A 103627-nucleotide genomic window follows, 5' to 3' on the forward strand; every position below is an offset into this window, starting at 1 on the left:
CATGCAACGGGTTTTTGGGAGCATGGTGTCCAAAGGTAGTCTAGCACATAGGGGACGACGCTGCTGCTGCTCGGTCTGTTTGCACGAGCAGGCGATCAACGCGGCGAAGCGCGGATGGCCGTAGGGCACATCGGCGACCATGTAGCCGGCCCCACGGCACGTTGGGCACACATCGGGCGGCAGCGGTGGCGGCTCCATCTGCAGGGAGGTCGTCCCGCCGATCGACCGCATCCCGACGCGCTGCCAGGGCTTCGTAGCGGTTGACGTGCTCATACGGCACCTCCGGTTCCGGCGCGGCGAGCCTGCACGTGCGCCAGGGCCACCGCCGGGGCAAGCCCCTCCTCCAGATCCAACGCGAGGTACTGAATCTCCAGGTCGCTCGCATCCGGCGGAGCCAGCGTCAGCGCCTGAGCCTTCGCATCCGCTGCCGCCTGCGCCGTGAGCAGCCCCGTCTGGGGGGCCTCAGCCTGGGGGGGATCAACGCGCCAGGTCGTCACGATCGCGCCAATGCCCTGGCCCAACGTGCGCCGCCGCGCGAAGTCGGCCTGCACCGTCGCATCGTCGAGCGCACGAAACTCGCGGGCGGCTTTGACACTGAAGCCCTGGCGGATCAGATACCGCTCCGTAGCGGTCAGCCCACCCCCCTCATCCCCCGCCTGGGTGCCGGTCGCTGCGGGTGGTGGTGTGGGATCTTCATGGATCTGATTCTCTCTGATCTCATTATAAGGGGCCTTCTTTTGCCGCATCAGGACGCCCTCCGTGCGCCCACCATGCGATCCTGGCGTCGCATCATGCGACTCTGGCGTCGCATCATACGACCCCAGGATCGCATCATGCGACTCTGACGTCGCATCATACGACCCCAGGATCGCATCATGCGACTCTGGCGTCGCATCGGCCCCCTGACCAGTCACCGACTGCGACTCTACGGTCGCATCGTACGACTCTACGGTCGCATCGTACGACCCCAAGATCGCCTCATGCGACTCTGGCGTCGCATCATCCGACCCCAGGATCGCCTCATGCGACTCTGGCGTCGCATCGACCCCTTGGCCGGGCAGCGACCGCGATCCTACCGTCGCCTCATGCGACTCTGGTGTCGCATCGGCCCCCTGACCGACCAGCGGGAGCGCTCCGATCATCACACCTTCCGACCCTGCGGTTGGAGGGTGATCGCCTCGCTGCGGCACCAGCGCGGCATCAGATGGGGCACGTGAGACCAACACCGCCTGCTGAGTTGATCGCGAACGTGTCCCATGCGACTCTGGCGTCGCATCAGGTGCGGCGTTGGAGGTCAATACCGCATCGTGATGCGCACCTGGGCGTGCGCCATGCGACGCTGGGGTCGCATCAGCCGCCGCGAGGCTGGTCTGTTCCGCATCGTAATGCGCTCCTGGGCGTGCGCCATGCGACGCTGAGGTCGCATCGCCGGGGAGCGGTGGCATCAGGTTGAGCAGCGCCTGCACCTCGGCCAGGGTCGCTTTGCCCGAGTTGAGCAGCGTGCGTAGCTCGCTCAGAACCGCCGTGTCGGTCGCGCTACGGGCATGGGTGCGCAAATGGTAGCGGCGTGTCGTGTCACCCCGGCGCGCCCAGATCAGCCACCCTGCCTGCTCCAACTCCGTCAGCCAGCGCTCGATACTCCGGCGGGTCGCCGGCTGCCAGGTCGCCTCCTTCGTTGCGCTGCTCGGCCCCAGCGTCCCCATCAACGTCTGCAACCGCTCCATCACCGGCGGCTCGTGCAGAAACCAGAGCCGGTGCAGCACACACCAAAGCCGAAACGCCGGGTGGCTCACCTGGCGATCAATGATCAAGACATGCGAAGCCGGGACGAAGAGCTCGTCACCGCCGAGCCGGGGGAACCCCGGTGATCCATCGTTCGCGCCGTTCTGTGGGCGCGGATCAGCAGAGACTGTCATGGAATACCTCTATGTGCAACCGTGCCATCGGTGATCGCACGGCATAACGTTGCGTGAACCAGGTCGTTGGCAAGCAATGATCCCCTTGCACCGTGCCGGAGGCAGGTGGTATAATGGGGGCGAAATGGTTTTTTTTGCGCTCTGGAAAGCGCAGGTCGGCCTCACATCAAAGGCTCTTCGACAATGCTTGGCGGCGAGTGTCGAAGGGTCTTTTGGTTTGTGAAGCCTGCCTCGTTTGGTATTACGGTGGCATCGCAACCTCCTTGGGCTTGCAGCAACAACAACGACCGGCAGCATCCAGTGGCGCAGCCTGAACGAGCGTACGGCGACAGAGCGCCCAACGCAATCAGCTGAAACCGCAGGAAACTACCGGTCGATGGGTTGGAACGAGGAGGCTCCTACCAGGAGAGCGAGGAGCAGGCCGAGGCTCATCAGGGGAAGCGGGCAGAGCGAATCGACCCACCGCGAGCCACGACGGCGCGTGGCATCGGACTGGCGGGCACGCGGAGGAACAGGACTCGAGTGCAAGTCAAGGCGCTCTTCGTCGCGGGCAGAACCACGACGCAGGAGGAAACCGTAGACCACATCCTCCATCGCCCAGAAGAGTCGTCGCGCCTGTTGGCGTACGAGCGACGCATCTTTCACCGCATCAAGATGCGGAATCGCGGAGGTAGGCAAGTCTACGAGGTAGTAGCACTTTCGTGCGAAAAAACTTCCTTGCGCTCTCGCCAAGATCTGCGATGCTGCGATACCGGGAGTTTGACCTGATTTGGCTGCACAGGCAAGGGTTCAGGTTACGATCTCGTTTGAGCATCCGCACCGAGTCCTGCTGCGATCGGCCTCTTTGCGGTTGCCCATCTTCGCTATCCTTGCCTCAGAGCACAATATCCTGCCAGCGCTGGGCAGGCACAATGCGGTTGAGATGGGCAACATTGGTGGTGGCGACCACCAGCGTATCGCCTGCGACAGAGGTAAGCAACGCCTGCGCCGCCAGAATAACATCAGCATCGATAGCACGCACAGCGGCTGTCGGCAGACCTTGGCGGCGAAGCTCGGCCCAGAGTTCAGCTGCACGCCGCATCGCCGCCGTCGTCAAGGGCACATAGTCTAGCGTGCGGCCCGCCGTATCGAGGCGCCGCAGACCTTGCTGCTTGCCAGCACGCAGCAACTCCCGGCGCAATTCGTAATCGGCGATCTCCGGCACTACGACGCGTGCGCCACTAGCCAGCATCCTGCGGAGCCAGGCAGTGCAAGCCACCACGTCCGGAGTCTGGTTCGGGTTGGTGATGATCCCCAGTGGCCCGGTATCCAACACGATCACGCTGGTCACTACGTGCGCTCCGTCGCTTGAGTATGCCGGTCTGGGTAGAACTTGCGGGTTGACTCGCGATCTGTGTCAAGCTGCTGGAGCATCGCGTCCCAAGACTCACTGCCGTCATCTGCTTCTGTTGCTTCAGACCACGCATCAAGCATGGCAATCGCGGCCTGATTGCGGGCAATCTGTGCGGCACGGGCAGCTTCTTCCGCCTCGAGCAGCGCAGCCCGTAGGCGGGCTTGATCGGTTGGCGGCAGTTCGCGGGCCAGTTTCAGCACGTGATCAAATGTTGTCATCCCGATGTTCCTCCTCACGTTCTCTGGAGTGTGACTATTGTAGCATACGAACAGACGTATGCAAACCCTCTCAACCGCTTGCTGGCAGATCTCATTCACCGTGAAGGCAATCCAGGTTCCTGCGGGAACCCGCCGGGGCACATGGATGACCTCGCCCGTCTCCGGATCTTGGCGCTCCAGGTAGGGCCGGCGCTGGTAGATCAACAGCCCTGGGGTTGGTGGAACCTGTCGCTTGGCTCCCTCCTCCAGCACGATCCCCTCATTGAGCATGCGCGTGATCGTGTGATAGCTTAGCCCTTCACCACGCTTGCCCAGGATCCAGAGCAGCACCGCATAGCTCTCGGGATCAGGCATGAACCAGCCCTGGCCGTCAGGAAGAACCCCATACGGAATGTTTCCACCGCGCCACTTGCCTTGCTGGGCACGAAAGCGATGGCGCAATAAAAACGTAGAGCATAGAACGCAGAACATAATCATTGCGATGGCCGCGATAGAATAGATCCTCCAGGTAGCGTGTGCCACCATGCTCCCTTGACCTTCCTTCCTTGGGGGGTTCAGAAGGTGATCACAATGAGAATCACCCTTGCTGAGCCACCGATGGTTGCGAATCGCTCACGCAAAATACAGGGTTTACGGGCTGACAGATGGCTTTTGCATGTGTTACGCTTCGCGTAGCTCAATACAAACGGAGGTGTGCCATGCGTCGCTCCGCTGTCTGCTCTGCCATGCTGCTGCTCGTCTTGGTGCTAATCACGACGACGCTGATGAGCGTGCCCCAGGCTGCGGCCGCGCCGGACGAAGCCCCGGCGGCGGCGACGCTCCAGGCTGTCAGTTATGTTCAAGTTGCGGCTGGTGGAACTCATACCTGCGGCTTGAGCAGCGACGGTACGGTCTACTGCTGGGGCTCAAACTTGTACGGCCAGCTTGGTGACGGCACGACGACCAAGCAGCTGATACCGGTCGCAGTGGGTAGCTTGAGCGGCGTCATTGCGATTGCAGCGGGCTACTATCACACCTGTGCGCTGCTGGATGATGGAAGCGTGCGCTGTTGGGGCTGGAACCAACATGGACAACTTGGCGATGGGACGACAACTGATCGACTGACACCAGTGGTCGTGGGTGGACTGCTCAATACAGTTACGCTTACGGCAGGCAACGCTTACACTTGTGCTCTGCTGACTGATGGCAGCGCTCGCTGCTGGGGCGCGAACTGGCAAGGTCAACTCGGTGATGGTAGCACGACGACCCGATTAACGCCGGTCGTGGTGAGCGGGCTGAGCGATGCACGTGCCATTGCGGCGGGCTACACCCACACCTGTGCACTGCTGAACAATGGCACGGCCCGTTGTTGGGGTGCAAACGAGAACGGTCAACTTGGCGATGGTACGGCCATCAGGCGGTTGACGCCAGTCACGGTGAGTGGGTTAAGCAGTGCTATTGCGCTCGCCGTAGGTGGTGCTCATACCTGTGCGCTGCTGAACAACAATACAGTCCGCTGTTGGGGCAATAACGTGAACGGCCAACACCCGTCGTTGTGTATGGACTGAGCGGTGCGGTCGCGATCACCGCTGGTGCCGCGCACACCTGCGCCTTAATGAGCAATGGTACGGCCCGTTGCTGGGGGGCAAACGGGGAAGGGCAGCTTGGTGATAGTACTACTACTTATAGACGAACACCGGTGGTAGTCAACGGGCTATCTGGTGCAGCCGCCCTTACGGCAGGTCGCTTGCATACCTGTGCATTGCTAGATAACGGCAGTGCCAATTGCTGGGGTCAGAATTACTACGGCCAACTTGGCGATGGCACAATGACCAACCGCCTCACTCCGGTGACCGTAAGTGGGCTGAGTGGTGTAGTTACCCTCGTAGCAGGCGATGATCATACGTGTGCATTGCTTGCCGACAGGGGTGCCCGCTGTTGGGGGAGTAACTATCACGGTCAGCTTGGTGATGGCACAACAACCGATTGGCTCACACCGACGACAGTGAGTAGCTTGAGTGGCGTGGCTGCCCTTACCGCTCGTTCACATACTTGCGCCGTCCTGGACGATGGGAGCGCCCGTTGTTGGGGCAATAACAACTTTGGTCAGATTGGCGACGGCACGGCTGGCTTTAGCTCCGTTCCGGTTGCTGTGGCGGAGCCTGTTGGGGATGGTGGTTCAACCTGCGCCCGCTTCGTCAGCGATGGCAACTACCCCGACGGCACGGTGGTCAATCCGGGGCAGGTCTTTGAGAAGCGTTGGCGGCTCCTGAATTGTGGCCCGGCGAGTTGGAACGGCTACCAGGCCGAGCGCATCAGCGGCGACTATGGCCCAGCGACCTTCCCGGTCTCCGGCGCGGCCGGTGCGACGATTGATGTCTCAGCGACGTTCACCGCACCGCTAACCCTGGGAACCTACCGTGCAACCTATAAGCTGCGGGGGCCACAGGGCCTCTTTGGCGATGCCTTCTGGGTTGAGGTGAGGGTGCGCCCTGGTCCCCTCCCGAATGCCACGGTGAGTGGGCGGGTCACCGCCGCTGATCGCGGTCTTGGCGGCGTGTTGATTACGGCATTCGGTTCACGGTTTGCCTTCACGCTGAGTGCGGCTGATGGCAGCTATCGTTTTGCCGACATGCCAGCAGGCAACTATCAACTCACTGCGATGCGCCTGGGCTATGCTTTCGGCGCACCGAAGCTGGTGACCCTGCCGCCAGATGCGCAGGAACTTGATTTCGTGGGCCAAGCGATCACACCACCACCCTCACGGAAGATTGCCATTATGGTGCATGGTTGGCAAGGCTTCGAGACTGATCGCTCCAAGTACGATTGTCAGATCGAAAAGTTTGTCGGGCCATACCAGCGTGATCCGAGCGGCGAAAAAGCCGACGTGCCGGGCTGGGATCTGGTTGGACAGCAGCTCACCAAACTTGGCTATGAGGTCTACCTAGCAAACTGGACGACCAGTTTCTGGTACACGACCACCGCCGAAGACGCGGCGCGTGATTGCCTCGCGCCCCAAATTGCCTCAGTGGTCGGTGATGATAGTGACGGCAAAGTGTTGCTCGTCGCCCACTCGATGGGTGGATTGGTCAGTCGTGCCTACATCGAAAATGCCGATCGCTCCCAGCACCAGCCAGATGTCGAGGCGCTGATCACGCTGGGCACACCCCACGTAGGCGTCAATCTAAATACGCTGATCAAAATCGTTGGAATCTTGAACCCGAATACCCAACTTGCGACGGTTGCCATTTGTGTGGCAAATCCCGGCTTATGCCAGCTTGGCAGTGATGCGATGTTGCTCTTTAACATCGCGCATACACCACGACATGATGTACCATACCTGTTTATGGGAGGATCGGGTGGCCCGGATTGGCTGGGATTTGTGAACTTTACAGAGGGACGGAACGACGGCATTGCTGGCTTTCGCAGCGCGACCGGCTACCAATATCAATATGCTTCCAGTATACCCTTCACCGGACGCCCGCTACACGATGATTATCTGCTTGTTCAAGGTACCAATATTGTGCGCCGCTATAGCGATTCGTCTCATGGGGGCATTCCTTTCGTCAGTAAGCCGTGGTACGCTGATGATGTCAAGGTTAACGAGTGTGTCGCTTCCTATCTCGGCCATCGCTCATCCTTAGCCTGCAGCACCATGCGCGAACCCGTACTAAACGCAATGCCAGCCCAGGCGCCGCAACAAGCCATTGCGTTCACGCCCACGCAGTTTGGTACGCTGCGCAGCGGTGAGATCATCACGGCTACGCTTGACCTTGAGGGGACTGAAGCCATGGTGCTGCTGTCTGCTAGCGATGGACAGCTCAGCTTGACATTGACCGCGCCGGATGGCACGCTGCTCACGCCAACCAACGCCGTACAGATTGTGCCGGGTGCCCAATACAGCGAGCCGACCACGACTGGTGATCCACCGATCGTCAGTTACCGGCTGCCCAACCCACCTGCCGGGCGTTGGGTGGCAACCATTGCCGCCACCGACGTGATCAGCGAAACCGCCTACGCACTCGTTGCTGCCCTGCAATCAGCTTTGACGTTGGAAGTGGAACGACCATCATCGGTCGGGGTAGGGCAGTCGTTCATCATCCAGGCGACCCTGCGTGACGGCACGACGCCGGTGGATGGAGCGACCGTGAGCGTGACTCTGCCCACCACACAAGCGACGCACGTGGTAACGCTCACCCGCACGGCACCGGGGCTTTACAGTGGTCAGTTGACCGCCCCGGCAGAAGCTGGCCCGCACCTGTTCACGGTGACTGCGACCGGCAGCACCACGACGCCCTTCGCCCGCCAATTCGACGATCTGATTACCGTGCAGGCCAGTGGCGTGCAACGCCGCGGCGCAGCGATAGTGACCCCGGTTGACCGTGATGGCAATGGGCGCTACGAAGCGCTTGAGCTAACCGTGCCATACACGGCAGCGATCGCTGGCGACTACGCCGGCCTAGCAACGCTTCAGGATGCCAGTGGGCGAGTGATCGCCCTCGCCCGTACGCAGGTGACCTGGGCAGTTGGAGATCATACCCTCAGGTTTAGCTTTGTGGGTGGTGAGATTCTTGCTAGTGGCGTGAATGGGCCGTATCGCGTGGTAGCACAGATCGTCAAGACAGAGGGGGCGCAGTTGATGGTAGATGAGCAGCCCTTGGTGGACGGGTTGAATTACCAGGCCAACGACTTTGAGGGCGCGTCTCCGATCCAGCGGGTTTATTTACCGTTCGTTCGGCGCTCCTGACCCAATCACGATCACCCCATTGTCTCGGCCATCACTCATTTCTCATAGTCGTTATCTCCACGAGTGGGAAACCATAAGCTATGCTATTCTCGTCTGGTTGTAACTTCATCCAAACGACCGAACCAATCAGTGCATAGTGCTAAAGTTCAGCAAAAAAAAGGGCCAGCGCCGTCGGGCACTGGCCCTTCGTCATGCAGTGAAACGCGTTGGCTCCCCGCTACGCCGTCGCCTCCAGCGCGAGCAGGCTCACCGCGGCGTTGAGCGCCGGCGATGTGCTGAGCAGCGTTATGCTACGTCGTTTTGGCTTAGGCCTGTTCGCCGTCGTGGTTGCGCTGAGTTTCTTTGCCCTCCCGTTGTTTGAACCGGGTGAGGTGGCTGGTCAAGCCACGCTTGCGCTCCAAACCCCAAGTTTTGTCCGTTCCGCCGCCGCTGCCGAAGGGCAGGTTGGGCTCGATCAGGTGCTCGCGAATGATATTCAACGTGAGGCTGGGCTGGCGCTCTATGTCAAAGCGCCTACGACGATCAATCTGACGAATAGTTCATTGCGCGGTTTATTCCGCACGATTGAGGATGCGACGGACACCTATATTCGTGGCTCGATCTCGCCGCTTAACGACTACGCCGAATATGCCGATGCCAAAGCCTTTATTCACAGCGATGGCTGGATCGTCGTCTATGATCCGAAAGAAAAACCGGCGAGCGCGAGCGTCGATTGGCGCAACTACAGCGGCGGCACCTCGGTTGGCACCAAGCTCGAATTGGTGCTCCAGCGCATCGCCGGGGTGACTGGCGCGAACGCCCAGAGCGCCAACTACTACCATTTCCAGTTCCCAAATGCGACCAAGTTGATGCTGATCGGTGATTATGGCCAAGGCAGTGATGAGTTTACGGTGACGCTCTCTGACCAGTTCATCTACGATCAGATCAGTTGGAATCTGTCGCACGTTTCGGGTTGCTGTTCAAACACTTTCCGTTTGAATGGTACGGTCATTTCGACAATCGACAATCGGTTTAATCCTGAAGATTGGGGCACCTTGACGACCGGCCAACTCGCCTTGGGTACCCCTCAAACCTTCTCGATTGGCACCACTACTGGCAGCGCCGTCCTCGTTCTGATCTACCGCGAGAGCCAATGAAACAGCGCATCTTCTCCTTCTTCAGCATCTGGCTGGGGCTGGGGCTGCTGCTGTTTGCCGTACCGGCGCGGCTTCCCGCCCAAGGCGGCGGGATCGTCGTCGATGGCGCCGACACGGTGCGCAGTAGCGATCTGCCCAGTGCCGCCGCTTTGGCCACCCCCTTGAGCGCGGCGCGCTTTGTCGTGAACGTCAACTACGCCGACGACCTGCGTCAAACGCCTTTGGGCTATACCAACGCTTTGAACGCGCCGCTGGCGGAGACGCGCTTTGGGATCAATGTGAACTACGCCAATGCGCTGCGCCAAGTCGGTTTGAGCTACAATCAGGCCCTCGATGAACCGTTGCAAGCGGCGGCCTTCGTCACCAATGTCAACGCTGCCAACACGATCCAGCACCACGCCTTAGCTTTTCCGGTGGCGGCGATCAAGGACACGGTGCCGCCACAGATTAGTAACCCGCAAGCGGTCGCTGGTGAGCAACAGATCGATTTTCGCTGGCAAAACGATAGCTATGCGCGTGGTGAAGTGCGCTACGGCTTCAGTGCCAACAACCTGACGTTGAGCCTGAGCGATCCCGAATACCGTTTCGAGCACCAATTCAGCCTCGACCTGAGGACGCTGCCCAGCCTCGCGCAGAGCAACGGCTTCAGTGGCGAACTCTTCTACCAACTCGTCGCCACCGACCAAAGTGGCAACGTGCAAACCAGTGCGGTCAGTAGCCTCAGCGTTACCGCGAACAACACCGTCTACCTGCCCATCGTGGTGCGCACGCGCTAACGCAAGGCAGGGGCTGATGTGCGAAACGCACCAGCCCCTGCCCGCTGCCCCCTTGGCTCAGCGCCCCGTGCCGCGCACATATCCATTCGTCCAGGGCTTGAACGCCGACCGCTTGAGCCTCAGTCGCACGAGATTGATCTTTTGCCGAAACCGTGTAGAATCAAGCTATGCGGAGGCAAGCGCGGATGATTGATCGATGACCGATGACGGAGAGAGGAGGGTGGCATGATCGAGACTCTTGAATATGAGCAGGCCCTTGCGCTGATCCGGCGGCTTGACCGCCCAGCCCGTGCGCGCTTGGTGTCCCAGGTTGTTCAGGAATTGATTGTCGAGCCAGGTGATGCAGGCCGTCGTTCCAGTGAGGCCTGGGATCGCCTGGCGCAGCTGCGTGAAGAATTTGGGCGTCTCGGGCCAGTCTCGCCCAGCCCAGCCGAGCAACTTGAGCGTGATCGCCAGCACCGGGCGGATCTCCTTGAAGGCAGGATCAGTGAGTGATGGACACCCTCGATGCCAACATCTTTGTGCGTGACGCTTCACCCAACGATCCTGAGCATGCGACGTGTCACGCCTTGATGGCGCACCTCTATCAGCGCATGACGACGATCATTGTGCCTTTCCTTGTCCTGCCAGAGATTGCGGGAGCGCTCAGCCGCAGCTTCCGTGATCCGATGCGGGCGCGATTGGAGGTTGACCTCTTGCGGGATTTGCGTCATATCCAGTTTGTGCCACTTGATGCGGCCATCACATACGAAGCGGCTGAACTCGCTGCGGATCGTGCGCTGCGTGGTGCGGATGCGGTCTATGTGGCGGTGGCCCGTCGTTATGGGTGTGCGCTGGTCACGCTTGACCGTGAACAGCGCGAACGTGCCGCGCTCGTGGTGCGAGCCCTGACGCCCACGGAGGCGCTGGCCGAACTGGATCCTGATGCGGCCTAACCGCACGACGGTGCGCAATCACGCAACGCACGGGCGCGTGAGATGGTGCCCGCATCCGTGCGCTCACGCTCACGCCGATATGCAGCCATCACCGTATCAAGTTCGTCACGGAAAGGATCGTCGTGAAACATGCCTGCCGTCTGGAGCCACGGTCGTGCTTCCTCAAACTCAAGCGGGATGATTTTCGCATCACCAAGCTGCGCAGCAAATGAACGCCGGAGCGCATGCAAGGCCTCCGCCTCCGTGCCACCCTGGGCGGTGATCGCAGGCCAGCCGATCAGCGAGGCCGTGATCGTACCTTCAGGGTGGTGTTCAATCAAGACATACATCGTCATCGGGGTAGACCTTTCGTTCATCGTCATCTGCAGATAGGATACCACACGCACACATGTACCGACACAATAATCATCGTTCAGACAACTACGTGTTGTCTATGCTCCAATACCTTGCAAAGAAGGCGATTGTTTTGACGCAAAGGCGCAAAGGCGCAACGTTTTTCGCGTAGGAGAGCGAGCCCTTCGCGCCTTCGCGTGAGCTTCTTTGCAAAGTATTGGTTCATGCGCCCCGTTTTGCGTTCTACGTTTTACGTTCTGAACAGCCGCCCAAACTGCTCGGGCACCACCGCCTCCGTCGACCCGGCGACGAAAGCGACGTGACAGCGGTGGCAGTACCAAGCCTGCTGCCAGCGGGCGACCTGACGCTGCCAGCGCTCGTTGGCGGCACGGCGACGCTGCTCGTCTCGTTGGATGCAGCGCCCGGTGAGGCCAACGGCGAGCAGCGCACCGACGCTGGCAACGCCCGCGAAGAGGTGCTCGGCGTAGGCGGGGCTAAAACGGAAAATATTGAAGAGACATCTTGATTTCGTGCTTACGAAAAGATGCTTTTTTGCCAGATTGCTCAACGGTAATGCAGTGGTTCTCTCAATAGGTTATACTAAGTGTGAGCAGTCGCTTCTGTTGCTCAGATCGCCTTCCATCGTGATCGGCGTTCCAATACATGATCGCGAAATCACACGATGGTTTGCCCCGTATTCAGATATGTTGACCGTTACGTACGTCGCTGCTCTGCTCTGTGCTGGCCATCATTTCTTGCGCTAGAGAATGATGGATCCCTGTTTTTTGAGAACTGATATGCGTATTCCGCAGCCAATTCACCCATTTCCCGCCCGTATGGCACCTTCAATCGTCCTGGAACACATTCAACAGTTACCCGCTGGTTCGGTTGTCCTTGATCCGATGATGGGTTCGGGTACCGTTGTGCGAGCAGCGTCTGATGCTGGTCATTACGCCATTGGAAGAGATGTTGATCCCCTGGCGGTGCTGATGGCACGGGTATGGACAACCCCAGTTCATCCACAACATCTGCTGACGTTTGCCGAGGGTCTTGTTGAGTCAGCGCGTATGTTGCGCGAAGAACACCTCTCACTGGCTTGGATTGACGAGGATGTTGAGACAAATCAATTTATTCAATTTTGGTTTGCGCCATCTCAATGCACCCAATTACGACGCCTGGGCTGTCTATTGGCCGATATGCGTTGTTCTGAGGGAGATGCGCTACGTATTGCGCTGAGCCGAACTATTATTACAAAAAATCGTGGTGCATCATTGGCACGCGACGTATCACATAGCCGTCCACATCGCGCATTTGAGCACAATACCTATGATGTGTATGATGGGTTTTTACGGGCTACGAGACACCTGGTAAAACGGTTTGAGCAAGAACCACCCCATGGCCAAGCCCAGATTGGCCTTGGTGATGCACGTCAACTCACCCTTGCTGACGGCTCAGTTGACGCAGTCATCACCTCACCGCCATATCTCAATGCGATTGATTATTTACGCGGCCATCGCCTTGCGCTCGTATGGCTCGGCCATCGTGTTGGCAGCATTCGCTCCATTCGCTCAGGCAGCATCGGTGCTGAGCGTGCCCCAGACCCGCACGTAGACACAAAGCTTGCGGCTCGTGTCATACGGCACATGGGAATGACCAATCAGTTGCCACCTCGTCAACACCGGATCTTCGAGCGCTATGTGCTTGACCTTGCAGCGATGATGGGTGAGATCCATCGCGTGTTGAAAGCCGGAGGCCGAGCGGTCTTTGTACTAGGCAACTCATGTGTGCAAGGTGTCTTTGTCCGCAATTCGGAAGCAGTTTTGATGTTGGCAAGAGAATCTGGTCTTGCGTTGATAGATCACTATGATCGAGATCTCCCCGATGCTCGTCGCTATCTTCCGCCACCGACGGCTCATGCTGCATCGAGCATTGAGCGTCGTATGCGGAAGGAGGTTGTGCTCACTTTTGATCGTGCATGATCTGGAACGTCTTGGTGGAGGGCATTGTGCCTGCATCTCGTCCCCCAACTGAAGCGATTGATCGCACGTACCAGCGCGTTCTTGCTGGCGAGCCTGATGCGCCCTCCGATTTGATCGAACTACTCCTTGAGCCACTCGTTGCCGCATTAAAGCACCGTTTCCCCAGCCTACCTGATCCCAACCTCGTCATTGATACGGTCACCGACTCGCTCTTCCGCTTGGTTCAGGATCCCACGCGTTTTCATCCCGAGCGTGGTACGCTCTGGAGCTATCTTGTTATGGATGCCCTCGGTGACCTGCGAAATGCTTGGAAGAAAGAGCGTCGCCGTCTCAACCGTGAGCAAACGTTCGATCCTGTCGCACACGACCATCCAGATGGGAATAGTGATGTAGAAGGATTGATCATACGCAAGCTGGTGCCCGATGGATTGCCTGAAGGCGCTGATGAAGCGGATCTCATTGCTCACCTGCGTGCCGCGATCACAAATCCACAAGACTGGCAGGTTGTCCTCTTGATGATGGGGGGAGAGCGCAAGACGGAAGCCTTTGCGCGCGTCCTTGGCATCACTGATCGACCGCCTGCTGAGCAGCGGCGTCGTGTCAAGCAGGCCAAAGACCGGCTTCGGGTGATGCTGAAGCGGCGGGGAGCAACCTTCAATGAGCAGTAACGTGTCGAATGCACTGGCGCGAGCAGCTCGCCGCGCTGAACAACAGCCCTTCTTTCTTGCCAGTGTACTCGCAGCATACCGGCAGGCCAATCGTCTCGATGATGCGGCGCTAGCGACCCTGCTTGATTGTCAGTTGGCTGATATGCTGCGCCTGGCCCTCTGTCGTCGGCCAGCTACTGAGCAGACCCAGTTCATGGCCGATGTTGATCAACTGGCGCAACGCTTCAACCTCCGAGGCGACCAGTTGGCAATGATCATCAGGCAGGTTGATGCCCTCGCAGCCATCCAGCAACAGGTGCAGGTTGCGTATGATGGCATGGGCATGCTGCGCGCAGCACGCGACCATGAAGAACCTGCGGCAATCGATGAGGAGGGCCAACATGGTTGAACCTTGGCTCGAACGTGCAGCAGAACAATTCTGGGAGGCTGTTGGCGAACCACTGGCGCTCCCACGCGATCTTGCTTCCGTGATCAGCCGTCCCTTTCCACTCGGCGTGATCACCCTTCCAGCGCTGGATATGCTCAAGGTCGAAGGCTGGTTTGCCGAACGCAACGTACCCTACCGCTTTCTCTGCCAAAATCGCGCCCTGTGCGGCTGCATCGTGGCTGCACGGGGTCATGGCTTGATCTTCATTGATCCCAATGATCCCCCTGCCGAGCAACGCTTTACCGTGGCGCATGAAGTGGCGCACTTTCTGCTCGATTATCTTGAGCCACGGCAGGAGGCCCTTGCACGGCTGGGCGAGTCGATCTTGCCAGTGCTGAATGGCGAGCGTGCGCCAACGACAGACGAACGTATTCATGCGCTCTTAGGGCGGGTCAAGCTCGGTTTCTATCAGGATATGATGCCACGAACTGCCTCCGGGAGTATTGATCAGACGGCCATCCTGCGTGCGGAGGATCGTGCCGACCGGCTTGCGCTCGAATTGCTTGCCCCCGCCACTCATGTGCTGGCTTCCGCAACAACCATTGCCAGCACGCCCTTTGAGCGAACACGAGCACTAACTGAACTATTGGAACAGCAGTATGGTTTCCCACGCGCTGTAGCGCGTGCCTATGGTACCTCCCTTGTAAAACAGAGTTCCAAACCATCGTTGGCTGAGTGGTTTGGGATCTGAGTCGCACTTCGCTCATCGCTGCGGAACAAATGAGTGATCGGGATACAACGTAAATAAGGCTGAAGAGTCGTCTTCTAGACGAGTCGCACATTTGTAAGGATCGCGGAAGAAGAAGAAGAAGAAGCAACTTTGTACGACGAGCATGACTGCTCTGGAGGACGAAATGGTACATACATCAGGGTCTGCGCCATATCAAATGAATGAAAATGCTTTGGTTGTTGACGATGAAAGTTTTGCTGCTGCCTATGGTGAAGAGCTCAGTGCCACCCTTAATATTGATGCGTGGCAAACAGGAGGTGATCTCGAAGGCTTATATGAACGCATAGAGGCCGAAGTGACGAGTGGGATTGCGTTTGAGCAGGCTCAGCGCCCAACCATTCGGCGTGAACTCTTTCCCCGCTTGCGCACACGCCCGAACGCACCTGCTGCCGCTGGGTGTTACCGTGCGACCCTTGATGATCTGCGCCGCGTCCATCGCTCGCTCCTTTTCAATGGTGCGGTCGAGGCCTGTGATGGCACACGGGTCGAACATGACACCCTGCCAGTCACCATTACCCAGATCGGGGTGTGCCTGGTCTCGTACCAGGGTGATCAGGGTTCCTGGGCCCAGCGCCTCTACCGGCGCGATCTGCGTGCCAGTACTGGCAATGCGTTAGACGATCTGATGGCGCTGTTAGACAACCGTGGGCAACGTGGGAATACCGATAACGATGAGCGCGGAAAACTCAGTGAATTGGCGCGTCGTGGCATTATGACCTATGCCGAACGCGCCATTTTGACCAAGAAGTCAACGGCCATCTGGAAGATGGGGCATGGCGATCCGACGCCCTATGATCTGCTCACTGGTTCGGGCAGTATGCAGTTGCTTGAGAAGAGTATGGAGATTTTGCGTGAATTGATCCTCCAGCACCGCAAAATCCTCTTTGTGCCCAGTGCCCCACGTGCGCGTGAGTGGATGACCCTTGGTCAGGCGCTTGACCCGCTCGAATACCTGATCATTGACTCACATACCCAAAAGATGCTGCACGTTGTTGAGAGCAAGGACGGCGGACGGGGTGGTCATTACAGTAAAGAATATGCCCGTAAGGTTCGTGATTTCTGCTACGAGGTTGGGCCGCACATTTTGTTTGGAATCTATCGTACTTCAAGTGCGGCTCCGCCCCAGTTGTTCTTTGCCCATGCCGATTTTGTCCACGAGGCCGCACTGATCGCCATGGCTGATAGTGTCTTGCAAGAGCACCGGGGCTTCCCGATGCTGATCGATCTCGCCGATACGATCTGTCGGACGACCTTCGGTAACGATATCTTCAACAATGTCGTTCAAATGGCGTATGCCCATGCTGGCGAGCCGTTCCGCTTCCTGAATGAGCGGATGACGCGGGCGTAGGCTTCTCGTAGAAAGGAAGTGTGGATGAACCAGCTCAGCTTTGATGCGCTGAACGAGAACGGTGTTGCGACTGACAGCCATGGAGACGACATCTTCTCTGCTCCGCCTTCCGATGTCTTTCACTCAATTGATGCCGATGCTGAAGCGGCGGGCGGTGAGTGGAAAGAACCAGCGGCGTATGAAGGTTCGGTCGGACGCACGATGTTCGATACGCCTTCGAGCAAAGACAACAGCCTCATCGTGTTGCTGCCTCGCGAGAGCATGGAGTTGGTACCAGCGCAGTCGCTGGTGCGGATTATGAGTATTCAGGACGGGCGCTCTTACCTGGGTGTGGTCATTGAAGGACCTTTCGCAGAACCCGACGGGATCCGCGGTGATGCACCGATCGTGGTAACGACGACAGTCAAGGGTGGCATCTTTATGCCGAAGTTTCACGGTCGCGTCCACGTAGAGTTGCTCGGCGAAGAGGTCAATGGGGTGCTGATGCCGCCGCGCTTCCGTCCCTTGCCAAACAGCCCGGTCTTTGCCCTTGATAGCGCAGAGACCGAGGCAGTTCTTAAAGTGCAGGGCGACATTCCGCTCGGGTTGGCGGTTGGCCACGAAGCGCTTCAGGTGAACATTCCTGCTGATCGCAAGTCGGTACTGCCGCGCCATCTCGGGATCCTTGGGACCACTGGTGGTGGTAAGTCTACGACTGTCTCGGGCCTGATCAACAGCTTCCAAAAGGCTGGCATTGCCACGGTACTGATCGACACCGAAGGTGAGTACACGATGATCAACGAAGAGACGACTGACAAGAACATGAAAGCTGCGCTCGAACGGCGAGATTTCAAGCCAGAGGGTGTACAGCGCACCCATCTGTATCATCTGTTTGGGCGTGAAACAACCAATCCACAGCATCGCCCCCGAACCACCTTCTGCCTACGGTTTGAGCGGCTCTCCCCCTATCTTGTTATGGAACTCTTGGAACTAAGTAGTGCCCAAGAGGAACGCTACTTGCGGGCCTATGATGTGACCAAACGGGTCCTTCAAGATCTCAAGATTTCTCCTCAACAGGGTGAAGACACGGAACAGTTCGTTGAGCTTGATGAGATGGAGGAGGGCTATCCGCGCATGACCCTCGCCCACATCTACGATGTTATCGCCGCTTGCGCTCAATTGGTTGACAAAGCCGAAGACGGCATTGATTTCTATGCCAATGGTTTTCGTGAACGAAAAGATCAGGTTCTTCCTGCGATCAAGAAAGCAATTGGTGCTAGTAGTGGAGCAAGTAGCAAGAAGGCTGAAGGCTCGCTGCCCGGTAATGCGATCAGTTGGCGTGCGCTTCAGGGCAAGCTTGGCCGGATTCGCCGCTTGAAGATCTTCGATAACCCTGAGGCGAACCCCCTTGACTACACGCAACTCACGACACCGGGCCAGGTCTCAATCATTGACCTCAGCGATACCGACTCGCCCCGGATCAATAACCTCGTGATCGCCGAGATCCTGCGCGGCATCCAGCAGCAGCAGGATGAGAACTATACCCAGGCCGAGAAGTCGCGCCAAGAACCAGGCCGCACGATGGTTGTCATTGAGGAAGCCCACGAGTTTCTTTCGGCAGAGCGGATCAAACAAATGCCCGTCCTCTTTCAGCAGGTCGCCCGGATCGCCCGCCGTGGGCGTAAACGCTGGCTTGGGCTCGCTTTTGTTACACAATTGCCGCAGCACTTGCCCGATGAGGTATTGGGCCTGATCAACAACTTTATCCTGCACAAGATCTCCGATGCCGGTGTGATCAGCCGCCTCAAGCGTTCGATCGGCGGCATTGATGAGGGGCTCTGGTCACGGCTGCCAAGCCTGGCTCCTGGTCAGGCCATCGTCTCGATGACGAGTATGGCACGACCACTCCTGGTTGCGATTGACCCAACACCGTGCAAGCTGAGAATGGTAGATTAACCATGAATGACGATTCACAAGCTCATAGGTTATCGTTAGCTACCGTCACCATCACCACTGATGGGGCAACTCGCAGCGACCCTGGGCCAGGAGGCTGGGCCGCGCTGCTGGAATATGGCACCCATGAACGGCTGATTGATGGCGAGGAGCCCACGGAGACGACCACCAAGGTGATGGAACTGGTTGCGGTTGCTGCTGCGTTGGAAGCGCTGAAACGTCCTTGTCATGTGGTGCTGCGGTGCGACTCAACCTATGTTCGCGATGGTCTCATATGCTTGCTTGATGGTGGCGCACTCCCCAGGACGAACCGTGCGGTCTGGGAGCGGCTGAGCGCCGCCATCGGACGGCATACGCTGGAGCTTGGCTCGGTGAAGGGTCGTACCGGTGATCAGCGTTATGAGCGCGTCGATGCGGCTGCGCATGCGGCGGCTAACCGGGCGTATGCGCACGTCGCAGCACAGTATGGCAGCAACATCGGTGACGATACCTTCACTCATGCCCTGGCTCTCCTGCGCACGGCGCTCGCTTGTCCACAAGCCGAATTTCGGCCGGGGCAGTGGGAGGCTATCGAGCAACTTGTCGTTCATCGCGCCCGCCTGCTCGTTGTTGAGCGAACCGGCTGGGGCAAGAGCCTTGTCTACTTCATGGCTACCCGGCTGCTCCGCGAGCGCGGGGCCGGGCCGACTCTGCTTATCTCGCCGCTGCTGGCGCTTATGCGCAACCAGATCCTTGCCGCAGACCGGCTTGGTGTGCGAGCCGAGACGGTTAACTCCACCAACAAAGATGATTGGGATCAGGTGCTTGCACGGCTCCACGCCAACCAGATCGACGTGCTGCTGATCTCGCCCGAGCGACTCGCGGACGAGACCTTCCGTGAACGCTACCTGCTGCCGATTGCCGCCAGCATTGGTCTCTTTGTCGTCGACGAGGCCCACTGCATTTCGGATTGGGGACATGACTTTCGCCCTGATTACCGGCGCATCGTGCGCATCCTCCAGGCGCTCCCAAGCACGATCCCTGTCGTCGCCACAACCGCAACCGCCAACGAGCGTGTCGTGCGCGATGTGGTCGAACAGCTCGGTACTGAAGTACAGGTCATCCGTGGGCCGTTAATCAGAACGAGCCTCTCGCTCCAGAACATTCATCTGCCCAGTCAGGCGACCCGGTTGGCCTGGCTCGCCGAGCACTTACCGCAGATGCCAGGGAACGGCATTATCTATGCGCTCACGAGGAAGGACACCGAGCATATTGCCGCGTGGCTGCAGATGCAGGGTATTGCGGCTGAGGCGTATCACGCAGACGTGGAGAACGATCGCCGCGTGACACTCGAAGCGCAGTTGCTCGACAATCAACTGAAGGCGTTGGTGGCAACATCGTCCTTGGGGATGGGTTTCGACAAGCCCGACATGGGCTTCGTTATCCACTTTCATCGCCCCGGCTCGGTCGTCCACTACTACCAGCAGGTTGGCCGCGCCGGGCGTGCGATCGAGCACGCCTATGGGATCATGTTGAGCGGTGACGACGATGATGAGATCCTAGACTACTTCATCGCTACGGCGTTCGAACCCGAGGAGCACATCGCTGCTGTGCTGGCACAGCTCGAAGCGACCGATCACGGATTGAAAATCAAAGAGCTTGAGCAAGGCCTGAATCTGCGACGGTCACATATTAAGCATATACTCAAGCTCCTTTCGGTCGAGACCCCTTCGCCGGTGAGTGAGCAGCACGACGGCTGGCATCTCAACCCGATCAACTATGTCCCCAACCAGGAGCGGATTCAGCGAATTATTCGCCAGCGACGCGAAGAGCAACAGCGGATGTATGCGTACCTTCATACCCACGAGTGTCTGATGCGCTTCTTGGGGCGCGAGTTGGACGATCCCGCTGTGTCCAAGTGCGGCCGCTGTGCGAGTTGTGTTGGGCAACCACTTCTGCCCACTTCCCACTCGGTGTCCCTGGCTACTCAGGCCGAAGACTTTTTGCGGCACCTCAACCAGCGCATCGAGCCACGCAAGCAGTGGCCCGGCGAGGCATTGGTTGTGCCACATGGCTGGAAGGGTAACATTCCAGTCCATTTTCAGGCGGAGGAGGGTCGCACCCTCTGTCTTTGGGGTGATACGGGCTGGGGGGAGCTCGTCCGCAAGGGTAAGCAGCGTGATGGGAGGTTCGCCGACGAATTGGTTCAGGGCGCCGCTGAGCTAATCACGCAGCGCTGGCACCCAGATCCAATGCCAACCTGGGTCACGTGCGTCCCGTCGCAGCGCCACCCTACCCTGGTCGCTGACTTCGCCCAACGGCTGGCTCAGGTGCTCCGCTTGCCGTTCGTCCCCGTGGTGCGGCGCATTCGCCCGACCGAGTCACAGAAATTGATGCGCAACAGCTACCAGCAGGCGCACAACCTCGCAGGCGCATTCACCATTGATGCCTGGTCACATCTTGCCAAGCCGGTGCTCCTGGTCGACGATATCGTTGATTCAGGCTGGACGTTCACCATTCTTGCAGCGCTGCTGCGCGAAGCTGGCAGCGGATCGGTTTATCCCTTCGCGCTTGCCCAGGTGCTTGCCGATGACGATGAACGTAGGCCATCGCCAGGATAGGCGCAAGCGCTTTTCTCCTGCACGGAAGGGAGGTACAATGAAGCGCAGAACGGTTTGTGATGCGAGGAGAGTTTACCACAATGACTAGTCATGTGCTCACACCCGATACGCAGGCCATCCTGCTCCTCTGTGGCAGTCTTGGCCAGTCGCGTGCGCGTGAGGCACCCCTCACCCAGGGTGAGTACAACCAGGTTGCGCAGTGGCTGCAGCGCGAGCAGCTACGTCCGGCCGATTTGCTCCAACCTGAGGGACTTAACCGTGTGCAGGCGGCTGGCGCAACATTGCCCCTGGGACGTCGTGTCGAAGGCCTGGTCTCGCGGGGGGGCGCACTCGCGCTGGCCGTCGAGTCCTGGACGAATAAGGGGCTCTGGATCATCAGCCGGAGCGACCCGGACTATCCCCGTGCCTTGCGCAGCCGCCTGGGGAGGCAGGCACCACCGATCCTCTACGGTGTCGGCGAGCGCCTCCTACTCGAGCAAGGCGGTCTCGCGATTGTCGGCTCACGCGACGCCGACGAGGGTGGGCTTGACTTCGCCCGCTCGGCTGCGCTGGCCTGTAGCAGGCAAGGGGTTCCGGTCATCTCAGGTGGAGCCCGTGGCGTGGACAGCACTGCGATGGATGCCGCCATCGAGTCCGAGGGCGTTGTTATCGGCGTCCTGGCCGATAGCTTGGCACGTGCTGCGGTCACACGGAAATATCGCACCGCGATCCGAGAGGGCCTGCTGGTCTTCGTTTCCCCCTTTGATCCTGACGCTGGGTTCAACACAGGCAATGCGATGAATCGGAACAAGGCGATCTACGCCCTCAGCGATCTCGCCCTCGTGGTGAGTGCTACGTTAGAGAAGGGCGGTACATGGAACGGTGCGACTGAAAACCTTAAGCACGGATGGGTGCCGCTCTTCGTGCGCAACGAAACGCCGCAGCTCGCGGGCAATCGCCGCCTCATCGAGCTTGGGGGGTACAGCGTCGATCGCGGCGTGCTTGACCGTCGGGTAAGCGTCGACGATTGGCTCGACGGACGGGAGCTTGCAAGCAATATGGGTCTCCCCCTCCAGCCTACCATGGCGATATCAGAAGCCGTACCGATACAGACCGAGGAGGATGCCGCACTGAACACCCAGAGCTTAGCAGAACTGCCTGCGGTTGCCGAGGGCTTCCCTGCAACAAACATTGAGGCAGAATCTTCGCTCACATCGTCTGAAATCGCTGAGGCAACCTCTCAGTTGGTCGAGAAACTGAAGCAACAGCCAGTTGTCACGAATGGAGACGAGTACGATCTCTTTGGGATCGTGTGGCCCTACCTCAAGCAAGCCCTCGCAACACCCCGGACTGACCGTGAGGTGGCTGAACTGTTCCAGCTCGAGCTGAAGCAGGCCCAGACATGGCTCCGCCGTGCTATCGAACAGGGAAGCCTGAAAAAGTTACAAAAGCCTGTCCGATATGTCGCGACAAATTCCACCTTGCAGCCACTACCACTATTTGACCAAAATGACTATCAAGGGAATGCTGCAAGCTGAAAAGGAACGCCCATGCAACAGTGGGATGTCGATGTGCAGCGCCGAACGCTTGTGTATGCAAACAAGATCCTTGATGTGGTGGATAGATTGCCCAATGCACGATCGGCCTCCATTCTTGCGAATCAGTTGGGGCGCTCAGCGACGTCAGTGATGGCGAATCACGCCGAAAGCACGCGGGCACGAAGTGTTGCCGAGAAGATCGCGAAGCAGGGCCTCTGTCTGCAAGAGTTGCAAGAGTCTCACGCCTGGCTTGCGCTGCTCAAGCTGCGCACGTATTGTGATGTTGAAAGCTGTGACGAACTCCTGAAAGAAACCGATGAACTGATCGGTCTCTTTGTCGCCAGCATCAAGCGCTTCGCAAACCAGTGATCGCCCTAGATTTCCGCTTTCCGCTTTCATCTGATGAGCTGATCGGTCTCTTTGTCACCAGCATCAAGCGCTTCGTAAACCAATGATCGCTCTGGCTTTCCGCTTTCCGCTTTCCGCTTTCATTTTTCATCTTTCATCTTTCATCTTTTATCTTTTATCTAAGGTCAGTGCTTCGACCTTCTCGGGCGCGCGCCTGGAGCAGGCCCTTGGGATGTCAGCGACGATACGCAATGTCACCACGGTACGCCGGCTGGCCGCGAAATATGGCGTGGACGCGTAACGTCCGATGCGCTGGGAGGAGTTGATGGACACGACGCTGGTTGCAACGACCGAAGTGACCTTTGCCCGGCAGATCCTCCGGGCCGATTGCCCGGTGCTCGTCTGTTTTGGCGTGCGCACGTGTCCTGCCCGTCGCGCTTTGCTGCCGATCCTGACGCGCATCGCGGTCGCGTTCCAGGGACAGCTCCGGGTCGCAACGGTGCTGCTTGACGATGCCCCGTTGCTCGCTGAGCAGTATGGCATCGTGGCCTCCCCAACGCTGGGGGTGTTCCAGCACGGTGAGCGCCAGGGTCAGGTCGTTGGGTTCATCCCGGAGGGGTTGGTTCAGGTGCTTGCCGACGAGGTGTGCCACGGTGCGGTGAGCGGCGACACGCGCTGGAGCCCGTGCGAAGAACGGTTTGAAACGGCGGTGATCATCCCGTTGCTCGCGCAGTGGGGGTTCACGGTTCAGCGTCAGGTGCCGTGTGTGCTGCCGAGCCACCCCACCGCACACCGTGGCCGGATCGATCTGCTGGTCTACGAGCATCCATCGAGCCCGCCCGTGACCCTGATCGAGAGCAAACGGCAGATCAGGCATGCCCAGGAGCTCCGGCAGGCCGTCACGCAGGCCGCAACCTATGCGCACAGCCTGGCCCTCGCCTCGTTTGTCATCGCCGCGCCGCGCGGCCTGTGGATCTATCGATATGGCGACGCCGGCGCGGTCTGCGAGCGCCACGTCACCAGTCTCGCGTTGCATCAGACACCGGAACTGCCGCGTCACCTGCTCCTTCAGCTGCGGGCTGGGGGCGCGGCAGCATAACGGGCACGCATGGCTCGGCGCACGACCGTGCAACGAAGGTGGTTCTTTTGACGCAACGGCGCAACGGCGCAAAGGTTTTCGCGGAGGTGCGCGAACCCTTCGCGCCTTCGCGCCTTCGCGTGAGCTTCGTTGCACGGTAGGGTGGCTCGGCGACGAGGCCAGTTCGCTGGAACGATGGAGGGAGTTGTGGGGCCTGGGAGCACGGTGGACTGCTGGAACGCTTGGCAGCACACCGTCCGGCTAGTCGACGTGCTCCGCCGTGATTTCACCGCCAGGTATCCGCGCTGCGTTGGGGGCGAGCGAGCCTGTCCACCCGAGGATTGTGCAGAAATGTATCGCTTTGCAGAGATTCTCCGTGACCTCGCCGATGACACGCTGGACGACGATCTCCGCGCCTGGTTGCCGCAGGGGTATGACCCGGCCCGCTTCGACCCCGCCGCGGTGCGTTTCAGCGACCCGGCCCGGCGGCTGGCCTACAGTTGGTATGGCAATGCTGAGGCAGGGGATGACCCGTTTGGGGGGTAGGGTTGTTCAACGGCATCTGCGGTCATCGCCGTGAACGGTTCGGCTGCTGGCTCGCACAGATCGCCTTCGCGGCCTGATCCAGACAGGGCAGGCCAGCTTCGTATGCTGTAGCTGAGGCGTTGACGCCAATGGTGCGGGCGTATGGACGAGATCCGAAGGTCTGGCGGGGTATATGAACGGCAGAAGTCCATTGCCCTGAGCGAGCGTTTCAAGGCGGCCTGATGAATCGGAAACGGCTGTAACGATGCATACCCCTCGCCGACGAAAAGGCTATGGTATAGTGAAATAAGATACACTTTATTCCCTTGCCATAAAGATCAATGGACAATCGTCAATCAGCACGCGCCTATGCGTCGAGTCATGTGTCGGCAGGGTTGCTCCCTGCATCAATTGCCGAGTTAACCCATCTCAATACGTCCGATATATTGACCGCTTTCGGGGTACAACGCGAGTGGCCGTTGCGTGGCCTATTCGAGATTCTCTGTCGCCCGGCGGCACATCGCTTTGCCCGTGAAGTCGTGGCACTCGACCAGTTGGTGGGTTCCGCCGGTCTGGCGGTTGGTGGGGCCTGGATGGTTGGTCGGTGGGCCGAACGGTTCACGGTGCTAGGCGATCCTCCGCCTGATGGGCCGTTGTTGCTGGTGGCGAACCATCCCGGTATGCTCGATGCGATGGCGCTCTTTGCCGGGATTCAGCGTGAAGACCTGCGAGTGCCGGCGATTACCCGGCCCTTTCTGCGCTGCTTGCCGCATATCAGGTCGGTCTTGATCCCGGTAGGTGGGCAGCCGGGTGAGCGGGTGACGGCGTTGCGCACGGCGGCGCGGCATATGCGGGAAGGTGGGGCGATCCTGACGTTTCCAGCCGGTCGGATTGAGCATGATCCGCTGATCGATGCACGTGCCGTCACGGATCTGGCGCACTGGTCAGAGAGCATTGGCCTCTTTGCGCGCCTGGGTGGTCAGGTTCCGGTTGTGCCGGTGATTGTGGCTGGTGTGATTGCCCCTGAAGCGCTGCGGCATCCGATCGTTCGTTTGCGCCGTCGTCCCGAAGATCAACGCTGGCTGGCCGCAATCTTGCAGTTGTTGCGCCCACAGCTGGGGCGGGTGCATGTGCGCGTCAGCTTCGGGCGTCCATTGTCGTCAACGCTTCCTGACCTTGCCGCTGCCGTACGGGCCGAGGCGCGCCGTCTAATCGAAGGGTTGCGTCAAGCATGAAGCATGTTCTTGCCCGTGTTCGGCGTGGCTCGCCCCTGGCAATTGTGTTCGCTTCCGTTTTCATCGATATGCTGGGCTACGGCATGATTGTGCCGCTGCTGCCATTTCTGGTGCGTGAATATTCCGCAAGTGCGCTGCTGGTTGGGCTGCTCAGTTCGCTCTATGCGCTGATGCAGCTTTTTATGGCCCCGCTGCTTGGGGCCGTTTCCGATCGCATCGGGCGTCGTCCGGTGCTGATTGGCTGTATCGCTGGCTCGGGGGTGGCGTACCTGCTGCTCGGGCTATCGAATACGCTGGGGTTGCTCTTTCTAGCGGTTGGTCTGGGCGGCATGGCCGGTGCCAGTATTCCGACGGCTCAGGCCTACATTGCCGATACGACCAAAGCGGAGGATCGGGCGCGCGGGTTGGGGTTGATCGGGGCTGCGTTCGGGCTGGGGCTCATGCTGGGTCCGGCCATGGGTGGGCTCCTGAGCAGCTACGGCCTGGCTGTGCCAGCCCTAGCTGCGGCTGCTTTTGCCGCCTTCAATACAATCTATGCCCTGCTTGTTTTGCCCGAGTCGCTCCCACCCGAGCGACGGAGCCATCAGCCGTTGCACTTGCGCAACCTGACCGCACAACTGGCCGATGCGCTGACCCTGCGCCGGATCAGGTTGTTGCTGGTGGCGATCTTTTTGCTGAACCTGGCCTTTGCCGGGTTGCAGAGCAACTTTCCGTTGTTCACTAATGTACGCTTCGGTTGGGACGTGCGGCAGAACGGGATCTTCTTTGCTTTTATCGGTGTGTGTGCCGTGATGACGCAGGGCTTTCTGATCGGTAAACTTCAGCCGCTTTGGGGCGAGGCGCCGTTGGTGCTGGCAGGGTTGGGGTTGATGACGATCGGTTTGCTGTTGATCGCCCTGGCTCCGCAGGCCTGGTTGCTCTATCCGCTGGTGGGAACAATGGCGGTCGGGTTGGGTCTGGCCATTCCCTCGTTGTCCGCACTGGTCTCACAGCGCGCCGGTGAACATCGCCAGGGGGCGGTTATGGGCGGTACCCAGTCGCTCTTGAGCCTGACCCTGATCATCGGGCCGCTGCTGGCAGGGTTGGCGTTTGATCTGGCCGGGCCGGGCGCCCCGTACCTGCTCGGCGGTGGCTTGGCCGGCCTGGCGTTCCTTGCCGCAGCGGCCACGTTGCGCCCGTTGCTGTCTTCAGGGGAACAGACCGCTTCGAAAGGCTAGACAAGGAAATAGAAGATAGGAAAGAGAAAGTAGATCAATCAAAACTTCGCGCCTTTGCGCCTTTGCGTCAAAATTACGACTGTTTTTTGTCAGAAAGCACAGATGAAATGAGGAAGCCCAATGCCTGAGAGTTTGCGAGCTCGTGTAAATGTTGTTGCCAGCACCACGCTTCCGACCCGTTATGGCGTGTTTCAGATGCATGTGTATGTTGACGATAACGGGTTGGAGCATGTCGCGCTGGTCGTCGGCGATCTCGCCGGTTCCGCCCCGGTGCTGGTGCGACTGCACTCCGAGTGCCTGACCGGCGACGTGTTCGGGTCGCAACGCTGTGATTGCGGCGAGCAGTTGCAGCAGAGCATGATCGAACTCCAGGCGGCACAGCGGGGCATATTGCTCTATCTGCGTCAGGAGGGGCGTGGCATCGGGTTGGTGAATAAGATTCGCGCATATGCGCTGCAAGATACCCAAGGTCTGGATACGGTCGATGCCAATCGGGCCCTGGGTTTGCCTGACGATATGCGCGAGTATAGTCGGGCCGCCGCCATTCTAGCCGACCTCGGTGTGGATCGGGTGGCGCTGATGACAAATAATCCGCTGAAGATCCAGGATCTGCAACAGCACGGGATCGTTGTTGTCGAGCGTTGTGCGGCGCACGTGCCACCGAATGTCCACAACCAGCCGTATCTTCAGACCAAACGCGAACGCATGGGTCATTTGATCTAAATGCGTGCAAGCTGTGCTTGCACGCATTTAGAAGGGAGGGAGGGGGTTTTTCAGGGAGGGCTTGCCCTCCCTAGCACCCTCCCAGGGCGATTGCATCATACGAAATCGGATACAACGGGGCACCCGCAAGGGGTATCCGTACCGGGGTGGGGCACCCGCCAGGGGTGCCCCTACAGGGCCGGGGGGCGGGCCCGGTGTAGGGGCACCCCTGGCGGGGGCCCTGGCGGGGGCCCTGGCGGGGGCCCTGGCGGGGGCCCTGGCGGGTGCCTTGGCGGGGTGCATACACGGAAGATGCAATCGCCCTGGGACCCGCCCTACCGCTGATCGCGTGCGTTTTTCAGGGAGGGCAAGCCCTCCCTGTGACCCGCCCTACCGCTGTCGCGCTGCGTGCAACGCATCCAACACCCGTGCCGCTGTGTCGTCCCAGGTCGGTAGCTCGGCGGCACGGGTTCGGGCTGCTGCCGCCATCTGCGTGCGTTGAGCCGGGTTGTTCAAGAGTTGGCGCAGCGCCGTGACCAAGTGGGTCTGGTTCCCCGGTGCGGTCAGGATGCCTGCCTCGGGGCCGACCAGGTCGGGAACGGGGCCGACGGCATAGGCGATGATCGGGAGCCCATGGGCCAGCGCTTCGGCAAAGACCAGCCCATACCCTTCGTAGCGCGACGGCAGGACAAACAGGTCGGCCCGGCGATAGGCCGCAACCAGATCGGCGTCGCTGATCGGGCCGTGGACGACGATTGAGTCTGTCGGCGCTCGCGCAATGGCAGCCTGTACCCTGCGGGTATAGGCCAGGTCAACGTCGGTCTCGCCGATCAACTCTAGCCGCGCCCCCTCCGGTGCGGCCTGGCTCCACGCTCGTACCAGATCGAGAATACCTTTGCGCGCAATCCACTGAGCAACGCAGAGCGCCGTCAGGGGGTGTTTGCTGGAACCCTCGGCTGGCGCGGCGGCTAGCGACGTGAGCCGATCGTAGCCGCCGGGTGCGACCGTGATCCGCGCTGAGGCAACTCCCCGATCTTCAAGGATGTGCCGCCCGTGCTCGCTGACGGTGATCAGCCGGTCGGCCCGCAACAGCGGTGCCTCCAGTTCAAGATCGCCGACAGACACACCTTCGGCCCCGGCGACGCTGGGGAGTTCGTGAACCAGCGCTACCAGGGGGCGGACGGCGCGCCAGCGATCGGCCCAGTGGGCGCAGAGGCCCCGTGCCAGAGCATCAATCAGCAGCAGATCGTAGGCGGTTGGGTCGAAGCCGCCAAGTTTCGGGGCCGCAATGAGCTGCGCAGCGAGATCGGCGCCACTCGGAACAAGCTCAGTGATGGTAACCCCGGCCTTTTGCAAGCGAGCGAAGACTTCACGGTGGTAGAGGTAGCCACCGGTCATACGTTGGGTGTCACCGACGGTCAGACATGCGACATGCATCAGAGCTGATCCTCATAGGCGGCATAGGCATCGGGGTTTTCCCAGATCCGTACCGTAAGCGTGACGATTGGACTGCCCTGCAAGGCCTGGGCCAGCCGGTGCCAGCAATAGCCAGCCAGGTTTTCCGCCGTCGTATTGATCTGCTCCAGCCCGGGCACATCGGCCAGGTCGCGGTAATGCAGGTCGTTGACGATCGCATCAAGCGCCACTTGTAGGCGCGTTATGTCAATCAGCGTGCCGTCTGGTTGTAAGCGCGGCCCGCGGATCACCACCTCAATGCGATAGGTGTGGCCGTGCATGCGTGTCGCCGGGCCAAAATCGCCGACCAAGCGGTGCGCTGCTTCAAAACGGGCGCTCACTCCAATTTCAAACATCGTTGCCCCTCATGCAATAGCTTGCACATAAGACGGTTAGTTTGACGCAAAGGCGCAGAGGCGCAAAGGTTTGATGGATCGGCATGCCCAGCTTTGCGCCTTTGCGCCTTTGCGTCAATAGTGTGAACAGTTCAATTATACGTGATGACGACCTGCACGGCCTGCTCGGGTTGTTCGTCGATCAGTCTGTAGGCATCGGCGATCCGGGCGAATGGTATGTGGTGGCTAATGAGCGGTGCCAGCTGGAGTTGCGGCAACCAGGCGAGCACCGCCTCCCAGCGCCGATTATGATCCCAGCGCGCTGTCACTTCGGGGCTGAGCCGGCCTACCTGCGACGAGCGCAGCGTGATCCGTCCGCGGTGAAAATGCCCGCCCAGGTTGAGTTGCACTGGTTTGTGTCCGTACCATGAGCCGACGACCACGTTGCCCTCGGGCATGACGCACGCGATGGCCGCCTGGAGTGCCGCCGGTGAGCCGCTGACCTCGATCGCCAGGTCGGCGCCCCGGCCCCTATTCAGATCGCGAATCTCCTCCGGAAGGGTCGGCGTCGGCGCCAGCGCAACATCGGCACCGACGTGCAACGCCAGCGTGCGCCGCGCCGGGACAGGTTCAACCACAATGATCTGGCCCGCACCGGCTCGTTTGAGCAACTGCACGACGAGTAACCCGACCACGCCTTGCCCAAAGACGATTGCGGTCTCGCCCAGGTTGATCCGTGCATCGTGGATCAGGTTGATGGCGGTTTCGGTATTAGCGGCGAAAACCCCTAGTTCCGGTGTCAGGTGTGCCGGTAAGCGCCGACAGAGATCCGCCTCGATACAGAAGTGGCTCTGGTGCGGATGCAGGGCGAAGACACGATCACCCGTTGCGAGCGACGTCACCCCGGCACCGACCGCCGTGATTTCGGCGACACAGGCATAGCCGAACTTGATCGGGAAGCCGAAACCGCCCGCCAGGGTCGGCAGGTCAAGTGGCAAACACGGATCAACCTCGCCCCGGTAGACCAGCATCTCTGTGCCGTGGCTGATCGCCGACGCGCGCACAACGGCCTGCACCTGGCCGGGGCCAGGCAGGGCCAGCGTCTCGTCACGGAACTCAACCTGGCGTGGCGCGCTGAACCAGGCTGCGCGAGTCGTTGTTGGTGGCGTCGTCACGATGGCGAACCAGTTTCTGTTGCCGAGCCGACGTGCCGGTAGACTATCTGGCCTTCGATGATCAGATCAACCCCAGCGTGCGTCAGCGTGACTCCTTCCAGCAAGCATGCGTCATCAAGGTGCTCAATGCCCAGGTCGCCAACCGCTGCGATCCCCGTGCCGAGGATCTTCGGTGCCATCGTGATCGCCAGGCGATCGGCGAGGCGGTGACGCAACAGACTGGTGATCAACTGTGCGCCGCCCTCAACCATCAGCGTAGCAATGCCTCGTTCGGCCAGGATCGCGAGCAGGTGCGCCAGATCGACCCTCCCATCAGCCAGGGCCGGCGTCTCGATCAGGGTGACGCCGCGTTCGGCAAGCTGCACACGGCGTTCCTGCGGTGCGGCGCTCGTACAGGCGATCAGCGTGCCAACAACAGCCCCGTCGCGCAGAACGGCAGCGTTGTCCGGCAGCCGCAAGCGGCTATCAACAATCACGCGTAACGGATCAGTACCGGGCACCAGGCGTACCGTCAGACGAGGATCGTCGGCCAGCACCGTACCGACCCCGACCATAACCGCATCGCTCGCCGCCCGCAGTTCATGGCTGAACCGCAACGACTCAGTGCCGCTGATCCACTGCGAGCTCCCGCTACGCGTCGCCAAACGCCCATCGAGGGTCTGCGCATAACTCAGCGTGACAAGTGGGCGGCTCATCCGCGCCGCCGTACAATCTCGACGACCGAACCGTCGAGGATCGTATCTTCGAGGCGCACCCAGGGTTTCGTAACCTGCACCTGAACGGCTTGGACGCGAGGATGGTCAGCGAGCACAGCGGCGGCGATCCGCTCGGCGACAGCTTCGGTCAACTGCAGCGGTTCACCTTCAACAATCTGGCGGGTGCGCTGGTGAACCTGGCTATAATCAACCGTCTGCTGCAAATCGTCAGTGCGCCCGGCAACCTGCAGATCGAGAAAAAGGGTCAGATCGACCACGAACTGCTGTCCGAGGCTACGTTCCTCAGGTCGGGTACCGTGATATCCAACAAAACGCATGCCCCGTAGATGGATTTTATCGAGTTCCATATATCCTCGCTTCCGGGCCGCAGCCCTGGATGTTGCAATAGCCCTGAAAGGATGGTATAGATCGGTTTTTTGGCAAAGCCAAAAAACCGATCTATACCATCCTTACTGTTCCGCCAGCAATCCATACATCAACGGAATCGCCGGCACATCATCAGGTGGATAATACCGGCGCTGATCATCAAGCCGCATCCGCGCAAAGGGCTTCTCGCCATTGATATAAAAGAACTCTTGCAACCGGCGAATACGCAGACCCGCAGCGGCGAAGGCACTGACGATCTCGCCGATACCCCAGCGATAGAGATGGCACTGGTGCGGATTGACGAAGTCGCGCACGCCCTCGGCGAAACCACCAGGACTGAGCCCGCCGCCGGCGGCCGCGACATAGTCGCCGACACCATCAAGCGTCAGCAACTCTCCACCGTGGGGATAGTTATAACGCAGCCGCCATTCGGGATCGAACATATTCGACGTAGGATGAAAGTCAACCAGCACAAACCGCCCCTCCGGTGCCAGGATCGCCGCCACACCGTTGGCGAAGGTGGCGAGATCGCGGAGCCAGCAGATCGCGCCATACCCGCAGTAGATCCGATCGAAGGAGAGACCCGCATGGGCCGCTTCGCTCAAATAGGCATACACATCGGCCTGCACAAAGGTGGCCTGTAAGTCGGTCGCCTCAGCCAGGGAGCGAGCATACGCAATCGCCGCATCGCTCAGATCAACGCCAGTAACAGTCGCCCCAAGGCGATTGAAGCTGAGGCTCTCGTGGCCGGTATTGCAAAACAGGTGCAGCAGACTGCGGCCCGTCATCTCGCCGAGCAAGGCCAGTTCTTCCGGAAAGACCGTCAAGCCACCTGTGCGCAGATAGTGCTGCAACCCTGGTCGATGGCTGGCATGGGCCTCAACCGCCGCATTCCATGAATGCCGATTATGCTCTGCTGCAACCTCAGAATCCACCGTCATGCGTTCTCCTGGTCTTCGATATTGTCGGTGAGAGTCAGCATAACTTCATTGTACCACTGATGTGTTAGGCAATCCGAATTGCCGCCTTTACTCATGCTATACTACCAACACGAGGAAGCCACAATGCAAGGTGGTCAGTGGTTTCGGCTCTGCCGAAACCACTGACCACCTTATCTCTCTATAGGAGTTTTCAACGATGAGCCAGAAATGGACCCAATTGGATATCCCTGATCTTACCGCTAAAGTCGTCGTTATTACCGGTGCCAACAGTGGCCTGGGCTTTGAGTCGGCGCGCACGCTGGCGTCGAAGGGTGCGACGATCGTGATGGCAGTGCGCACGCCGGCCAAGGGCGAACAGGCTCGCGCCGAGATTCTCAAGGTTCATCCGAACGCGGTCATCGAGGTGATGCGGCTCGATATGGGCGACCTGAGTTCGGTGCGTGAGTTTGCCGATGCCTTTGTGGCGAAGTATGACCGCCTCGATATTCTGTTGAACAATGCAGGTCTGATGGCGATCCCACGGCAAGAGACGGTTGATGGCTTTGAGATGCAGCTGGGGGTGAATCATCTCGGCCATTTTGCGCTGACCGGGCATCTGATCGCTACGCTTGTGAAGACCCCGAAGGCGCGGATTCATAATGTCTCTAGTAGCGCCAACTTTGCCGGGCGCATCAACTTCGACGATTTGATGGGCAAGCGCAACTATGGGCGTTGGGAGGCCTATGGCCAGAGTAAGCTCGCGAATATCTTTTTTACGTTTGAGCTGCAAAAACGATTAAGCGCAGCCGGGGTCGATACAATCACCAATACATCGCATCCAGGCCTGGTGATGGGCAACCTGCAAGAAAACAGTGTCGCGCAGTCGGGGACGCAGCTGGAGGCGCTCCTCTATCGGGTGATCCAGCCCATCCTGGCTCAGGATATTCACATGGGCGTATTGCCGATGCTCTATGGCATGACCGCACCCGACGCCAAGGGTGGCGTCTTCTACGGCCCCGAGACGTTCAATATGCGGGGCTACCCTGCCGAGCAAAAAGCCAACAAGGCCGCCTATGATGCGGCAGCCCTCACGCGTTTCTGGGAAGTCTCCGAGCAACTGACGGGGGTACGGTACGCCGTACTGGATAAGGTGGCGACGTAGGATAGCGCATGTCTCGTTGTGACATGCCTTGCTCCTCAGCTTTTCAGTGCGCGACACGGGCTAGACCTCACAAATCTTTCGTTCCGGCGCACCTGCCCATAGGGGAGGGCGGCCTCTCACACAAGGACTGGGGTCTAGCGGATTATTCACTCGTTGAGCGGCTGGAACATGGTAGGAAGCCAGGCTTGACAAGTATTTTTGATATATGCTAAAATAAATTTTAGGTAAGCCAAAATTTGAAAAGATGAGGTGGAGCGTAACCCTATGTTGATGCGTATGCTTAGTCTGATCGTTGTTGCCGTTGTTTTCCTTGCTGCCTGTGGGCCTGCCGCTGATGTTGCGCCACCCGCAACCGATGGGGCAGCTTCGCCCCTCAGGGTGGTCGCAACGACCCAGCAAATTGCCGATATGGTCCAGAATATCGCCCAGGATCGGGTTGAACTTACGACGTTGCTCGGGCCGGGCCTTGATCCGCACTCGTATGTTGCGACCGAGGGTGATTTGCAGACCTTCCAACAGGCCGATCTCATTCTCTACAACGGTCTGCAACTCGAAGCACAGCTCGAGCGGGTGCTGAAGCAGATCGGTGAACGAGGTGAGGTGCGTACCGTCGCTGTGGCCGAGCAACTTGATGCCCAACTCCTGCTGCAGTGGGAACCAGAAGAGGGCAAACCGTATGATCCTCATATCTGGAATGATGTTCAGCTCTGGATCAAGGTGACCGACATCGTTCGGGATACCCTGAGTGAGCTTGATCCTGACAATGCAGCGTTGTATGCAGCAAATACCGCTGCGTATGTCACTGAACTCGAAGCTCTCCATGTCTACTTGCTGGCCGAGGTCGAGCGCATTCCCGAGACCCAGCGCATCCTGGTGACAGCCCATGATGCCTTCGGCTACCTTGGTCATGTCTACGGACTGGCGGTTGAGGCGGTGCAGGGCATCAGTACCACCAGCGAAGCAAGTGTCGGTGATATCCAGGCGCTGGCTACGATCATCGTGGAGCGCAATGTCCCAGCGATTTTCGTTGAGTCAACGATTTCACCGCGTACCATCGAAGCCGTGCAGCAGGCTGTTCGCGCCCAGGGCCGTGATGTCGCCATTGGTGGCGAACTCTACTCTGATGCCATGGGTGAGTCAGGCACGCCTACCGGGACATACATTGGCATGATGCGTCACAATATGGATACGATTGTGGCCGCGCTTGCCCAGTAAGCGCTGTTCTCTGTTGGTGCATTGAAAAAAGCCAGCTACGCTGGCTTTTTTCAATGCACCAACGCTGAGGCGGCAACCTGCGCCCGTGTGCGTGAAACGTGGGCGGCAACAGCGTTTATCTAGATAGAATTTTATGGCAATTTTGGGCCACAAGCGCCTATCCGTGATGCACTTTGGTATAATACGCCTATGCCTACCTTTACGATTGATGGTACGCGCATCTATGCGCGTGAAGAGGGGCCACGAACTGGTCAGATCTGTCTGCTGATCCACGGCTGGTCAAGTTCGTGGTATGCGATGTCGCCGCTGTTACCTATTCTCAGTCGGCGTTTTCATTGCCTTGCCGTTGATCTGCCTGGTTATGGCAATTCCGAACGGCTCCCTACGCGTACCACGATCATGCGTTATGTCGATTTGTTGGCGAAACTCGTTCAGGAATTTACCGATAGCCCGGCGACCCTGATAGGCCATTCGATGGGGGGGATGATCAGCATCACTATGGCGCTGCGCTATCCTCAGTTGATCGATCGCATGGTGCTGCTCGCACCAACGATCAGTGGGCAACTCTCGGCGTGGATCACCTATGCGATTGCGCCAATTACGATGCTCGAGCGCCATACGATTGCCGATCGCCTGGTTTCGGCGATGGAGCCGTCGTTGTTGCGCATTACGGATCGTTTGATGCGCCCTGCCTCGTTTGCTGAACGGAGTGCGATTAGTGAGGCTGATTATCTGCGGTTACGGGCGGACGCGCGCCGTCCGGGGCAGGGTCGTGTCCGCGCCGAGTGTTATACTGCGATGCGCGACAATGATCTCCGTGGCCGCTTGCGCAACCTGGAAACGCCTGCCCTGGTCATCTGGGGGGCCGAAGATAATACCGTTCCCCTGCGTGATGCCGGGGTGGTCGCCGATGAGTGGGTTGGCGCTGATTTGCGCATTGTGCCCAAGGCCGGTCATTGGCCGCAGTTCGAGACGCCTGAGTTCACCTGGCGCATGCTGGCTTCGTACCTGGCGTTGCCCCTCATTACGACGCGCCTGGAGGACTCAACTACCTCGGCGGTGATCACGAGTGAGGTGGCCACTTTTCTCGCCAACTCGGATCTTGGCAGTGGTTTGAGTCTCGCGCAACGGACGCGTCTGGCTGGTCTGATGCGCCGACGCGTCCATCAAGCCGGGGCAATGGTGGCTGAAGCTGATGAAGCCTGCACCGATCTCTATCTGATCCAGGATGGCTCGGTCGAAGTCTGGACAAGTGCCGTTGACGAGCATACCCCGCCGCGCCAGCTTGCAACGGTCTTGCGTGGCCAGCTCACCGGCGAAATGGCTCTGATTGATGGTGGTCGCCGGAGTGCCGCCCTGCGTGCTGGCTTAGATGGTGCGGTGGTGCTGGTATTGCAGCGTGAACAGTTGCGTGCGCTGGTAGAAGATGATCCTGCCCTCGGCAATGCCGTTGTCTGGAACCTGGCTTCGTCGCTGGCGTTGCGTTTGCGCCTCGCGAATTTTCAGATGCAGATGCTGGCAACACAACTGCAAGGTGGCGTGGTTGGCGAGACGGTATGAAGTTTAGGGCTACTCAGCCCAGGGAGACGGTATGAAGATCGAGGTGACTGAGCAGATCGCTCCTGTACGCACAGCAGGTTTGGTGACCGGGGATGTGGTGGCTTTTCTGGTCTTTGCGGCGATCGGGCGGGGGAGCCACGGTCTCGCCAATGGCCCGGAAGCCCTGGTTGAGGTTACGCGTACCGCCGCGCCCTTTCTGGCTGGCTGGCTCGTGGTGGCCCCGCTGGTTGGTGCCTATAACCGTGCTTCCACCTCGGATGTTGGTGGTATGCTCCGTACGACCTTGCTCGGTTGGAGCGGCGGCATCATCATTGGTTCACTCGTGCGTGCGGCGATGATGGGGCGTTTTAGCCCGATCTCGTTCTATGTCGTCACCTTTATCGCCGCGCTGATCATCGTCGGTGGCTGGCGGACGATCTTTGCCTTGATCGAACGACGTTAGAGTCGTTTGGCTCGCACAAAAACAGGCCAGCTTTGCTGGCCTGTTTTTGTGCGAGCCGTCTCTTTTACAGAATCTGACTCAAGAAGAGCTTGGTGCGTTCGTGATGTGGGTTGGTGAAGAAGTGTTCGGGGGTGCCCTCTTCGACAATCTGGCCGCGATCCATAAAGACAACGCGGTCGGCGACTTCGCGGGCAAAGCCCATTTCGTGGGTGACACAGATCATCGTGATACCCTCGCTCGCGAGCGTCTTCATCACATCGAGTACCTCTTTGACCATCTCGGGGTCGAGCGCCGAGGTTGGTTCATCAAAGAGGATAATGCGCGGATCCATCGCGAGCACGCGGGCGATGGCGACGCGCTGCTGCTGCCCACCCGAAAGCTGTCCAGGGAATTTCAGGGCCTGTTCGACGATGCCGACGCGTTCCAGCAGTTCAAGCGCCCGCTGCTCACTCTCTTTGCGCGTCTTTTTGCGCACCCAGACCGGGGCGAGGGTCACATTTTGCAGCACCGTCAGATGGGGAAAGAGATTGAACTGTTGAAAGACCATCCCAACTTCGCGGCGGATGGCATCGATATTGCGAATATCGTTGCTCATCTCGATCCCGTCAACAATAATGCGGCCCTGTTGATGCTCTTCAAGGCGATTGATCGTCCGAATGAAGGTACTCTTCCCGCTGCCCGAAGGACCACAAACGACGACGACCTCACCTTTCTTCACCCGAATCGAAACATCGTTGAGTGCACGGAAATCGCCAAACCACTTGCTTACATTCTCGCAAACAATAATATCTTCACTACTACTACTCATCTTGCACCTCTATTCAGATTCGCCTCGATCTGGCGAGAGCTACGTGACATCGTAAAGCTAAAGATCCAGTAGATCACCGCGACGACAAAGAACGTCTCGCGCCAGACGCCACCGGGGAACCCAAGCCATTCGGGCTGAGTATTGATCGCACGGGCGACGCCGAGCAGATCGAGCAGACCAATGATCGCCACGAGGGAGGTGTCCTTAAAGAGCGAGATGAACTGCCCAACGAGCACCGGAATAACCGCTTTGAGGGCCTGCGGCAGGGTAATCAGCAGCGTTGTCTTCACCACATTGAGGCCGAGCGCACGAGCGGCTTCGACCTGACCTTTGGGGATCGACTGGAGGCCACCGCGCACATTTTCGGCAAGGTAGGCGGCACTAAAGAGCGTCACCGCGACCACCGCACGCACGACCGCATCAATGCGCACTTCCGAGGGCAAAAAGAGGGGCAGCATCAACTGGGCCATAAAGAGCACGGTAATGAGCGGCACACCACGGATCAGTTCAATATAGACCACACAGAAGAACTTCACCACGGGCAGACTGCTGCGTCGACCGAGGGCGAGCAAGACCCCAAGGGGGAACGAGAGCACAATGCCACTGACGGACAGCAACATCGTCAACATCAAGCCACCCCAGAGGTTAGTTGGTACGGCGGTGCCGCCAAAACCCTGGAGGATCATGATGATCGTGGGGTAGGCCAGAAACCAGCCCACAATAATCGGCCAGCGCAACCGCTCACCGCCTGCGCGTCCCGCTGCATACGCCCCACCGACCAGCGCGGCAATGCCCACGAGCACAAGTTCGGTCGTCAGTGGGGCTGGCGGATTTGCCGGGGGCAACTGCGTCCACAGGGCAGTCAGCACAAGCATCATCCCCGCAAAGCCAATCGTCAGGGCCTGCGCAATCCCGCGCCAGACGCCACCGCTGAGGCCGAGCAAGATTGCCACGAGGGCGAGGGCCAGTTGCGGGCGCCACAACTCAGCCGCAGGATACCGACCAACCAGGATCAGGCGGCCATTGGAAGCGGCCGCAATCCAGCCCTCGGTCGTAAAGGCCCACTGGAAGAAACCGGTGACAACCTGAACGACGATCACCAGCAAGACGACCGAAATGAGTGAGTTGTACCAGGTACTGAAGAGATTTTTACGCAGCCAGCCAGGAACATCAATTCCTGGTTGGGGCGCACGGGTTTGACTCTGGGAAACCTCAGTTGCCATGCTACTCCCTAACGCTCGACGAGCTGAATGCGCTTGTTATACCAGTTCATAAACAACGACGTCACCAGGCTGACCGTCAGATACGCCGCCATCACCATCATAATCACCGGCACGGTCTGGCCGGTCTGGTTGAGGGTTGTGCCAGCAATCGAGAAGAGGTCAGGATAGCCAACGGCGACGGCGAGGCTACTATTTTTGGTCAGATTCAGGTACTGACTGGTCATCGGCGGGATCATAATGCGCAGGGCCTGGGGGAAAATAACTAGGCGCAGTGTCTGCCCAGGGGTAAGGCCCAGGGCACGGGCGGCTTCACGTTGCCCCTTATTCACTGCCTGAATACCGCTACGCACAATCTCACCGATAAAGACCGAGGTATAAATGACCAGGCCCGCCAGGAGGGCGGCAAAGCCAGGTGTAAGCCCGATGCCACCGACGAAATTAAAGCGCTGCAGCTCAGGGATCGAGAGGCTCAACGGCCACTCACCATTGGAGAGGCCAACAAAGACATAGCCAATAGCGACGACGGCACCAGCAAGCAAAAAAGCCTGCGGCATCGCAACACCGGGGCGGTCACGGCGGGCAAACTGGATGCGGCGCACAACATAAAAGGCAATGCCTGCCAGCAGACCGAGCCAGAGCCACGGAACCCACGCGCCAAAGTCACTGCCTGTTACAGGCCATGCCATCGTGACCCCACGGTTATGCAAATAGATCAGCCCGAAAATACTGATGCTGTCTTGCTGCCGCGGAAAGGTCTGGGTCAGGGCAAGCCACATAAAGAGTTGCAACAAGAGCGGCACGTTGCGCACAATTTCGACATAGACCGTGGCAACATTGCGCAACAGCCAGTTTTCGGAAAGGCGGCTGATGCCCAGAATGATTCCGATAATGGTGGCGAGGATGACCCCTGCGATGGCGACCCGGATCGTGTTGAGTACCCCAATAAGCAATGCATAGCCATACGTATTGCTTGGGTCGTAGGCAATAACACTTTCACCAATCGAGAAACTTGCTGGTTGCGAGAGAAAAGCAAAACTTGGGAGGAGATTTGCCTGGCGAAGCCCGGCCATCATCGTCGTGTAGAAAAACCAGAGCACACCTACCACAATGATGACAAAGAGTACCTGAAACAAAACAGCCAGAATGCGCGTGTCGCGCCAGAAGGGGATGGTTGTCTTTTGCACTGGTGGCGCAGCAGTTGCCATCGCGATTGCTCCTCTCACATCATAAAGAGTGGCCCGTCTGCCAACGCAGACGGGCCGAGGGGCTTTCTAGCGGAAGGGCGGTGAGTAGAGCAACCCACCATCGGTGTAGAGCGCGTTCTGGCCGCGGGGCAGGTTGAACGGCGTCTCGGGTCCAAGGTTGCGGTTGTAGATCTCTTCGTAGTTGCCGACGCTGCTGATGATGCGGGCAGCGAAGTCATTGGGCAGACCAATGCCCTGACCAAGCTCACCCTCGACGCCAAGGAAGCGGCGAATGTCGGGGTTGTCACTGGTCAGGAAGTCGCCAATGTTCTCGGAGGTGATGCCGAATTCCTCAGCCTGAATGGTCGCGAGCACGACCCAGTTGATCGCATCGGCCCACTGCGCATCGCCCTGAAGCACTGACGGGCCAAGCGGCTCCTTCGACATGGTCACGTCGAGGATCTTGTGGTCAGCCGGCACAGCCAGCTTGGTCTGATAGCTCACCAGGCCCGACTTGTCGGTGGTGAAGCCGTCACACTGACCAGCGTCGTAGGCGGCAGCTGTCTGGTCGGCATCCTCAAACACCTGCGGGGTGAAGTTCACACCGATGGCGCGGAAGTTGTCAGCCAGGTTCAACTCGGTGGTCGTGCCACTCTGCACACAGATGGTGGCACCCTCCATGTCCTCAAGGGTCTCGATGCCGCTGTCGATCCGTACCATCATGCCCTGGCCGTCGTAGAAGGTCACGGGGCCAAAGTCAAGGCCGACCGACCCATCGCGGGTCAGCGTCCAGGTCGTGTTGCGGATCAGCACGTCGACCTCACCCGTCTGCACCGCAGTGAACCGCTCCTGGGCGGTCAATGGGCGGAACTGAACGGCGGTGGGATCATCAAAGAGAGCGGCGGCCGTAGCGCGGCAGAAGTCAACATCGAAGCCGCTGAACTCGCCAGCGCTATCAACGTTGCCAAAGCCGGGCAATACCTGGTTGACGCCACAGATCAACTCGCCACGGGTAAGAATGGTCTGGATGCGCCCACCAGGCGTCGGCTGCTGGGTCTCACCGCCAGCGGGCGGGGCCGTGGTCGCGGGCGGGGCTTCGGTTGCTGTGGGCGCCGCTGTATCAGCGGGGGCTGCCGGAGCTACCGTATCGGCGGGAGCGGGCGAGGCCGGGGCCTGGGGAGTTTGTCCACCACACGCTGCCAGAATCATGGCAAGCGCACCGACGAGAACGATCAGAAGCTGTCGTTTCATTTGGTCTCCTGTCCCTTACATATGCTCTACGCGGTGTTCAGGTGTTGAAACTGTATCAACGCTCCATCACCGCAACGAACCCAATGGGATGACTTCAGCAAACAAGGCTGATAAAGTGGCGCTCGCGGCCAGGGTATCTTGTGAATTTGTTACACTGGAATTGAACGCAATTGTACCATAAACCGGGGCAATGTTGCAACAGTACAAATGGTGCTGGTCGGTTGAGCGCCGTAGGCGCTCAACCGACCAGCGTGAGCAAAATGCCTGGCGGGGCAACCCTATGCGCATCAACACGAGGGCTGTTGCCCTCGCGTTGATGCAGTACAATAATCTTGACGGTCTCGTCATTAATGTAAGGATGAAGAAAAATGATACCGCTTCTTCGTCATGCGTGGCAACGGTGTATTGCCCGTGGGCAGGGCGTGGATCAACCCCTGACTAGGCAAGAGGCGCTGGATGCGCACCAACAGCAGCTGTTGGCCCTGGCGCGTTCCTCGATTGAGGATTTGTACCAGTTGATCGAGCGCCCCGGGTTTGCGGTGTTGCTCGCTGATGCGTCAGCTTGTGTTGTTGATCTTTCCGGTGATCCCGCGTTGCTTGAGCTGGCGTTGCAGTGTGGCGTGCGCCCACTTGTCCAGTTAGAAGAAACGGTCGCAGGCACAAATGCGGTCGATCTGGCACTGCGTGAGGCGCAACCGCTCTGGACGGTGGGCGAGGAGCATTATCATCTGCAGTTGCGCCCCCTTGCCTTCGCCGCCGCTCCTTTCTTTCGTGCCGAGGGCGATCCTGTGGGGGTAATCGCGCTCTTGATGGGCGCCCCGGATGCGCATCCCTATGCGCTGGGCATGGCGATTGCGACTGCGCAGGCCTTGCAGAATCAGTTGAGGGCTGAACAGTTGCTCGCTGAGGCCAATGATCAATTGGCCGAACTCTATGCGGCGCTCGAGGCGATGAGTGAGGGGGTGATCTTTGTTGGCCCCCATGAAGAGATCCGTCGCATCAATAGCCACGCCGCCGGTCTGCTGGGGGTGAGTGTGCGGAGTGTGGCCGGACGTCCGTTTGTGACGGTGCTGAGTCCGCCACCGCTTGTCTATCAGGCCTTGCAGGAACGGAGTGAACTTGTCGAGCAAGAGGTGCTCTGGCCGGTGCGTAAGGGGGTCAGCGGTCTGGTCTGCGCGTTGCGTCCTGTGCATGATTATGGCGGGCGTTACCTGGGGGCGCTGGTGACGCTGCGCCCCACGCAGAGTCTGCATCGCCTCGTGCATCGGGTCGTCGGGGCTGAGGCACGCTTTACCTTTCGCGATATCATTGGGCAGAGTCCGGCGATGTTGGCAACGTTGCATCAGGCGCATCTGGCGGCGAATGGCTCGGGGAGCATTTTGCTCCGTGGTGAGGCGGGCGTTGGCAAAGAGGTGCTTGCGCAGGCGATCCACAATGCGAGTTCACGTGCCGATGGGCCATTTGTGGGCTTGAATTGTGCTGCGGTGCCACGGCCGCTGCTCGCTGGTGAATTGTTTGGCGTCGAGGGCGATCCGCTTGATGTCCGCCATCAGGGCCGTCCCGGTAAAATCGAACTCGCCCAGGGGGGGGTGCTCTATCTGGAAGATGTTGAGGCCCTGCCGATGGAGTTGCAGACGGGCCTGCTGCGGGCGATTGAGATGCGACGCATGATGCGCAGCGGCAGTGTCCGGGTGGTGCCGATTGATGTGCGCATTATTGCAACGGCTGGCAGTGATCTCGAACGCCATGTCTATGAAGGGCGCTTTCGTGCCGATCTGCTGGCGCGTCTGTCTACCCTGGAAGTGGTAATCCCTCCGCTACGCGAACGCGGTGATGATCTGCTGTTACTGGTGACGCATCTGCTGGGGTTGCTTGGTGAGCGCCTGGGGCGGCAGGTGGCGCTCGAACCCGAGGCGTTGCAGGCGTTGCAGGTCTATCCCTGGCCTGGCAATGTGCGCGAGCTTGAATTGGTGCTTGAACGTGCGCTGTCGAGTAGCGAGAAGAGTGTGCTGACCCTTGATGATCTGCCGCCAGGCATTGCGCGAGGGGCCGTGCCCCTCGACATTCCGCCGATCGCACGGCTTGAGGAACATAACCGCTTTAGCGAGCGTGATGCTATTCTGCGGGCCGGACGTCAGGCCAGCGGCCATCTCGGACGTACCGCAGCACTGCTTGGTATCAGTCGGGCGACGCTCTGGCGCAAAATGACCCGCTATGGCCTCGCCCGTGATGATTTCTGGACAGGCTTTGTGAAATAAAGTGCAACATGTTGTTGCAATAATGAAACGATTTTCAGGATAACTACACTGTGCACATGCTTGACGTTGCTAGTGCCAATCTGCTATGCTTGCCTCTGTCAGGCACATCCTGGTACATCAAAGCTGGCTATCTCTTGCAACTCAACGACGAGCGGCATCTTCTCCTGCTTCTCAGCAACACCCTCTCTGCACAGAGAGGATAGTTGCAATGATTTTCCTTCCGCTTGTCTCGTTGCACGAACGTGCGAGTGACCTTTTCTGCGTCACCGATCAGTGTGATCGGAGCTAGCTTTGCGATACCCAAAAAGCTGTCAACTGCATGTCCGAGAGGGGGTGAAAATCCACTGGTCGTAGGTTGACCGTGATGGTCACCGTGTGGCGTGTCGGCCTTGCCAGGGCAATGCATTGCTTTGCTCGGCGCTGTCTTGTATCAACGATGATTCGCACAGTCGCTGGTTTTCGTGTTTCATAGAAGAAGGACAGAACCTATGCCCTCCTCGTTTGTGGGTGAACTCTTTGGGACAATGATCCTGGTTTTGCTCGGCAACGGTGTGGTTGCGAACGTGGTCTTGACCCAGACCAAAGGCAATAGTGCTGGCTGGATTGTGATTACTGCTGGCTGGGCTTTTGCTGTTATGTCCGGTGTCTTTACCGCTGCTGCGCTTGGTAGCCCCGGGGCTGATCTGAACCCTGCTGTCACGATTGCTGTGATGGTGCGTGGCGGGTACGATGTAATGACTGGCCTGCTGCACATGGTCGCACAGGTGATTGGTGCCATCATTGGGGCGACGCTGGTCTGGGTGGCCTATCTGCCGCACTGGGCGGTGACCAAAGATCCAGGTTCCAAGTTGGCTTGTTTTAGCACGGGGCCAGCGATTCGCAACCCCGGCATGAATGTCGTCACTGAAGTCATTGGCACGTTTGTCCTCGTTTTTGTGATTTTTGCGATCTTCAGCGCCAACGGTGCAACGGCCGGTTCGCCTGCTTCAGGTGTTGGCCCGTATCTTGTGGCTGCGCTTGTGTGGGGCATTGGCCTCTCGCTTGGTGGTCCGACGGGATACGCGATTAACCCGGCGCGTGACTTGGGTCCGCGCATTGCTCATGCGATCCTGCCGATTGCTGGCAAGGGCGACTCGGATTGGGCCTATTCATGGGTGCCTGTGGTTGGCCCGCTGATTGGTGGGGTGATTGCCGCTGTGCTGGCGATGGCGTTGGGAATGTAACGACGTTGCAAGAGGAGATCTTCAATGAAGAAGTTGATCAATGCACCTGAGCAGGTGGTCAAAGAGGCGCTGGCAGGCATGGCCGATGCCCATGCCGATCTGCTGAAGGTGCATTACGACCCTGACATCATTGTGCGCGCTGATGCGCCGGTTGCGAATAAGGTTGGGCTGGTGTCGGGTGGTGGTTCGGGCCACGAGCCTATGCACGGTGGTTTTGTGGGCAAGGGGATGCTTGATGCCGCATGCCCCGGTGCGGTCTTTACCTCGCCGGTGCCCGATCAGATGCTCGCGGCAACCAAGGCGGTCAGTGCGGGCAAGGGTGTCCTGCATATTGTCAAGAACTATACCGGCGACGTGATGAACTTCGAGATGGCCGCTGAACTGGCGGCAGCCGAGGGCATTGAGGTTGCCAGTGTGGTGACGAATGATGATGTGGCAGTCAAAGATAGTCTCTATACCGCAGGACGGCGTGGGGTTGGCGTGACGGTGCTAATGGAGAAGATTGTCGGTGGTGCGGCCGAGGCCGGGGCCGATCTGGCCGAGGTCAAACGCCTTGCCGAGAAGGTCAACGCCCACGGGCGTAGCATGGGCATGGCGCTTACGAGTTGCGTAGTGCCTCACGCTGGCAAGCCAACCTTCGATCTGCCCGACGATGAGATGGAGATTGGCATTGGCATTCACGGTGAGCCAGGTCGTACGCGGGTGAAAGTGGGCCATGCCGCCGATATCGCCGCGATGCTGGCCGGGCCGATTCTTGAGGATCTGCCGTTCAAGCAAGGCGACCATGTGCTGGCGTTTGTCAATGGCATGGGTGGCACGCCGCTGATCGAGCTCTATCTGATGTATAACGAGTTGAATAAGATCCTGACAAGCCACGGAATCACGATAAGCCGCAGGCTCATAGGGAGCTATATCACCTCGCTTGAGATGGCCGGCTGCTCGTTTACTTTGCTCAAGCTGGATGATGAGTTAACGAAATTCTGGGATGCCCCCGTGTTGACTCCTGCCCTCCGTTGGGGATGTTAACGCCAGCATTCGTCGGGCCACAACAACTGTAATGTAGAGGTAGCCATGCAGATCACAGCCGATCACGTCATCAAGTTCATCGAAACGATTACCATGCGCGTGAAAGAACAACGCGACTATCTCACCCAACTCGACTCGGCGATTGGTGATGCCGATCATGGTGTAAACCTTGATCGCGGTTTTACGACCGTGTTGACGAAGTTGCCGAGTGTCGCGGATAAGGATATTGGGACGATCCTCAAGACCGTTGGCACGACGCTGGTCTCGACGGTGGGAGGGGCGAGTGGCCCGCTCTATGGGACGGCGTTTCTGCGTGCAGGCATGGCTTCGGCTGATCGCTTCGAGTTGAGCGTGGATGATCTCGCGGTTGTCGTCGAGGCGGCGCTTGAGGGTATTCAGGCGCGTGGCAAGTCGACACGGGGTGAAAAGACGATGATTGATGCGATCGGGCCGGCGGTTGATGCGCTGAAAGCGGCACGCGCTGCTGGTGATGATCTGCTGACGTCGTTGCGCAAGGCTGTCGCGGCCTGTCAGGCCGGGATGGAGGCGACCATTCCGATGCTCGCCACCAAGGGTCGTGCGTCGTACCTCGGCGAGCGCTCGATCGGGCATCAAGACCCCGGGGCAACCTCGGCGTTTCTGATGGCCCAGGCGCTTCTTGAGGTGCTGGAAGCTTCACAATAGTATGCAGAGGAGGGCGTGCAGGGGTCGTCGCTACGGCTGAAGGCACCTGCTGCCCTCCCTAATTACAAACTGGTCTGGCTTTGTGTGGCCAGACGATAGACAAAGGAGTCTTTTCGTATGACAAAGTATGTCGCTGCAATTGACCAGGGGACGACGAGTACGCGGTGTATGATCTTTACGTACGATGGCAAGGTCGTGAATGTCGATCAGCGTGAGCATACGCAGATCTTTCCGCAGCCCGGTTGGGTTGAGCACGATCCTGATGAGATCTGGCAGCGCACGCAGGGCGTGATTATTGGGGTGCTCGAGAAGGCCTCGCTAGCGGCGAGCGATCTTGCTGCCGTTGGCATTACCAATCAGCGTGAGACGACGGTGGTCTGGAATCGCAAGACGGGCAAGCCAGTCTACAATGCGATCGTCTGGCAGGATACCCGTACCGATCAACTGGTCAATCTGTTTGCGAAGGATGGCGGCCAGAATCGTTTCCGGGCGAAGGTTGGGCTGCCCCTGGCAACCTATTTTTCGGGTCCGAAGATCCGCTGGATCCTTGACAATGTTGAGGGTGCCCGCGCTGCCGCCGAAGCCGGCGAGCTCGCTTTTGGCAATATTGATACCTGGGTAGCATGGAATCTCACCGGCGGGGTCGAGGGCGGTCTCCATATTACCGATGTCTCGAATGCGTCGCGAACCATGTTGATGAACATGGAGACGCTCGATTGGGACGATGAGATCCTCGGGATTATGGGTGTTCCACGCTCGATGCTCCCGCAGATCCGGTCGTCCAGCGAGGTCTATGGTGATTGCCGAGGCGTGCTCAGTGGGGTGCCACTGGCGGGTATTCTCGGTGACCAGCAGGCGGCGACGGTGGGCCAGGCCTGCTATAGCCCCGGCGAAGCCAAGAATACGTATGGTACCGGCAACTTTATGTTGCTCAATACCGGCACGAGTCTTGTTCACTCCAAGAGTGGTCTGTTGACGACGCCAGCCTATAAGTTTGGCAATGAGCCAGCGATCTGGGCGCTTGAGGGTTCGATTGCGGTCACGGGCTCGCTTGTGCAGTGGATGCGCGATAACCTTGGGATGATCAATACCGCCCCCGATGTCGAAAATCTGGCACGTACCGTCAAAGACAATGGCGGTATGTATATTGTGCCAGCCTTCTCGGGGCTCTTTGCCCCCTACTGGCGCTCGGATGCCCGTGGCGTCATGGTTGGTCTGACCCGCTTTATCAACAAGGGCCATATCGCCCGGGCCGTGCTCGAGTCGACGGCCTATCAGACCCGCGAAGTCCTTGATGCGATGGAGAAGGACTCGGGTGTGACGCTCAAGGAACTGAAGGTTGACGGTGGCATGGTCTACAACAATCTGTTGATGCAGTTCCAGGCCGATATCCTCGGCGTGCCGGTCGTGCGCCCGATGGTCGCCGAGACGACGGCGCTCGGGGCGGCGTATGCGGCTGGCCTCGCGACGGGCTATTGGAAGAATACCGATGAGATGCGGGCCAACTGGGGCATGGATAAGCGTTGGGAACCCCAGATGGGCACCGATCAGCGTGATACGCTCTTTGCACAGTGGAAGAAGGCCGTAACCCGTACCTTCGACTGGATCGAGTAAGCAGGTGCGTGGGGTGCGCCAGGTGTGCCTGGCGTACCCCATGCTGATCGCGCCGGAGGGTGGGGCGCAAGCCTCTTTTTCCAGAACGCCAGGAAAAACGTATGCGAACGATTGAGACTGATGTGCTGGTGATCGGTGGCGGGGCAACAGGAACAGGGTGTGCGCGTGACCTGGCGATGCGTGGTATGCGGACGATCCTGGTTGAGAAGGGTGATTTGACCCACGGAACGACCGGACGCTACCACGGTCTGCTCCATTCGGGTGGACGTTATGTCACGAAAGATCCCCAGTCTGCGACCGAGTGTGCCCGCGAAAATGTTGTGTTGCGCAAAATTATGCCTCATTGTCTTGAGGACACCTCTGGCTTTTTTGTGACGACCCCCTGGGATGACCCGGCGTATGGCGATGTGTTTGTGAAAAATTGCCGCCTCACCGGTGTCCCCGTGCAAGAGATTTCGGTTCAAGCGATGTTGCGCCGCGAGCCGGTGCTCAATCCACGAATTTCGCGTGTCTTTGAGGTGATGGATGGTTCGGCTGACTCGTTTCTTGCCACCCGCTCAACGGCATTGTCGGCAGAGGAGTATGGCGCTCAGATCTGGACCTATCACCATGTGGTCGATCTGGTACGCGAGGGTGATCGCGTGACCGGGGCGGTCGTGGAGGATCTGCGCAACGGCGAGCGGATTGGCATTCTGTGCGCATGTGTGCTCAATGCAGCCGGGGCGTGGGCCGGCAAGATTGCCTCCATGGCCGGCGTGACGGTGACGGTGCTGCCGGGCAAGGGGACGATGGTGGCAATGAACCATCGTATGCTCAATACGGTGGTCAATCGGTGCAAATTGCCCGACGATGGCGACATCATTGTGCCGATCCATACCGTGGCGGTGATCGGGACGACTGATGTGCATGTGCCTGATCCCGATGTCTATGGCATCGAGCCTGATGAGATCCAGTTTATGCTTGCTGAGGGTGACAAACTGATCCCCGGTTTTAGCCAGTACCGGGCGTTGCGCGCATGGGCCGGCGTGCGGCCCCTCTACAAAGACCGCGATGTAGCCAACGATCGCGATATCCCACGCACCTTCAAATTGCTCGATCATGCCGAGCGCGACGGCGTCGAGGGGATGCTCTCGATTGTTGGCGGCAAATGGACAACCTATCGCCTGATGGCGGAAGAGTCGGTTGATGCGCTTGCAAAACGCCTGGGCAATACGCGACCCTGTCGTACCGCCGAGGAGCCGCTGCCGCTGCCGCCGACTGAACATCAGACGACCTTTCGCCCGCCGGTACGCACGACTGGCCCCGGGGCGAGCGTTGCCGCCGAGGTTGAAGCACTGCAGCACGCCCCGCTCTACTGGCTGGGCAAGCACCTGGCCGAGGTCGAGCGCGAGCAGAGTTTTGCCGATCTGATCTGTGAATGCGAAATGGCCTCGCGGTCGCGGGTGCTGGCGGCAATTGATGCCGGGGCCAAGAATCTTGATGATATTCGCCGCGATGTACGGATGGGCATGGGGCCGTGCCAGGGTGGCTGGTGCATCTATCGTACGACAGCGCTGCTCTTTGAGCGCCGTGGTCAGGATGGGCTCAGTCAAGCCAACAGCAATGATGCCCTGTTGCACTTCTTGCAGGCGCGGTGGAAAGGCCTGGTGCCGGTGCTCTGGGGGGATCAGTTGCGGCAGGCGCGCCTCGATGAATTGATCTACGTTGGCGTGCTCGGGGCGGATCGGCTGCGCCCGATCGCCGAGCAGGGCGGTGGCCTAGTGACCGATAATCCCGCAGTCGCAACCGAGTATGTGAAGGCGTAGTGCTATGAACTATGAGACGATCGTAATTGGGGCGGGCCTCGCTGGAATGCTGGCTGCCCTCGTGCGGGCCGAACGCGGCGAGCGGGTGATGATGCTTGCCAAAGGGCATGGAAGCACCCACTGGGCGGCTGGATGCCTTGATCTGCTCGCCGATGCTGATGATCCGCTTGGGGCCATTAATCAACTGGTGCAAGCCAGGCCTGCACACCCCTATGCCCTGGCCGGTGTAGCTGCGCTCGAGCAGGCCCTCGCACGGGTACGCGGTGTGGCCGAGGCTGCCGGGTATCCGCTGGTCGGCAATGCCGGACGGAACCTCTTGATGCCGACGGCGCTAGGTGCGTTGCGTCCGACCGCATTTGTGCCCGCAACCATGGTCAACGGCGAAGCGCGCCAACTCGGCGATGGCCGTCCAATCTTGATTGCCGGCCTGCACGAGCTTCGTGATTTTTTTCCGCCCTTGATTGCGGCGAACCTGCGTGCCCAGGGCTACGCCGCCGAGGGCGTCTATCTTGAGTTGCCTCCGGTGGAACGTTCACACGACTTTAACCCGGTGGTGATGGCGCGTCTCTTTGAGCGCCCGGCGTTTCGGGCTGAGATCGGGCGGCAACTGGCGACCCTGGTGCGCAAGGGTGGCTATGCCCGCGTCGGCTTGCCGGCGGTGCTCGGGTTGTACAACGCCGTCGAGGTAGTCCGCGAATTGCAAGCGCTCACTGGAGCGCTGATCTTTGAAATTCCAACCTTGCCAACCTCGGTGCCGGGGATGCGGCTCTTCCATGCCTTTGAGCAGGCGTTGACGAAGGCCGGTGCGCGCATCCAGATCGGTGGCTGGGTTTTACGTGGTGAAGGCTCAGGTTCACATCTTCACGCTGTCTTCAGCGAAGCGGCGTCGCGTGAACAGCGCCATATGGCGCGTCGGTGGGTGCTGGCAACCGGCGGCATCATGGGCGGTGGTCTGCGGGCGGAACATACCGGGGTGATCAGCGAAACGGCCCTCGGTTTGCCGGTGCGGACTCCCTCGGGCCGTAGCGATTGGTTCCAGGCCCGTTTTCTCGATGAAGCAGGGCACCCAGTCTTCCGTGCGGGGATTGCCGTTGATGCACAATTGCGCCCGCTTGATGCGGCTGACCAGATTGTCTATACCAATGTTGCCGTGGTGGGGTCGGCGCTGGCTGACTGTGACCCTATTCGGGAAGGCTGCCTTGAAGGCATTGCGCTTGCCACTGGTTTTGCCGCCGGGCAACTGTGAGACGTCGGATTTTGGATGGATCATGGAGTGTCTGGGGCACGTGCGTCATTGACGCACCTTCCCGACATGGCAATGAAAGCTCATAGATAGGCGTACGCAATGGATCATATTGAACTCTCTCTTACGCAGTCGCTCGATCACTGCATCAAATGCAATATCTGCACTTCGGCATGTCCTGTGGCTGCGGTCACGGATGCCTTTCCGGGGCCAAAGTATGTTGGCCCGCAGGCCCAGCGGTTTCGCCACGAGGGACAGCCGGTGCCCGATGCTTCGGTCGATTACTGCTCAGGTTGCCGCGTGTGCAATCAAGTCTGCCCCACGGGGGTCAAGATTGCCGAGTTAAATGCACGGGCGCGAGCGCAGATCGTTGCTGAACGTGGTTTGCCTTTGCGCAACTGGCTGGTGGCGCGGGCGGGACTGGTCGGAAGAATGAGTTGTGGGCCGCATGCGCCGCTGCTCAATTTCGGCCTCAGATTATCACCAGCGCGCTGGGCCGTCGAGAAGGTGATTGGCATTCATCGCAAAGCCCCGCTGCCGGCGTCGAGCACCTACACCTTCCGTGCGTGGTTCCGCAAGCATCGCGCCCCGGCGACGGCGCGGCGTCAGGTTGCCTTCTTCCATGGCTGTGCAACCAATTTCTATGAGCCGCATGTTGGCAAAGCAGCCATCGCCGTGCTCGAGCACAACGGCTTCGAGGTATTGCTGCCGAAACAGCAGTGCTGTGGCCTGCCCCTGATCTCGAATGGAGACTTCAAGGCGGCCACTAGCGCCCACGAAGCCAATGTTCAGGCCCTGGTAAGCTATGCCCGCCAGGGAATCCCGATTGTCGGCACGAGCACCAGTTGTACGCTGACCCTCAAAGAAGAGGCCCCCGAGATTCTGGCGTTGCACAGCGAAGATGTCCAGGCCGTCGCGGCGGGAACCTACGACATCTTTGAGTTCCTGCGTAGCCTGGCCGAACGGGGCGAATTGAAGACGGACTTTCGCCCAATCGAACGGCATCTGCCCTATCACCAGCCGTGCCAGTACCGGGCGCATCGCCTCGGCAGCCCCGCGATGGATGTCCTGAGCCTCATCCCTGGTCTGGTGCTCGAAGAGAGTCATGCCGAGTGCTGCGGCATTGCCGGAACCTACGGCTTGAAGAAAGAGAAGTATCAGATTGGCATGGACGTAGGCGCGAAGCTCTTTGACATGGTCAAACGCTCTGGCTCCGATCTGGCGCTTTGTGACAGTGAGACCTGCCGCTGGCAGATTACCCACGCTACCGGAGTTACCAGCAAACACCCGATTGAAATCCTCGCCGAAGCATATGGTCTTGAACTATGATTGGCTTGCTTATTATCTCACACAGTGCCGCGATCGCCCAGGGGGTCAAAGAACTTGCCGGGCAGATGGCGCAGGGCAAGGTGCCGATTGCCGCCGCTGGCGGTACGCACGACGGTCAGCTTGGAACATCGGTTGATCTCATCAACGCGGCGCTCGAGACGCTTCAGGGCACGGATGGGGTGCTTGCCCTGGTGGATATGGGTAGCGCCGTGATGAGCGCCGAGATCAGCCTTGAAATGAGTGGTCTGCCGTTTCTCTTGAGTGGTGCGCCGCTCGTTGAAGGAGCGCTGATGGCGGCAGTGGAAGCCTTGCATCCCGGTGCCAATCTGGCGCGCGTGGCGACGGCAGCGATGCGGGCGCTCGAGTCGAAGAATATCCCTGAGCATACGCCTGCGTTGGTGCCCGCAAAGGCAACCGTAGCGGAGCCTGAGCCGGCCACGAACAGCGCCGAAACGACCCTCATTGTGCACCATATGCACGGTCTGCACATGCGTCCAGCAGCCAGTTTTGTGCAACAGGCGGCCAAGTTTACCAGCACCGTGCGGGTGCGCAACCTCGACCGCCCCGAGCGACCTGAAGGCAATGCCAAAGCAATGCTCGATATTATGAAGATCGGCGTCTCGACCAACCAGCGCCTCTACATCCGTGCCGAAGGCGACGACGCTGCCGAAGCGATTGCCGCCTTGACCCGCCTGGTTGAAGGGAATTTTGGCGAGGCGTAGCAATTTTGACGCAAAGGCGCAGAGGCGCGAAGGTTTGATGGAGCGCTATACGCATCTTTGCGCCTTAGAGGCTGTCTGAAAAGGGGGTGAAATGGCGGCTATGGGGCCGAATCGCGTACACTTGGGGTATGAAAAAGAACCAAACCTACGCAACCGACCTCACGAACCGCCAGTGGAATTGTATCAAAGATCTGATCCCTGCCGCGAAACCTGGCGGACGCCCACGGAGCCTGGATATGCGCCAGGTCATGAACGGTATCCTGTACGTCGTCGTGAGTGGCATCCAATGGCGCCTGTTACCGAAAGAGTATCCGAACTGGAAGACCGTCTACCATTATTTTCGTACCTGGCGTGATAATGGTACTTGGCAGCGGATTCACGACACGCTGCGGGCACAGGTGCGGCAGAAGGCTGGACGCCACAAGCATCCAACCGCCGGGTGTCTCGACAGTCAAAGCGTCAAGACGACGCAGATCCCCGGCGAACGGGGCTACGATGCGGGAAAAAAGGTCATGGGGCGGAAACGACATATCCTGGTTGATACGATGGGGTTGCTCATCATCGTGGTGGTGACGGCGGCTTCGATGTCTGATCCCGCAGGAGCACGCGTGCTCTTTTCCCGGCTTGGGGGTGCCGGGAAAAAGCTGCGGCGCATCTGGGTTGATGGCACGTATCGAGGGAAACTCGTCGATTGGGTCATCGCACAGCGGCGGTTCGTCCTGCAGCCCGTCCTGCGCACAGATGGGAAGAAAGGTTTCTTGGTGCTCCCAAAGCGCTGGGTTGTGGAACGAACCTTCGCGTGGCTGACCCAGTGCCGCCGCTTAAGCAAGGACTACGAGGTTCTGCCAGCCACGAGCGAGGCGATGATCTACCTTGCCATGACCCGCGTGATGCTCCGGCGGTTGGCCGCATGACCCTTTTCAGACAGCTTCTTAGACATGTTTCAAACGAGCTTGATCGTTCGCAGCGAAGGTAGCACCGGCTTCCAGCCGGTCAGGAAGCCCCACCGGCTGGAAGCCGGTGCTACCAAACGGTCAAGCTGGAAGGCCCGATTCTGAAACATGCCTTGGAGTGCCGACTTCAGTCGGCTTCCGCTCAGCCAACTGAAGTCGGCACTCCGCGTGCGGCTCCCGAGAGCGAAGTCGGCCTTTGCCGACAGAATCAGGCCACGCAGGTAAGCTTCGCAAACCAGGAGGCGATGCGTTTACGGTGATGGCAGAAGGCGCTTCTCTTGGAGCCGTCGCTGCAACGCGGTAGACTTTGCATATGGGGCAATGACGTCGGCCAGTTTTGCGTCAAATGCCGCCCGCTTCTGCTGATGGATCGCCAGTTCGCGAAGCTCGACTAGGTACCCCACACTCTCTTCGTAGCTGCTTGCCGTACGCTTGGCAAGCAAGATTGCAATCTGTTCCCAGAGCGCATCCTCGCGCTGAGCGAGGGCGTCGAGCCGTGCGAGCCGTGCCTGCGCTGCTGCTTCGCGTTCGCGCTGAATGCGCCGTGAGCGCTGGACTTCAGCGATAGCTTGGAGTTCAGCGAAGGTGCGTTGCGGCCCAATGCGCACCGCCATGCTGGAGGCACGGCCCACCTCGCGGAGGCGACGGCACAGGGCCACCCCAACATGAGCTTCGCCCTGCACCACGCGCAACAGGAAGGCATTGCGTTCCTCTTCGGGTAACAGCGGAATCCATGCGGCGAGGGGTTCTTCGTTGGCCGTCAGCGCTGGACTCTGCTCGGCGGCGGCGGCGATGAGATCACGATCGATCTCGAAGAACTCGACCAACGCCTGCAGCGCTTCATCGAGTTGGCCTAGCCCCGCAGGGACAGGTGGCTCAACCAGAGGCTCGGCAACATTGTCGTCTTCATCTTCTTCGTCTTCTTCCTCTTCCATGACCCACCCGGCCCGCTCGTTGGCAGCGCGGAGCCAGTAGAGATAGAGTGCGCGCAGATCACCTTGCAGCAGCGCCTCACGGAGCGGCACCAAGGGATCAAGCAAACCTTCGCCTTCGATCCAACCATAGCCCTCTTCCTCATTCAGTTTCAGGTTGAGCAGCACGTGGGTCGCCGTTACGGCTACCTCTGCGGAACAACTCTCCTCGGCATCGAGTAGATAGGGCTGAAGTTGTTCAGGATCAAGGGCGTTTTTGGGAAAACGAAACGCCAATTGCTTGGAACCCCAATTGGCAATATAGAGCAACGCATCAAAGTGTTGCTCAAGCACCTTCAACGGCTCACCACGAAAGTCGCTATACGCGTAGTTGAAAACCGCCTGCGTTGCACTCAGTTCCACGCGACTGGAGAGTTTGCGCATCGCAGCCTTCTGTTCGGCGGTGAGAGGGCGGTCAACGGCTTGGAACTCATAGTACTGATATTCGCTCATAGCTTCTTCTCTAATACCTCCAGGCGCGTGGGGAGGAGCAGCAGGGCCATGCCGAGCAGCGTGGTCAGGCCTGTTGCAACCCAGAAGACAAACGCAACTGGCACAGCGTAGGTGAGCGGGGGATGGTGCCCCAGGCCATAATCAACCCAGATCGAGAGGGCAAACCAGCCGATGATGCTCAGGCGGACAGGCAGCCTCAGCGAACCAATGCGGAGGGCCAGCAGCACGCCCTCGGCGGTGAGCCCCATGTGCGAGACGAAGAGCATGACTTCGAGCGGCTCAAACGCACCGACAACTGACCAGTGGCGGAGCCAGAAAGCGAGCGTCCAGAGGCCGTATTTGATGCAGGCAAAGGCAGCAAACGCGTTGAACCAGCCCCAGGCGCGCCCGTAGCGTAGCCCAAGAAAGGCGATGGTGGCCCAGAGTGCCGCCGCAGGGCAGTCGGGAATAAAGAGCCACGCCCACCAGGGCGCAGCCGCCAGTTGTGGCCCGTACCAGATCCAGCCCCCCCAGACCACCCCGACCAGGTTGGCCCCCATCGCTGCCCAGAAGAGCAGCGGCTGACGTAAAATGAGCGCTAAAATCCACTCGAGCAGGCGTAAAAAGTGTTGCATAGTGCTAACGTAAAGGGCGAATTGGAATCCCACCAACAAACGCACCCGGCGGAACATCGCGATTGACCAGGCTCATCGCCGACACGGTGGCCCCATCGCCGATGACGACCCCCGGCAAAATGGTACAGTTGGCCCCGATCGTGACATCACGACCGATCACCACGGGCCCACGGCGCCAGGCGTGACGGGTAACCTCGTGGCAAAGAATGGTTGAATTATAGCCAATGATGCAATCCTCGCCGAGGGTCACATCCTCGGGAAAGAAGATATCGAACATCACCATCAACCCTACCGAGGCATGCGGGGCGACACGCATCCCGATTTGGCGGTAGAGCATATTTTTCACGGGCATCCAGGGGAGATACCGGGCCAGTTGGATCAACATCGCATTGCGAGTAACACGTGCATAGCCCCCGGTTAGCTGCCGATAATACCAGAGTGCATTGTGTGGCCCAGGTGAGGCCGAAATTTTGAGGCGAGTCTTGCGCCCTTGTTGCTTCTCGCTTGCTTCATCGTCGCTCACACAGAACTCCTCGTCGCTCACACAGAACTCCTCATATTCGCTGAATCAAACGTCGGCCTAGTTGTAGGGTTGGGGTCTGCGGCCCCCGAGAAGTTCGCTCAGCAAAGTCCCGGGGTTGCAGGGCAGTAGCCCCTCAGTAGTGTGTGAACGACGTTTTCTTGCTTTCCTGAAAGCGCGGGTGGTTCGCCTGCCCTCCCGGCTCGCGACCTTGTTATGCTGAGCGCAGCGAAGCATCTCAGGCGCCGGGCCGACCGATCCCCTTTGCTTCGCTATTGTTTGTCGTAGGGTTTGCCGACCGCAGCGGGACCAACGGCGCGGCCAATCAGACCAGCGAGTACAACCATCGTGACGAGGTACGGCAACAACTGCAAGAATTGGGTTGGGACAGGGACATCGAATAACTCGACATTCAAAATCTGAAACCTGATCCCGAGAGCCTCAGAAAAACCAAAGAGTGAGGCCCCCCCAAAGGCCCCGAAGGGGGTCCATTTACCAAAGATCATCGCGGCAAGCGCAATGAAGCCTTTGCCCGCCGTCATGCCATCATCAAAACTGCCGACTGTTTCAAGCGAAAACCAGGCCCCACCAAGCCCGGCAATCGCTCCACTGAGGGCCAGGTTGAGATAGCGCGTCCGGATCACGTTAATCCCCACGGTATCTGCCGCTTTCGGATTCTCCCCAACGGCACGCATGCGGAGGCCCCAGCGCGTATAAAAGAGAACCACATGCGTGAGGAGTACCAGCAGAATCATAGTAAAGAAGATCGGCCTGCCCACAAAGAAGAGGGGGCCAATGATTGGGATCTCGCTGAGCAACGGAATCGAAATTTGCGGCAACGTGACACGCCCCCCACTTGAGTCAACAATGAACTGGCGTCGCAAATACCCGGTGACGCCAATCGCCAGGATATTGATGACGGTGCCACTGATAATCTGATCGGTGCGCAGGCTGATCGATAGTACCCCATGGATCAGAGCCATCACCGAGCCGAGCATCACGGCAGTAGCCACGCCAAACCAAATGTTCCCCGTAAAGGCAAATGCGGCAAAGCCAAAAGCCGCGCCGGTCAACATCATCCCTTCGATCGCAATATTGATAACCCCCGAACGCTCGGCATAAATCCCGGCCAGCGCACCAAGGGCAATCGGGGTCGCGAGGCGTAACGACTCACCAACCAGGCTTGCCGCATTGGTCTGCTTACCCGCCGCAGCCCAGATCAAAATTGCCGGCAAAATCAGGGCAACCCCACTCCAGAGCCCCCAGTTGCCCAGACGATCAAGCCGCGGCACAAGCGCAGCAACCCCGGCGATAAGCCAAACTACCCCGATCAGAATCAGCGACAACGCTGTCGGCAATTCGAGAACGAGATTAGGTACCCCAAAGGTGAGCCTCGTCGTAACTGCGGGCTGAACGCCGAGTTCAGAGAAGTTCCCAAGAACGATGAGCAGACCCAGAAGGGTAAACCCGACGGCGATAACCTGACGCCGTGTCACGCCCCGACGACGCTCTGGCATGACCTGTGATCCTTTCGGTGCAGAAGCGGTGCTGGTGTTATGATACCATGAGATCAGCAGCAAGCATGCGTGGGGTGATAGCCGTATGGTAGCGCGGGCTTGCTGCCCGCACGCAAGCTGGAAGCCCGCACTACCATACGAGGATTTTCCCCAAACTACTCATTGGTATTGAAGAAAGAAAACGAGACGCATGATTACCGAGGCTCAATGGACTGAAGCGGTTGCGCTTCTACCCTTTCTGGCCCATCCAGACGCAGCAATCACCCGTGCGTTTCGCCATGAAGCGATGCTGATGCGGTTGCCTGAGGGGGCCACGATCTTTAGCGAAGGCGATGCCTGTACGTCGTTTTCTATTCTGCTGAGTGGGCAGGTGCGGGTCTTTAAGATCGGGGAGACCGGGCGCGAGCTGACGCTTTATCGGCTGGCCCGTGGTGAAAGTTGCATTCTGACGGCAAGTTGCTTGCTCAGCGAACGCCAGTTTCCAGCCATTGCGACGGTTGAGCAGGTGGTCGAGGCTTTTGTTATTCCGCAGACGAGTTTTCAGGGATGGATGGATACGTATCCCGCGTGGCGGGCCTATGTCTTTCAACTGATTGCGCAACGGTTGTCGACCGTGATGGCCGTGGTTGATGAGATTGCCTTTCGGCGTCTTGATGTGCGCATTGCGCAGTTTTTATTACGGGGAAGCGACTCGATGCAGGCAACGCTCAGCCTTACCCATCAACAGATTGCGGTCGAACTTGGCACCTCGCGTGAGGTCGTTAGTCGCATTCTGGCCGATTTCGTTGACGACCGTCTGGTGCGGGTTGCGCGGGGGAGTGTGACAATCCTGGATCGCCAGGCGTTGGCCGAACGAACTGAGGCAAATTGAGGAAGGATAGGCTTGGCGCAAGGCTAACGAATCTGTGGCATTGGGCTTCCTTCGGTGACATTGTCACTGACAGACGAGGATGCGTGGGTGTATACTCGTACACACAAGCATATGAAAGAGAAGGAGCACGTTGATGCAGCAGAATATGGGAACGATTGATCGTGGGATTCGGGTCGCGCTAGCGGTTGTTGTTGGGCTCTTAATTGTCACTGGTCAGATTAGCGGTTGGCTGGCAATCATCCTCGGCATCCTGGCCGTGGTCTTTGTCGCAACGAGTGTGATCAGTTTCTGCCCGCTCTACCTGCCTTTCGGCATTCGCACCGGCCCGCGTAAATAAGTTTTGTTGTTCCGTTTTGGCGGCAAAGCCGCCAAAACGGAACAACAAGAAGTTTGTTCAGGTAATCAGCGCACTGTCACCCCAGACGACGGCGGCTACCTCGGGGGAGATGGTGATATTCTGGTTGCAGCGACGTAAGGTGACGCCATAGACCGGTGAAGTGTCGGGGATGAAACACTGGGTTCCGGGGGTGAGGCTGTTGAGTTCGAGGTAACGCATCAGATCAACCTGAGCTTCAGCTTCTTCGGCAATGCGCTGGATCGTAAACATGGTACCCACGGTGGCCGTATCAAGCCGTACGTTGCCAACATAGGTCTGGCTGCGCCCTGGGATGGGGTTACCGTGCGGGCAGGTAGTGACTGGCCCAACGAGGCTAAAGACACGCTCGGCCAAGATGGGCGAGAGCACGCGCTCAAGGCGGGCGGCTTCAACATAGAGCAGATGCCAGGGTATGCCAACCACACTCGCGAGAAAGTGTTCAAGCACCCGCTGGCGCTGGACAATTTCTTTGGCAAGGGTCTGGCCCTGGCTCGTGAGGGTGATCTGGTTGCGTTCGTCACGCAGAATGAAGCCCTTGTCAACCAGTTGTTGCACCGCGTGACTCACCGTGGGCGGCTGGACGCCAAGCCGACGCCCGAGTGAAGCGGCAATGACGGGCTCATCACTCTGGGTGAGCGCATAAATGATCTCGAGATAGTCGCGCTCTTTATCAGTCGGCCCGCCAGAACTGGCTAACGTGCGCGTGCGCTGGTGTGCACGTTTCGCCATCGCAGCATCTCCCATAATTGCTTCCTTCCAGCGGTGCGTGCCGAATACCTGACTCATCTGAGGATCGACTATATCTCGCCTGGATCGATGCCGGTCGCCAGAGCGGAGGGATCGCTCACGCTGTAGTGTTTCGGCTTCAAACTACTTTTAGTATAACATGCCGATCTCTTTGAGGCAATAGTAGCGCTTGCAGACAGAACGCGGTATTATAGGAAGAGGGTCACGCCGAGGTGCTACCTTGGCGTGCGTTTTGTTTTTTCTTCACCAGAAGGAGCGGAGGGCAATGCAGATACTGGTGGTGAATGATGATGGCATCGCGAGCGTCGGTTTGTGGATGCTCGCTGCGGCACTGCGTGATGCCGGGTTGGGTACCGTCACGATTGTGGCCCCTGAGGTTGAGCAGAGCGGGACGAGTATGGCGTTGCCGATGCAGCGCGAGTTGACGATGAAGCCTGCCCAACCCCTTGACCCTGACTACGCTGGGATTGCGGCTTATACCGTGAATAGCACGCCAGTCGGTTGTGTGCTCGCTGGGGTACGGGCTTTCCCTGGTGGTGTCCCTGACGTCGTCGTTTCGGGGATCAACCGGGGGCTCAATACCGGTACCAATGTCTTGCTGAGTGGTACGGTTGGCGCAGCGATGTTTGCGGCCTTCTGGGGTATCCCCGCTCTCGCGGTTTCGCAGATGTTCATCGGTGATGCACCGATGCCCTGGGCAACCGCGACGTGGGCGGCGGTGCAGACGTTTCCGTTGCTTGAGCGTGTCCGTGGTCAGGGGCCACTTGTGCTGAATGTCAATGTGCCCCACGTGCATGACCTGGCTGACGTACGTGGTTTTCGCCAGACAGAGTTGTCGGCTTTTTTCTATGGGGATGTTGTTGAATTGGATGCCGCAGTGCCTGTTGATGCTCCCGAAGAGCGTCATCTCGGCATACGGTTTGTGCGTGAGCGGGTGCCTGCGTTTGCCCCTTCGAGCGACGATGGCGCGGTTCGCGAGGGGTATATTTCGGTCACACCCTTGACCCCGACAACGGCAGCCTGTTTCGATCTGTCGGCTGCGCTGCAAGACTTGACATCTGAGACAAGGGACAGGAGTCAGAGCACAGCTTGAGCGTATCAAGGCGCGGTGCAGCGCCCTGAACGATCAAGGAGCCTGGAACCTTCCCTTCGCATAAAGGCATGCCTGAAAGTGAGCGCGCTGTGAGTGAGATTGCCATCGATGCAGTACGTGAGTGGGTGGCTGAAGCTGGCGTCCTTGCGATGAGTTACTTTAATAATGTGCAGGCCCAGCGGAAAGCTGACCTGAGCCTGGTGACCCAGGCGGATCTTGAGATTGAGCATATGTTGCGTGAGCGCATTACGGCTCGGTATCCTGATCATGGCATTATTGGCGAAGAGCATGGGAGCGGGGACACTGATCGCGAGTATGTCTGGTGCCTTGATCCGATTGATGGCACGGGGGCGTTTGTGGCGGGCCTGCCGACCTGGTGTGTCTCGGTCGGGTTGCTGCGCCATGGTCAACCCTACCTCGGCGTCATTTTGTTGCCGATTCTTGGTGATTGCTACTGGGCTGATGCCACTGGCCCCGCGTTTCGCAACGAGTTGCCGATCACCGTCAGTCAGGCAACCTCGATTGATCCCAACGACTGGATGAGCGTTTCATCGCATGTGCATCGCCAATTTCGGCTCTGTTTTCCTGGCAAAACCCGGGTGTTGAGCAGTGTCGCTGCTGATTGTTGTTATGTTGCCCGTGGGAGTTCGCTTGGCTCGTTGATCGGGCGTGCGAACCTCTGGGATCTGGCAGCGGGCTTTGCGATTCTGCGTGCCGCTGGTGCGGTGGTAACGGGCCTCAGTGGTGCGCCAGTTGATGTGCCGGCGCTATTGGTGCAGCACCGCCTGCCCGAGCCGATTGTCCTGGCCCCGCCCCAGTTGATCGATAAACTCCTTGGGTATATTGCATGTGTGTGAGGGGCTGGGCCTACGGCCCAAGCCCCTCACACACGGTGAAGGGGCCGGGCACCATCGGCCCTGCCCCTCACACGGTGAAGGTGTCGGGCTCCATCGGCCCTGCCTCGCACGCACGCTGACGGTGTCGGGCACCATCGGCCCTGCCCCTCACGCACGCTGACGGTGTCGGGCACCATCGGCCCTGCCCCTCACGCACGCTGACGGTGCCGGGCTCCATCGGCCCTGCCCCTCACACGGTGAAGGTATCGGAACCCATCGGCCCTGCCCCTCACGCACGCTGACGGTGTCGGAGGCTGCAGGCGTTTATGTTGGAGCGTAGCGCTGCAATTCCTGGCGCATCAAAATGGTGTAGACCACGATCATCATCCCGGCAAAGGTGAACCATTGCAGGGCGTAGCCGAGGTGTGGCCCGTCGTCGAGTTGGCGGGGATCGGGTGGGCGCGGAAGGGAGGCTGCGTCAGCATTGGGGAGGACTTCGATGTAGAGTGGGAGCAGTGGAAGCCCGACCTGTTGCTGGAGGCCTGGAACATCAACGCGTACCCATGCGTCAATCCGTGTTTCACCTGGCAAGGGCAAGTCGCGTGGGGCGAGCGGCGAGTCTGGGCGTACCTGCGGTGCCCAGGCGAATCCTTCGAGCGTGACTTCGCGAGCGACCGCATAGCCCGCCAGGTCACTCGGACTCCGCTGGTTACTCGGCAGCCAGCCCCGGTCAACAAGAATGGCCGCTTCGCTGCCGCTCAGTTGGAATGGGGTGAGCAAGTGGACTCCATCAACCCCACTGTCTGAGCGCCGCCCTCTGAGGACGACACTCTCTTCATTGCGATAGGTTCCGGTGAGCCGTACTTTGCGGCCGATCAGCGCTGCGAGATCGGGTTCCGTACCGGTGATGGTCAGGGGAGCCTGATCCAGCAAGGCAATGCGTTCGGCGTTGGCACTACGGCGTTCCTCGAGGCGTAGCAACTGCCAGATACCGAGGCTTACGAGGGTGATAAAGATCGTGAGCGCAAAGAGATGTTTCGGGATCCATGCGCCACGGAGCAAAGGATGTATATGCATAGGTACAGTATACCGCGCAGTAGAATACCATTCCAGCGTCAGGGATGAGCACGTAGGGCTACGCTGAAAATGGGGGAACGTGGTTCCCCCATTTTCAGCGTAGCCCTGGAAGGGCCCGGGGGCGGATCCAGGTGTACCAGAAAGCACTGCCCAGGGCTGCCAGCGCGATCACGACCCAGAGGATTGCCCAGAAGGCGGCGGGAAGAAAGGTGATCTGCGCCATGGCATGCGCGTCCGTCATGCTTCCCATGCCCGCGCTGGTGCTGAGCTGGAAGAGCACGCGCAGGTCACTCAGGGCACTCAGGCCGATCCAGAAGGCGAGCAGGTTCAAGAGACCAAGCGCCCACGGAAGCGTCGCTTTCCAGGCGACCCCGAGCAGCGCCGCCCCCAACGCCAGCCCTGCGCCCAATGTTAGGAACCCGCTCAGGATATGGACGCTAAAGACTGACGGCAAGGCGTAACGCAGGGTAAGCAGGACAAGCACCGCGCCAATGATCCCGAGGGCAATCCGGCTTGCCCGTGGACTCCGCCCGACCATGATCAGCACCGCCCCAAAAAAGGCTGTCCCAAGATAGCCCGCCGGAATAATCAACCACGGGATGCCGCCGGCGGTGTATGCCAGACCTGATCCATCAGGAAAGACCACAAAGCGCACAAAAGTCCCCCCGGTGAGCAACGCAGCCAACCCGTGCCCCAACTCGTGAATAATCGTCGTCAACAACCGAAACGGAAACGCCAGCGGGCCAAGCCAGCTCAGGGCAAACGCGCCGACCGCAGCCAGCAGCGGGATCGTGCTCGATGGACGAGCGACTGACGATGGCTGAATACCAGGTGCTTGCATTGCATCTTCCTCGTGCGAACCTGTAGGCACACCTTCATGATATAACAAAGACGCCGCGCATTACAAGGATGTTGCAGGCTCTCTACCTTGCCAAAAGGTATGCACATCAGGTAGACTATGTCCATCTGATGCGGTCGCAACAACCTTTGCGCCAAATCATCGGGAAACTTCGTTGACCAACCACTTCCCCAGACAATGCAAGCTGAAGTAGCTGATCCTGGTGCCGCCAACGCGGCCCTCCAAGCCGGTTTTAACTTCACCCCTGCTGATCTACGGGCCAATCAGCAGGGGCGCATCACCGAGCGACAAGAAAGACGCATGCGTGAGCAACATCAGGATACGATCCGCATCTCGCGGGGTTTCTTTATCTTTGTTATGATCATCGGCTACCTTGGCAGTGGTCTGGCCGCCCTCACCGAAGGGCTTTCCCTGATCCAGATGTGGGGATGGATCAGCTTCGGCTTCCTCTGTCTCTACGGCTTTGTCTGGACGGTCATCTTCTTTGACCGACGGCAACTCGAACGCACACTTCGCGACGGCGGCCTTGCCCAGACCCGTGGCCCGCTGCGCCTCGTCGTGCGCCAGGACAAAACACCAAGCTACTATTTCTATGTCGGTGCCCACGAGTTTTCGATCGATCACGCCGCCTACACCCGCCTGCAGCGCGGCAACCTTGATGGACAACAAGCGCTCGTCTACTACACCAAACGCTGGCGCTGGGTTCTTTCGGCAGCCATCGAGGCGGAGGCATAGATCATGGTTCTGCTGGCGCAAGCGGCTAGCTTTGCTAGCCGCTTGCGCCAGCAGAACCATAGGGTTTAGGGCGTCAGCCTTAAACAAAGACAACCAGCGTCGAAACAAGCATCGCAAACGCACAGACTGGCCAATAGAGCAACTTGGGCAACAGGTGATCGCCATAGGTGATCAGCGGCAGGTTTGGCGCACGCACCAGCAAAAAGGCATCGAAGATCACCGCAACGACCACCAGATAGAGCAACAAATAGAGGTGTTCGAGATACGTGATGCCAATGGCCGCAACATTCTCACGCAAGGCCGTATGGGCCAGCGCAATGACGAAGAAGAGGGCCGCCGCATAACTGAGCGCTGCCACAAGATCCTGGCGGTCACTGATCTGGCGATCCGACATCAAAAACGCAAACACGAGCACCAGCGTCACCATCCCGGGGAGCAAATAGGCAATGAAGGGACCAACCACCTGGCGCTGCAGCGTCAACGTGAAAAAGAGTTCGGGCGGAGCAAGCCGGTCAGCCCGCCGACTGAGGCCCAGGCTCGCACCTTCTTTCCGCTCACGCAGCGTAAAATAACTGTTTTCGAGCTGCCACTGGTTGAGCCAGATCGCCCCATCGACCCCTGGCAGAGCCGAGGGCCGGAGCAACGGATAGGCTTCGAGATCAGGGGTCAGCATAACATTCTCATCAAGCTCGGCAGGTTGCAACGAGACCTCAACCTTGCGGGTATCAAACGGAAAGCGCAGCGGATCAAACCGTTGCTGCAGCACAATGCCAATCCGCCAGACGATCAACTCGCCATCACCATCGCGCACCCGTGCTGCCTCCTCAATTGGCAGCAACTCACCAATCGTCTGGTACAACGCAAACCCGCGTACAACCTCTTCAGGGATTGTATCGGCATACCACTGCCAGATGATCGCATTGATCGTCACCGTCGTCGGCGTCGGAAACTGCAACGCCGTCAACTCAATCCCCGTCGGCACCACAAAAGGCTGCTCATCGCCATGCAGCCCCTCGCGATAGCGCTCAACGATCCGCTCAACCGTCGCACGGCTCGTCAGCGCCAGGCTCGCCTGGTCACGGGTGAGCGCACTAAGCCACCACGTCAACCCGATCAACCCGACACAGACCCCGGTAAAAACCAGCGCGACAAGCCAGAGTTCACGCCGCCCACCGTATTCCACCCGCACCACCAGCGCGGTCAGCAGCACAATGAGACCACCCGAGGTCAGCCCGAGTGCCACCAAATTGCGGAGCGTTGCCTCGGCGGGGGGGAACATATCAGCGGCATCGATCACCACCCCGACCACCCCGCCATTCGCCTCGAGTGGCACCAGAAAAAACCAGGCCTGGCGACCAGTCACGGCATCAGGCTGCCGAAGCTCAACCACCTCACCGGCGAGCGCACGGCGAACCGCCGCCTGCACCGCTTCATCATAGCCACTCGTCGGGTCAAAGATCGAACGGCGGGCCACAAACCGCACATCAGGGTGGCTCAAAAACGTCCCATCAGCCGTCACAATAAACCCATAGCCTTGGCCCCCGAGTTCAAGACGCGCCATCAACTGGCGCATCCCCCGGGTCGAAAAATCGACTGTCACCAACCCGGCGGGCGCAGTATCAGCGGGGTCAACCCGAGCAAAAGGCATCCCATACTCAATCAACACCTTGGCCGCGCCCGTCGCAAGAAATGGCTCACTCCACTGCGCACCCTCACGGATCGGATAATAGTACCAACCCGTCGCCGGAGCACCGGGCTCATCCTGCGGTGGCAGCGTATAATCATAGGTCGCGCCCTCAAGCAGACCGATGCCCTGATTCGCATCGCGAAACGCATAGACCTGGGTCAAACGGAGGGCCGGATCGCACGCAAAGGGCTCACAGGTCACTGCAACCCCATCAAGCTCGGGCTCAGCAGCGAGGAGAGCCTGGAGACGTTCAGGCACCTCGGCATAGGCAAGCGCCCCCGACGCAAGATCATCGCCAAGCGCAACCGCAAGCGCCTGCGCATCCAGCAGCGCCGTATCAATCGTCGTCGTCGCCGCCTGCGCCTCAACGCGTGCCGTCTCAAGTGCAGTGGCACTCAACTGCGCCCGCACCACCAGGAAACGGATCGCCAGAAAGAGCGTCAACAAGACCAGCACCAGCGTGCTACCGAGCAACACCCAGCGCACCCGCCGGGCCACCGCAGGGTCTCGCGACGGCGTCACCTCAAACTGACCGGGCTGCAAACGAAACATGTGCCACCCTCATCAACAACCACCCGCTTCTGCAACGCACCTGCTAGAGTATACCATTGCCTGGGGGTGAGGGTGGGGATGAGGGTCGAGGGCAAGAACCGTGGGTATGCTGGCCGTTTTTGCCAGCACACCCACGGGTTTAGCTCACCCCTGCTCCGATCCCGCCGTCGGGTCATTCGTTGTGCGACGGCTCACTTCCGCCTTCAAGGCCGCAAAGGTTTCCGGGGTGATACCCGTTGCTTGGGTGATGATCTGCCACGGGGTACCTGCGGCTAACAATTGCGCGATCACCTCAAGCTTGCCCTCCTGGCGGCCTTCCTGGCGACCTTCCTGCAAGCCCTTTTGCAAGCCTTCCTCGATCAATTCTTCCGCATAGGTCACAAGATCACCTCCTACCTGCATCTGATGCTCTTCCACCGCCTCCAGGACTTCCAGCACCAGCGCCCGCTCTTGGGTCGCAAAGAGGTACAGAAAAAAGGTACTGCGCGCTTCGGTGCCCCCCGCGGCCACCAGTTCGGCGAGCAACGGCACCGCCTGAGCCAGCACCGCCTGGGCCTGCGCCCGCATCGCTGCCATGAGCAGGAGTTGCGCAATCTGTCCCTTCAGCCCGCCCACCACCGCCGTCGGCGGCATCCCCGACTGGTCAATCAGAAGGTGGCGCACGTGCGGCGTCAGCGTCTCGTCCCACCCTGGCACCGTTGGAAAGAGATCCGCCAGGTCGGTCGAATACGTCCAGGCACTGCGCCCTTGATAGAAGACCACCGGGATAATGGGGCGTAACTGCTGTTGTTTCGGCTCAGCCTTGAACGATTCGTCCCAGATCCGCCCCATGTAGTTCAGCAAGCGCAAGCGCATCCAGCGATCTGGTGTCGATTGATGCTCGAATAAGAGATAGAGATGCAATGGCTCTGCCGTTGCTTGCACCTGTACCGTATAGAGCAGATCCGACTCGCTCTCCTGCAACGCCGGATCGACAAAGCTCGTCTCTTCCAAGCGCAGGGTGGCCCAATCCAGCGCCTGAGCCAACGTCGGCGGCAGATGTGCCTCGAGCAAGCGCTGCGCCTCGCCAAGATCGCGAAACACGGTGCGAAACAGGGTATCGTGGGGATGTTGAATGATCCGGTGCATGGCGCGTCCTCGTTCGCGAGTCGTGGAGGTAGTATAGCATGGTTGTGCGGTAGTTGCGCGTAGTGGAACGAGGCGCTGGGCTTAGCTCACAGAGCCGCTGCGTCAAACCCCAGATCAAAATGCACCACGTCTTCCCGCGTGCCGAGTTTGCTATACAACGCAAGCGCCGCTTCGTCATCGGGGGTGGTGTCGGCCTGGACGAAGATGACGGTGATGCCACGCGTTGCGGCGATCGCTTGCAAGGCGTGAATCAAGGTGGTTGCAACGCCTGCGCGTCGATGTGCAGCGGCAACCGCGAGATCATAGATATAGAGTTCGCTCCGCGCTTGCTCGAACTTGCGCAATTCGTACGCAACAAGCCCGCCGATCACCGCCCCGTTCTTCACCGCAGCCAAGGCGATGAAGGTGTCGTCGCTGAGCAACCGATGCAGATAGACTGCATCGGGACGGTTCGCGGTATAGGTCTCCATATCATCGAACGCCTCACCAAACGTGGTGAGCAGACCATCCATCAGCGGGAGATCATCCGCAGTGAGTTGGTGTATGTTCATCGCATCTTATCCTTATTTGACGCAAAGGCGCAAAGGCGCGAAGGTTTTTTGACGCAAAGGCGCAAAGGCGCAAAGGTTTTTTGACGCAAAGGCGCGAAGGTTTTTTGACGCAAAGGCGCGAAGGCGCGAAGGCGCGAAGGCGCGAAGGCGCGAAGGCGCGAAGGCGCGAAGGTTTGATGGATCTGTAGGCACAGCTTTGCGCCTTTGCGTCAACACAGGTCAACCGTCGGCGGCGGCAGATGCGCCGCTGCGTTCAAAAACCCCTCAGACCCCAGCCATCTCCAGCGCAATCGCCATATCCGGGCCAATTGGACTCGTCAGCAAGGCGGGAGGAATCGGCCCAACCCTGGCAACGCCACGCAGATCAAACGGCGCACGAAAACGCTCTGAGCCAAGAGTTACCAGCGCCTCACCAATAAACGGCGGCTGAATAGTCACCGCGATGAACCAGTGCTCATCAGTACGGTGAAGACCCACATAGAGATGATACCCCGCATCTTCGGCCTCGTGCAGAATGGTCTCATCCTCATCATCGAGCCCCCAGGCGACCCCAAGTTGCGGGGCCAGCATGCGGGCAAACCAGATCCGGGGCAGCGTAAGGTGACGAAGCATCGGTTGCGGTGGGATCACAGGTGGCTGCACTGGAGGCTGCGGCGTCGCGGGTTGAACCATCTTATCCAGAGGCATAGGTGACAACAAACCCGAAGCCTCAGCCTCTTGCAAGGCGAGCACCATCCGATAGGTTTCGGAACAATCACGACAGACCCAGAGATGCCACCAGACATGGGGATAAGAACGAATGGCCTGTTGCGTACCTTTGTAGCGCTCCAGATCAATATACGCGGCCAAATCATCCTGACACTGGTCACACGACGTCGCGGCTATATCCTGAGGCACCTCAAGCAAATCCGTCATAAGCAACAGCAACGCCGCACGACAGCGAGGGCAAGCGGCAACATGGTCGCATAACGCCTGTGAGGGTAATTCCAGCGAAGACGGATCTTGATGCTCAGCGAGCCAATCAAGAATGTCCGTACATATATCATTTACAAGACTCATAGGATCACTCTATCTTCATTGCTCAAACGGTAAAGTAGCATAGCACATGTCATGCTCTGCATCAACTCACTCTCCTTCGCTACCTTCTTTGTAACAATTTATTCAGAAAAGCGCTTGCAAACCTGAGCTTATAGTAACATGAGAAATTCACAGTCACAAAGCAACACGAATCAATCAGCGCAGAAAAACAGATACGAATACGGGTTTGCAAGGTATAGCGTTAAGACCTCACAGCTCTTCAAGAGCTGTGAGGTCTTAACTGGAGACACATCAAACCTTCGCGCCTCTGCGCCTTTGCGTCAAACAACCCATCTTCTTTGCAGCGTATTTGCCTTAGACGAACGGGGAAGATTCATGGTCAGCGAGCCACGCTTGAATTTCCGGGCGCGCCTTTAACAACGTGCGGGCCTGCATCAGTAACGCCCGCACCCTTGACTGGTGGAGATGGACGATTTTGCCGATCTGCTCGGTCGAAAGGTCATCAACGACGGCGAGATAGAAGATCCGGGCCGTGCGTTGATCTTTTACCCGTTCAAGTAGATCACAAACCAACGCAATCAACGCCTCGCCACACGCCTCTTCAGCGGGCTCACAAGCGTCACAGATCACCAACGCCTCTTCAGCCATCTCATCTAATGACGCAACCCCACGCGGACGCTTCTTGGCACAAAGATCCCGCAGTGTCCGGCGGATCGTCTGCACAACCACGGTATGCACCCAGGTTTTCAGGCTACTACGATATTGAAAATTCTTAAGCGAGCGTGACATTTCGCAGAGCGCCGCCTGAGCGAGATCGTCAGCATCAAGCGCATGATCGCCAAGTGAGGCCATCTTTCCCCTGGTAATGAACTGAACCACCTCTTGCAACCAGGTCGCCCAGAGCTGATCATGGTCTGGATGCGACCTATTTTGCAGCGCCGCAACCTGCTGATGATACAAATGGTAATTCAGCACCATCAACTCAAGCTTTGCATGATCGACATTCTCTGGTAAACAGCGCACAAGAGACTGCGCATAACGCTCAAGCTCGCTTGCACGAAGATCCCACCCAAATTCGGCATTGCACTGAGCAATCATGTTGAGCAACGTCATCTGATCGACTGAGGGATGCTGATACGCCATAGGTGCTCTCTTCATTCTGGGAAGCGAGGCTCAACACAAGAGCCAAAGAACGTGGAAGCACACTGCTGGGATGCAGGGCAAGACGTGCTTTTCTACCCTGCAAGTATACAGCAGAAACGCAGCAGAAGAGGCCCAGATTCCGTTAAGAATTGCACACTATACTCAAGCTTGACAGGCTAGTGGGATTGTAGATTGCAGATTGTAGATTTGCGCTTGGGCGTAGCACATCTGGACAGGGTCGGTGTTGCGCTGATGCTCGAACAGGTCGCCTGGTACTGCACTAGGGTGCACGAATACCGAGAATCAGAGGTGTACCCGGCTCCCACCAGCCATCAGCCGTTGGCGCACTACTGACAACCTGGTTTGCACCGTACCTATCATACACCGAGCCAATACGGCTTCGATCCTGCATATCTTCAAGAAAAGCACTCAACGGCACGCTGCGTGCATTGAGTTCAGCCTTGACCAGATTATAGTCGATGCCCAGTAGATCACGCGGAATCTGAATAGCGCGTGGGTTAGGACGAGCAGGACGGCCCTCGCCGACAACCCAGCGCAAGACCCACCCAACTCTATCATTCCTGCCATCGTTACTGATCACACGCACCTGATACCATTCCGGCTGTCGATCATCGAGAATCGCCAGGCGATCATTGCGGCGCACCGAGACGATCCAGTCTTCATAGGTCGTGCGATCAGGGCGTGCATAGAGCAGCACAAAAGGCTCACCAGTGCGCTTCGGGCGTGTTCCGAAATCCATCGCCGGATAGAGATCGGAACTGTAGAGGTACTCGGGAAGAACCCCACTTGCCGTGGCAATCCGTAGATAATCGTTCAGATCGAAATAGCGTCGGCTCGTATGTCCATCCAGCCGAATTTCGTAGGTACCCGCCGTAAAATCTTGGGGCACGCGAGCTAATTCAGCGATGATCTGCTCGGCATTCACCGTCACAATGGAAAGCGTCAGACTAATCGACGGATTATCTTGCAGATACAGGCTGACATTTTGTACGGCGGCAAAGTCAGTGCCACGCAATTCTAGCGTTATTGGCAAGCGACCACTATAAAGCGCCGGCCAGCTGTGTTGACGTTCAGACTCAAGCCCATTCATCACGCTCCAACCGCTCAGCACCGGAATAAGCTCGGGGGTTGGTTCCAGGGTTGGGGTCAAGGTCGGCTCAAGCAAGGGGAGGCTTGGCTCGACAGTAGGCTCTGTTTCGGATCCGAGCGATACTGATGTTGCAGACCCGGCGACTTCTGGCGCAAAAACCGATGGGCTTGTCTGCTCAAGCGCGGCTTCTTGGGTCGCTTCAGCTTGCGCTACATTATCTGATCCCCCAGGAACAATCCGCAGCAAAGCGGTCAACATCCCGGCAAGTGCCAGGATCGCCACCAACAAGGCGACCCCAGCGACCCCACCCAGGAACTTGCGTTGGCGGCGAATATGACTATTCTCTTCTTGCAATTCTTGCTCGGTAAGCTCAAGCTCACTGATACGCTGACGCATCACGCTGTCATCGCCGGGAGGTAAAGAGGATGGTGGTACAACTGGCGGTGTCTCCTGGGCTTGCCCTAATTCCAGCAGCGTTGCATCAAGGCGTTGGTGCAAGTCACGCACCTGCATCGCCAATTGATCACGCTCACTGCCAAGGCGCTCAACCTCAGCTTGCATAATCAAGAGTTGTTGTTGCGAATCACCCTGGGGATCCAACCCTAAAGCAACCCGAGGCTCAGGCAAACAGAGAGGCCGCAAGGCCGCGAGCATCGCTCCGGCATCAGGAAAACGGTCAGTCTGCTCATAGGCAACCGCCCGTGAGACGAGCATCACCAGCGCCTCGTCGACATATGGATGCGACCGCAGCGCAGCCTCAATTGTTCGACGATAACGCTCATCAGCCTGTGGGGGCGGGATCTGATCTTCGTTATGGATGCCCATCAGCATCGTGAACAGAAGCACCCCTACCGCATAGACATCGGTCGCCGGACTCGTGGGTTGCGGCGGAGGAAGCTGCTCAGGAGCGGCAAACCCAGGCGAATAACCAAGAATTCTGGTTGAACCCTGTGCTTTTGCCAGGCCAAAATCAATCAGATACGGCAGGCCCGTCCTGGCATGGAGAATGATATTCTGCGGCTTAACATCGCGGTGGGTCATCCCAAGGCGATGCAACTGAGCAAGGGTATCAAGCAAATAGATCGTCCAAGACAACACCTGCTGCACCGGCAAACCGCTATCACTCCCACTCATCCACGCGTCCAACCGATTACCGGGGATATAATTCAAGCACTAAACAGATCTGCTGATCAACTTCGATCAGATCTTCCATCTGCGGAATACGTTCAATACCAAGATTCCGCAACTGCTTAAACTCTTCAAAGAGCGCCTGGCGTTGCTCTTTTGACTCGGGACGATTCGTCTTCAGCGCAACCTGGCGCTGATGCACCTGATCAAACGCACGATAGACATATGCAAACCCACCACCGCCGAGAAACTCCTCGATGCGGTAGCGTCGATCCAGAATCTGTCCAGGCTGAAACATCATAAAGATCACCTCAATCTCTTAGTAACGACTGCGCCCGAATCGCGCTTAGCTCAGCACCGCAGCCGTTTATTCCAATTGCCCCAACCGCTGAAGAGCGCAACTGGGCCTTGATGTGCCATCTTGCCACACTGATCGGCTGGATCATCCCCTTTAGCGACCTCATCATCACCGCTGTCATCTGGTCAACCCGCAAGGACACCTCCGAGTTCGTGCGCTTTCACGGCCTCGAAGCGCTCAATTATCAGATCACCTTTTATCTCGCCACAATTATTGCAGTAGCCCTCACCTGGGTACTGATTGGCATTCCACTCCTAGCCTTATTAATGATCATCGACATCACCGTCCCCATCTTCATGGCAATCAAAGCCAGCAACGGCGAAATGCGCCGCTACCCGCTGATCCTGCGCCTGGTGCAGTGATCTGCTTGAGGTTACTGCTTGTCGTAATGGCGGTTGGTTCGCTTACTGACCTTCCTCTGGCACAGCCACTCATTGTACGCTTGGCGTCCAGATAGATTCTCACCACCCTTTGCGCCTTTGCGCCTTTGCGTCAAATCATCAGAAAACGTAGGTTACAAACCAATGAAGGTACTAGCCGAACACAGGACTTTCGTACCATAAACTCGTGCGCTCCTGATGATGGATTTTGTTACTAAGATTATAACGACGCATGAAGACTGAAATAAGTATTTTCATCGAACAAGTGAGCGTTTCACCCATTATGCATAGTGATACGAACAAGACAAGCGATCGCACGGCAAGCCCACGAACCGATATGATACAGGCACAACGCGGGTTCGAGCGTATTGACGAGCTGCTGGATCAGGAACTGGAGCAGCCGAAGAGTGCAGAGCTACCCGCTAGCACTGATCTTACGGCTAATGCTGAGGCGACCGAAGCCATGACGGATCTGCAAACGGTTGATGAAGCGCCTACTTCCAGCGAACAGCCAGAGATCATCTTGTCTGAGGACGGATCTCACGAACAGCCCGTAACAGCCCCTGAATCGAGCCATACAACCAAACGCCGTGGGCGCATGCTTGAAGCAGGACTGATTGCATTACCGCTGATCTTCAACACGGCAAGTGCAGGGGCACAAATGATTGAAGCCAGCCAGAGAGCTGAGCAGCAGCAGCCCGAGATTAGCCAAATGTCCGTAGAGCAATACTGTGAACGCCTGCCCGTTCGCGCCATCGAAGAACCTGGCGAGCTTAACCCAGACATAGAATTGCTCGCTGATGCCCACGACATCGAGCAACGCCGCCGGATCGAAGATTCAACAGCGGAAGTGAACGAGGAGCCAGCAGCAGCATCCGATGCTGATCCTCCTAACCCAAGCCCAGGAGAACAGGTGTAACGTGTTATGAACGATCACAAGCCGCCGAGCGATAATACCGGTCCCCTTGGCACCATAAGACCAGATCAACGAGGACTAGAGCGGATTGATCGCCAGATCCAGAGTGAGGGACAACGGGGGATTGACCAGTTGCAGCATACCGATCAGCGCAGTCCGTTAGGCGACACGGCGAAAGCCCAGCGTGGCTTGGAGCGGATCGATCAGCAACTCAGTCAGGACGGCCCGGCCCAGCTTGCCGATAGTCAGGAGCAACTGTTGCCCTATGGCGAGATCTTTCGCCAGAACTATGACCACGTGCCAGGCGACTACCGCGCCGCGTTGCGCAATCAAGAGCAAGGCTCAATCCAGGAAGTCGCCGTGCAAGATCTGCCTGACGCAGCTGAAGTGCGGGGGCCTCAGGATTTCAATCATCATATCACCTATGCCGATGCCAAACTACACACCCAGCAACTCAACGAGGTGGTCTTGCCATGGGTGCGGGCGGGTGCAGTTGGCGATGACTTCAAAGCACTGGATCAGCAATTAGGACGCACCCATCCGGACGGGCTCAATAGCAATGGCTACCACGAGACCTACCAACTCTTTTACGGCAACCAGCCGATCATCGTCGGCAAGGGGGCTGATGGTACGCTCGATGTGGAGGGTGGACTCCATCGGATTTACATGGCGAAAGAGCTAGGTTTAGCGAGTATCCCCGTTCATATCGCCGGCAAATAACCGTCGCAGGAGGCGTGAGACATGGGACGAATCATTGGTGGGATCTTTGGCGGCATCTTTCACATGATTGGCATGGTGCTTGGTAGCATCTTCGGCGGCATCTTCGGCGGCATTGCACGCATTCTTTTCCCCGTTTTGCTCGTGATTGGTGTTCTATGGGCCGTGACCAATCCAAGCTTTATCCAAGGAATGCTCCGTATGCTCAGTGGAGGGCCATTTCAGATCACGACAGCCCCAGCAGTCATCAATCAAATTCGCAACATGAATACGTTAGTGACTAAGGCGTATGAAAGTGAGGTGATATCTGATGCACAAAACTCATCATTTTTTGGCAGATCAGAGCATATTGAGGTACGGGTTGAAGGCACGATCTTAGCGGGGATTGATCTGAGCCGCATCCGTGAACAGGATGTGACAATTAACGGAGGCACAGTGACCGTGCGCGTTCCACCCGCTTATATCGTGAGTAAGGATCTGCAGGCATTTACGAAGGTCAAGGATCAAGGTTGGATGCCAGGAGTTGATGCATCATTAGCTCCTGATGCAGAACAGCGTGGCCGAGATGAACTGTTGGCGACAGCATGTAATTATGGGATTTTAGCTGATGCAGAGCGTGAAGCCCAGTTAGCGTTGGCTGATCTATTGAGCAAATTGGCCGGTGTCCAGACGCTCAACCTGATTCAGGACACGCCCAGGCCAGGCGAATCAACAGGGTGTCCGTGAGCCGACAGGGGAGCCGAGTAAAGCTATGGCACAAGTACAAGGTACTAACCATAAACAGGACTTCTGTACCATAAATGCATGCGTACTCAACAGCTCATATTGTTACTAAGATGGTAGGAAGAAATGTCAATACTTGCTGAAAGGAGTTGCCTCAATGGAACGAATGATCACCCTTTTTTTGCTCATGATTATGTCAGCGATGGAAATGATGATGCCATTGTTTATATGGCTCGCTCAAGCTCTGTTTACTGTCCTTTTGTTTATCCTCCAACTCGTTGTCCAGGCTGTTGCGACTTTATTTGGGTTCCTCTTCAGCGCGATCCAGAGCAATCCAAAAGTCGCGGGTATCATCTTTGCGGTGACAGCTGTAGCCGGGTTGCTGATCGTTGGGGTTACGTACATTACAGGGATGTGATGCCATCCTAGAAAATGTAGACCAGCATGAACCACTGGCACATAGACCGTTGCTATTTGCTCTATCCAGGCCTCACAAGGTTGATCGGGCGTTCCCTTGCGGTGTTGCTGCTCCTGCTTACCGGGGCGTGCGGTTCAGTCGCTTCACGTGATCAAACAGGGAGCCTTGCTCCTTCCTCGACGGGAGAAGCAACGCAGGCGAGCCCAACCGACATACCTGCCCTGCCGCAGATCACGGCAACAAGAGCTGAGGCCCGAACTGAGTCAGATCAAACCGTGGTTCCACTCACCCCATCGCCTGATCGTCCACTCGCCGTGGAACCATCCTCTGTCCTCGCCTCACCAACACCAGGCGTTGAGGAGGCGACCACCGTGCCATCACCCTCACCCATGGCTGAGCTCCTGACCGAACCGGAGCGGATCAATGCATGTCTTGAGGCGCTGCACAAATATGCAATGATTGTTAACTCTTTCAGTCGTGGGATTGACGCCATCGGCAGGCCAATGGAAGAGAAGGTCGCGAGTATCAGGAGCAGTGTACGTGATCTTGAGGCACAGACCAATCGATGCCGACACATTGTCTTTCCGCCTGGGAGTACAGCCCTGCAGGCTCAACTCGATGAAGCCTTGGCAAAGCTTGATCAAGCTATCAAGCAAGCTGAAAGGCCTTTGGCAAGGCCCATCATTAGTTCAAGTGACTTGGGACTCGTGTCCATGAGCACTAACAGCGCTATTGCCAAGCTTGAAGCCATCCTTGCATTTTTGAACGAGGGTCTCCAGAACTTGCCCACGGGTGATGGGATGACCATTCTGTACCATAGCGCAGGCAGCAGCTACAGTCTTCGTCTTGACACGGGTGAGCAGGCCTTCGTCAGTGCGCGTCCTCTCTATGATTTTACGATGAGTTCCACTGGTATTCCGTACCACGTTGTTTCAGAACGAAAAGCCACTGCCGACGACCCCTTTGCGCCCAGTCCGTTTCGTCTACTTGAGGGAGGGACACTTGACATTCCGCTTCAGGTACTGATGGATGAGTCTGCTCTGGCACCGTTTTTAAATGATGAGCCTCAGGCACCCAGCGGTCTTACCTTGAGCAATGATGAAGGTCAACTCTATTTCAATGGCTGTACCGTTGCCTTCATGGAACCCGCATGCTCATTCTATGCGCTTGATCTCAGCTCACACCAGATACGCAAGATCGAGTCAATGAGCATTGGCCCTGGCTGGATCGCGCCAAATGGGCAACGCGCCGTTGTGTACAACTACAATCCATTGTGGAATCCCAATAACGACGCAGGGCTCTCTGTGTCGCGGTATCTCTACTTTGTGGTTGAGTCGCCAGGCATGTGGCAAACTGATCACATGATTGACGCCAATATTAGTGAACTCAGCTGGTTGCCTGATGGACGCTTTCTGTACACTGCAAAGGCTGATGATCCGCGCGAGGGCATCCGACTCATCCTCGCCAACCCGGACGGAACGACGGCCCGTATGCTCGCCGACAATCTCAGCAATACCGATTTTGTCCTCGCGCCTGACGGGCAACGCATTGCCATGATCAACCCTACCTCGGGAGCACTGATGGTGCTCACGCTGGATACCCTGAGACTCGAGACCGTTGCCACGCTGCCTGGTGATGCAAGGCTAGTGATCTGGCGGTAAGCCCAAGCTACCTTGGCACCAGACTTCAAAACAATACTGGAGAAGAATATGGACTGGCCATCAGTACGTGACTATGATGAAGCCTTACAGAGCATCGATCTTTGTTTTCCCAAACAACCAAAGCTCGCGACAGCAGAATTGATATCTGCGGATAAATTTGGCTTGCCAATGGGATCGAGTGGCAGTTCAGCAGTCGTCTACAAAATTAGGATTCAGGAAAAAGACTATGCTCTTCGCTGTTTTACTTCAGAAGTGAATAATCATCGTGAGCGATATCAGTTACTTCATGAGTATGTCCATAGGCAATCACTCAGTAGCTTTGTCAAATTTCAGTACTTAGTAGAAGGAATATCTGTCAATCATCATATGTATCCGGTTTTACTGATGGATTGGGCCAATGGAAAGTCACTGTCTGACTATATTGCAGACTCACTAGCATTATCTCAAACTGATAAGTTGCGCGGACTCGTTCAACACTGGTTCGCTCTTTACTTCGCACTTCGTCAAATAAATATGGCTCACGGTGATCTTCAACATGGGAATATTCTCATTGATACCAAAGGTATACCGCACTTGATTGATTATGATGGCATATATACCCCAACTATGGCTTCGTATCGGCCTAAAGAGTTTGGACACCGGCATTATCAACATCCAGAAAGAGAGCGTCGAAACTATTATGCCGAGGATATGGACTCGTTCAGCGTTCTGGTTGTAGCTATATCATTATTGGCTTTAGCCGAGCGCCCAAACCTATGGAGGCAATTCTATCACGCAGAGAATTTGATTTTTGAAGACAAAGATTTCACAAACGCTGGTGAAACCTCTCTCTGGCATGAGTTACGTCACCTAAGCTCAGAAGTCCAGCAGTTAGCTATGGTTCTGCAGCGTAGCTGCAGTAGACCGATTACAACAATTACACCAGAAATTGATGAGGCTTTAAAAAGCATTTCAAAACCTATTTGCTCTACAATATCTGAATCTGATAGAGAATATTTTGACAACTTGATTGCCGTTGCTAGTCGTACTGATTTTGACCCACCACCGCCAACCTTTCAACCATCACGACGGATAACATCTAAGAGAGAACTCGACGAATTCATAAAGGCCTTTGGTCGTACTGATTTTGACCCACCATCGCCAACACCCCAAGCCGTTATACTGGCAACATCCACGTCAACTCCAGCACTACCTAGAAAGAAACCAGGGGTATCGCTCGGTTGGGGTTTTCTCGTAGTTTTAGCACTGGTTGCCGTCTTTTTTCTAGGACGACAAGGTAATGGTGACAATCCGCCTCTGCCAGCTACAATCATGTCTCCTCCGGTAGTAAACACTGTTGAGGTTGAGGTTGTGGTGACAAAAGTTGCTGTGGTTACACCAACACCAGCGCAAGTTCGTCCGACAAGCACTAGTAGTAATTCTTCCGTATCATCACCAACGATCAACGTGGTGAGAAGACCTAACATCATCAGTAGAAGCACCTGGGGAGCGCTTCCCGCCACAGGTCTTTCAGGGCGGCAGAACCCGCGCCAGATCGTGCTTTCTCATGATGCACAAATTTCAAACGATAGCGATGATGTTAGAACGAAGCTACGTGCGATCCAGCGATTCCACCAACAACGGGGATGGCCAGATATTAGCTGGCATTTCATTGTTGACCGTAGCGGAAATATCTTTGAAGGGCGATCGCCTGATGATCGTGGTGACACTAACTATAATTTTAATACCGATGGGATGCTTACCATTGGTGTATTAGGTGACTATGACCGTCAGAATCCAAATCAAGCCCAACTAAACACCATTATCGAACTAATGGCTTGGCTTTGCCAAGAGTACAACATCCCTACTGAGGAAATTTATGCCCACAGTTACTTTGCTAATCAATCGTCACTGACTAATCCCAAAATTACTAGCCCAGGAAGAAACTTTGATCTACCGGAGATCCAGCGAATGGTGCAAGCACAGCTTACCAGAAGGTGATAGATCGACTACTACCTTCTTCAGCCGCACCATTGTAGGCTTCTCGATATTAACGTAACAAGGAATTTTGTATGACCAATCAAGCACCATCCCCATCTGGCAGTGAACAAAACCAATCCATGCGGAGAAGGTTTTTGAAGGTATTTTTCATTGGCAGTGCATCATTGGCAGCCGGTGCTCTAGCCTACCGCGTCGGACAATGGTCACGTTTCACACAACAAAGCCTTTTAGAAGCTAACGCGACTCTATCTTCGCCAACTGCTCCGCCAGCACTCCTTCAACTCCCACCACTCACTGGAACATCGATGTCGAGAAACAACCCAGATCTTTTGAACAAAGTTACAGCTTGGCCAACAATCGATCCTTCATCTGGCGACGCTCAGTTGCCCTTGATTAGCCCCACGACAACCAACACGTCGGTGTTAGCTAGCCAGGGGATAGCAAAACCACCTGTCATTACCCAACGTGAATGGGGTGGACTTCAACCAACGCGAGGCTTCCGTTCACAACAACCCAATAGAATTACCCTTCACCACGAAGGCGTGATCTTTGATGGTTCCATCTCTGCGGCAGCTTATCTTCGACGTGTCCAAATATGGTCAATGAACAATCGTGGGTGGCCTGATCTACCTTATCACTTTATTGTTGATCTCCAGGGCAGTATTTATGAGGGACGTCCCCTTACTACAAGAGGTGATACGAATACTTCATATGACACACAAGATCATGCCCAGATAGCTTTACTAGGCAAATATGATGAGGGAGAACAACAACCAAACTCAGTACAAATTGCGACAATTATTGCACTGATGGCATGGATTGTCTCGACATACAACATTGATCTTGACAAAATCAAAGGCCATCGCGACTTTATTCCTATCAATGGAGAGGGGAAACACATTGATCCCCGAACAGGTGAACGAATTACCTGTCCTGGAGATAATCTGTATCGCTATCTGGTTGATGGAACAATTCAGCGGGGTATCAAGATAGCCCTGGAAAAGAATGAACCAGTGCCTATGCCAACAGAATTCATACAAAAACAAAAATTATAACTAAATGCACATGTCATTCAAAATTTACACACTACCTTCTACGATATATGTTCTTATCTTGAGCTTGTATGTATGTGCATTCGTATCAAAAGCACATGGAAGGGTAATAGAAAGCTCTCCGTGCGACTATGTATTGATGAATGGAAGGCCGGGCCAAAACTGGGAGATCTTTTTATTTAATACAGCGACACAAGAATATACTAACCTGACGCAAAATTCCTATGATGAGCGAGATCCAGCCTGGTCCCCTGATGGGCGGAAGATCGCTTACAGTGCCAGATCGGGTAAGGGATGGGATCTCTACTTCTATGATTTGGAAACAGGACAGCATACGCAAATTACTGATGATCTAGCCTATGACGGCGCTCCAGCTTGGTCACCGGATGGAACGCAGATCCTCTTTGAGTCAACTCGAAATGGCAACCTAGACATTTTTTTATTTGATTTCATTCATCAAACGATAACAGAACAAACTTCCTCAAGTTATGCTGATATTGAGCCTTTATGGCATCCTGATGGAACAAGTTTTCTTTTTACCTCATGGCGCAATGGAGAACGTCAACTATTTCAACAAGAAATCAATGGGGTAGACGTACGATCGATAAGTGAACCTGGTGAAGAACCCTGTCAGGTATCATTTCTTTACAATTCTGCAAGCATCATATATCGATCCGATTCTTTAAAAGAACAAAAGATCATAATTCGTAATTTAGAACAACCTAACCTCACAATTTTACCAAATCCTTACTCGCAAAACTGGCCATTTCTCGTGAAGAGAAACCAGAATGATCAATTGGTTACTTTGAGGACAGTTTCTGGTATCACAGGTATTTATCCGACTGGATGGCAATTATCTTTGACTAGTATCGATATCGATACGCATTACAAAGAGTCACTGCTCAAACTAAGTGGTGAGTGGAGTCAACCAAGTTGTAGATCTACCTTACCGACTCAGGGCTTGTCGTGGGAACCAGTAGCACGACTCAATACTCAGACCTATATCGCACACCTTGATATTGATCAATCTCACTATTTAAGACATCTCGTAAATATAGATGCAAGACAACCTGTTTTATCAAGTTCGGTTGTGCCTTCTTTTGAACGTTTGCGACAACATATTATGCTTGAGAGTGGATACGATTTCCTAGGGACAATGAATGATGTATGGCGAGGGCTAGATCACCCCGATAAAGTCTTAATAAGTTGGCACCGAGCTGGCCGAGCTTTTGACACCAGAGACTGGTTTGCCACTGATAGGCAACGTCTCTTTATTGCTCGTGAATGGTTAGATGGACAGATCTACTTCCGGCTATACATTCTGGCACAGAACCAGGACGGAACCAAAGGACGCCCATTAAAAGAGAGTCTCTGGTTCACCGAAGGTAGGCTTGTGAATGCGGAACTACGCGAGCATGGTGGACGCTTTCAGGTACCATCTAACGGCTACTTTGTTGATATCACCGAACTCGCATCACGTGAAGGATGGACCCGTATCCCTGCGCTAACACCACCTTACGGAAATTGGAAGCATCGCTACATTGATATGGAATTTTGGCACTATGAGAAGCGTAGTAGCCTGACATGGTATGCGGCAATGAAACAGGTTTACCAGGCAGAAGAGTTGAACAGACGATATAATCCTCAACTCTTGTTATCTCGTGGCTACACCTGGGCACAACTCGTAACAGCCGGTATCGTTGACCCTGAAAAAGAAGCCTCGTGTCGTTATACGAGGCGCTCCTATGATGCAGGGTGCGCTTGGTAATAGGTCTGGGTCATGTAACTAATGCAACCAATTGCGGCTAATGAGACAAATAGCTACAAGCGCTTTAAAGGCTATACCGTAACTAAGAATGTAGAGAGATAGTTGCCACAAGGTTGGCTCTAATTCGATAGTTATGTCAAATTTGTGTGTATTGAAGGACTAAATATGATAAAGCTTTTTCAAACTATGATGATAAGTTTTATGATCATTATATCGATCCTTATTGGATCGTCTGCAACTATTGCCCAGGGACAACCTTGTGGTGGATCTCAAGATGAAAGTTGTATTGATCCAAAGTTATTACAGTTTTGGAGAGATAATGGTGGAGAAGCCCTTCTCGGAAAACCAATAGGACCCTCTTTTGACAACAATGGAATATTAACCCAGTGGTTTGAACGAGCACGCATTGATCAGCAAATAGGTTATGCACCACAATTAGCTGATATTGGTTGGGAATTCGTCAGCCGACAACCGTTTGCAGCTGACATTAACATGCAGTTGAGTGAAATCGATATAGCACCTAACTTAAAGCCATTTTGGGAGGCAAATGGAGGCGTTGATCGTTTTGGTTTACCCATCACCACTGCCGAAATCTCAGGTAATACAGAGAAACAGTGGTTCCTTCGTGCCCGCATTGAGCTAGTGAACAATTCGGGGCCTCAACTGATTAACCTTGGCTCCGAATTGCGCAAGCTAGTAGAGACTGATCATTTGGCACCATTATCTGAGCCTCAGGTTATATTGATACAACCGTCGATTGAGATATCAATTCCATCAGATACACGAACCACACCCATTGCCTTGACACCGACGATTGCTGCTACTGATACAACCACTCCTTCTATAGAATCATCTGTTCAATCTGAAGAGGTGATACCACTATCTGTTGACATCAAAACTCTCAGCATCACTTATTTGTTGGGTTTTTTTTCTGCTTTGGTAATTTTTTTGCTTATTTTTCTTATTCGCAATCAAGTAACAATTTGGAATAAAAATAAATTATTAAACAAAGGTCATTTAATAAAAAAATCATTTGCACAAGACAAAAATGCAAATATAGATACTCCTAATACATCCCTCATACATACACATGTCACGCCAAAACTTAGTAATGCTGATCAATCATTATCAGATTTAGACTTGCAAATACATGGATTTACTGTACCAAAGCATGGCAATACAGATTATGAGAATCAAGATATGTGGTGCTATGATGATTACAAACTCGTTGTTGCAGACGGATCAACTGATGGATTTGAAGCACGTCTCTGGGCTGAAATACTTAGTAAAGGATTTATTCAAAAATTACCGGCAGAGACCAGAGAAGGAGTCTTGGAATGGGTTCAGAATTTAACTCAGATTTGGCAAGATCAGACAGTGTATAGTGGCGATTTATCATGGTACATCGATGCTGCCCAAGAGAGAGGTGCCGGAGCAGCTCTGACTGGGATATCCTTCGCTAAAATTGGTACTACCTGGAACTGGAAAGCTTTAGCAGTTGGCGATACCTGTCTGTTCCTCTTACGAAAGAATCAACTATGTTGTAGTTTCCCTATCACCAGTAGTCATGAATTTAATCGTACACCTGATTTATTGGATACAAATATCGCACGTAATCAAGAACTTCAACCTAATGCAATTAAAACTACGCAAGATGAAGTACAAAACGGCGATATTTTTATTTTTGCTACCGATGCTCTTGCAAAGACACTTTTACAAGCTTATGAAAAGAAGGTTATGCTGTGGGATCAGCTGTTGTCTATTGCAAATCAAGATGTTTTTCAAGAATATATAGACGATTTGAGACAAGAAAATCAACTTGATAATGATGATACAACTTTGGTAGTTGCTCGCATTACTCTATCTGGATAAAGTAGAAGAAGATCAACTGATACCAGTCGGTTACGTGACAACCTCGCTTTATGATAATTCACCTTGAATATATTTTATAATAACACAATGAAAGGATACGTCAATGTTTTACCGTAAAGAAGTCAATCGTGAACATCCAACATGTCTAGTGTTTCTTATTGATCGTTCATATTCCATGTCCAAGTCTCAAGGAGGAAGTGAAGAAAAAAAAGCTGATGTACTCGCAAGCCTTATGAATGATACATTATACAAACTTGTGCGTGATTGTGTAAAGGACGCGAAAGAAGGACCACGTCACTATTTTGACATTGGTGTTATTGAGTATGGGCGTCGTGACCGCGAAAAAATTATTACTTCCGCCCTAAACTATGGCTCACTGGCTGGCAGATGGCTGATCTCCATCCGTGATATTGCTGATAATCCGCTAAGAATTGAATCACGTAATCGGATTATCAGTGATGGACGAGGCGGGACAACAAACCGTACCGTGCGTGCTCCCATCTGGATCGATCCAGTTTATGAAAATGGGACACCTACACGTAAAGCTATGGCTCAGGTTTATGACATACTTCAACCTTGGGTAAACACGCATCAAAGTTCGTTTCCTCCGACCGTTATCCATGTGACTGATGGAGAATCTGATGAGGATCCTTCATCGGAAGCTGAGCGTATTCGCTCTCTAAGAACACTAGATGGGCAGGTACTTCTGTTTAATATCCATCTTTCAGAGCGAGATGAAGAACCTGTTCGCTATCCATCTACCATGGAAGGATTACCTGATGACTTTGCGTGCCAATTATTTAAGATGTCAAGCACGATGCCTGAGTCATTGCAGATAAAAGCCAGGGAACTCGGGATTCCTTTGGTGCCAGGATCACGGGGTTTTGTTTTCAATGCACGGTTTGATGATCTGCAAAAGTTCCTCACTGTTGGTACGACGAGGAAGGAGCAGGCTTGATTAATGTCGGTAGGCTTGCATTGTCCCGACAAGTGTTAGAGAAGACATAGCATTATTAAGGAAAGAGATCTAAATGACAACCCCCTTCGTTATTCGTACCGAGACGAACGGACGTGAACAGAACGAGGATAGTGTTCTCGCATTGCGTCTCTTGCCAGGTCTCGATCAACCGCCAATTTTCGTGCTGGCTATCGCAGATGGTATGGGTGGTCATCCTCATGGCGAAAAAATTAGCCGTGAAGCATTGAAGCGATTGAGTGTACTGCTCTTTGAACAACTCAGTGTTTACCCACATCTCAACCAGGCTTCATCGCTCGAAGCAGTTGCAAACACCCATATTACGAACCTACTCTGGAGCGCAATGGAGGAAACAAATAGTTATCTACGACGCATTATCACCGTTAATCATTGGGGTTTGGCTGGTTCGACTATAGTCGTAGCTTTACTTTTTAAGGACAAGGTATTTGTTGGGAATCTTGGTGATAGTCCTCTCTACCATTATCAACACGACGACCGTAATTTACGCAAAGTAACGGAAGATCATACAGTCGCTGGTGTATTACTACGCAATAAACTGATTTCACCTGAGATGGCTCGCGTTCATGAGGGGCGTTCACGGCTTGAATACTTCTTTGGCCGCGAAATTCTTCCTAGTGAGCCGCCTATTCATCAATTTAACCTTGTAGCTGGCGACAAACTTCTCATCTGCTCTGATGGAGTAAATGGGAAGCTTGATGAGAGTACGATCAATACAATTCTTGCAAACGATACAGCAACACTTGAACAGCAAGCGGAACAATTACTCGCAGCGGCACGAGAAAAGGGTGAGACTGATAACCAAACGCTAATCCTCTGGCAGCACCGCACATTGGGATCACCGGAAGTGACAAGGCTGCTTCCTGAAAATTCCAATGAAGAACCAAGCTCTCTCTTGAAGACCATTAAGTTCGATGAGAGCAATGAAGCAAATGACAGAGTGGAGGAACACTATGAGTAGTGTCTTAGCGATTATGGTTGGGGGACGTATCACCATTGATGTTGGTGGAGTCAAGGAAGTTGAATTGCTACGTCTTTTAGGTGGTGGAGGCTTCGCAACGGTATGGGAGGTACGCGATACCACCAGTGGAAGACTCTATGTTTTAAAGATTGTACAAGGAATCAAGCCGGGGAGTGTCATTGAAGCTCGTATTCGCCTTGAGGCTGAGGTGCGCATTCCCTCGGAACATATCACCCCAGTGGTTGGTCTGCGCCAATGGGATCCTCACACTTTTCTGATCGTGTTTGAATATTTTATTGGCACATCATTGCGTGAGATGATAGAACATAAGCGCCTTAATTCAGAACAAAAGCGTAATGTATGGCACCAGATATTGACTGGTGTTACCGATGCTCATCGAAGTAATATTATCCATCGTGACCTTAAACCCGAAAACATTCTTGTGGATGAGAAAAACCATGTCCGTATTATTGACTTCGGTCTTTCAAAGTTTCCTGGTAGTGGTATAACCATCTCGGGGTCAATGGACGGCACCTTGCCCTACATGGCTCCTGAGATCCTGGTGTTCGGTACAAAAATCGCTGACTCACGTGTGGACATCTATGCACTAGGCCAAATCCTCTACGAACTAGCAACTGGACAGGTGTTCTGGGTTCGCATGGGTTGGCGTGAATTAAAAGACTTAGCTCGCTTTCTTGGGCAGAAACCCGCTCCCTTAGCAATCATGGATCTTACTGGGTTCAGTTGCGATTTCTTGCCAGATGCAGATCGAATTGTCTTCAAAATGACAATGATCGATCGAGATCAACGTTACCACTCAGTTGAAGAAGTGATGACTGATAGTGGATTCGTCTCATACATGCCTGAACCACCCAAAGATTTGAATCTGCGGAGTCCAGTACTGATTGTTGAGTCGGGCACTAACTATCGTGCGATGACGGTTCTTGGTCTTGGTGATGGAGAGAGTCGCATTCTTGGGCGTTTTGATCTGGCTGGGCAAGACGATAGTATTTCCAAACGCCACCTGGAATTTACTCGTCGAGGAAGCGAGTATTTTGTCGAGGATCTTGAGAGTAAAAATGGAACGCTCCTGCGGGGATCACTGCTAAAGCCTAAAACACCAACTTTGATTCAGCATGGTGATCGTATTAAAGTCGGTGAAATTTTTCTTCGTTTTGCTTTTCTTCGTAGCCTATAAAAACTCTTGTTATAGAAAGGAACACTTTATGAAAGTCTGCTCAAACTGTGGTGCTCACAATGGCGATGCTCGTGAATACTGCTATGAGTGCGGCAATGCACTCGCTGGTCTTCCAGAACCAGGTACATCAGCTATGCCTGGATTATCAGGTTCAAGAAAAGTAGATCCAGCATCCCTTTCTGCTTCGATTGCGGGTGGCATTGCCAGTAAACAGTTCAGTTCAGGACGAAGGGCGGATGTTATGTTCGTTCTTGACTGTACCGGCAGTATGGCTGGCGAAATACGAGCCATTCGTGATGCAATTATTGCTTTCGCAAACACAATCGAGTCAGATGGGGTTCGGGTTCGTGTAGGGCTGATCGAATTTCGTGACCGCTTGATCCACGAAGAAGCTCGTGTCCTGACTTTCAGCGGTCAACCTTTTACGAGCGACCCCGGTGAGTTCCGAAAGCAGGTGAGTAAACTCTCAGCGAGTGGCGGCGGTGATGAGCCTGAGAGTAGTCTGGATGCACTTATTCTCGCGAGTCGACAACCATTTGGGGCCGACAATACGAAAGTTATTGTGTTAGTGACAGATGCACCACCACATATTCCTGATAAGGATACTAAGACCGTGAAAGAAGTGGTTGATGCTTTCATCAAAGCAGGAATTGCTCAGTTTTATATGGTAATCCGTATTGACGATCCACGTAGCCAGGTGTACTTAGAACTTCTGACAGGTCGCCAGGGTTTAGCATTTGACATCGGCAAAGGAGATGATTTCAATTCTCGCGCTGAACATTTTAAGCGGACGTTAATGAACCTTGGCAAGACACTTTCAGGCGCCACGCGATAAACATCGTTTCCCTGTCCTAAGCAATCCCACGGGCAAGATACCTTTTATGCCCTTGCCTGTGGGATAGTTCGGTAATTGTTATGACCAGACGATGCTTAAATTGTCGAGGCATACTCACAGTTGGTGATAGTACTTGTGTTCAATGCGGTGTCCACTTACCATCAATGTTTCGTAATATCCTTCCTGACGGTACACTCCTTGACAACGAAACTTACCGTATTGAATATCCTCTTGGTAAGGGCGGATTTGGGATTACCTATTTTGCTCATGATCTTCATCTTGATCGTGCTGTTGCCATTAAAGAGTTCTTTCCTGAGGCCCTTGTAGCACGAGACATTCACGGCAAGCTTATTGCTGCAGATAATCGACGCAAGCAGTTTGATCGAGCAGTTAGACGCTTTTACGAAGAAGGTCGTGTTCTCGCAAAGATCAATCACCAGGGTGTTGTACGGGTGTATCGGTTATTTCGCGCTCATGATACTGTCTATCTCGTGATGGAATTCCTTGAAGGACAAACCCTTCGCGATATGCTAAATGCGTTACCTCTTGGAAAAATGAGCCTAGAGCAAACTCGGGCGTTGTGCTACCCCCTTATTAATGCACTTGAAACCATTCATAGGCAGAGCGTATACCACCTTGACTTGAAGCCAGAGAACATTCAGATTGCTGCAGATTTGCGACCGGTGTTAATAGACTTCGGTTCCGCTCGTAGAGGATCTCATGTTGATACCTATGTTACTTACAGCGAAGCCTATGCACCACCAGAGTTAATCGAAAACAACGAAGTTGGCCCCGAAAGTGATTGGTATCAACTCGGGGTGGTGTTATTCGAGTTGATAACGGGAAAAACACCTCCGAATGCTCTAGGTCGTCGTGCGGGTATTACATGGTCACCTCATGCTCTTGACGAGCCATGGCGAACTTTAGTCGATCGCTGCCTCTGCCTTGAACAACGCAACCGCCCTCATTCAGCACGAGAGGTTATTGCAATTCTTGAAGATCCAGTCAAATTTACCGTGAAGCCCGATGTTATTGCGCATGATATCCCAAAGCCTCCACCGAGCAAGGATCGGCTTGAAGAACCCCCATGGTACCTGCAGCCCGATATCGTCGACGAAGAAGAAGAACCACCCTGGTATCTAGACCCACTTGATTAGCGTGCGCACGCTCGCGGAGTGCGTCACACGCTGGATTGGGAATCCTAAGAAGAACTCTTGAACAAGATCTCGCAAAGCAACCCAATGCGAGCAAAAAAACAATAAGCGCATGTTCGACCGATATGTCACTAAATAAGTAGGCGGCTAGTGACGACTATCGTCTACCCTTAGAGCCACGCAAGCAGCGATAAAACCAGCCAATGAGTAGCGCGTGCATAAAAACGTTTGGTCGTTTAATTTCGCACCTGATGAAAGGAGAAGCAATGGATACATCTGGCTCACCGCCACTAGATCAGATTCTGACAGTTGATGAAGTAGCCGCTTACCTCCGTGTTAGCCGAGCCACCATTTGTCGCTGGTGTGTTAACGGCAAGTTACCTGCTTTCAAGATAGGTAAAGGATGGCGCGTACGTCGTAGTGCCTTAGAAGGGTATATTCTGTACCAGCATGAACCATCACTTAATCATGATCATGATTAAAACTTTTTTATAGTCGTCAATACCTTCGCCAAAAAGGTGGGCCAGAGCCAATGGCGTCCTAAAGCGGAATTCGCCACCTCAATAGCCCGAAAGTAGTAGAAACACACGTTTCAATAGGCATCACTGAATCCCCTGTAGAATATAAAAATGTGTCCGAGAAAACCCGGATCAGGTATTATTTAACCCTGATAGACACACGGACAAGCCGTTTGAGTGATTGTGCTGCGCTACCTGCCTATCCGGTATCGAGAGAAATTGGCGAAGGTATTGAGTCGTTTTATTTGATTTATTTTCCGACGTTCTGAAGCTTTGCAACGAGTATAACCATGACAACTGAGACATCGTTAAAAACTGCGGATCAGATGCTTCAAAATATTGAACAAGCTGATCCAGTTTTGATTAAGACAGACGATTTACGTCAAGTTCGTAAACTGCTTGATGATGGATACCGTACCGCAAGCAGAAAAGAAATTGAAAAATTTGATGTATTAGATCAACGCTTTCGAAAAGTCGCGCAAAAGCATGTAGATATCCTTATTGCTTGGTGCCGAGATCGATTGATACGATATGAAGGAAATGAGCAATTACCGCATGATCAAGATATTGATAAATTTTCAGCTAGGTTCCATTCTGCTATGACAGCAACAGTTGAATTGGTACCAGGCTACTTAAATATAGACGACGTTCAAGCGCTAACTAGTCGGGCTGAGATCCTTGTTGATAACTGGCGCAAGGATCGCGCATTTCATGAACTTGAGGCAAAGGCTCGTGCATCATGGGAACGTGCAGATAAACTCGAAAGATCTGAATCAGGGTATGTGATCAATGAACTACTCAAACCAATATTGGATGAAATAAATGCATCTCTGCAACATAATGAAAAATGGTCACTTAGCATTCGTGAAAAACTTTTGCTCCTGCGTGATGAAGCCAGACGACGCTATGATGATATGCGGGAGCGTCATGAGATACCTACGACGCGCCAGGAGGGTGGTGAACTAGTTCAGGTCATCATTGATTTTGCTGAGCGAGATCGGCGTAATTCAAGTCAATTGGTAACATACTTTATTGATGACACGCTCAGTGCTCAAGCTCAATCGATTGAAGTATCCAGAGCTCTTACGGTCGCACGTAATCGCCTAGTTAATCTTGTCTGGCGTGAACGCATTGATCAGTATATTAGTTCTGCAAAAGAGTATCTGAGTCAGCATCAACCACGTGAAGCCCTAGCGGCACTAGATAATTGGAACAAACTGCCTGGTCTTGAAGATGATCGGGTTGGTGTGCCATTGCCACGTCTCTTCAAAAATCGCGTTGAAGATGAAGCAAAGAAGGTTCGCGAAGAATTAGGCAAATTAGAAGAAGCAGAGCGTTGCTTGGATCAGGCTCAATTACAATCCGATCTCGTTGAAGCGCGTAAACTGGTTGACCGGGGTAGCAGTTTATATCCAAAAGCTCCTGATCTCATCGCTATAAAAGCGCAACTTAGGCATCGTATTACTGAAGAATTTACCAAGTTGCTGAATGATGCACAGCAGTTCCTCAAAAGTGAGAATTGGATCTTGCTACAAGCACGTCTTCTTCGGGCACAAGAACTTATTGCACTTGACATGGATGTGCCTGAAGATGTTCGTGATACGTATACTCATTTGCAAAATATCTTTCAACGTATTGAACCACTTATACCCTCACGCCGCGCTCAGTTCACCTTTGCAGAAGAGCGCAAACAGCTCGAGGCTTTAGCACGCGATCTGCCAACATACTGGACAGATTGGAGCGAAGCCCAGAAGCGGTTGCGTCATCTCCAAGCCAGTACTGATGTTCAATCACTGCTTGTTCGAGCCGATGGATGTATGCATAAGGCAGCAAGTGCTGATGATCTTCAGGATTTAATCGAAGGTTGCCAGGATCTTAGCACAAAAGCAGCAAGCCAAATTCCTGAGGAGGAGATCAAAAAGCTCCGAACGATCCAGGCGCAATTGTCGGCCTGGTTGGGATTTGTACGTGCCCGTGATGAACTCGCTCCTTTCATGAACACTACGATCAGTGAAGATAATGATAATAATTTCTTTGTTCCTCCTGATCTCAACATTGCTCGTACTGGTATTGCTGAAGCACGCCAGCATGCTAAGGCCGGGGCTGCAGTCCGTGAGGATAACCTGGATCAAGTGCTGAGTCGGCTTGAAAGAAATGATACTTCAGCCCAAACGAGCCTCCGAGAACTTGAACATGCGCTGAATGACCCAGCACCCGATCTGAACATACTTCGCCAGAATTCACAAAAAGTGACACGCTGGTTAAGTAAGCCAACAAGTTATCGTAGTGAGTTCTTGGAGGTACGTCGTGAGTTGCAGCAACAATTTGTTACGTTTGTCCAGAATGAACTTGATGCAGCAATCACGGTAGCCAAGGAAAACTACTTTACTACATTAGATATTTCATCCATTGAGCAACTCTTAGATGAGGTGCGGGAATTTGCAGCTGCAAAGCCGCTCGGAGAGCGCGTTGCTTTACCCCTTGCTATCGCAAAAGCTGAGCGCACTGAGCGTCAGGCGAGTGGTAATTGGGATCATGTGCGTCAAGCATGGGAAGAAGCAGCTCGCCTAGCAGCTCGTGATCCTGAATTGAAAGATTACTGTGAGCACCGCAGGTTACAGGCATCAAAACAACATACGCTTCGTCAGGCACGCCTGTTAGGTGATCCTATCGCAGCTGAGCGAGTCTATTATACTCTCTGCGAGGAAGATAAATTCGAGACTGATCCTGAGGTCTGGTATTGCCATGGAAGTCATTGTCTTGAGACAGTTAAGCAGATGTACCAAAATATTGATGACAAACATATTGGCAGAAAAGCTTCAATCTATCTGAAAAAGGCACGCTTTTCGCTAACCCGTTCTCAAAGCTTGATCAATGAAACCTCAATGGCATTCATTGGTCAGACGGGTAATTCACGCTCAACTGACATCAAACCCAAAGTAGAGGCATCTATCATTCAACTTGAACAGTGGCAAGTACTAGGCGATCTTCACACTAAATTTGATGCTCTCAGGATCGAAAACCTGCTCCCTCCGCTTTCTGATATACGACAAATGACTACTTGGTTTGAACTTGAGCAAACCAAGCCTTCCTTGACTGATAGCACACTCTCTTCGTTGCTCAAACGAACCTGGGATCAGCGCATGGCCGGCCTAGTTTCTGAACTTCAGATAAAACTCAACTCATCAAAGGAGCTATTTGAAAAGATTGACATCCTTGCCCTGTTCATCGAGTGCAAACCTCAAGATACACAGGCGCTGAGTGAGTTAAAGAAATTGTTGCTTGAGGCTATTCAGCGCCTCAATCTAGAGGTAGACGATATCACATATGATTACGATGCTCAACGGTTTAGTCGCCGTTATCAAAAAAACTCGCCAACGATACCCAAAGATAAAGATTTTGCTCGATTACAGTTGGACGAGATTATAGTTAGCAATAATCATTTGGAAAACTTAGGCAATGTATTGCATTTATATGGCAATCCACTTAGGCATAGCGATATCAGTGATCAAATGCTGACGACGTCTTCGAGCGCGCTCAAGGACTGGTTAAACCAGGTTCAAGAATTGTGTACGACGCTTGATCTAGCGCAGCGTCTCATTGCAGATGCGTTGCATGTTCCTGAGCAATTTGCTGCGGCTCGTTATGTCTTGCGTATGCATCAAGGTGAGCCTAAACCAACCCTGCAGCGTGTACCAGAAGCCTTTGTCCACGCAGGGCATCCCGCTTATCGTGCTTTTACCAAGATACTTGAAGAGAATGAAGGCCAGCGGAAACGCCAAGAAGAGCTTCGCAAGCAACTTGAGATATGCTTCCGTTTCGAGCGTGCGATTAGAAGTGACGATCTGCCTACAGTTGGCAGTGACCCCATTATCGAACGTTTACGCCAGTATTTACGCAGTTCCGATCCAAAGTATCCACTTGAAGAAGCTGAACATTTGATGAAGGAGATGCGCAGGACAGATCCTTATGATACGTACGGGTTGCAAAGCTCGCTTGTCTATCAAGATCCTGATGATCATGATAAGTGCTACGAGTCACTCCAGGCCTGTGAAGCAGTCATTGCCCCTAAGGTTCAACAGATGAAGCTGTTACGCCGATGGTTAGCACAATTTTCGGATGCTCGTAGGGCTGAGTTAAGCGGATCAGGCAGGTCAGCTTGGGATACACAGCGCCAAAAGCTTCAACAGCAGAGCCATCGAAGCCCACACGATCTCGCCACGTCCCGGAACGAGTTTCGCAAGATCTTGCAAGACCTAAAAGCGACGCTTGATGCTTTGAGCGATCAGGCCATGCATACCTATCTTCAACACAACCATCAGCGTAATCTTCTACCGGGTCTCGATGATCAAGCCTTCAAAGTGTATCAGGCAGCAACAGGTCTGGTTGCGCAGCGAGATGAACACCGAGATTATTTTACGAAAGCAGTCAATGAAGCTGAACAGGACGAACGTAACCTGGATGATCGCATCAAGAAGTACGAACCAACATGGGCCACCCTAACAGCATCTTACAATCAATTGATGAACAGACGGCGTAATTGGGCCCAAAGTCAAGAATGGGAGACCTTTAATGATGCTGCAACAACTTTTGCCAACATCTGTCGAGATTATGAACCCTTTCAAGTGTACTTGAATGATGTCTACCAGCGTACCGGGCTTGACCATCCATCCCGCAAGTCTCATTAGACACCTACAGGCTCGGAGCAGAGCCTGATTGAAAGTGATGAGCATGACTGATCCTGAAACCATCATTCTTCTAGCTGATATTCACGCGAATGACGTGGCGCTCAGCGCAGTTATGCACGATGTGCGCTCACGTTATGGTCAGCGAGGTGCTTTATGCATCTGGTTTCTGGGCGATCTCTTTGGTCGTGGGCCCGAACCTGCTAAGGTCTGGCGGATGCTGCGTAGCTACCACCCAGAAGTTATGCTCCTTGGCAACCATGAGTATGGTTTGTTAGGATGGCATCAAAGTATTCATTCAGATGTACTTTTTGATGGTCCTTTCAATCCTAATGATTGGCATATCTTGCTCATTCATCGCCAGCACCTCTGTGATCTTGGACTTTTAATTCTTGATGCTAGTGGCAAACCTATTGGTGGCGAAGTATTTGATCGATTGAATGATGCACCTACAGTCACAACTCCTCGATCAGGGGTTTATCTGCTTCACGGTGGGGCCAACCGTTCTGTCGATGATGGAGCTCAACTCGGACATGCGCATGACCTGGTTGAGCATCTTGTATGGGGCTACGTAAAGGAGCCACACCATATGACTCAGACGCTGGCGACTCTCCAGTGGTTGAGTGCATCACCTCCGATGCATAAGGGTTGGCAAGTCACACAGCCTGAACCGCCTCATATCATGATCGTAGGCCATTCCCATAGACGAATCCTTGCCCAGTTAAGTACAGAAGGCGAGGTTCTCTGGGAAGAGCCAGTAAAAACCGAGACACCATATCAATATCAGTTTAGCGCTGCAACCCCGCTCTTACTATCACCAGGCAGTGTTGGCTTTGCTCGTGAGCAACACGATCGCAAGGCAAGTTATGCGGTGCTTGAACTCCTGAACCATAACCAGTGCAAGATCACGTTTCATGCGGTCAATTATGACCGCAAGAGTGTGTGCGACACCATGCGCATACAGGGCTATCCTGAATCAATCATACGCCAACTCACCCTTCCGGGTGAAGATGTCTTCTGAGGTTGCAACTATGAAGCGCACGCTATTTCTTCTGACGCTGTACTGGGTGATCATCGGCTTATGCAGTACCACCCCGGTCAGTCTGGCTGCACCGCCTCCCCAAACAACCCAGGGTGGACGATGTAGTGAGCTCCAGGTTGTCTTCCTCGTTGATCAGAGTGGTTCGATGTCAGATGCACAAGCCCCCAGTGATCCAAATGGCTTACGCTATCTTGGGCCACAACGTGCGATTGAAGTTCTTAGCACGCTTCGCTATCAGAGCTATACCGACTCCAAAATGCAAGTTAGTGTAGTCAATTTTGGCACACAACCTGCAACCGCTCTCGATTGGTTTGAGCTTGATGCCACCAATCAGGCCCAGCATCAACAACTTCAGCAGGCACTCGCGCCGGCGTTCTTCGCTGCCAATCTTGGCTTTACCAACCACCGAGCAGCTTTCGAGAATGCATCTGCACTCTTTGCGGTGATTGAAGATCCCGGACGCATACCAACACCCGGTGATCTTTGTCCAACCCGAGCGGTGATTATGTTGACTGATGGTGCACCGCAACTTACTTTCAATGATCCCTCCGATTTTCACGCGACTCACCTCAATGATCTATCCAGGTATGTACGCCAGTTTATGCCTTTGCCACAGTACCAGATCTATGTTATTGGGGTTGATACAACCAATAACTATTGGAGTACGGTACGGCCTTTCTGGGAACAGATTGCAGGCGATCCGAGTCGGGTTGTACGTGTCACTACCCCAGAAGAGATGAGCGCCTATGTTCTCTCTATTGCAGAAGATTTGACACGTTCATTAGCCCTTGGCACAGGTGGGGCAGTGCCGACAACAGCCTGTATTACTGATGGAAGACTGGTGGTTCCACCTTTTGTGCAAGAATTGCGCCTGACCTTGATTAAGCCTAGGGACGATATTACGCTGCAAGTCGAGGATGCGCCAGGTCGTTTGCTCGTTCCTTCACGTACTGATGTTGTCGTTGAGTTGCAGGGTCGCAATGAACCAATCGAGACCTTGATTGTACGGCAACCACAGCCTGGTATCTGGAATGTGCTGACCCAACTTCCGCCCCCCCCCACACCCGATGCCTGTCAGATCAGGATGTTCGCTTTTAGTGCTGCGGTACAGGCTTCAACTCCGGCACCTGCAGATACTGTGCAGTTTAAGCAACTACCTCTCTCGTTGAAGATCGCAGATGGATCGGGCACAAGTCTACCAAACTATGGGTCGCAATATCCGCTTGAAGTCGAGGCCAGGCTTGTCAGTGCGACCGAACCCATCAGCGTGATCGTAGACCTGGAGCGTGAGCCTGATTACACCTATAGCGGCAAGCTCACGCCTCTCAGTGCAGGGCCTCATCGCCTGGAAGTACGCGCTGCGTCACGCGATCCCGAAGGCAATTCTGTGATGGTCATGGACTTTAAACCCGTCGCTAATCTTGACATTGCGCCGGTAAACCTTGAGCTTCATGGCTTCACGACCACGCGCTTGCCTCAACACGGAACGACCCCGATTAGCTTGACCCTGACAACGCCGCAAGGCCCCGTTCGACTGGATCTGCCATTTGAGCTTACTGCAAACCTAGGTTTACCTGGAGGTTCATCAGTCGCGCTCCTTCCTCAGGATCTTGGGAATGGCATCTATCAGATTGATCTTATTCCAGATCAAGTGGGCATCTATCGCTTTAGCTATCGTGGTACGGTTGCAACTCCCTCCGGAGAGGTCGAACTTGGTACCGGTACTCTAGATTTTGAAGTCTTCCCTACGACGCGCATCAATGCTCAGCTTGTCACACCGACTGGTGGGAGCTTTGTTGCGACTGATTGGCGCCTCCAGCCCACTGGTCTGACGCTGGATGTGCAACTCGTTGACGAGGCAGGTAATCAGGTTAGTCCAGGGGCAATCCGGGCTGCTGACCAGCAACAGGTGCTGCGAGCCACTGTGCTTGATACCCAGCAACGGGTTGTCTTAGACAATGTTATCCTCGAAGGCCTTGGTCGCCCAGGTCTCTTTCGTCTCGATGCCGCCAACCTTGGGCGCGGTACCTATACTGTCATCATTGAACCTCTGGCTCCACTCGGTGAGGGATTTGTGTGGAGTAACCCTAACTGGTCACACTCCCTCGCTGGGCGCATCAGTCCACTCTTTTTCGCTGCTGTCGCAGGTGGCCTCCTCTTGATCGCAAGTGTCATTGGCATGGGCTTGGGCATCCGACGCAGAAGACGCTGCCCCCTCTCGGGGTTCATCCGTATTTATCAAGATCTCCCAACCAGCGACGGAGATACCTACCAAAAAGAGATCTATAAAGCCCAGTTGCCAGGGCGGAACAAAGTTGTGCTTACTCCGTCGGGAGGACTGATCGGATGGTTGGAACGACTCTTAAGAATGCCCTTGGGAAGAGGGAGAATGCTTCCCTTTAAGCTCATCGTGGTCAGATGTCGCAATGAGGACGATGCGAAAGCGAAACGCGCCCACCTCGAGATCACCCTCACCAATGGCAAACCCCTAAGCATTACGTTAGGGCCAGACACACCACCCCGTAGTCTACCTGACGGCTCAATGCTCGAAAAAGGCCCTCGCTCACCAATAATATCTGGTGTAGGCGGGTACGCTAGTATTCCAGATGATTTTCCAACCACGAACCGCCTGTAAGCCAAGGAGACTCTGATGACTGATACAACCAACGAAACGTTTAAGGCAATACCAACCCTCGTTATAGGTGTTGGCGGTACGGGCCTCAAGGTGGCTACCTACATTAAGAAGAGTCTGCAAGAGGCGAACCGCAACCGTCTGCCTGAACGCATGGCGTTGATGGTACTCGATACCGAGCGTACCGCACGCTTTCAGGCTGGCGGTTGGGGTAGAGAACGTGATCATAACCACGCCACTGGGCCAGTTAAGCTCGATATTGGTGAGTATATCGCTCTCTCGGGTACCATTTTAGAATTGGGCAAGGCGATCAAAGAGGAGCAGATCGAGGCGGCAGGCGATCCGAAAGCCCGCCGTGGTCAGCCCCGCCGCCACCTCAGTTCGTGGTTCCAGGCGCACCACTACCTTGATCAGGTTGCGGTTGACTCTTCGCTCTGGAACCTTGATATTGGTGCGGGACGCTACCGCCAGTTTGGGCGCATGGCCCTCTTTGCCCGTTTGAAGCAGTTCACCGACTCACTACAGAGCGCACTTGGCACGATCAAGAAGCAGGAGGCGAGCAAGATCCATGTCCACGTCATTGGCTCTCTATCAGGCGGCACCGGCTCGGCCCTCTTCGTGGATGTGCCCCATATTGTGAAGCAGATTGCCAGTTCGGCTGGCTTTAATCAAGCGCCTGTGGTCTTTGGCCACTTTGTTTTGGCGGAAGGTTTTCGCGGCACACCCGAAGTTGAACTCAATAATGCTGACCGTAAAGCGGATTATGATGCGCGCTGTTTTGCCGCTCTCCGCGAACTCAAGCGCCTCCAAGGGGCGGTAATTAACCAGATTGGGGGCTATCCCCTCACCTACGATCCGCAAGGCTCAGGGGTACTCAATAGCCCGATGACCGAAAGCCCCTACAGCAGCGTCTACCTCTATGATGGGCAGCGGGATAACAACCCGATCAACGGATTGGTGATCGAACAGGGTTTAGCACCAGCGATCGCCGATGTGGTTGTTGCCTATATTGATGACCGTTCAGGTGATACCTTCTGCGCCCATTCGGTCAACTTCAAGTCCTTCTATGCTTCAGCAAGGATTCCTGCTGGCACACCCACCTTCGGGAGCGTTGGTACCTATACCATCGAACTGCCGATCTACCACATTACCGAGCGCTGGGTGCATACGCTCGCCCGTGAATTGCTCAACACCCTGGCGACACCAAGCCAAACGGATGGCGATGATGTTCCCATCGGCTTGATTGCTAATCAACCGGGAGGGGCAACGAGAGAGCCGCTCGCTGCGGCGGAAAAGTGGCTAAAGGAGAGTAATACTGCGCTCATTAACAAGCTGACCCAGTGGGCAATCCAGAGTGGGCACACACCCATTATTCGTCAGCAGGTGGTTGATGAGATACTTAACCAGGATGCCGCTGCATGGCAGCAGCATCTCGCACCGAGCGATGCTCAATGGCAAGCGTGGGTGGACGAAGCGCGGGCCAAACTTGAAGGGAGCCTGCAAGAAAAGGAGAGTAGCTACTTTGTCGATCATCAGCAGCCGGGCAATACGCACGAGCAGCGTGCCGCCAATCTGCGCACCGAAGTAGATGCGAAGCTACGCCAAATGATTGGCGATAGCGAGGATGTCTGGATGCGCTCCGGTGGTGACTTCCGCAGCGCCCTCGTTCGCCTTGGCTACCACCATGTTCAGTCATTCAATGAACTGCTGGTCAAGTGGCTGCGTGAGATGCTCAATGGCGATGCCAATGTTGGCAGCGCCCGTGAATGCAAACAGGGTAAGTTGGGCTACGTGCAAGCCTTTCTGCGCCACATTGATGGGCTGCTCAAAGCGAGCTCCGCTATGCTCAAACAGGCTGCCGAGCAGAGCAGTACGAAGCGCAAGGCAACCTACGATGCCATTGCCAGTGATCGCCGCCAGGCCGCCGACAAGATGGCTCATGGTGCCGGTTTTCTGAGCGGCAATTTGAAGGAGTATCGCAATATCTCAGATGACCTAGCCCAGTTCCACAAGGCCGACATCGCCCGCAAGGTGGTCTACGATCTTGTTGAACAGTTGCAGGGTATTGTTGAACAGGCGCTACAGGAGGTAGAACTCTGGGTGCGTATTTTGGCCACTGCACGCCCGGTCGAGGGTGGCATGTATGGCCTGCTGCTTGAGGGCTTAAAGGCGATTGATCTCGATCGGGCGCAGGCGAAGAATGAGGTGCGTTGGGTCATTGATGATCAAGAGGGCAACGACCAGTACATTGCTGAGTGCAGGGATCGCTACTCGCGCGACAGGCTCGATGAATTGCTGAACACGATCGAGTGGAAGATTGGACGCCCCGATAGCAATAGCCCCCTACGTATTGAGTTGCACCTGCAGGGAAAGGGTATGGATCGCCAGGCAGGCGCACCAGAGCAACGCGAACGGGGCGCACGCAACCTAGCTCGGCTCCTAGACCGCTGCCGTAGCTTCTATGCCCCTGCCTGGTCTGAGATGTCGGTCACCGCCTATCTCTACCAGAACTGGAACTACCGAGTACAGGATCTCGCCGCCCGTGTCTATGATAAGAGCGGCTATCTGCTCCAACTCAGCGATCCGAATATGCCGCCTCCGAAGCAAACGGACTACCTCCGTGTCTGTATGCATGGTCTCTCGCAAGAGGAAACCAACTTCCTGGGTCAATTGCGTACTGCGGTTGCCACGCGGTTTGGCACAACCACCAGTATTGAGGAGCGCAAGAAGCTCTCTGAAGGCAGCGTAGCCGCCGTCGGGCATGACTCGCGTGATCGCTTTAAGCTGACCTTCATCATGTTTGGTGATCTGATCCAGGCCCATCAGATGACCAGCTATCGTGCTGCTCAACCGAGCTACCATCAGATCAGCGGCTCTGAGACTGCGTGGCGCCCCTTGCACATCCTTCCTGCCGAGAATAACGCCCTCGCAATTGAACGCGCCTTGCAGACCGCTTCGCGTGAAATGCAGCAGCGACGGCGTGAATTGGACGATAAGGTGGTGACACTCCTTGAGGATGATGATCGCTTCCGCATTGGCATGCGCTGCCTCGCCTATGGACAGACCGACTATGATTGGCAGTTGGCTGGTGCGCGCGGCGTACTACTGCACAAGTACACCCCATCCGATCGCCAAGGCAAGAGCTGCTGGCGGCTCACGGTTGAACCGACGGGGCAACGCTACGCCGATGGCCGCGTCTATAACAACTTAGGAATGTTGGCTACGCCTGATCACTACCAACTGACCCCCTATGCCGACGAACCCGATCTGCTTCAAGCCTTTGTGCAACTGGTCTGTGTTGGCAAAGACTATGTTACAAAGAGCGATCTTGAGTGGGGACGCATAGAGGCAACCCTAGAGCAGATGATGCTGGCGCATCTACAGATCTGGAGGGGTAAGCCAGATCCGGGATGGACACCAGCCGGGCGAACGGTCAATGATGCATCCCTCCGTAATGAGGCTATGGAGCAGGCCGCGCAGATCATCCGCCTCCGGGGCCTTATAGAGAAGTGCCAGCAAGAGCTTCAACGCTATGCGTGGGCTTGGCGGCCCGAAGGAAAGACGCCGGAAAGGGTGAGTGACGAGGAGCGGGCGAGGGTACAGCAGTTTGTTGATCTCTGGACGGCGATTAGAGGCGTGGCCAACGAGGAGATGGCAAATTTGAGTCGGCGCTTTGTCCAGTTGGCTATCTGGAAGGGGGCGATTCCTTTTGAACAACTCGATCTCGACAGCGATGTGGGTAGCGTCGATCAGGATGGGGAAGTACAGCCCGAGCAGCCTCGCGCTACTCCTTCAGCGCCAACTTTACAGCCCGAGCAGCCTCGCGTTACTCCTTCAGCCCCAGCGTCTACCTGGATCTGCTCGCAGGGCCATGAGAATAGTAGTGAAAAGAACTTCTGCACCGAATGTAGAGAAAAGCGCCCTGATGTTGCTATAGCGCCGTTGGATGCGCCAATACTCGATCCCTTACCACCTCTTTCGCCTTTGCCACCTGCACCAGGATTGCCTTCTGAGCCTTCTACTCCGAAGTCGCCAAAACCAACACGGGTCTGCGCTGGCCCAGACCATCACCCACTGGCCGAGGGCGTGAACTTCTGCCCCATCTGTGGCAAGCCCCCCTTTGTGGAGGCCGTCCTGCCCCCCCGGGTCTGTGCCGGCTCAGACCACCACCCACTGGCCGAGGGCGTGAACTTTTGCCCCATCTGTGGCAAGCCCCCCTTTGTGGAGGCCGTCCTGCCCCCCCGGGTCTGTGCCGGCTCAGACCACCACCCACTGGCCGAGGGCGTGAACTTTTGCCCCATCTGTGGCAAGCCCCCCTTTGTGGAGGCCGTCCTGCCCCCCCGGGTTT

At 56.0% G+C, this 103627-nt stretch carries 91 protein-coding genes and 2 pseudogenes; 62 read left to right on the forward strand and 31 right to left on the reverse strand.

Annotated elements, in window-relative coordinates:
• The 5 genes and pseudogenes from EYB53_RS01450 to EYB53_RS01470 form a co-directional block, all read right to left on the reverse strand.
• Positions 1-273, reverse strand: a pseudogene (locus tag EYB53_RS01450) (hypothetical protein); the annotation flags it as partial.
• Positions 270-1916 carry a hypothetical protein gene (locus EYB53_RS01455; protein ID WP_135475991.1) on the reverse strand — a complete coding sequence of 549 codons (1647 nt, stop codon included), beginning with the start codon at positions 1914-1916 and terminating at the stop codon, positions 270-272. The gene EYB53_RS01455 and the pseudogene EYB53_RS01450, both read right to left, overlap by 4 nt.
• Positions 1917-2282: 366 nt before the next feature.
• Positions 2283-2648, reverse strand: coding sequence for a hypothetical protein (locus EYB53_RS01460; RefSeq protein WP_167857198.1), 366 nt, complete (start codon positions 2646-2648; stop codon positions 2283-2285).
• Positions 2649-2790: 142 nt separating this feature from the next.
• Complete coding sequence (locus EYB53_RS01465; RefSeq protein ID WP_135475996.1) at positions 2791-3246, reverse strand: PIN domain-containing protein; 456 nt, start codon at positions 3244-3246, stop codon at positions 2791-2793.
• Positions 3246-4052 carry a serine integrase family protein gene (locus EYB53_RS01470; RefSeq protein ID WP_135475998.1) on the reverse strand — a complete coding sequence of 269 codons (807 nt, stop codon included), beginning with the start codon at positions 4050-4052 and terminating at the stop codon, positions 3246-3248. The genes EYB53_RS01465 and EYB53_RS01470 overlap by 1 nt, the downstream gene beginning before the upstream one ends.
• Before the next feature lie 173 nt (positions 4053-4225).
• Here EYB53_RS01470 and EYB53_RS01475 point away from each other — a divergent pair, with 173 nt between their 5' ends.
• The 7 genes and pseudogenes from EYB53_RS01475 (at position 4226) to EYB53_RS01500 (ending at position 11100) form a co-directional block, all read left to right on the forward strand.
• The gene (locus EYB53_RS01475) at positions 4226-5074 is read left to right on the forward strand and encodes an RCC1 domain-containing protein (protein ID WP_167857199.1); all 849 of its coding nucleotides are present in this window, start codon (positions 4226-4228) and stop codon (positions 5072-5074) included.
• Positions 5075-5121: 47 nt separating this feature from the next.
• Positions 5122-5211 (forward strand): annotated as a pseudogene (locus tag EYB53_RS25480) (hypothetical protein); the annotation flags it as partial.
• Between the two features lie 42 nt (positions 5212-5253).
• Positions 5254-8253, forward strand: a complete 3000-nt coding sequence (locus tag EYB53_RS01480) for an NBR1-Ig-like domain-containing protein (RefSeq protein WP_209949567.1) — start codon at positions 5254-5256, stop codon at positions 8251-8253.
• Between the two features lie 287 nt (positions 8254-8540).
• A complete protein-coding gene (locus EYB53_RS01485; protein WP_135476005.1) occupies positions 8541-9389 on the forward strand; it encodes a hypothetical protein in 849 nt (282 codons plus the stop codon).
• Positions 9386-10165, forward strand: coding sequence for a hypothetical protein (locus EYB53_RS01490; RefSeq protein WP_135476007.1), 780 nt, complete (start codon positions 9386-9388; stop codon positions 10163-10165). The genes EYB53_RS01485 and EYB53_RS01490 overlap by 4 nt, the downstream gene beginning before the upstream one ends.
• Positions 10166-10390: 225 nt before the next feature.
• A complete protein-coding gene (locus tag EYB53_RS01495) occupies positions 10391-10660 on the forward strand; it encodes a hypothetical protein (RefSeq protein ID WP_135476009.1) in 270 nt (89 codons plus the stop codon).
• On the forward strand, positions 10660-11100 hold the full coding sequence (locus EYB53_RS01500) for a type II toxin-antitoxin system VapC family toxin (protein ID WP_135476011.1): 441 nt from the start codon (positions 10660-10662) through the stop codon (positions 11098-11100). The genes EYB53_RS01495 and EYB53_RS01500 overlap by 1 nt, the downstream gene beginning before the upstream one ends.
• On the opposite strand, the gene EYB53_RS01505 is transcribed toward EYB53_RS01500, so the two are convergent.
• Positions 11097-11456, reverse strand: a complete 360-nt coding sequence (locus EYB53_RS01505) for a type II toxin-antitoxin system HicB family antitoxin (protein WP_135476014.1) — start codon at positions 11454-11456, stop codon at positions 11097-11099. The two genes, EYB53_RS01500 and EYB53_RS01505, sit on opposite strands and share 4 nt — an antisense overlap.
• 305 nt (positions 11457-11761) lie before the next feature.
• On the opposite strand from EYB53_RS01505, the gene EYB53_RS01510 reads away from it, so the two are divergent.
• The 16 genes from EYB53_RS01510 to ribA all read left to right on the forward strand — a co-directional run bounded on the left by EYB53_RS01510 (position 11762) and on the right by ribA (position 27760).
• Positions 11762-11959, forward strand: a complete 198-nt coding sequence (locus tag EYB53_RS01510; RefSeq protein WP_135476016.1) for a hypothetical protein — start codon at positions 11762-11764, stop codon at positions 11957-11959.
• 271 nt (positions 11960-12230) lie between these two features.
• Positions 12231-13412 (forward strand): class I SAM-dependent methyltransferase, encoded by a 1182-nt coding sequence (locus EYB53_RS26860; protein ID WP_205712555.1) that lies wholly within the window; start codon positions 12231-12233, stop codon positions 13410-13412.
• A 26-nt stretch (positions 13413-13438) separates the two neighbouring features.
• On the forward strand, positions 13439-14080 hold the full coding sequence (locus EYB53_RS01520; protein WP_135476018.1) for a sigma-70 RNA polymerase sigma factor region 4 domain-containing protein: 642 nt from the start codon (positions 13439-13441) through the stop codon (positions 14078-14080).
• Positions 14070-14468 (forward strand): hypothetical protein, encoded by a 399-nt coding sequence (locus tag EYB53_RS01525; protein WP_135476020.1) that lies wholly within the window; start codon positions 14070-14072, stop codon positions 14466-14468. The genes EYB53_RS01520 and EYB53_RS01525 overlap by 11 nt, the downstream gene beginning before the upstream one ends.
• On the forward strand, positions 14461-15198 hold the full coding sequence (locus EYB53_RS01530; RefSeq protein ID WP_167857200.1) for an ImmA/IrrE family metallo-endopeptidase: 738 nt from the start codon (positions 14461-14463) through the stop codon (positions 15196-15198). The genes EYB53_RS01525 and EYB53_RS01530 overlap by 8 nt, the downstream gene beginning before the upstream one ends.
• Before the next feature lie 211 nt (positions 15199-15409).
• On the forward strand, positions 15410-16585 hold the full coding sequence (locus EYB53_RS01535) for a hypothetical protein (protein WP_135476024.1): 1176 nt from the start codon (positions 15410-15412) through the stop codon (positions 16583-16585).
• A 24-nt stretch (positions 16586-16609) separates the two neighbouring features.
• A complete protein-coding gene (locus EYB53_RS01540; protein ID WP_135476026.1) occupies positions 16610-18520 on the forward strand; it encodes an ATP-binding protein in 1911 nt (636 codons plus the stop codon).
• 2 nt (positions 18521-18522) lie between these two features.
• Positions 18523-21117 carry a RecQ family ATP-dependent DNA helicase gene (locus EYB53_RS01545; RefSeq protein ID WP_135476028.1) on the forward strand — a complete coding sequence of 865 codons (2595 nt, stop codon included), beginning with the start codon at positions 18523-18525 and terminating at the stop codon, positions 21115-21117.
• 80 nt (positions 21118-21197) lie between these two features.
• Positions 21198-22634, forward strand: coding sequence for a DNA-processing protein DprA (locus EYB53_RS01550; RefSeq protein ID WP_135476030.1), 1437 nt, complete (start codon positions 21198-21200; stop codon positions 22632-22634).
• Between the two features lie 12 nt (positions 22635-22646).
• A complete protein-coding gene (locus EYB53_RS01555) occupies positions 22647-23003 on the forward strand; it encodes a four helix bundle protein (protein WP_135476032.1) in 357 nt (118 codons plus the stop codon).
• A gap of 82 nt (positions 23004-23085) precedes the next feature.
• The gene (locus tag EYB53_RS01560; protein WP_135476034.1) at positions 23086-23283 is read left to right on the forward strand and encodes a hypothetical protein; all 198 of its coding nucleotides are present in this window, start codon (positions 23086-23088) and stop codon (positions 23281-23283) included.
• 24 nt (positions 23284-23307) lie between these two features.
• Positions 23308-24081: a thioredoxin family protein gene (locus EYB53_RS01565; protein ID WP_167857201.1), complete on the forward strand. Its 774-nt coding sequence runs from the start codon at positions 23308-23310 to the stop codon at positions 24079-24081.
• Positions 24082-24255: 174 nt separating this feature from the next.
• Positions 24256-24606 carry an IS1096 element passenger TnpR family protein gene (locus tag EYB53_RS01570; protein WP_135476038.1) on the forward strand — a complete coding sequence of 117 codons (351 nt, stop codon included), beginning with the start codon at positions 24256-24258 and terminating at the stop codon, positions 24604-24606.
• Positions 24607-24926: 320 nt separating this feature from the next.
• Positions 24927-25820 (forward strand): 1-acyl-sn-glycerol-3-phosphate acyltransferase, encoded by an 894-nt coding sequence (locus EYB53_RS01575; protein WP_135476040.1) that lies wholly within the window; start codon positions 24927-24929, stop codon positions 25818-25820.
• Positions 25817-27037, forward strand: a complete 1221-nt coding sequence (locus EYB53_RS01580) for an MFS transporter (RefSeq protein ID WP_135476042.1) — start codon at positions 25817-25819, stop codon at positions 27035-27037. Before EYB53_RS01575 ends, EYB53_RS01580 begins: the two co-directional genes overlap by 4 nt.
• A 120-nt stretch (positions 27038-27157) precedes the next feature.
• Positions 27158-27760 carry a GTP cyclohydrolase II gene (gene ribA / locus EYB53_RS01585; protein ID WP_205712556.1) on the forward strand — a complete coding sequence of 201 codons (603 nt, stop codon included), beginning with the start codon at positions 27158-27160 and terminating at the stop codon, positions 27758-27760.
• A 369-nt stretch (positions 27761-28129) separates the two neighbouring features.
• Here the strand turns inward: ribA and EYB53_RS01590 are convergent, their stop codons facing one another.
• The 6 genes from EYB53_RS01590 to EYB53_RS01615 form a co-directional block, all read right to left on the reverse strand.
• Entirely contained in the window at positions 28130-29176 is a 1047-nt protein-coding gene (locus tag EYB53_RS01590; RefSeq protein WP_135476046.1) for a glycosyltransferase family 4 protein, read from the reverse strand.
• Positions 29176-29550 (reverse strand): 6-pyruvoyl trahydropterin synthase family protein, encoded by a 375-nt coding sequence (locus EYB53_RS01595; protein WP_135476048.1) that lies wholly within the window; start codon positions 29548-29550, stop codon positions 29176-29178. Before EYB53_RS01595 ends, EYB53_RS01590 begins: the two co-directional genes overlap by 1 nt.
• Before the next feature lie 131 nt (positions 29551-29681).
• Positions 29682-30704, reverse strand: coding sequence for a zinc-binding dehydrogenase (locus tag EYB53_RS01600; protein ID WP_135476050.1), 1023 nt, complete (start codon positions 30702-30704; stop codon positions 29682-29684).
• The gene (locus EYB53_RS01605) at positions 30701-31399 is read right to left on the reverse strand and encodes a RibD family protein (RefSeq protein ID WP_135476052.1); all 699 of its coding nucleotides are present in this window, start codon (positions 31397-31399) and stop codon (positions 30701-30703) included. Before EYB53_RS01605 ends, EYB53_RS01600 begins: the two co-directional genes overlap by 4 nt.
• Positions 31396-31767, reverse strand: a complete 372-nt coding sequence (gene folB, locus EYB53_RS01610; protein ID WP_135476053.1) for a dihydroneopterin aldolase — start codon at positions 31765-31767, stop codon at positions 31396-31398. The genes EYB53_RS01605 and folB overlap by 4 nt, the downstream gene beginning before the upstream one ends.
• A 102-nt stretch (positions 31768-31869) precedes the next feature.
• Entirely contained in the window at positions 31870-32727 is an 858-nt protein-coding gene (locus EYB53_RS01615) for a class I SAM-dependent methyltransferase (RefSeq protein ID WP_135476056.1), read from the reverse strand.
• 196 nt (positions 32728-32923) lie between these two features.
• On the opposite strand from EYB53_RS01615, the gene EYB53_RS01620 reads away from it, so the two are divergent.
• From EYB53_RS01620 to EYB53_RS01635, 4 genes are all read left to right on the forward strand, one after another.
• Positions 32924-33868 (forward strand): oxidoreductase, encoded by a 945-nt coding sequence (locus EYB53_RS01620; RefSeq protein WP_135476058.1) that lies wholly within the window; start codon positions 32924-32926, stop codon positions 33866-33868.
• 264 nt (positions 33869-34132) lie between these two features.
• A complete protein-coding gene (locus tag EYB53_RS01625; RefSeq protein WP_135476060.1) occupies positions 34133-35083 on the forward strand; it encodes a metal ABC transporter solute-binding protein, Zn/Mn family in 951 nt (316 codons plus the stop codon).
• 189 nt (positions 35084-35272) lie between these two features.
• Complete coding sequence (locus EYB53_RS01630; protein WP_135476062.1) at positions 35273-36643, forward strand: alpha/beta fold hydrolase; 1371 nt, start codon at positions 35273-35275, stop codon at positions 36641-36643.
• A 31-nt stretch (positions 36644-36674) separates the two neighbouring features.
• On the forward strand, positions 36675-37085 hold the full coding sequence (locus EYB53_RS01635; protein WP_135476064.1) for a DUF3054 domain-containing protein: 411 nt from the start codon (positions 36675-36677) through the stop codon (positions 37083-37085).
• Between the two features lie 64 nt (positions 37086-37149).
• On the opposite strand, the gene EYB53_RS01640 is transcribed toward EYB53_RS01635, so the two are convergent.
• The 4 genes from EYB53_RS01640 to EYB53_RS01655 all read right to left on the reverse strand — a co-directional run bounded on the left by EYB53_RS01640 (position 37150) and on the right by EYB53_RS01655 (position 41551).
• Positions 37150-37893 carry an amino acid ABC transporter ATP-binding protein gene (locus EYB53_RS01640; protein ID WP_135476066.1) on the reverse strand — a complete coding sequence of 248 codons (744 nt, stop codon included), beginning with the start codon at positions 37891-37893 and terminating at the stop codon, positions 37150-37152.
• Positions 37890-39116, reverse strand: a complete 1227-nt coding sequence (locus EYB53_RS01645) for an amino acid ABC transporter permease (protein WP_135476068.1) — start codon at positions 39114-39116, stop codon at positions 37890-37892. Before EYB53_RS01645 ends, EYB53_RS01640 begins: the two co-directional genes overlap by 4 nt.
• 8 nt (positions 39117-39124) lie before the next feature.
• The gene (locus tag EYB53_RS01650; RefSeq protein ID WP_135476070.1) at positions 39125-40321 is read right to left on the reverse strand and encodes an amino acid ABC transporter permease; all 1197 of its coding nucleotides are present in this window, start codon (positions 40319-40321) and stop codon (positions 39125-39127) included.
• A 66-nt stretch (positions 40322-40387) separates the two neighbouring features.
• A complete protein-coding gene (locus EYB53_RS01655) occupies positions 40388-41551 on the reverse strand; it encodes an amino acid ABC transporter substrate-binding protein (RefSeq protein ID WP_135476072.1) in 1164 nt (387 codons plus the stop codon).
• Between the two features lie 368 nt (positions 41552-41919).
• Here EYB53_RS01655 and EYB53_RS01660 point away from each other — a divergent pair, with 368 nt between their 5' ends.
• The 10 genes from EYB53_RS01660 to EYB53_RS01705 all read left to right on the forward strand — a co-directional run bounded on the left by EYB53_RS01660 (position 41920) and on the right by EYB53_RS01705 (position 54369).
• The gene (locus EYB53_RS01660; protein ID WP_135476075.1) at positions 41920-43809 is read left to right on the forward strand and encodes a sigma-54-dependent Fis family transcriptional regulator; all 1890 of its coding nucleotides are present in this window, start codon (positions 41920-41922) and stop codon (positions 43807-43809) included.
• Between the two features lie 488 nt (positions 43810-44297).
• Entirely contained in the window at positions 44298-45032 is a 735-nt protein-coding gene (locus EYB53_RS01665; RefSeq protein WP_135476077.1) for an MIP/aquaporin family protein, read from the forward strand.
• A 24-nt stretch (positions 45033-45056) separates the two neighbouring features.
• Complete coding sequence (gene dhaK / locus EYB53_RS01670) at positions 45057-46058, forward strand: dihydroxyacetone kinase subunit DhaK (protein ID WP_135476079.1); 1002 nt, start codon at positions 45057-45059, stop codon at positions 46056-46058.
• 45 nt (positions 46059-46103) lie between these two features.
• Entirely contained in the window at positions 46104-46742 is a 639-nt protein-coding gene (dhaL, locus tag EYB53_RS01675; protein WP_135476081.1) for a dihydroxyacetone kinase subunit DhaL, read from the forward strand.
• A 117-nt stretch (positions 46743-46859) separates the two neighbouring features.
• Positions 46860-48356 (forward strand): glycerol kinase GlpK, encoded by a 1497-nt coding sequence (gene glpK, locus EYB53_RS01680; protein WP_135476083.1) that lies wholly within the window; start codon positions 46860-46862, stop codon positions 48354-48356.
• Between the two features lie 101 nt (positions 48357-48457).
• Positions 48458-50161 (forward strand): anaerobic glycerol-3-phosphate dehydrogenase subunit GlpA, encoded by a 1704-nt coding sequence (gene glpA / locus EYB53_RS01685; protein ID WP_135476085.1) that lies wholly within the window; start codon positions 48458-48460, stop codon positions 50159-50161.
• Between the two features lie 4 nt (positions 50162-50165).
• Positions 50166-51407 carry a glycerol-3-phosphate dehydrogenase subunit GlpB gene (gene glpB, locus EYB53_RS01690; protein WP_135476087.1) on the forward strand — a complete coding sequence of 414 codons (1242 nt, stop codon included), beginning with the start codon at positions 50166-50168 and terminating at the stop codon, positions 51405-51407.
• Positions 51408-51506: 99 nt separating this feature from the next.
• Positions 51507-52733: an anaerobic glycerol-3-phosphate dehydrogenase subunit C gene (locus EYB53_RS01695; RefSeq protein ID WP_135476089.1), complete on the forward strand. Its 1227-nt coding sequence runs from the start codon at positions 51507-51509 to the stop codon at positions 52731-52733.
• Entirely contained in the window at positions 52730-53455 is a 726-nt protein-coding gene (gene dhaM / locus EYB53_RS01700; RefSeq protein ID WP_135476091.1) for a dihydroxyacetone kinase phosphoryl donor subunit DhaM, read from the forward strand. The genes EYB53_RS01695 and dhaM overlap by 4 nt, the downstream gene beginning before the upstream one ends.
• Before the next feature lie 128 nt (positions 53456-53583).
• Positions 53584-54369 (forward strand): IS5 family transposase, encoded by a 786-nt coding sequence (locus tag EYB53_RS01705; protein ID WP_135476093.1) that lies wholly within the window; start codon positions 53584-53586, stop codon positions 54367-54369.
• 290 nt (positions 54370-54659) lie between these two features.
• Here EYB53_RS01705 and EYB53_RS01710 read toward each other — a convergent pair whose 3' ends face one another.
• From EYB53_RS01710 to EYB53_RS01725, 4 genes are all read right to left on the reverse strand, one after another.
• The gene (locus EYB53_RS01710) at positions 54660-55832 is read right to left on the reverse strand and encodes a hypothetical protein (RefSeq protein WP_135476095.1); all 1173 of its coding nucleotides are present in this window, start codon (positions 55830-55832) and stop codon (positions 54660-54662) included.
• Entirely contained in the window at positions 55829-56446 is a 618-nt protein-coding gene (locus EYB53_RS01715) for a DUF1405 domain-containing protein (RefSeq protein WP_135476097.1), read from the reverse strand. Before EYB53_RS01715 ends, EYB53_RS01710 begins: the two co-directional genes overlap by 4 nt.
• Positions 56447-56450: 4 nt before the next feature.
• Positions 56451-56990 (reverse strand): acyltransferase, encoded by a 540-nt coding sequence (locus EYB53_RS26195; protein WP_371879052.1) that lies wholly within the window; start codon positions 56988-56990, stop codon positions 56451-56453.
• Positions 56991-57238: 248 nt separating this feature from the next.
• Positions 57239-58483, reverse strand: a complete 1245-nt coding sequence (locus tag EYB53_RS01725) for an ABC transporter permease (protein ID WP_135476099.1) — start codon at positions 58481-58483, stop codon at positions 57239-57241.
• Between the two features lie 190 nt (positions 58484-58673).
• Between EYB53_RS01725 and EYB53_RS01730 the strand changes: the two genes are divergently transcribed.
• Positions 58674-59354 carry a Crp/Fnr family transcriptional regulator gene (locus EYB53_RS01730; RefSeq protein ID WP_135476101.1) on the forward strand — a complete coding sequence of 227 codons (681 nt, stop codon included), beginning with the start codon at positions 58674-58676 and terminating at the stop codon, positions 59352-59354.
• Between the two features lie 133 nt (positions 59355-59487).
• Entirely contained in the window at positions 59488-59691 is a 204-nt protein-coding gene (locus EYB53_RS01735; protein ID WP_135476103.1) for a YgaP family membrane protein, read from the forward strand.
• 57 nt (positions 59692-59748) lie between these two features.
• On the opposite strand, the gene EYB53_RS01740 is transcribed toward EYB53_RS01735, so the two are convergent.
• Complete coding sequence (locus EYB53_RS01740; RefSeq protein WP_135476331.1) at positions 59749-60459, reverse strand: metal-dependent transcriptional regulator; 711 nt, start codon at positions 60457-60459, stop codon at positions 59749-59751.
• Positions 60460-60742: 283 nt separating this feature from the next.
• On the opposite strand from EYB53_RS01740, the gene surE reads away from it, so the two are divergent.
• Together surE and EYB53_RS01750 are read left to right on the forward strand one after the other, a co-directional pair.
• Positions 60743-61570, forward strand: a complete 828-nt coding sequence (gene surE, locus EYB53_RS01745) for a 5'/3'-nucleotidase SurE (protein ID WP_135476105.1) — start codon at positions 60743-60745, stop codon at positions 61568-61570.
• 89 nt (positions 61571-61659) lie between these two features.
• Entirely contained in the window at positions 61660-62427 is a 768-nt protein-coding gene (locus tag EYB53_RS01750; protein WP_371879053.1) for an inositol monophosphatase family protein, read from the forward strand.
• 303 nt (positions 62428-62730) lie between these two features.
• Here EYB53_RS01750 and EYB53_RS01755 read toward each other — a convergent pair whose 3' ends face one another.
• Both EYB53_RS01755 and EYB53_RS01760 read right to left on the reverse strand, forming a co-directional pair.
• Complete coding sequence (locus EYB53_RS01755) at positions 62731-63483, reverse strand: SURF1 family protein (RefSeq protein WP_135476109.1); 753 nt, start codon at positions 63481-63483, stop codon at positions 62731-62733.
• 94 nt (positions 63484-63577) lie between these two features.
• Positions 63578-64324, reverse strand: a complete 747-nt coding sequence (locus tag EYB53_RS01760; protein ID WP_135476111.1) for a M50 family metallopeptidase — start codon at positions 64322-64324, stop codon at positions 63578-63580.
• A 195-nt stretch (positions 64325-64519) separates the two neighbouring features.
• Between EYB53_RS01760 and EYB53_RS01765 the strand changes: the two genes are divergently transcribed.
• Positions 64520-65077: a hypothetical protein gene (locus EYB53_RS01765; protein ID WP_135476114.1), complete on the forward strand. Its 558-nt coding sequence runs from the start codon at positions 64520-64522 to the stop codon at positions 65075-65077.
• Positions 65078-65156: 79 nt separating this feature from the next.
• On the opposite strand, the gene EYB53_RS01770 is transcribed toward EYB53_RS01765, so the two are convergent.
• The 7 genes from EYB53_RS01770 to EYB53_RS01800 all read right to left on the reverse strand — a co-directional run bounded on the left by EYB53_RS01770 (position 65157) and on the right by EYB53_RS01800 (position 73716).
• Positions 65157-67316 carry a PDC sensor domain-containing protein gene (locus tag EYB53_RS01770; protein WP_135476116.1) on the reverse strand — a complete coding sequence of 720 codons (2160 nt, stop codon included), beginning with the start codon at positions 67314-67316 and terminating at the stop codon, positions 65157-65159.
• Between the two features lie 144 nt (positions 67317-67460).
• Positions 67461-68444, reverse strand: coding sequence for an Rpn family recombination-promoting nuclease/putative transposase (locus EYB53_RS01775; RefSeq protein WP_135476118.1), 984 nt, complete (start codon positions 68442-68444; stop codon positions 67461-67463).
• An 86-nt stretch (positions 68445-68530) separates the two neighbouring features.
• Positions 68531-68995 (reverse strand): AAC(3)-I family aminoglycoside N-acetyltransferase, encoded by a 465-nt coding sequence (locus tag EYB53_RS01780; protein ID WP_135476120.1) that lies wholly within the window; start codon positions 68993-68995, stop codon positions 68531-68533.
• A 264-nt stretch (positions 68996-69259) separates the two neighbouring features.
• A complete protein-coding gene (locus tag EYB53_RS01785; protein ID WP_135476122.1) occupies positions 69260-70054 on the reverse strand; it encodes a hypothetical protein in 795 nt (264 codons plus the stop codon).
• Between the two features lie 333 nt (positions 70055-70387).
• Positions 70388-71176, reverse strand: a complete 789-nt coding sequence (locus tag EYB53_RS01790; RefSeq protein ID WP_167857203.1) for an RNA polymerase sigma factor — start codon at positions 71174-71176, stop codon at positions 70388-70390.
• Positions 71177-71456: 280 nt separating this feature from the next.
• Complete coding sequence (locus tag EYB53_RS01795; RefSeq protein WP_135476126.1) at positions 71457-73421, reverse strand: protein kinase domain-containing protein; 1965 nt, start codon at positions 73419-73421, stop codon at positions 71457-71459.
• A gap of 16 nt (positions 73422-73437) precedes the next feature.
• A complete protein-coding gene (locus EYB53_RS01800; RefSeq protein ID WP_135476129.1) occupies positions 73438-73716 on the reverse strand; it encodes a protein kinase domain-containing protein in 279 nt (92 codons plus the stop codon).
• Positions 73717-73790: 74 nt separating this feature from the next.
• Here EYB53_RS01800 and EYB53_RS01805 point away from each other — a divergent pair, with 74 nt between their 5' ends.
• The 5 genes from EYB53_RS01805 to EYB53_RS01825 all read left to right on the forward strand — a co-directional run bounded on the left by EYB53_RS01805 (position 73791) and on the right by EYB53_RS01825 (position 76927).
• The gene (locus EYB53_RS01805) at positions 73791-74135 is read left to right on the forward strand and encodes a DUF4870 domain-containing protein (protein ID WP_371879054.1); all 345 of its coding nucleotides are present in this window, start codon (positions 73791-73793) and stop codon (positions 74133-74135) included.
• A 250-nt stretch (positions 74136-74385) separates the two neighbouring features.
• Positions 74386-75072, forward strand: a complete 687-nt coding sequence (locus EYB53_RS01810) for a hypothetical protein (protein ID WP_135476133.1) — start codon at positions 74386-74388, stop codon at positions 75070-75072.
• A gap of 6 nt (positions 75073-75078) precedes the next feature.
• Positions 75079-75789: a ParB N-terminal domain-containing protein gene (locus EYB53_RS01815; RefSeq protein ID WP_135476135.1), complete on the forward strand. Its 711-nt coding sequence runs from the start codon at positions 75079-75081 to the stop codon at positions 75787-75789.
• A 21-nt stretch (positions 75790-75810) separates the two neighbouring features.
• A complete protein-coding gene (locus EYB53_RS01820; RefSeq protein ID WP_135476137.1) occupies positions 75811-76512 on the forward strand; it encodes a DUF4230 domain-containing protein in 702 nt (233 codons plus the stop codon).
• A gap of 154 nt (positions 76513-76666) precedes the next feature.
• The gene (locus EYB53_RS01825; protein ID WP_135476139.1) at positions 76667-76927 is read left to right on the forward strand and encodes a hypothetical protein; all 261 of its coding nucleotides are present in this window, start codon (positions 76667-76669) and stop codon (positions 76925-76927) included.
• 268 nt (positions 76928-77195) lie between these two features.
• Here the strand turns inward: EYB53_RS01825 and EYB53_RS25980 are convergent, their stop codons facing one another.
• Entirely contained in the window at positions 77196-77318 is a 123-nt protein-coding gene (locus EYB53_RS25980) for a hypothetical protein (RefSeq protein ID WP_256439646.1), read from the reverse strand.
• A gap of 322 nt (positions 77319-77640) precedes the next feature.
• Between EYB53_RS25980 and EYB53_RS01830 the strand changes: the two genes are divergently transcribed.
• The 15 genes from EYB53_RS01830 to EYB53_RS01900 all read left to right on the forward strand — a co-directional run.
• Positions 77641-78588 carry an LpqB family beta-propeller domain-containing protein gene (locus tag EYB53_RS01830; protein ID WP_135476142.1) on the forward strand — a complete coding sequence of 316 codons (948 nt, stop codon included), beginning with the start codon at positions 77641-77643 and terminating at the stop codon, positions 78586-78588.
• 48 nt (positions 78589-78636) lie between these two features.
• Positions 78637-80568, forward strand: coding sequence for an N-acetylmuramoyl-L-alanine amidase (locus EYB53_RS01835; RefSeq protein ID WP_135476144.1), 1932 nt, complete (start codon positions 78637-78639; stop codon positions 80566-80568).
• A 71-nt stretch (positions 80569-80639) separates the two neighbouring features.
• Positions 80640-81623, forward strand: a complete 984-nt coding sequence (locus EYB53_RS01840; RefSeq protein WP_135476146.1) for a peptidoglycan recognition protein family protein — start codon at positions 80640-80642, stop codon at positions 81621-81623.
• Between the two features lie 136 nt (positions 81624-81759).
• Positions 81760-83388: a TolB family protein gene (locus EYB53_RS01845; protein WP_167857204.1), complete on the forward strand. Its 1629-nt coding sequence runs from the start codon at positions 81760-81762 to the stop codon at positions 83386-83388.
• 165 nt (positions 83389-83553) lie between these two features.
• Positions 83554-85260, forward strand: coding sequence for a hypothetical protein (locus tag EYB53_RS01850; RefSeq protein ID WP_135476150.1), 1707 nt, complete (start codon positions 83554-83556; stop codon positions 85258-85260).
• Positions 85261-85363: 103 nt separating this feature from the next.
• Positions 85364-86218, forward strand: coding sequence for a vWA domain-containing protein (locus tag EYB53_RS01855; RefSeq protein ID WP_135476152.1), 855 nt, complete (start codon positions 85364-85366; stop codon positions 86216-86218).
• 73 nt (positions 86219-86291) lie between these two features.
• Complete coding sequence (locus EYB53_RS01860; protein ID WP_135476154.1) at positions 86292-87215, forward strand: PP2C family protein-serine/threonine phosphatase; 924 nt, start codon at positions 86292-86294, stop codon at positions 87213-87215.
• The gene (locus tag EYB53_RS01865) at positions 87208-88413 is read left to right on the forward strand and encodes an FHA domain-containing serine/threonine-protein kinase (RefSeq protein WP_135476156.1); all 1206 of its coding nucleotides are present in this window, start codon (positions 87208-87210) and stop codon (positions 88411-88413) included. The genes EYB53_RS01860 and EYB53_RS01865 overlap by 8 nt, the downstream gene beginning before the upstream one ends.
• A gap of 28 nt (positions 88414-88441) precedes the next feature.
• Positions 88442-89248, forward strand: a complete 807-nt coding sequence (locus EYB53_RS01870; RefSeq protein WP_135476158.1) for a vWA domain-containing protein — start codon at positions 88442-88444, stop codon at positions 89246-89248.
• A 164-nt stretch (positions 89249-89412) separates the two neighbouring features.
• Positions 89413-90405, forward strand: a complete 993-nt coding sequence (locus EYB53_RS01875; RefSeq protein WP_167857205.1) for a serine/threonine-protein kinase — start codon at positions 89413-89415, stop codon at positions 90403-90405.
• 263 nt (positions 90406-90668) lie between these two features.
• A complete protein-coding gene (locus EYB53_RS26535) occupies positions 90669-90884 on the forward strand; it encodes a helix-turn-helix domain-containing protein (RefSeq protein ID WP_135476162.1) in 216 nt (71 codons plus the stop codon).
• Between the two features lie 326 nt (positions 90885-91210).
• Positions 91211-95608, forward strand: coding sequence for a hypothetical protein (locus tag EYB53_RS01885; protein WP_135476163.1), 4398 nt, complete (start codon positions 91211-91213; stop codon positions 95606-95608).
• Positions 95609-95651: 43 nt separating this feature from the next.
• Positions 95652-96626: a metallophosphoesterase family protein gene (locus EYB53_RS01890; protein WP_167857206.1), complete on the forward strand. Its 975-nt coding sequence runs from the start codon at positions 95652-95654 to the stop codon at positions 96624-96626.
• Between the two features lie 10 nt (positions 96627-96636).
• Positions 96637-99282 carry a vWA domain-containing protein gene (locus tag EYB53_RS01895; RefSeq protein ID WP_167857207.1) on the forward strand — a complete coding sequence of 882 codons (2646 nt, stop codon included), beginning with the start codon at positions 96637-96639 and terminating at the stop codon, positions 99280-99282.
• Positions 99283-99297: 15 nt separating this feature from the next.
• Positions 99298-103627 (forward strand): tubulin-like doman-containing protein (locus tag EYB53_RS01900; RefSeq protein ID WP_167857208.1); only part of this gene is annotated, 4330 nt, incomplete at its 3' end.

Origin of the sequence: Candidatus Chloroploca mongolica (assembly GCF_004762035.2) — a bacterium.
GTDB classification, from domain to species: Bacteria; Chloroflexota; Chloroflexia; order Chloroflexales; family Chloroflexaceae; genus Chloroploca; species Chloroploca mongolica.

What these genes read in the sequence shown, in the direction of transcription:
- EYB53_RS01705 (WP_135476093.1), top strand. Translation starts at nt 53,584, where the DNA reads ATGAAAAAGAACCAAACCTACGCAACCGACCTCACGAACCGCCAGTGG.
- EYB53_RS01475 (WP_167857199.1), top strand. Translation starts at nt 4,226, where the DNA reads ATGCGTCGCTCCGCTGTCTGCTCTGCCATGCTGCTGCTCGTCTTGGTG.
- surE (WP_135476105.1), top strand. Translation starts at nt 60,743, where the DNA reads ATGCAGATACTGGTGGTGAATGATGATGGCATCGCGAGCGTCGGTTTG.
- EYB53_RS01855 (WP_135476152.1), top strand. Translation starts at nt 85,364, where the DNA reads ATGTTTTACCGTAAAGAAGTCAATCGTGAACATCCAACATGTCTAGTG.
- EYB53_RS01645 (WP_135476068.1), bottom strand. Translation starts at nt 39,116, where the DNA reads ATGGCAACTGAGGTTTCCCAGAGTCAAACCCGTGCGCCCCAACCAGGA.
- EYB53_RS01640 (WP_135476066.1), bottom strand. Translation starts at nt 37,893, where the DNA reads ATGAGTAGTAGTAGTGAAGATATTATTGTTTGCGAGAATGTAAGCAAG.
- EYB53_RS01550 (WP_135476030.1), top strand. Translation starts at nt 21,198, where the DNA reads ATGACTAGTCATGTGCTCACACCCGATACGCAGGCCATCCTGCTCCTC.
- EYB53_RS01695 (WP_135476089.1), top strand. Translation starts at nt 51,507, where the DNA reads ATGGATCATATTGAACTCTCTCTTACGCAGTCGCTCGATCACTGCATC.
- EYB53_RS01560 (WP_135476034.1), top strand. Translation starts at nt 23,086, where the DNA reads ATGATCGCTCTGGCTTTCCGCTTTCCGCTTTCCGCTTTCATTTTTCAT.
- EYB53_RS01605 (WP_135476052.1), bottom strand. Translation starts at nt 31,399, where the DNA reads ATGAGCCGCCCACTTGTCACGCTGAGTTATGCGCAGACCCTCGATGGG.
- EYB53_RS01780 (WP_135476120.1), bottom strand. Translation starts at nt 68,995, where the DNA reads ATGAACATACACCAACTCACTGCGGATGATCTCCCGCTGATGGATGGT.
- EYB53_RS01625 (WP_135476060.1), top strand. Translation starts at nt 34,133, where the DNA reads ATGTTGATGCGTATGCTTAGTCTGATCGTTGTTGCCGTTGTTTTCCTT.
- EYB53_RS01840 (WP_135476146.1), top strand. Translation starts at nt 80,640, where the DNA reads ATGACCAATCAAGCACCATCCCCATCTGGCAGTGAACAAAACCAATCC.
- EYB53_RS01800 (WP_135476129.1), bottom strand. Translation starts at nt 73,716, where the DNA reads ATGATGTTTCAGCCTGGACAGATTCTGGATCGACGCTACCGCATCGAG.
- EYB53_RS01545 (WP_135476028.1), top strand. Translation starts at nt 18,523, where the DNA reads ATGAATGACGATTCACAAGCTCATAGGTTATCGTTAGCTACCGTCACC.
- EYB53_RS01795 (WP_135476126.1), bottom strand. Translation starts at nt 73,421, where the DNA reads ATGAGTGGGAGTGATAGCGGTTTGCCGGTGCAGCAGGTGTTGTCTTGG.
- EYB53_RS01660 (WP_135476075.1), top strand. Translation starts at nt 41,920, where the DNA reads ATGATACCGCTTCTTCGTCATGCGTGGCAACGGTGTATTGCCCGTGGG.
- EYB53_RS01505 (WP_135476014.1), bottom strand. Translation starts at nt 11,456, where the DNA reads ATGAACGAAAGGTCTACCCCGATGACGATGTATGTCTTGATTGAACAC.
- EYB53_RS01655 (WP_135476072.1), bottom strand. Translation starts at nt 41,551, where the DNA reads ATGAAACGACAGCTTCTGATCGTTCTCGTCGGTGCGCTTGCCATGATT.
- EYB53_RS01730 (WP_135476101.1), top strand. Translation starts at nt 58,674, where the DNA reads ATGATTACCGAGGCTCAATGGACTGAAGCGGTTGCGCTTCTACCCTTT.
- EYB53_RS01565 (WP_167857201.1), top strand. Translation starts at nt 23,308, where the DNA reads ATGGACACGACGCTGGTTGCAACGACCGAAGTGACCTTTGCCCGGCAG.
- EYB53_RS01770 (WP_135476116.1), bottom strand. Translation starts at nt 67,316, where the DNA reads ATGTTTCGTTTGCAGCCCGGTCAGTTTGAGGTGACGCCGTCGCGAGAC.
- EYB53_RS01815 (WP_135476135.1), top strand. Translation starts at nt 75,079, where the DNA reads ATGAACGATCACAAGCCGCCGAGCGATAATACCGGTCCCCTTGGCACC.
- EYB53_RS01575 (WP_135476040.1), top strand. Translation starts at nt 24,927, where the DNA reads ATGGACAATCGTCAATCAGCACGCGCCTATGCGTCGAGTCATGTGTCG.
- EYB53_RS01570 (WP_135476038.1), top strand. Translation starts at nt 24,256, where the DNA reads ATGGAGGGAGTTGTGGGGCCTGGGAGCACGGTGGACTGCTGGAACGCT.
- EYB53_RS01735 (WP_135476103.1), top strand. Translation starts at nt 59,488, where the DNA reads ATGCAGCAGAATATGGGAACGATTGATCGTGGGATTCGGGTCGCGCTA.
- EYB53_RS01715 (WP_135476097.1), bottom strand. Translation starts at nt 56,446, where the DNA reads ATGCAACACTTTTTACGCCTGCTCGAGTGGATTTTAGCGCTCATTTTA.
- EYB53_RS01810 (WP_135476133.1), top strand. Translation starts at nt 74,386, where the DNA reads ATGAAGACTGAAATAAGTATTTTCATCGAACAAGTGAGCGTTTCACCC.
- EYB53_RS01530 (WP_167857200.1), top strand. Translation starts at nt 14,461, where the DNA reads ATGGTTGAACCTTGGCTCGAACGTGCAGCAGAACAATTCTGGGAGGCT.
- EYB53_RS01775 (WP_135476118.1), bottom strand. Translation starts at nt 68,444, where the DNA reads ATGCACCGGATCATTCAACATCCCCACGATACCCTGTTTCGCACCGTG.
- dhaM (WP_135476091.1), top strand. Translation starts at nt 52,730, where the DNA reads ATGATTGGCTTGCTTATTATCTCACACAGTGCCGCGATCGCCCAGGGG.
- EYB53_RS01485 (WP_135476005.1), top strand. Translation starts at nt 8,541, where the DNA reads ATGCTACGTCGTTTTGGCTTAGGCCTGTTCGCCGTCGTGGTTGCGCTG.
- EYB53_RS01540 (WP_135476026.1), top strand. Translation starts at nt 16,610, where the DNA reads ATGAACCAGCTCAGCTTTGATGCGCTGAACGAGAACGGTGTTGCGACT.
- EYB53_RS01595 (WP_135476048.1), bottom strand. Translation starts at nt 29,550, where the DNA reads ATGTTTGAAATTGGAGTGAGCGCCCGTTTTGAAGCAGCGCACCGCTTG.
- EYB53_RS25980 (WP_256439646.1), bottom strand. Translation starts at nt 77,318, where the DNA reads ATGGGTGAGGGTGATGGCACGGTGGTCGCCTCCTCAACGCCTGGTGTT.
- dhaL (WP_135476081.1), top strand. Translation starts at nt 46,104, where the DNA reads ATGCAGATCACAGCCGATCACGTCATCAAGTTCATCGAAACGATTACC.
- EYB53_RS01500 (WP_135476011.1), top strand. Translation starts at nt 10,660, where the DNA reads ATGGACACCCTCGATGCCAACATCTTTGTGCGTGACGCTTCACCCAAC.
- dhaK (WP_135476079.1), top strand. Translation starts at nt 45,057, where the DNA reads ATGAAGAAGTTGATCAATGCACCTGAGCAGGTGGTCAAAGAGGCGCTG.
- glpB (WP_135476087.1), top strand. Translation starts at nt 50,166, where the DNA reads ATGAACTATGAGACGATCGTAATTGGGGCGGGCCTCGCTGGAATGCTG.
- EYB53_RS01825 (WP_135476139.1), top strand. Translation starts at nt 76,667, where the DNA reads ATGGAACGAATGATCACCCTTTTTTTGCTCATGATTATGTCAGCGATG.
- EYB53_RS01590 (WP_135476046.1), bottom strand. Translation starts at nt 29,176, where the DNA reads ATGCATGTCGCATGTCTGACCGTCGGTGACACCCAACGTATGACCGGT.
- glpK (WP_135476083.1), top strand. Translation starts at nt 46,860, where the DNA reads ATGACAAAGTATGTCGCTGCAATTGACCAGGGGACGACGAGTACGCGG.
- EYB53_RS01865 (WP_135476156.1), top strand. Translation starts at nt 87,208, where the DNA reads ATGAGTAGTGTCTTAGCGATTATGGTTGGGGGACGTATCACCATTGAT.
- EYB53_RS01620 (WP_135476058.1), top strand. Translation starts at nt 32,924, where the DNA reads ATGAGCCAGAAATGGACCCAATTGGATATCCCTGATCTTACCGCTAAA.
- EYB53_RS01890 (WP_167857206.1), top strand. Translation starts at nt 95,652, where the DNA reads ATGACTGATCCTGAAACCATCATTCTTCTAGCTGATATTCACGCGAAT.
- EYB53_RS01740 (WP_135476331.1), bottom strand. Translation starts at nt 60,459, where the DNA reads ATGGCGAAACGTGCACACCAGCGCACGCGCACGTTAGCCAGTTCTGGC.
- EYB53_RS01525 (WP_135476020.1), top strand. Translation starts at nt 14,070, where the DNA reads ATGAGCAGTAACGTGTCGAATGCACTGGCGCGAGCAGCTCGCCGCGCT.
- EYB53_RS01615 (WP_135476056.1), bottom strand. Translation starts at nt 32,727, where the DNA reads ATGACGGTGGATTCTGAGGTTGCAGCAGAGCATAATCGGCATTCATGG.
- EYB53_RS01765 (WP_135476114.1), top strand. Translation starts at nt 64,520, where the DNA reads ATGCAAGCTGAAGTAGCTGATCCTGGTGCCGCCAACGCGGCCCTCCAA.
- EYB53_RS01850 (WP_135476150.1), top strand. Translation starts at nt 83,554, where the DNA reads ATGATAAAGCTTTTTCAAACTATGATGATAAGTTTTATGATCATTATA.
- EYB53_RS01895 (WP_167857207.1), top strand. Translation starts at nt 96,637, where the DNA reads ATGAAGCGCACGCTATTTCTTCTGACGCTGTACTGGGTGATCATCGGC.
- EYB53_RS26535 (WP_135476162.1), top strand. Translation starts at nt 90,669, where the DNA reads ATGGATACATCTGGCTCACCGCCACTAGATCAGATTCTGACAGTTGAT.
- EYB53_RS01725 (WP_135476099.1), bottom strand. Translation starts at nt 58,483, where the DNA reads ATGCCAGAGCGTCGTCGGGGCGTGACACGGCGTCAGGTTATCGCCGTC.
- EYB53_RS01470 (WP_135475998.1), bottom strand. Translation starts at nt 4,052, where the DNA reads ATGGTGGCACACGCTACCTGGAGGATCTATTCTATCGCGGCCATCGCA.
- EYB53_RS01785 (WP_135476122.1), bottom strand. Translation starts at nt 70,054, where the DNA reads ATGAGTCTTGTAAATGATATATGTACGGACATTCTTGATTGGCTCGCT.
- EYB53_RS01760 (WP_135476111.1), bottom strand. Translation starts at nt 64,324, where the DNA reads ATGCAAGCACCTGGTATTCAGCCATCGTCAGTCGCTCGTCCATCGAGC.
- EYB53_RS01860 (WP_135476154.1), top strand. Translation starts at nt 86,292, where the DNA reads ATGACAACCCCCTTCGTTATTCGTACCGAGACGAACGGACGTGAACAG.
- EYB53_RS01830 (WP_135476142.1), top strand. Translation starts at nt 77,641, where the DNA reads ATGAGCACTAACAGCGCTATTGCCAAGCTTGAAGCCATCCTTGCATTT.
- EYB53_RS01870 (WP_135476158.1), top strand. Translation starts at nt 88,442, where the DNA reads ATGAAAGTCTGCTCAAACTGTGGTGCTCACAATGGCGATGCTCGTGAA.
- EYB53_RS01580 (WP_135476042.1), top strand. Translation starts at nt 25,817, where the DNA reads ATGAAGCATGTTCTTGCCCGTGTTCGGCGTGGCTCGCCCCTGGCAATT.
- EYB53_RS01755 (WP_135476109.1), bottom strand. Translation starts at nt 63,483, where the DNA reads ATGCATATACATCCTTTGCTCCGTGGCGCATGGATCCCGAAACATCTC.
- EYB53_RS01495 (WP_135476009.1), top strand. Translation starts at nt 10,391, where the DNA reads ATGATCGAGACTCTTGAATATGAGCAGGCCCTTGCGCTGATCCGGCGG.
- EYB53_RS01875 (WP_167857205.1), top strand. Translation starts at nt 89,413, where the DNA reads ATGTTTCGTAATATCCTTCCTGACGGTACACTCCTTGACAACGAAACT.
- folB (WP_135476053.1), bottom strand. Translation starts at nt 31,767, where the DNA reads ATGGAACTCGATAAAATCCATCTACGGGGCATGCGTTTTGTTGGATAT.
- EYB53_RS01490 (WP_135476007.1), top strand. Translation starts at nt 9,386, where the DNA reads ATGAAACAGCGCATCTTCTCCTTCTTCAGCATCTGGCTGGGGCTGGGG.
- EYB53_RS01820 (WP_135476137.1), top strand. Translation starts at nt 75,811, where the DNA reads ATGGGACGAATCATTGGTGGGATCTTTGGCGGCATCTTTCACATGATT.
- EYB53_RS01630 (WP_135476062.1), top strand. Translation starts at nt 35,273, where the DNA reads ATGCCTACCTTTACGATTGATGGTACGCGCATCTATGCGCGTGAAGAG.
- EYB53_RS01665 (WP_135476077.1), top strand. Translation starts at nt 44,298, where the DNA reads ATGCCCTCCTCGTTTGTGGGTGAACTCTTTGGGACAATGATCCTGGTT.
- EYB53_RS01650 (WP_135476070.1), bottom strand. Translation starts at nt 40,321, where the DNA reads ATGGCAACTGCTGCGCCACCAGTGCAAAAGACAACCATCCCCTTCTGG.
- EYB53_RS01835 (WP_135476144.1), top strand. Translation starts at nt 78,637, where the DNA reads ATGGACTGGCCATCAGTACGTGACTATGATGAAGCCTTACAGAGCATC.
- EYB53_RS01885 (WP_135476163.1), top strand. Translation starts at nt 91,211, where the DNA reads ATGACAACTGAGACATCGTTAAAAACTGCGGATCAGATGCTTCAAAAT.
- EYB53_RS01790 (WP_167857203.1), bottom strand. Translation starts at nt 71,176, where the DNA reads ATGGCGTATCAGCATCCCTCAGTCGATCAGATGACGTTGCTCAACATG.
- EYB53_RS26860 (WP_205712555.1), top strand. Translation starts at nt 12,231, where the DNA reads ATGCGTATTCCGCAGCCAATTCACCCATTTCCCGCCCGTATGGCACCT.
- EYB53_RS01845 (WP_167857204.1), top strand. Translation starts at nt 81,760, where the DNA reads ATGAATGGAAGGCCGGGCCAAAACTGGGAGATCTTTTTATTTAATACA.
- EYB53_RS01555 (WP_135476032.1), top strand. Translation starts at nt 22,647, where the DNA reads ATGCAACAGTGGGATGTCGATGTGCAGCGCCGAACGCTTGTGTATGCA.
- EYB53_RS01455 (WP_135475991.1), bottom strand. Translation starts at nt 1,916, where the DNA reads ATGACAGTCTCTGCTGATCCGCGCCCACAGAACGGCGCGAACGATGGA.
- ribA (WP_205712556.1), top strand. Translation starts at nt 27,158, where the DNA reads ATGCCTGAGAGTTTGCGAGCTCGTGTAAATGTTGTTGCCAGCACCACG.
- EYB53_RS01635 (WP_135476064.1), top strand. Translation starts at nt 36,675, where the DNA reads ATGAAGATCGAGGTGACTGAGCAGATCGCTCCTGTACGCACAGCAGGT.
- EYB53_RS01710 (WP_135476095.1), bottom strand. Translation starts at nt 55,832, where the DNA reads ATGAGCGAATATCAGTACTATGAGTTCCAAGCCGTTGACCGCCCTCTC.
- glpA (WP_135476085.1), top strand. Translation starts at nt 48,458, where the DNA reads ATGCGAACGATTGAGACTGATGTGCTGGTGATCGGTGGCGGGGCAACA.